We start from the raw sequence: 115,343 nt of genomic DNA, 5'->3' as shown, positions 1-115,343 counted from the left end.
GAAGACGCCGGCCGACTTCGGCGCGATCGCGCTGCGCACGCAACCGGACGGCGCCGCGCTCTACCTGCGCGACGTCGCGCGCATCGAGTTCGGCGGCAACGACTACAACTATCCGTCGTACGTGAACGGCAAGGTCGCCACGGGCATGGGCATCAAGCTCGCGCCGGGCTCGAACGCGGTGGCGACCGAAAAGCGCGTGCGCGCGACGATGGACGCGCTGTCCGCGTATTTCCCGCCGGGCGTGAAATACCAGATCCCGTACGAGACGTCGTCGTTCGTGCGCGTGTCGATGAACAAGGTCGTCACGACGCTGATCGAGGCCGGCGTGCTGGTGTTCCTCGTGATGTTCCTGTTCATGCAGAACCTGCGCGCGACGCTGATTCCCACGCTCGTCGTGCCGGTCGCGCTCGCGGGCACGTTCGGCGTGATGCAGGCGGCCGGCTTCTCGATCAACGTGCTGACGATGTTCGGGATGGTGCTCGCGATCGGCATCCTCGTCGACGATGCGATCGTCGTCGTCGAGAACGTCGAGCGGCTGATGGTCGAGGAGGGGCTCGAGCCCTACGACGCGACCGTCAAGGCGATGAAGCAGATCAGCGGCGCGATCGTCGGCATCACGGTCGTGCTGACGTCGGTGTTCGTGCCGATGGCGTTCTTCGGCGGCGCGGTGGGCAACATCTACCGGCAGTTCGCGCTGGCGCTCGCGGTCTCGATCGGCTTCTCCGCGTTCCTCGCGCTGTCGCTGACGCCCGCGCTGTGCGCGACGCTGCTCAAGCCGGTGTCCGGCGACCATCACGAGAAGCGCGGCTTCTTCGGCTGGTTCAACCGCTTCGTCGCACGTGCGACGCAGCGCTATGCGACGCGCGTCGGCGCGATGCTGCAGAAGCCGCTGCGCTGGCTCGTCGTGTACGGCGCGCTGACCGCGGCGGCCGCGCTGATGCTCACGCAACTGCCGACCGCGTTCCTGCCCGACGAGGACCAGGGCAACTTCATGGTGATGGTGATCCGGCCGCAGGGCACGCCGCTCGCGGAAACGATGCAGAGCGTGCGCGAGGTCGAGTCGTATATCCGCCGCGACGAGCCGGCCGCGTACACGTTCGCGCTTGGCGGCTTCAACCTGTACGGCGAAGGGCCGAACGGCGGGATGATCTTCGTCACGCTGAAGAACTGGAAGGAGCGCAAGGCCGAGCGCGATCACGTGCAGGCGATCGTCGCGCGCATCAACGAGCGCTTCGCGGGCACGGCGAACACCACGGTGTTCGCGATGAACTCGCCGGCGCTGCCCGATCTCGGCTCGACGAGCGGCTTCGACTTCCGGCTGCAGAACCGCAGCGGGCTCGACTATGCGGCGTTCAGCGCCGCGCGCGAGCAGCTGCTCGCGGCGGGCGGCAAGGATCCGGCGCTCACCGACCTGATGTTCGCCGGCACGCAGGACGCGCCGCAGCTGAAGCTCGACATCGATCGCGCGAAGGCGTCGGCGCTCGGCGTGTCGATGGACGAGATCAACACGACGCTCGCGGTGATGTTCGGCTCCGACTATATCGGCGACTTCATGCACGGCACGCAGGTGCGCCGCGTGATCGTGCAGGCCGACGGGCTGCACCGGCTCGATCCGGACGACGTGAAGAAGCTGCGCGTGCGCAACGCGCGCGGCGAGATGGTGCCGCTCGCGGCGTTCGCGACGCTGCACTGGACGCTCGGGCCGCCGCAGCTCACGCGCTACAACGGCTATCCGTCGTTCACGATCAACGGCTCGGCCGCGCCGGGGCACAGCAGCGGCGAGGCGATGGCCGCGCTCGAGCGCCTCGCCGCGAAGCTGCCGGCCGGTATCGGCCACGCGTGGTCGGGGCAGTCGTTCGAGGAGCGGCTGTCGGGCGCGCAGGCGCCGATGCTGTTCGCGCTGTCGGTGCTCGTCGTGTTCCTCGCGCTCGCGGCGCTGTACGAGAGCTGGTCGATCCCGTTCGCGGTGATGCTGGTGGTCCCGCTCGGCGTGATCGGCGCGGTGCTCGGCGTCACGCTGCGCGCGATGCCGAACGACATCTATTTCAAGGTGGGGCTGATCGCGACGATCGGGTTGTCCGCGAAGAACGCGATCCTGATCGTCGAAGTCGCGAAGGATCTGGTCGCGCAGCGCATGTCGCTCGTCGACGCCGCGCTCGAGGCCGCGCGCCTGCGGTTGCGGCCGATCGTGATGACGTCGCTCGCGTTCGGCGTCGGCGTGCTGCCGCTCGCGTTCGCGTCGGGCGCCGCGTCCGGCGCGCAGATGGCGATCGGCACCGGCGTGCTCGGCGGCGTGATCACGGCGACGGTGCTCGCGGTGTTTCTCGTCCCGCTGTTTTTCGTGATCGTTGGCCGCCTGTTCGACGTCGGCCCGCGCCGGCGCGGCGGATCGCAGCCGGCGACGATGGAGGCTTCGCAATGACGTTTCACCTGAAGGCGCGCGCGACGCCGCGGGCTCGGGTCGCGCTGGCCGCTGCACTCGCGTTCGCGCTCGCGGGCTGCTCGCTCGCGCCGCGCTACGAGCGTCCGGCGGCGCCGGTGCCGGCCACCTACACGCCGGTCGACGGCAGCACGGAGCCGGCGTCGGTCGTGGCGCCTGCCGATGCCGCGCGGCTCGACGACTGGCGCGCGTATTTCACCGATCCGGCGCTGCAGGCCTGGATCGACGCGGCGCTCGCGAACAATCGCGACCTGCGGATCGCGGCCGGCCGGCTCGACGAAGCGCGCGCGCTGTACGGCGTGCAACGTGCGGACCTGATGCCGTCGGTCGACGCGAACCTCGGCTACGAACGCACGCGCCAGTACGACCCGGTCGTGCGCGAGAGCGCGGTGAGCGGGCTGTATCGCGCGGGCGTCGGCATCAGCGCGTACGAACTCGACCTGTTCGGCCGCGTGCGCAACCTGTCCGATGCGGCGCTCGCCGAGTATTTCGCGACGGCCGACGCGCAGCGCACGGTGCGCATCGGCGTGATTGCCGAAGTCGCCGCGGCGTACGTTTCCGAACGGTCGTTGCATGAGCAACTGGCGCTGGCGCAGCGCACGCTCGACGCGCGCGGGCGCATCGCCGCACTCACGCAGCGCCGCTACGCGGCCGGCACGAGCGATGCGATCGAGCTGCGCTCGGCCGAGATGCTGGTCGCGTCCGCGCGTGCGTCGCAGGCCGCGCTGCAGCGCGAACACGCGCAGTCGGTACGCGCGCTGCAATTGCTCGCCGGCGATTTCGCGCGCAACGTGCCGGCCGACGGCACCGCGCTCGACACGCTCGCGATCGCGCCGGTGGCGCCCGGCGCGCCGAGCGCGCTGCTCGAACGGCGGCCGGACATCCGGCAGGCCGAAGCGCGGCTCAAGGCCGCGAACGCGCAGATCGGCGCCGCACGCGCGGCGTTCTTCCCGCGCGTCGCGCTGACGACCGACTATGGCTCGGTCAGCGACGCGTTCTCGAGCCTGTTCGCGGGCGGCACGAGCGTGTGGACGTTCGCGCCGCGCATCACGCTGCCGCTTTTCGCGGGCGGCCGCAATCGCGCGAATCTCGACGTCGCGAACGCGCGCAAGCACATCGCGGTCGCCGAATACGAGAAGACCGTGCAGACCGCGTTCCGCGAAGTGGCCGACGCGTTCGCCGCGCGCGACTGGATCGACCGCCAGCTTGCCGCTCAGCAGGACGTTCATGCGGCCGACGGCGCGCGGCTGAAGCTCGCCGAGCGCCGCTATGCGGGCGGCGTCGCGACGTATCTCGAACTGCTCGACGCGCAGCGCAGCACGTACGAGTCGGGGCAGGAGCTGATCCGGCTCAAGGAACTCAGGCTCGCGAATGCGATTGCGCTGTATCGCGCGCTGGGCGGCGGGTGGGCGCCGGCAGCGTCAGCGGAGGCTGCCGCGTGATCCGGTAGCCGTGACGGGCGGCGATGGCGTATCGGCATGTTGCAATGCGCCGCCGCTGCCCGGGGCGGCATTGCGTCTGTCGGGGCACCGGCAGGGATCGACGATGCGCGCATCCGCGCGTCGTCGTCCACGTTTTTCTCCAGGCTGTCGAGCTGAAGGGGCGCCTTCGATTCGACACGCATCCCGGCGCTCGATCGTGCCGGATTTCCTCCTTTTCGATTTCATTCCATCCGCCGAAACGTCGCGTGCGCGTCGTCGCAACGGTGTGTCGAATGCCGTGGCGGCGCGCGGCATTACACGCGGCCTTTAATCCGGGATTGACGATTCGATTAATTCCCGTATTGCGAATAATAGCGGGCGACAAAGTGTCGCGGTAAAACGTTTGTACGGAACGCGCAATCGTTTGCGCAATAAATCCGGGGCGTCATAAATCACGCGTTAATTTCCTCTCAGTTGAAAATAGACGAATGCTTTTGTTGCGGTCGGACAACGATGGCAGGATTGGACAGAATTTTGTCATCTGGTGCCAGTGATACGGCAAAGCCATATCCAGCAAGGAGAAGCGGGGTGGATTCAATCAGGAATTGAAAATTTCTTTAAATATCAGCCGGTTCCGGGAGATAAAAAAGGACTGCGGACGAAAATATCCGGATTGAAAATCAAAAGGAAAGAGTGTGTTTGAAAGTATGTGAAGCGAAGATTGTCATGGACGATTTAACAATGCTTTACAGAATTCTTTCATTCCTATCTCGATAATGCCGCCTCGTGACGGACGGGAGCCAACCACACGCTGCCTTTTGTATCCGCCACGTCGTCCATCTCCTTTGCAATTCTCACGGAAAACGTCATGAAAAAATCCCTCCTGGCCGCTGTCGCACTTGCAGCCCTGTCCACCTCGGCCTTCGCAGCAGGCACCGGCACGATCAACTTCACGGGCGAGATCGTCGCGGGCGCATGCGGCATCGATTCGGGTTCGGTCAACCAGACCGTGAACCTCGGCAAGGTGCCGACCCACACGTTCAAGAAGGCCGGTGACAAGTCCGAGCCGGTCAAGTTCGACATCGTCCTGACCGACTGCGACACCAGCATCTCGAAGAACGCGTTCTTCACGTTCACGGGTACGTCGAACGCGGCCCAGCCGAAGCTGCTCGCCACGATCGGCTCGGCAACCAACGTCGGCATCCGCGTACAGGGCGCAACGGGCGAAGACCTCGACAACGGCGTCGAACAGGCCGCCGCAACGCTGCTGCAAAACGGCAACAACACCGTGCGCTTCGCCGCACGCTACGAAGCGACGGCAGCCGACGTGACGCCGGGTACGGCCGACGGCGTCGCGAACTTCACGGTTCGCTACCAGTAAGCGGCCGTCACGGAGGAGGGGTGCGCGCACCCTTTCTCCTTTCTTTCCTCCTGCCCAGCTTTTCCTCGGACTTCCGGTAGCGCCGCGTGCGAATCAGACATTCCTTCCTTTGCGTCTCCGTGCTGGTGGTCGGCAGCCAGAGCCATGCGACGGAATTCAATTCGTCGTTCCTCGACATCGACGGCTCGAACAACGTCGACCTGTCGCAGTTCTCGCAGGCCGACTTCACGCTGCCGGGCGAATACATGCTCGACGTGCAGGTCAACGACCTGTTCTACGGGCTGCAGGCGATCCAGTTCATCGCGCTCGACGCATCCGGCGCAGGCAAGCCGTGCCTGCCCCCGGAACTCGTCGCGCAGTTCGGGCTGAAGCCGTCGCTCGCGAAGGATCTGCCGCGCTTCCAGGGTGGTCGCTGCGTCGATCTCGGCGCGATCGAGGGTGCAACCGTGCGTTACCTGAAGAGCGACGGTCGCCTCAAGATCACGATTCCGCAGGCCGCGCTCGAATTCACCGATTCGAACTACCTGCCGCCGGCGCGCTGGTCCGACGGGATTCCGGGCGCGATGCTCGACTATCGCGTGATCGCGAACACGAACCGCAACTTCGGTTCGGGCGGCGAGCAGACGAATTCGATCCAGGCCTACGGGACGATCGGCGCGAACTGGGACGCGTGGCGCTTTCGCGGCGACTACCAGGCGCAGTCGAACGCGGGTAGCAGCGCGTACGCGGATCGCACCTTCCGCTTCAGCCGGCTGTACGCATTTCGCGCGCTGCCGTCGATCCAGTCGACGGTGACGTTCGGCGACGACTATCTGACGTCGGACATTTTCGACACGTTCGCGCTGACCGGCGCGTCGATCCGCAGCGACGACCGCATGCTGCCGCCGTCGCTGCGCGGCTATGCGCCGCTGATCTCGGGCGTCGCGCGCACCAACGCGACCGTGACCGTGTCGCAGGCGGGCCGCGTGCTGTACGTGACGCGCGTGTCGCCGGGCGCATTCGCGCTGCAGAACATCAACACGAGCGTGCAGGGCACGCTCGACGTGGCCGTCCAGGAAGAGGACGGCAGCGTGCAGCGCTTCCAGGTGACGACGGCAGCCGTGCCGTTCCTCGCGCGCACGGGGCAGCTGCGCTACAAGGCCGCGATCGGCAAGCCGCGCCTGTTCGGCAGCACGGGCATCACGCCGTTCTTCGGGTTCGGCGAGGCCGCCTACGGCCTGCCGCTCGACTTCACCCTCTACGGCGGCTTCATCGCCGCGTCGGGCTATACGTCGATCGCGCTCGGCGTCGGCCGCGACTTCGGCACGTTCGGGGCGGTGTCGGCCGACGTCACGCATGCGCGCGCGCACCTGTGGTGGAACGGCGCGACGCGCAACGGCAACTCGTACCGCATCAACTATTCGAAGCATTTCGACACGCTCGATGCCGACGTGCGCTTCTTCGGCTATCGCTTTTCGGAACGCGAATACACGAACTTCGCGCAGTTCTCCGGCGACCCGACAGCGTACGGCCTCGCCAACAGCAAGCAGCGCTACTCGGCGACGATGTCGAAGCGCTTCGGCGATACGTCGACCTACTTTTCGTACGACCAGACGACTTACTGGGCGCGGTCGTCCGAGCAGCGCATCGGCCTCACGCTGACGCGCGCGTTCTCGATCGGTGCGCTGCGCAACCTGAACGTCAGCATGTCGGCGTTCCGTACGCAAAGCGCGGGCGCGAGCGGCAACCAGTTCTCGGTGACCGCGACGCTGCCGATCGGCGGCCGTCACACCGTCACGTCGAACCTGACGACGGGCAACGGCAGCACGAGCGTGAACGCTGGCTATATCCATGACGATCCGGACGGCCGCACCTACCAGGTCAACGCGGGCGCGATCGACGGCCGCGCATCGGCGAACGCGAGCTTCCGCCAGCGCACGTCGACGTACCAGCTGACCGCACAGGCGTCGACGGTCGCGAACGCGTATGCGGCCGCGTCGCTCGAGGTCGACGGCTCGCTCGTCGCGACGCAGTACGGGCTGGCCGCGCACGCGAACGGCAACGCCGGCGATACGCGCCTGCTGGTGTCGACCGACGGCGTGCGCGACGTGCCGCTGTCCGGCACGCTCACGCACACCGACTCGCGCGGCTATGCGGTGCTCGACGGGATCTCGCCGTACAACGTGTACGACGCGACCGTCAACGTCGAGAAGCTGCCGCTCGAAGTGCAGGTGTCGAACCCGATCCAGCGCATGGTGCTGACCGACGGCGCGATCGGCTTCGTCAAGTTTTCGGCGGCGCGCGGCAGCAACCTGTACCTGACGCTGACCGACGCTGACGGCAAGCCGCTGCCGTTCGGTGCGTCGGTGCAGGACGCGGCGAACGGCAAGGAGCTCGGCATTGTCGGAGAGGGCGGCGCCGCGTTCCTGACCCAGGTCCAGCCGAAATCCGCGCTCGCGGTGCGCGCGGGCGAACGCACGCTCTGCACGGTGGACGTGCTGCCGAACCAGCTCCAACTCGAAGGCACGCCGATTCCGGTGACGTGCCAGACGCCCGGCGAGTCGCACGCAGCGGCCGGCCGGAACGAACGATGATTTCACGGATCCCGCGATGAACCCTGCTTTCTCCCTTTCCTTCCTGAAACGCGCATCGGGCGTGCTCGCAGCCGCCATGACGCTGCTCGCCGGTGTCGCGCACGCGGCGATCGTGCCGGACCGCACGCGCGTGATCTTCAACGAAGGCGAACAGGCCGCGATCGTCACGATCACGAACAAGAGCACGACGTATCCGTATCTCGTGCAGTCGTGGCTCGAGGACGCGAAGGGCAACAAGATCACGTCGCCGCTGATGGTCGTGCCGCCGCTGCAGCGCATCGAGGCGAACGAGCGCAACGTGCTGCGGATCGCCAAGCTGCCCGGCACCACGCTGCCGACCGATCGCGAATCGGTGTTCTACCTGAACATCCGCGAAGTGCCGCCGAAGTCCGATACGCCGAACACGCTGCAGATCGCGCTGCATACGCAAATGAAACTGTTCTACCGGCCGAAGGCCGTGCAGCCCGCACGCGACGAGGACTGGACGCTGCCGATGACGCTGCGGGTGGACCCGGCCGCGCACAAGCTCGTGTTCGACAACCCGACGCCGTACCACGTGACGGTGGTCGAGGTGACGGCAGGCGCGCAGAAGATGCCGGTGCCGATCGAGCCGGTGATGGTGAGCCCGATGAGCACGGCCGACGTGCCGTTCAAGGCCGCGACGCCGGCGACGCTGTTCGTCACGCATATCGACGATTACGGCGGCCAGGTGGCGGTCGAGTATGCGTGCGACGCGGGTGCGTGCAAGAGCGTGAAGCAATGAGCGGCGCCCGACGCAACGCAATCGCGGCGCGGCTGCCTGCATGGCTCCGGTGGAGCGTGCTCGCGCTGTTCGTCGCGCTGGCACAGCCGGCCTGGGCGCTCAAATGCATCGCGGACAACGGGGGGATGGCGCTGACCGAATCGATCGGCAACGTCGCGTCCTATCCGACCGACGCGCCGGACGGCTACGTGATCTGGGTATCGCCGCCGCGCACGACGACCGGCTATTGCTACAAGGACATCGGCGGGCTGCAGGACTTCCCCGAGCAGATCTACTTCTACGCGAACCCGGAGCGGCAGAACCCGGCCGCGTGGGGGCTCGAAATCGGCATTCGCTTCGAGGGCACCGACTACTACGGGCGCAGCAGCCAGCCGGGCAACGGCATCGGCACGCACCGCTACGTGAAGATCTGCGAGATGACCGACCGGCAGGTCAATGCCGGGATGTGCCCGAAATGGCCCATCAGCATTACGTATCAAGTGGTCGTGCGCAAGAAGGGGACGTGGGTGCGGCCGCCGTCGGACATCTACGCGGTGTTCCAGTTCGACGGCGAGCGCGGGCTGAACAGCAAGGGGAGTTTCCGCTACAAGCTGAGCGGCCTGCAGAACCTGAAGCCGACGCCGTGCATGGTCGACGTGAAGGTCACGCCCGAGCCGGGCATCGTGAAGTTCGGTCAGGTCCAGGCGACGGGTAACGGCTTCTCGCCCGCGGTGCCGCGCAGGCCGTTCAGTCTCGCGCTGACCAAGCAATGCAGCGTGCCGGTGCGTGTGGACGGCTACTTCGAGACCTCGCAGACCGTGCAGAACGGGCTGCTCGTGCCGGACCCGAAGAGCAATTTCGGCATCGGCATCGAGGACCGCAACGGCACGGCGATCCCGTTCAACCAGCAGTTCGTGCTCGCCCAGATGCCGGGCAACGTGAACTACGAGAGCGTGACGCTCGACGCGGTGCTGAAGGCGTTCGGGCCGCCGAAGATCGGTCCGTTCAACGGCACGGCGACAATCCGGTTGTTCATCTACTGACGTCCGCGCGCACTTCATGAAAAAAGCGCCGGCCGGCGCTTTTTTCAAACGCGCTGCGCGAGGCTCAACGCACCCAGCGGCACCCCTTGTGATGGTGATGCTCGACGTGGCACACGCGGTGCGGATGCGCTTCCGCGATGGCCGGCACGAGCACGGCGGCGGCAACGGCGGCCGCGGTCTGGGTTTTCAGCCGCGTCTTCATGTCGACGTCATGTCGTTCGGTATCGGGTCGCGGGAGGGGAAGGCTCTACCACTGCGGCCGCTGGTCATCACGACGATCTTCACGGCGATCGTCGCGACGGTCGTCCCGGCGCGCGTCATCACCACGGGGACGCCGCGCTCCCCAGTCGTGGCGCTCCCGGTAACGATCGCCATGCCAGCCGATCGTTACCTCGGCCGGGCCGGGATACGCGACGCAGCCGGTCAGCATCGCGCTCGACAGCGCGCCGACCATGACGGCGGATAACGCGATGGATTTCATGTCGTTCCCCCTTGGAAACAGCAAGTCGATCGTACGAGCCCCCAAAATTTCACGTGGCAAGAAGTGGCTACGGCAAATGACGGCGGTACGCGTTTCGTCAGGCGGGTGAAAGCTCGTGTCGGCGTCATGCCGGCGCCGTGCGTCGTGCGAATTCGCCGCGCGCCCGACAGGGTGGCGCCCGCCATGGGTCGCGGGCCGTTTCCGGTATCGGGCCACTTCCTTTCGCGCTGAAAGCATTCCGCGCGCCGCGAGTCCATGACCGCCATCGCGTCCGTCAACACGCCGATTCCGTCAATTGATCAGACAAATCCTGACAAACGGAAGGGGTATCCGATAATCGAATTGAGAATGATTTGCGTTTACGTTAAATTGCGCTATCTCAGAATTCGGCGGAGCAGATCGATGGCAATGGCTGAAGTGCTCGAACGACCGGCAGCGGCAACGGCGAACCCGTTCCTCGGCAGTTATCCGGACCTGCCGTCGCGCCCCGCGCCGCGTGCGCGTCGTGCCGCGGAGCAGCGAGCGCAGGGCGCGCTGCTCGACGTGCTGATTTCCCATCGCACGATGCTCGTCAACGTCGCGCGCGGCTTCGTCGGCTGTGCGAGCCGGGCCGAGGACGTCGTGCACGACGTGTTCGTGAAGCTCGTCGAATTCCCGAACCAGGACGACGTGCGCCAGCCGGTCGCGTACGTGACGCGGATGGTGCGCAACGCGTCGATCGACGCGTGCCGCCGGCAAAGCCTCGAGAACGTCTATCACACGGAAGAGGACGACGGCTTCGACGTGCCGTCGCCGGAACCGACGCCCGAGGCCGCGCTGATGACGCGCGACACGCTGCGCCGCGTGTGGGCCGCGCTCGACGACCTGCCGGCGCGCAGCCGCGCGGCGTTCGAGATGGTGCGGCTGCGCGAGGAGACGCTGCAGACCGCGGCGCGCGCGCTGAACGTGTCGCAAACACTCGTGCATTTCATGGTGCGCGACGCGGAGCGGCACTGCGCGGAATGTCTCGACGCATGCCATCGCGGCGTCGCGTGCCCGGTGTTTCTCGGCGGCCGTGCGCGGCGGCGGTAAAAAATCGCGCCGGCCAATCGTCTTCAAGACAGGAGCGGCCGATTCGACGATCCGATCACTTGCCGCTTCGCATCCTTCAACCGTCTCCCGCTTCTTTTTTTCGATCATGACGCAAGCCACGACGCCTTCCGCCGACTCCGACGACCTCGTCTACACGGTCGTCATCAACGACGAAGAACAGTATTCGATCTGGCCGACGTTCCGGCCCGTGCCGGCCGGCTGGCGCGAGATCGGCGTGCGCGGCCCGAAGGCCGATTGCCTCGCGCACATCGAGACCGTCTGGACCGACATGCGCCCCGCGAGCCTGCGCCGCGCGATGGACGGCGAACGCGCGACGCGCGCGTCGTGACCCGCAGCGCCGCGTTTGCGGCGCGCCACCTGAAGAGGACGTTGCATGACCCTGCTTTCGTTGCCGACGCTCGACGACCTGCGTATCGAGCCGGGGCTGCCCACCGTCGTGTCGCCGCGCGGCGCCGACGGCATGTCGATCGACGAGGTCGCGCCGCTCGCGCATGCGATCGCGGCCGACACGCTCGAACGGGCGGGCGGTGTGCTGTTCACGGGCTTTCACGTGCCGTCGATCGATGCGTTCCAGCAGTTCGCGGCGTCGTTCGGCGATCCGCTGATCGGCTATGAATACGCGTCGACGCCGCGCAGCCAGGTCGAGGGCGCCGTCTACACGTCGACCGAATACCCGCCGCACCGCGCGATTCCGCTGCACAACGAGCAGTCGTACACACGCGAGTGGCCGCTGCGGATCTGGTTCCATTGCGCGCTCGCGGCGCCGAAGGGCGGGGCGACGCCGATCGCGGACAGCCGCGCCGTCTATCGCGCGCTCGATCCGGCGCTGGTCGCGCGCTTCGAGCAGCGCGAGCTGCTGTACGTGCGCAATTTCGGCCAGGGGCTCGACCTGCCGTGGCAGCAGTCGTTCGGCACCGACGAGCCGGCCGAGGTCGAGCGGATGTGCGCGGCGCGCGGGATCGAATGCGCATGGCGCACCGACGACGACGGCGAACTGCTGTTGCGTACGCGCGAACGCTGCCAGGCCGTCGCACGCCATCCGCGCACCGGCGACCGCGTGTGGTTCAACCAGGCGAACCTGTTTCACCTGTCCGCGCTCGACGACGACATGCAGGAAGCGCTCGTCGACGCGGTCGGGCTCGAGAACGTGCCGCGCAACGTGTACTACGGCGACGGCGAGCCGCTCGAGGCCGACGCGCTCGCGGAGATCCGCGGCGTGCTCGACCGCCAGCGCATCGTGTTCCCGTGGCGGACGGGTGACGTGCTGATGCTCGACAACATGCTGACCGCGCACGCACGCGACCCGTTCGAGGGGCCGCGCAAGGTGGTCGTCGCGATGGCGCAGAGTTACACGGTCCCGCGCGCGACCGAACGGAGGACCGATGACGCGTAGTACCGCCGCGCTTGCCGCGCGCGGGCTGATGGTGGGTTATCGCGACCATGTCGTGATCGACGGGCTGGACCTGTCGATCGCGGCCGGCCGCGTCACGGCGCTGTGCGGGCCCAACGGCTGCGGCAAGAGCACGCTGCTGCGCACGCTCGCGGGCCTGCAGCCCGCGCGTGCGGGCCAGGTCGACGTGAACGGCAGGCCGCTCGCGTCGTTTCGCCGTCGCGCGCTCGCGCGCGAACTCACGATGCTCGCGCAGTTCAACCAGATTCCGTCGGGACTGACCGTGCGCGAACTCGTCGCGTACGGGCGCTACGCATACGGCGGCTTCCTGCGCGGGCTGTCGCGCGCCGATCATGCGGCGATCGACGAGGCGCTCGACACGAGCGGCCTCGCCGGCGACGCCGAGCGTGACGTCGGCGCACTGTCGGGCGGCGAGCGGCAGCGCGCGTGGATCGCGATGGCGCTCGCGCAGCAGGCGCCGATCGTGCTGCTCGACGAGCCCACGACCTATCTCGACATCCATCACCAGCTCGACATCCTCGACGCGCTGCGCGCGCTGAATCGCGCGCGCGGGCTGACGATCGTGTGGGTGTTGCACGACCTGAACCAGGCGGCTGCGTACAGCGACGACATCGTGCTGATGCGTGCCGGCCGCCTCGTCGCGCAGGGCTCGCCGGACGCGATGCTGGAGCCGGCGCGGCTGCGCGCGGCGTTCGGCGTCGACATGCTGAAGCTCGCGCATCCGCAGACGGGCGCGCCGATGTGCGTGCCGGCCTACGGGCTGCCGGCATCCGGCATGCCGCACGCGTTCGATCGCGCCGTCGACCCCGCCGTTCACCCGGACATCGCCGTATGACGACGTTCGCGATGCGCAAGCGGCTCGCGGCGCGCGGGCAGGGCGCGGCAGCCGGCCGCCGTGCCGGCGCGCTCGCGCTCGGCCTCGTCGCGCTGATCGCCGGGCTGGCGGCGCTGCGCGTCGCACCGGACCTGCGCGTGTGGTGGAACGCCGTGCCGGGCAGCGACGCTGCCGCGCTCGCGGGCGTGTTCCTGTTCGATCTCAACCTGCCGCGCGTCGCGGCCGCGCTCGTCGCGGGTGGCTGCCTCGGCATCGCCGGTGCGCTGTTCCAGGCGCTCACGCGCAACCCGCTCGCGTCGCCCGACCTGCTCGGCGTGACAGGCGGCGCCCAGCTCGGCCTGCTCGCGGCGATGCTGGTGCCGGCGCTCGCCGGTGTCGCGTCGGTGCCGCTGCTGTTCGTCTGCGGGCTGATCGCCGCCGCGTGCGCGATCGTCGCGGCCGGCGGCTGGCGCGCGACGCCGCTGCGGCTCGTGCTCGCGGGCAGCGTCTGCATGCTGCTGTTCGCGGCACTGTCGACACTCGTGCTCGCGTTCTTCGAGCAGAACATCGCGGGCGCCGCGCTGTGGACCAACGGCAGTCTCTACCAGCCGGGCGCGACCGGGCTCGCGCTCGCCGCGCGCTGGCTCGTCCTGCCGCTGCTGGCACTCCCGTTCGTGATCCGGCCGCTGAATCCGCTCGCGCTCGGCGACGAGGCGGCGGCCGCGGCCGGCGTGCGCGTCGACGCGACGCGGCTCGCCGCGACGGTCGTCGCGGTCGCGTTCACGAGCGTGGCCGTCAGCATCGCGGGCCCGCTGTCGTATGTCGGGCTCGTCGCGCCGAACCTGCTGCGCCAGGTGCGCGGCGCACGCGCGGCCCGGCTCGGCGTGCTGGTGCCGCTGTCGGCGCTCGCGGGCGGTGTGCTGGTGCTCGTCACCGACAGCGCGGTGCTCGCGTCGGGCCTCGACGCGACGCTGTCGACCGGCGTCGCGATCGCGCTCGTCGGCACGCCGCTGATGCTCGCGATGATCCGGCGCGGCGCCGCGTGGTCGGGCGTGCTGCACGCGCAAGCCGAACGCGCGACCGGCGGCGGTGCGACGCGCGCGGTCGGCTGGCTCGAGCGGCTCGAGCGGCTCGGCTGGCCGCTGCGCGTCGCGCTGTTCGTCGCGGCCGGTGTGCTCGTCGTGTGCGTCGGCGTGTCGGCCGGCCCGGAATGGCTGTCGCCCGCGCGCTGGTCCGCCGCGCTGTCGGGTCACGATGCCGTCGCGCGCATGCTGATCGACCTGCGCATGCCGCGGCTGCTGTGCGCGCTCCTCGCGGGTGCGCTGCTGGCGGTGAGCGGGGTCGCGATGCAGAGCGTCGTGCGCAATCCGCTCGCCGGCCCCGAAGTGCTCGGCGTCACGCAGGGCGCGGGGCTCGTCACGCTGTTCGCGTTGTCGACGTGGCCGCTGATGGGGCACGTGACGCTCGCGGCGGCCGCCTTGATCGGCGGTGCGCTGTCGCTCGCGATCACGCTCGCGCTGAACCATCGGCATCGCTATGCCCCGCTCGCGGTCGCGCTGACCGGCATCGCGATCGGCGCACTGTGGACCACGCTCGCGCAATGGCTGATCACGCAGCAAAGCGTGCAGCCCGCGCGCTTCGTCGTGTGGCTCGTCGGCGGCACCTACGGCCGCGGCTGGGGCGAGGTGTCGATGTTGCTGCCGTGGTGCGTGCTCGCGGTGCCGGTATTCGCATGGCTCGCGCGGCCGCTCGACATGCTCGCGCTCGGCGACGACCAGGCGGCCGCGCTCGGCCTGCCGGTCGCCGCGCTGCGGCCGCTCGCGCTGACGATCGCGACGCTCGCCGCCTGCGCGGCCGTCGCGGCGGTCGGGCCGGTCGGCTTCATCGGACTGATGGCGCCGCACGTCGCGACCATGCTCGGCGCGCGCCGGCATCGCACGCGGCTGTGGCTCGCGGCCGCATGCGGCGCGCTGATCCTCGGCCTGGCCGATCTGGCCGCCCGCACGGTCGTCGCGCCGCGCGAAGTGCCGGCCGGCGTGCTGACCGCGCTGATCGGCGCACCGTATCTGCTCGGACTGCTGATCCTCGAGGGGCGCCGCGCCCGGCGCGCGGGGCGATGACGCCGGCGCTCGACGGCGCATGCGCCACGCGCTTCTCGACGTTCGCGCCCGAGCCGTTTTTCGTGCATCTCGACGTCGTGTGGCTGGGCATGCCCGACGACACGCACGCGCCGGGCCGGGTCGTCGTGCCGGTCAGCGCGCTGCCCGATCATCGCGCGGCCATGCTCGACGCGATGGTCGCCCACTACGGCGGCGATCCGGCGCAGCATGCGCGCGCGCTGATGTCGCAATGGAGCAAGTACTACTTCGGCCGCGCGGCGCCCGCCAGCGTGGTCGCCGCGCTGACGCTCGGCCGGCCGCTCGACATGGCGCCGGAACGCACCTTCGTCGCACTCGACGACGGGATGCCGGCCGCGCTGTATTTTGCGCCGGACGCGCTCGGCGCACCGTGCGACGCACCCGCGCCGCGCTATGCGGGGCTCGTCGCGCATCTCGGCGCGGTGATCGACCTGCTCGCGGCGATGGGCCGCGTCACGCCACGCGTGCTCTGGAGCAACGCGGGCAACCTGCTCGACTATCTGTTCGATACCTGCCGCTCGCTGCCGTGCGCGGCCGATCCCGTTCGCGATGCGGATTGGCTATTCGGCGCGTCCTGCGTCGATGGCGAACCGAATCCGCTGCGCTTGCCGGTACGCGATGCCGTGCCGCGCTCGCCGCTGTTGCCGACGCCGTTTCGCGCGCGCCGCGTGTGCTGCCTGCGCTATGAAATTCCTGGAGAGACGCAACTGTGTGGAAGCTGCCCCCTGCTATTGACGATGGACGACGCGGCGCTGGCCGAGCAGGACGCGATCCGGTGACGCATGCCGGCCGCCGTCATGTGCTCGGCGCACTGGCCGCGCTCGGCGCCGCGTACTGCGGCGCGCTGGTCGCGCCGGCCGTCGCGCTCGCCGACGACGCGCGCGGCGGGCAGGGCGGCACGGCCGTGCAACCGGGCCGCGCGCTCGCCGGCAATCCCGTCGTATCGCAGGCGAGCACGACGATGCCCGTGCGGCCGCGGCGCGTGGTCGCGCTCGACTTCATGTTCGCGGAAAGCGTGATCGCGCTCGACCTCGTGCCGGTCGGCATGGCCGATACCGCGTTCTACCCGGGCTGGCTCGGCTACGAGAGCGACCGGCTCGCGCACGTGACCGACATCGGCTCGCGGCAGGAGCCGGGGCTCGAGGCGATCGCCGCGGTCAAGCCCGATCTCATCATCGGCGTCGGCTTCCGGCACGCACCGATCTTCGCCGCGCTCGACCGGATCGCGCCGACGATCCTGTTCCAGTTCAGCCCGAACGTGTCGGAAGACGGCGTGCCCGTCACGCAACTCGACTGGATGCGGCAGATCTTCCTGACGATCGGTACCGTAACCGGACGCGAGGCGCGCGCGAAGGCGGTCGACGCGCAACTCGACGCGGGGATCGCGCGCAATGCTTCGCGGCTCAAGGCGGCCGGACGCGCCGGCGAACGCATCGCACTGCTGCAGGATCTCGGGCTGCCCGACCGCTACTGGGCCTATACCGGCAACAGCACGTCGGCGGGCCTCGCGCGCGCGCTCGGGCTCGATCCGTGGCCGAAGAAGCCGACGCGGGAAGGCACGCTTTACGTGACGTCCGCCGATTTGCTGCGGCAACGCGATCTCGCCGTGCTGTTCGTCACCGCGACGGGGATGGACGTGCCGCTGTCGTCGAAACTCGATTCGCCGGTGTGGCGTTTCGTGCCCGCGCTGCGCGAGCACCGGATCGCGCTCATCGAGCGGAACATCTGGGGGTTCGGCGGGCCGATGTCGGCGCTGAAGCTGGCCGACGTGATGACCGATACGATGCTGAAGCTGCCGGCCGTGCGCTGAACGAGCGGATTATCTTCGCGGGCAGGGCAGCGTGGCCGGGAACCGCGTCGTCATCCGCATGCTGCTCGAACGGGCCGCGGCATTCCGGCCGGGGTCATGCATACGCAAGTGCGCCGGACAACATTTCCTTCCGGCGCTTCCAAACCATTTGAACCGAACACCGCCTGCGCGCCGCAATGACTGCGCGCAGGCGGTGTTCACGCGTCCTTACGCGCTCAACGCGTCGACACCGTCCCGTGCGCGTGACCGCGCGGGTGTCGTGTCGCTGACGATCTGCCCGTTGTCGAGCTTCAGCAGGCGATCGGCGAGGTCGAAATAGCGGTCGTCGTGCGTGATCACGATCACGGCCTTGCCGCGCGCGCGCAGCTCGGGCAGCAACTGCTCGTAGAACACCGCCTTGAACGACGGATCCTGGTCGGCCGCCCATTCGTCGAACAGGTAGAACGGCCGGTCCTCCAGGTACGCGACGACGAGCGCGAGCCGCTTGCGCTGCCCGGTCGACAGCGCGCGGTTCGAGAACGCGCCGTCGACGACCTTCACCTTGTGATCGAGCGCGAGCTTCGCGACCAGCGCGTTGGCGCGCGCATCGGCCTGCGCACGCGCCGGATCGTCCGGATCGACGATGCCGAGCAGCGCATCGAACAAGTGAAAGTCGTTGAAGACCGCGCTGAAGCGCTGCCGGTACGCGGCGCGCTCGCGCCAGCCGATCGTGCGGCCGTCGACCTCGATCGCGCCTTCCTCCGGCTCGTAGAGCCCCGTCAGCACCTTCGCGAGCGTCGTCTTGCCGCTGCCGTTGCCGCCGACGATGAACACCAGTTCGCCCGGCTGGATCGTCAGGTTGATCGGCCCGATCCGGAACATCCGTTCGTCGCGCTCGTGGAAATACGCATGCGTGACGCCGCGCAGCGTGACGGCGCCGGCCGGCGGCACGTCGGGCGCGTCGCTGGCCGGCGGCACCGTGCGCAGCGCGCCGAATTCGGCCATCACGCCTTCGATGCGCCCGAGCGACACGCGCGCCGCATTGACGGTCGGCAGGTTGTTCAGGAGTCCGTCGAGCGGCACCAGCATGAACAGGAATACGACGACGTAACCGGCCGCCGTGCTCGCATCGGCATGCACGCCGAGCTGCGGCCAGAATGCGGCCGCGCCGAGGAACACATAGAACAGGAAGATGATCCAGCCGACGCCGACCGCATACGCGCTGAACGCGCGGCGGCGGTGGTCGCGCACCTCGCCGATCGCGGCGCCGAGCTGGCCGTCGACGAACTGGCGTGCGCGCGCGTCGTGCAGCTTCAGCTCCTTCGCGCCGGAGAACAGCGAGCCGAGATAGCCGAACAGGCGGTCCTGCGCCTGGCCGGCCGCTTCGAGCGACGCGATCGCGCGGCGATCGCCGGTGTGATAGCCGAGCGAGCCCAAGACGATCGCGGTGAGCGCGAGCAGGCACACGGGCCACGACAGCCACGCGAGATAGCCGAGGCAGCCGAACACGATCGAGCCGTGCATCACCAGGTTCGGCAGCGCGAAGAACAGCATCGACACGTTGGTCGCGTCGTCGGTCAGCACCGACTGCACGGGCGCCGCGCCGATCCGCTCGATGTCGCGCAGCTCGGCCGCGCCGACGCGCCGCGCGAGATGCACGCGCAGCCGCGCCATCGTGTCCTGCGACAGCCGGGCGAACAGCGTGCCCGACACGATGCGCGTGACGAGCGCGATCACCGCGCACAGCGCGAAGCGCCACGCGAGCGATGCGTCGGCCGCGCCGGGCGTCGCGAGCGCGCGGTTCAGCGTCGCGACGAGCAGCACGCTCGCGACGCCGTTGAGCACGCAGGCGACGAGGGCCAGCGCGAGCGACGCGCGGCTTTCGCGCAGCAACGCGAGGATCAGGCGGGCCGCGGGGCGGCCGGGGGAGGCGTCGAGGGACGGCGGGGAAGAAGGCTCGTGGGCGGCTGTCATCGGCAACGTCGGTAAATGAAGGGCAAGCAAATCATGCGGAAGCGGTGGAACTGACGTGAAAGCAGCGCGCGGGACGGGCCCGGTTGCGGCTTTCCTCCCTGATAGACGAACGGGCCGCGCAAATATTTAGCGCTGCCTGCAAAAAATGCCTCCGTGCGGCCTTTGCACGCAAAACGGTAAAAAATCGGCCGCGCCGTTCGTCACACCAGTGAAGCCGCCCCATGCGGCCCCGAGACTTGGCCCAAGCGGCCGGACCGAAGGACTTCACGCACATGACGAGTTTCCCGACTGCGTTGCATCACCGAATCCGCGAACTGGCGCGCCGTGCGCCCGACGCGCCCGCGCTCGCCGCGCCTTTCCAGAACGACCTGCGCCTGTCGCGCGGCGCGCTCGACGCGCGTGCGTCGCACCTTGCCCGCCAGTTGCGTGCGGCCGGTGTCGGCGCGGAAGTGCGGGTCGGCGTCTGCGTCGAACGCTCGTGCGAGCTGTTCGTCGCGCTGCTCGCCGTGCTGAAGGCGGGCGGCGTATTCGTGCCGCTCGATCCGCGTCATCCGGCTGCGCGCCTCGACTGGATCGTCCGCGATGCGCAATTGCGCCACGGGATCGTCGATGCGGCCGGCCGCGCGGCGCTCGGCGCGCCGTTCGAACACGCGTTCGACGCGACGTCCGCGGATGCCGCCGCCTTCGTCGACGACGCAGACGTGCCGGTGCATCCGCGCTCTGCCGCCTACATGATCTATACGTCGGGCTCGACCGGCACGCCGAAGGCGGTGGTCGTCGAGCACGGGCCGCTCGCCGCGCATTGCGACGCGCTCGCGGCCGCGCTGCCGATCGCGGGCGGCGACCGCCTGCTGCATTTCGCGTCCGTCAATTTCGACGCCGCGCACGAGTGCTGGCTCGCGCCGCTCGCGATCGGTGCAAGCGTGACGATTGCGCCGCCGCAGCCGTTCGCGCCGGACGCCGCCCATGCGCTGATGGTGCGCGAATCGGTCAGCGTCGCCGCGTTCCCGCCGGCCTACCTGCGCGAATTCGCGGCCGTCGCCGCGCGCGACGGCGTGCCGCCGGCCTTGCGCGTGCTCGCGTTCGGCGGTGAAGCGCTGCCGCAACAGGCATTCGAATTCGTGCGCCGCACGTTCCCGTCGATCCGCCTGATCAACGGCTACGGGCCGACCGAGGCCGTGATCTCGCCGATGCTGTGGCCGGTCGAACCGGGCGAAACGCCGCTGCTGGCCGCGGACGATGCGTATGCATCGCTGCCGATCGGTCGCGCGATCGGCCCGCGGGTCGCACGCATCGATAGCGACGAAGCCGGTGAAACAGGTGAATCGGGCGAGGGCGGCGAACTGCTGCTCGGCGGCGTATGTCTCGCGCGCGGCTATCACGACCGCCCGGCGCTGACGGCCGAACGCTTCATCCCCGATGCGGACGGCGAGCCCGGTGCCCGCGTGTACCGCACGGGCGATCTTGCACGCCTGCGCGCCGACGGCGCGTTCGATTACCTCGGCCGCCTCGACGACCAGGTCCAGGTACGCGGCGTGCGTGTGGAGCCCGCGGAAATCGCCGCATGCCTGCGCACGCACCCGGCGGTGGCCGACGCGGCCGTGGTTGCCGAAACCGGCAACGGGCCGACGCGGCTGATCGCGTGCGTCGCGCTGCGCGCGGCCGCCGACGATGCGGCGCTGAAGGCGCACGTGGGCGCGCAGTTGCCCGCCGCGTGGCAGCCGCACCGGTTCGTGCGCTGCGACGCACTGCCGTACACGCTGAACGGCAAGATCGACCGTGCCGCGCTGCGCGAGCGCATCGCCGCCGCGCGCGACACCGAACCACCGGCAGGCGACGCGCCGTGCACGCCGACCGAGCAGCAGATCGCCGGCCTCTGGCAGACGCTGCTCGGCCTCGACACGGCGCCGTCGCGCGACGACCGCTACTTCGCACTGGGCGCCGATTCGCTGGCCGCGATGCAGCTGCAGGCCGCGATCCGCGCCGCATTGCGCGTGAACCTGCGGCTCGACACGCTGTTCGCCGATCCGTCGCTGGCCGATCTCGCCGCGCAGGTCGAGCGCGCGGAACGCGAAACGGGCGAGCCGCTGGCCGCGATTGCCGCCCGCCGTGCACCGGCCGATGCCGCCGCATCGGGTGCCTCGCATGTCGATCGCGCCGCCTCGCTCGCACAGCAACGCTTCTGGGTGCTCGCGCAAACGCGCGACGCCAGCGCCGCCTATCACATCGCCGCGCACTGGACGATCGACGGTGTGCTCGACCGCGCCGCGCTGCAGCGCGCGCTCGATCACGTGATCGGGCGGCACGACGCGTGGCGCACGACGCTCGTCGACAACGACGACGGCATCGTGATGCAGCGCATCCATGCACACTTGCCGGTTGCGATCGCGACGCTCGACTTGCGCGAGCAAGCGCCGGCCGCACGCGACGCGGAAGCCACGCGCATCGCCGAACGCGACGCGGGCGCGCCGTTCGATCTGTCGAACGGGCCGCTGCTGCGCGCGACGCTCGTCGTGCTCGCCGACGCTCGCCACCGGCTGCTGTTGACCGCGCACCACGCGATCACCGACGGCTGGAGCTCGCGCTGCGCATTCGACGAACTGTCGGCCGCGTACCGCGCGTATGCGCAAGGCCGCGAACCGTCGTTGCCGGCACTGCCGATCCAGTACGCCGACTATGCGGACTGGCAGCGCGACATGCTCGCCGGCGGCGAAGGCGAGCGTCAGCTCGACTACTGGCGCGGCGCGTTGCGCGACGTGCCGGGCCCGCTCGCGCTGCCGGTCGACCGCCAGCCGGGCGCGACGCGCACGCTGCAGGGCGCACGCGTGTCGGTCCGCCTGCCCGACGCGGCCGCGGCCGACATACGGCGCCTCGCGCGCGACGCGCAGGCCACGGTCTTCACGGTGCTGCTGGCCGCGCTCGACGCGTGGCTGTCGCGCCTGACCGGCGAGACCGACGTGGTCGTCGCGGTGCCGGTCGCGCATCGCCAGCGCCCGGAAACCCGCGCGCTGCTCGGCCTGTTCCTGAATACGGTCGCGCTGCGCGTGCGCGTGGCGCCGATGCTGCCGTTCCGCGCGCTGGTCGACGCGGCACGCACGGCGGCACTCGACGCGGTCGCGCACCAGGACGTGCCGTTCGAACGCGTCGTCGATGCGGTGAAACCGCCCGTCAGGCGCGGCGACGAATGGCTGCGCGTGAAATTCGCGCAGCAGTTCGATGCGCGGCACGACAGCGTGCTGCCGGACGCGACCGCGGTTGCGACGCCGGGGCCCGATCTCGCCGCGCGCTTCGACTTCGCACTGGATTTCACCGACGACGCGCACGGCATCGAACTGGTCGCCGCCTATGCGACCGACTGCATCGATGCCGACACCGCGCGCGCCTGGCTCGACAGCTATGCGGCGCTCGTCGCGGCGGCCGCACGTGAGCCGCATTGCACGACGGCCGCGCTGCCGTGCGATGCGTCGCCGGCATCGCGCCAGCCGCGCGACGGCCGTGCGTTGAAGATCGAACACGCCGACATCGTCGCCGCATTCGCGCGACAGGCCGCCGCGTATCCGCATCGCGTCGCGCTCGCCGATGCGTCGGCCTCGCTGACGTTCGCCGAACTCGACGACGCGTCGAACCGCATCGCGCACGCGCTGACACTGCGCGGCACGACGGCCGAAGCCCCCGTCATCGTCTGCATCGAGCGTTCGGCCCGCTTCGTCGTCGGTCTGCTCGGCGCGCTGAAGGCCGGCGCGCTGGCCGTGCTGCTCGACCCGGCCCAGCCGGCCGCACGCCTCGCGGCAGCGGCCGCCGATTGCGGCGCACGCTGGGCGCTCGTCGCGCAGGGTCGGGATGGGGCCGCCTGGCCGGCCGGCAACGATGCACGGCCGCTCGACGTCGACACGCTCACGCAGGACGCGACGCTCGCGCATGCAGCCGGCGTACGCGTCGCGCCGCATCCCGGGCAGGGCGCCTATCTGATCTATACGTCGGGTTCGACCGGCACGCCGAAGGGCGTCGTCGTGTCGCACGGCGCACTGGCCGACTACGTGCAGGGGATGCTCGACGAGCTTGCGTTCGCACCGGATGCGTCGTTCGCGATGGTGTCGACCGTCGCCGCCGACCTCGGCCACACGACGCTGTTCGGCGCGCTGTGCGCGGGCCGCACGCTGCACCTGTTGCCGGCCGCGTGCGCGTTCGATCCGGACCTGTTCGCGGACGAGATGCGCCGCCGCGACGTCGGCGTGCTGAAGATCGTGCCGAGCCACCTGCAGGCGCTGCTCGACGCACGCGTGCCGGCCGACGTGCTGCCGCGCCATGCACTCGTGACCGGCGGCGAAACGCTGACGTGGGCGCTCGTCGCGCGCCTGGCCACGCTCGCGCCGGCCTGCCGCGTGATCAACCATTACGGGCCGACCGAAGCGACCGTCGGCGCGATCGCGTGCGACACCGCGTCGATCGCCGCCGATGCGCGCGATCCCGCGAGCGGCGTGCCGCTCGGCGGGCCGCTGCCGAATGCGCGCGCGCTGGTGCTCGACGCGTTCGGCGCGTGCGTGCCGGCCGGTGCAACGGGCGAGCTGTATCTGGGCGGCCCGGGCGTGGCGCGCGGCTACCTGAACCGGCCGGCGCAGACCGCCGAGCGCTTCGTGCCCGATCCGTTCACGCCCGGTGCGCGCCTGTATCGCACCGGGGACCGCGTGCGCCTGCGCGCGGACGGCCGTCTCGCGTTCCTCGGCCGCATCGACGACCAGGTGAAGATTCGCGGCTATCGCGTCGAACCGGGCGAGGTGAGCGCGGCGGTACGCGCGGCCGGCCCGATCGCGCAGGCCGAGACGCTCGCGCTCGAGCACGACGGCCGCCTGCGGCTTGTAACGTTCGTCGTGATGCGCGACGGCGCCGCATTCGACGAGGCGGCCATGCGCGCGGCGCTCGGCGCGACGCTGCCCGACTACATGGTGCCCGCGCAGTTCGTCGCGCTCGCACGCCTGCCGGTAACCGCGAACGGCAAGATCGATCGCGCGACGCTGCGCGAACTGGCCGCCGCGCCGGTGACGGTGGTCGCCGGCGACGCGCCGCAGGGCCCGGTCGAAACGGCGCTCGCCGAGGTCTGGCAAGCGGTGCTGAAGGCGCCGCACGTCGGCCGTGACGACAACTTCTTCGAACTCGGCGGCGATTCGATCCTCGTGCTGCAGGTGATCGCACGCGCCCGCAAGCGCGGCGTGCGCTTCACGCCGAAGCAGCTGTTCGACGGCCCGACGGTCGCCGAACTCGCGCGCATCGCGAAAACCGAGGACGTTGCCGCCGCACCGTCGGCAACGACAGCCGCAAGCCCGGCGCCGGCCCGGTCGGCACCGGCTGCCGCGGCGATCCTGACGCCCGCGCAGCAACGCTTCTTCGCACTCGACGTGCCGCATCCGGGCCACTGGAACCAGTCGGTCGCGTTCGACGTGCGCGGTCCATTCGACGCCGCTGCCTTCGCCCGTGCATTCGAGACGTTGCTGACCCATCACGACGCATTCCGCCAGCGCTTCGCGCGCGGCGCGGACGGCAAGTGGCACGCGAGCGATGCGGCGAAGCCGTACGACGCACTGCCGTTCGTCGAAGTCGCCGCACGCGACGACGCCGACGCATTGGCGCGCTTCGACGCGCTGCAGCGCCGCCTCGATCTCGGCCGCGGGCCGCTCGCCTGCGCATGCGCGGCGCGGCTGCCGGACGGCGCGACGCAGCTGTATCTGGCGATTCACCACGCGATCGTCGACGGCGTGTCGTGGCGCATCCTCCTCGACGACCTGGACGCCGCCTATCGCGCCGCATGCGAGCGCACGCCGGTTCGCCTCACGCAGCCGGGCCTGCGCGCGGATGCGTGGGCCGCACGCCTCGCGCGCGCCGCGACGGAGCCGGCATCGCCGTTCTCCGCTGAAACGGCTTACTGGGCCCGCATGGCACAGGGCGACGATGTCGTGCCCGATCATCCCGACGCACCGGCGACGAACGCCGACGCGGCCGTCGTCGTGCAGACGATCGACGCGGCCCTGACCCGCGCCGCGCTGACCGACGCGCACGCCGCGTATCGCACGCAGACGATCGAACTGCTGGGCGCGGCGCTCGCACGGGCGCTGGCCGGTGCCGACGGCGCCGCGTCGTGCCGCGTCGAACTCGAAGGGCACGGCCGCGAGGCGCTGTTCGACGATGCGGACGCGAGCCGCACGATCGGCTGGCTGACGAGCCACTATCCGGTGACGCTGCCGGTCGAAGCCACGGCACGCGACACGCTGTGCGCGGTCAAGGACACGCTGCGCGCGGTGCCGCACAAGGGGCTCGGCTTCGGCGTGCTCGCGCACTACGGCGATGCGGCAACGCGTGCGGCGCTGGCCGCCGTGCCGCGTCCGCGCGTCACGTTCAACTATCTCGGCCAGTTCGACGCGCCGCGCGACGCGACGCTCGTGCCGCGCTTCGGCGGCACCGGCATCGAGCGCGACCCGCAAGGGCCGCTCGGCAACACGCTCGCGATCCATGCGTACCTGGATACTGACCGCGACGGCGCACGCACGCTGAAGGTTCACTGGGTTTACGGTGCGCCGCAGTTCGAGCGCGCAACGATCGATGCCTTCGCGAATCGCTTTGCAGCCGCGCTGCGCGAGCTCGCCGACGCATGCGCCGCGCGTGTCGCGCATCGCGGCGGCGGGGCGACGCCGGGCGACTTCCCGCTCGCGCAGGCTGCCGGCCTGACACAGGCCGCGATCGAGCGCGCGCCGCTCGACTGGCGCACGATCGACGACGTGTATCCGCTGTCGCCGATGCAGCAGGGGATCCTGTTCCATGCGCTGTTCGCGCCCGGTCATGCCAGCTACGTGAACCAGCTCGTCGCGACCGCGACGGCGCTCGACGCCGACCGGCTCGCGGCCGCGTTCGGTGCATCCGTCGCACGCCACGACATCCTGCGCACCAGCGTGATGCCCGACGAGGCCGCACCGCTGCAATGCGTGCATCGCCACGCGCAGATGCCGGTCGACCAGCTCGACTGGCGCACGCGCGGCGACACGCTGGACACCGATTTCGACGTGTGGCTCGCGGCCGACCGCGCACGCGGCTTCGACTGGCGCGAACCGCCGCTGATGCGACTCACGCTGATCCGCGTCGCGGACGACGCGTGGCGTGTCGTCTGGACACGCCACCACGTGCTGCTCGACGGCTGGAGCACCGCGCGCCTGCTCGCGGACGTGCTGCGCGACTATCGCGATCCCGATGCGGTGTCGCCGTTCGCGAGCCGCCCGGCGCTGCGCTATCGCGACTTCATCGCGTGGCTCGGCACGCGCGACCGCGACGCGGACGAGCGCTTCTGGACCGGGCGGCTCGCGCGCCTCGACGCGCCGACGCTGATCGCCGAGCGCGTGGCCGACCGCGCGGACGCCGAGATGGTCACGTGGCGCGCGACGATCGACGCGGCGGCGATGACGCGTGTCGCGCAAACGGCGCGTGCGCTGAAGCTGACCGTCAATACGCTGGTGCAGGGCGCCTGGGCGCTCGCGCTGCAGCGCATGACGCACCAGCCGGCCGTCGCGTTCGGCGCGACCGTCGCGGGCCGTCCCGATGCGCTCGCGGACGTCGATACGGTGCTCGGTCTCTTCATCAACACGCTGCCGGTGATCACGGCGCCCGCGCCGCAACAACGCGCGGCCGACTGGCTGCAGGCGCTGCAGCGCGAGAACGCGGCAGCCGCCGAGCATGCGCATACGCCGCTCGCCGACATCCAGCGCTGGGCGCGCGGCGCCGGCGGCGCACTGTTCGACACGCTGGTCGTGTTCGAAAACTATCCGGTCGACGATACGGCGCGCGACGCCGATTCGCGCGCGCTCGCGCTGAGCAACGTGCGCAGCATCGAGGCGACCGATTTCGCGCTGACGCTCGTGATCGAGAGCGGCGCCGAGCTGACGATCGACTACGGCTACGACACCGCGCGCGTCGATGCGCACCAGGTCGAAACCTGGCACCGCGCGTTCGCGTGCGCGCTCGATGCGCTCGCCCGCACGCCGGATGCACTGCTCGGCACGCTGTCGATCGCCGATGAAGCGACACGCAACGCACTGGCGCTCGCGCAGGACACCGCGCTTACGTGGCCGGACGCGCAACGGCAGCCGCTGCATCTGCAATTCGCGGCCGCCGCGCAGGCGACGCCCGATGCGATCGCACTCGAGTACGCGGATGCCCAGGGCCACGTGCAACGCGCGACCTATCGCGAACTCGACCGGAACACGACACGCGTCGCCGCCGCATTGCGCCGGCGCGGCGTGCAGCCCGACACGCCGGTCGCGCTGTGCGTCGAGCGCTCGTTCGACATGGTGACGGCGCTCGTCGGCGTGCTGAAGGCCGGCGCCGCGTACCTGCCGGTCGACCCCGACTATCCCGCCGAGCGCATCGCGTACCTGCTGCGCGACGCGCGGCCCGCGGTCGCGATCACGCAAGCGCATCTGCGCGAGCAGGTCGAGGCCGCGCTCGGCGACGACGCGGCGACGCAACTGCTGACGGTAGCCGATCTGCTCGCCGACGAAGCCCACGAAGCGGGCGACGCCGACGCCCCGGTCGACATCGACGCCGCACAGCTCGCGTACCTGATCTACACGTCCGGCTCGACCGGCAAGCCGAAGGGCGCCGGCAACTCGCACGGCGCGCTCGCGAACCGGATCGCATGGATGCAGCACGCCTACCGGCTGACGCGCGACGACGTCGTACTGCACAAGACGCCGTTCGGCTTCGACGTGTCGGTGTGGGAATTCGTGTGGCCGCTCGCGACCGGCGCGAAGCTCGCGATCGCCGCGCCCGGCGACCACCGCGATCCGGCCCGCCTCGCGGCCGCGATCCATGCGCACGGCGTGACGGTGCTGCACTTCGTGCCGTCGATGCTGGCCGCGTTCGCCGCGTATCTCGACGATTTCTCGGCCGCCGCGCAATGCGACAGCGTGCGCCTGATCGTCGCGAGCGGCGAGGCGCTCGCGCCCGAACTCGTCGCGAAGGTCGCACGGCTGTTGCCGAACGCGACGCTCGTGAACCTGTACGGGCCGACGGAGGCCGCGATCGACGTGTCGCACTGGACCTGCGGCCCCGACGACGCGCGCGCCGTCGCCGTGCCGATCGGCCATCCGATCGCGAACCTGCAACTGCACGTGCTCGACGCGGCCTGGCAGCCGGTGCCGGCCGGCGCGACCGGTGAACTGTATCTGGCGGGCGCGGGCCTCGCGCGCGGCTATCTCGGCCGCCCGGGGCTGACCGCCGAGCGTTTCGTCCCCGATCCGTTCGCGCCGGGCGCGCGCATGTATCGCACCGGCGACCTCGCACGGCGTCGCGCCGATGGCGCGCTCGACTACCTCGGCCGCGTCGACACGCAGGTCAAGCTGCGCGGCCAGCGGATCGAACCCGGCGAAATCGAGGCGCTGCTGCGCACCGCGCCGGGCGTGCACGACGCGGTCGTGATCGTGCGCGACGCGCAACTGATCGGCTATGTCGCGCGCGGCGACGCGGGCCCGCTCGACCGTGCGGCCCTGCTGGAATCGCTGCGCGCGCAGTTGCCGGCCTACATGGTGCCGTCGCAGCTGATCGAACTCGACGCGCTGCCGGTCACGCCGAACGGCAAATGCGACCGCCATGCGTTGCCCGCGCCGGTGCGCCAGGCGGCCGTGGCCGTCGAACTCGCGACCGACACGGAGCGCGCGCTCGCGGCGATCTGGCAGCGCGTGCTGCACGTGGACGCGATCGGCCGCGACGACGATTTCTTCCTGCTCGGCGGCCACTCGCTGCTCGCGACGCAGGCCCATGCGCAGGCGAACCTGCACTGGGGCCTCGCGCTGCCGCTGCGCACGCTGTTCGACACCCGCACGCTGGCACGCTGCGCGGACGCGATCGATACGGCCTGCGCGGCCCGCGGCGAGACCGACGCGGCGAGCGCGATCGACGCGCTGCTCGGCGAACTGGAAACCCAATAAGGACGACGGATGACGAAGGTTCAACCCGACTGGCTCGCGCTCGCGACGCGTTTCGCGCAACTGCCCGACGCGCAGCGCGCCGTGTTCATCGACAAGCTCGGCGCGGCCGGCATCGACTTCCGCGTGCTGCCGATCCCGCCGCGCACGCTGCGCAGCGACCGCGTGCCGGCCTCGTTCGCGCAGACGCGGCTGTGGCTGCACGCGCGGCTGATCGACGCGCAGGACGCGTATCACATCACCGAGCGGCTCGCGCTGACGGGCCCGCTCGACACGCATGCGCTGCGGCTCGCATGCGATGCGCTGATCGCGCGCCACGAAGCGCTGCGCACGACCTTCGACGAAGCGGAGGATGGCGTCGCGCAGACGATCCATCCGCCGCTGCGCTGCCCGTGGCGCGAGACCGATCTCGAAGCACTGCCCGCCGCGCAGCGCGTCGCGCGCGCCGAACACGTCGCGACGGCCGACGAAGCCGACGCGTTCGATTTCGGCGCGGCGCCGCTCGTGCGCGCCCACCTGATCCGCTTCGACCCGGCGCATCACTGGCTCGCGCTGACCGTTCACCACATCGTGTCGGACGGCTGGTCGTCGGGCGTGATGCTGGACGAACTCGCGGCGTTCTATCGCGCGTATGCATCGGGCGTGCCGGTGCCGCTCGCGCCGCTGCCGATCCAGTACGCGGACTATGCGCTGTGGCAGCGTCGCTGGCTCGATGCCGGCGAGCGCGATCGCCAACTGGCGTTCTGGCGCGAACGGCTCGATCCGCAGCGCGGCGTGCTGACGCTGCCCGGCGCGGCCGCCCGACCCGCACGCCGCAGCGCGCGCGGCGCACGTCACGTGTTCTCGCTCGACGCACGCACCGGTGCGCAGCTGCGCGCCTTCGCGGCCGCGTCGGGCGCGACGCCGTTCGCGGTGCTGCTCGCGGCGCTCGACGCGCTGCTCGCGCGTGCGACCGGCGATGCGCGAATCTGCGTCGGCGTGCCGGCCGCGAACCGCGAACGCGCGGAAACGGCCGGCCTGATCGGCTTCTTCGTCAACACGCTCGCGATCGACGTCGACGTGCCCGCGCACGGCGATTTCTCGTCGCTGGTCGCGCGCACGCAGCGCGCGCTCGTCGATGCGCAGATGCACCAGGACGTGCCGTTCGAGCAGGTCGTCGACGCGCTCGGCGTGCCGCGCAGCGCGAGCCACCATCCGCTGTTCCAGGTGATGGCCGCGTACGGCGAGCGCCGCGCGCTGCCCGCGCTGGGTTCGGCATCGGCAGCCTTGCTGCCGTCCGGCACGCCGTCCGCGAAATTCGACCTGACGCTTGCCGTCGAGGCGACGCCCGACGGCACCTTCGATGCCGCGTTCATCCATGCGCTCGACCTGTTCGACGGCGACGCGATCGCGCGGCTGGCCGCGCGCTTCGTCACGCTGCTCGGCGATGCGCTCGCGCGCCCCGACATCCCGGTCGGCGATCTCGACTGGCTGCCGGCCGACGAGCTCGCGCAGCTCTTCGCATGGAACGCACCGGCGGGCGCGGCCGAAGCCGAACCGTTCATCCCGGTGCACGCGCGCATCGCCGCGCATGCGCACGCACGGCCCGATGCCCGCGGCGTCGCCGACATCGATCGCGCGCTGACGCGCGGCGAGGTCGATGCGCGCGCGGCACGCATCGCACGCAACCTCGTCGCGGCCGGCGTGCGGCCCGAAATGCGCGTGGGCGTCGCGCTGCAGCGCTCGGTCGACCTGCTGGTCGCGCTGATCGCGGTGCTGAAGTCGGGCGCCGCGTTCGTACCGCTCGATCCGGCTCATCCGCGCGAACGCCTCGCACAGATCGTCGGCGACGCGGGCATCGCGCACGTGCTGACCGACGGCGCGAGCGCCGCGTCGCTGCCCGAACTGCCGGCGCTGCGCGTCTGGCGCGCGGACGCAGTCGACGCGCTCGACGAAGCCGCGGACGTCGCGCTGCCGGACGTGCTGCCCGGCCATGCGGCATACGCGATCTACACGTCGGGCTCGACCGGCAAGCCGAAGGGTGTGATCGTGGATCACGCGGCGTTCGCGCGGCATTGCGTGGCGATCGCGCAGCGCTACGGCGCGGGCGAGCACGACGTGTTCCTGCTGTTCCAGTCGGTCAACTTCGACGGCGCGCACGAAGGCTGGTTCTCGCAATACCTGTCGGGCGCCGCCGTGTCGGTGACGGCCGACGTGCTGTGGCCGCCCGCGCAGACCTGCGCGATGATGGTCCGCGACGGCGTGACGATGACCTACGTGCCGCCCGGCTGCGCCGCGCAGCTCGCCGAATGGGCGCTCGCGCACGGCGCGCCGCCGACGCTGCGCTCGCTGACCGTCGGCGGCGAGGCGACGTCGCGCGAGGCGTTCGCGATGCTGCGCCGCGCGATGCCGAACGTGCGCGTGGTCAACGGCTACGGTCCGACCGAAACCGTAATTACGCCGACGCTGTGGATGTTCCGTCCCGGCGACGAGCTCGCGAAACTGGGTGACGCCGCCTATCTGCCGATCGGCACGCTGGTCGGCGCGCGCACCGCGCACGTGCTCGACGAGCGGCTGCATCCGCTGCCGGTCGGCGTGATCGGCGAACTGTACCTGGGCGGCGAGGGGATCGGCGTCGCGCGCGGCTATCTCGACCGTCCCGCGCTGACGGCCGAGCGCTTCGTGCCCGATCCGTACGGCGCGCCGGGCGCACGCCTGTATCGCACCGGCGACCTCGTGCGGCGTCGCGCGGACGGCGTGTTCGACTTCATCGGCCGCGTCGATCATCAAGTGAAGCTGCGCGGGCTGCGCATCGAGCTCGGCGAGATCGAGGCCCAGCTGGCCGCGCACGATGCGGTGCGCGAAGCGTGCGCGGTCGTGCACGGGCAGGGCGCGCAGGCACAGCTCGTCGCCTACGTCGAACTGACCGCCGATGCGCAGGCCGCCGCGCAACCGGTCGAAGCCGCGACGCTCGACGCGCATCTGCGCCGCACGCTGCCCGACTACATGGTGCCCGCGCAGCTGATCGTGCTCGACGCGCTGCCGCGCAACGCGAACAGCAAGGTCGACCGTGCGCGGCTGCCGGCGCCGGTGCGCGTCGAACGCGCATACCAGGCGCCGCACGACGGCGACGAAACCGCGCTCGCGGCGATCTGGCGCGACGTGCTGAACCTCGAACGCGTCGGCCGCGGCGATCACTTCTTCGAACTCGGCGGTCATTCGCTGGCGGCGGTGCGCGTCGCGACGCGCGTCGCCGAGCGGCTCGGCCGCGACGTCCCGGTGCGCGCGCTGTTCGAAGCGCCGGTGCTCGCGCAATACGCGCGCCAGGTGGCCGACGCGCCGCGCGCCGCGCACGCCGGCGCCGCGGCCCCGGGTGTCGCGGTGGTCAAACCCGATGCGCACGGCGTGTGGCCGCTGTCGCCCGCTCAGCTCGGCCTGTGGTTCCTGTGGCGCGCACAGCCGGACAGCGCCGCATACAACATCCCGGTCGCTTTGCGCGTGCGCGGCCCGCTCGACGTCGCTGCGCTGCGTGCGGCGTTCTCGGCGGCGGCCGCCGCGCACCCGGCGCTGCGCGCACGGCTCGTCGCGCGCGACGGCATGCTGCCGGGGCAGCGGATCGACGCCGCGGCACCCGTCGCGCTGCCGCTCGTCGACCTGTCCGCGCAGCCCGACGCGCTCGCCCGCGCGGTGGCGCTGACCGACGCCGATGCGCTCGCGCCATTCGATCTCGCGGCCGATGCGCCGCTGTGGCGCGCCCGCGTGCTGCGGCTCGGCGCGGACGATCACGTGCTGTCGGTGACGATCCATCACATCGTGTCGGACGGCGAATCGATCGAGCTGTGGCTCGACGCGGTGCGCGCACGCTATGTCGATCAAGTACGCGGCGAAGCCGCATCGGTTGCGACGCCGCCGGAAGGCACGCCGCTCGTGCTGCCCGCGCCGTGCCCCCCGGCCCGCGTCACGTACTGGCGTGACGCGCTGGCCGACCTGCCGTCGCCCGTGCTGCCGCGGCGCGCCGACGCGCCGGCCGTCCCGCAATGGCGGGCGGCGCGCATCGCGTTCGCGTTCGACGCGTCGCTGATCCGTGCCGCGCGCGACGCCGCGTCGGCTGCGCACGCGACGTTGCCGATGCTGTTGCACGCGGCGCTCAACACCGCGCTGTTCCGCGTGACCGGTGCGGCCGACCAGCCGGTCGGCGTGCTGGCATCGACGCGGGAGCTGACGGGCGACGCGGCGCGCGATGCGCTCGGTCTCTTCATCAATTCCGTGGTCGTGCGCACGCGGATCGACGCGGCGGCCCGCCGCACCGACGTGCTCGCCCAGGTGCGCGATACGGCGCTCGCCGCCTATGCGCATGCGGACGTGCCGTTCGCCGACGTCGTCGCGGCGCTGCGCGCGCCGCGTGCCGCGCAGGCCAATCCGCTGTTCCAGGTGATGTTCAACTACCTGCGCCCGACCGGCGCGGCCGAACGCGACTGGGCCGGCCTGACGCTTACCGACTTCGACGACGTGCGTCATCGCGTCGTGTTCACGCTGGAGCTGGACGTCGTCGAGCATCCGGACGGGCGCGTGAGCGCCGCGTTCTCCTATGCGGACGAACTGCTCGACGGCGGTTTCGTCGATGCGCTCGTCGAGCTTTACCACGATGAAGTCGCGCGTTTCGCCGGTGCGCCGGAAGCGGCACTCGGCGTGCCCGATGCGCTGTTCGCCGCGCCGGCGGCGGTCGCGGTCGCACCGGCCGGCCACGCAACCGCTGTCGCGGCGTCATCGCGCGCGCCAAACACGGTTGCCGCGCTCGCCGCGCTGTGGTCGGACACGTTCGCGACGGCCGCGCCCGCGCCCGATGCCGATCTGTTCGAGGCCGGCGCGACGTCGTTCGACGTGGTGCGCTTCGTCGATGCGGCGAGCCGCGCCGGTCACGCGCTGACGGTGGCCGACGTGTTCGCGGCGCCGACGCTCGCGGCGCTCGGCGCGCGTCTCGACGCATCGGCGCACACGCGACTGGAGGTGCGCGATGCTGGCTGAAGTGCGTCCGGACGGATTCACGATGCTCGATACGTACCGCCTCGCGTTCGCGGACGGCCTGTTCGCCGTGCGCGACGGCGCGGAGATCCGCGTCGCGCAGGGCGACGGCATCGGCGCGCAGTTGCTGCGCGCGCAACTCGGCGACGACGGCGGCCTGCGCCTCGTCGCATACAACCATCGCGCGGCGCCGGCCGATCAGCGCCGTGCGTTGCTGGCCGCGCTGGCCGCGGCGTTTTCGGACAGCGCGCGCCACGCGGCGATCCGGCTCGACCCGGCCGCGTGGCCGGCGGTCGCGCTCGATGCGCTGCGCGCGAGCGGCGTGCTCGCCGACGGCGGCCGGTGCATGCGCGAAGGCTGGGCGCAGCAGGCCGATCTGTGGCGCGTCGGCACGCATCTGCCGTGCGCGACGCTGCCGATGCTGACCGACGGCCGGCGTCATCCGCGCCGGCCGCCGGCGCCGCGCGGCGACGTATATGCGCGCGACCTGCCGGCGCTCGGCGTGCGCTTCACGCTGCGCGGCTGGCAGCCGGGCGAGGATGCCGCGCGCCTTGCGCACTGGTTCGACGAGCCGCGCGTGCGCGACGGCTGGCCGGGCACGCAGCCCGGCGCGGACGGCACGGCGCCCGATGCCGATCCGCACGTGAGCCCGCTCGTCGGCTGCTTCGACGGCGAACCGTTCGCGTACGTCGAGGCGTTCTGGCTGAAGGAAGACCCGCTCGCGCCGCACGTCGGCGCGCGCGACTACGACCGCGGGCTGCGGATGCTGGTCGGCGCGTCACGCTGGCGCGGCCCGCATTGCGTCGCGGGCTGGCTGCCGTCCGTCGTGCATTACCTGTTTCTCGACGATCCGCGCACCGAAGCGGTCGGCTGCGCGGTTCCGGCCGGCCGCGCGCGGGTCGTCGATACCCTCGCGCGGCATGGCTTCGCGCGGCAGCGCCGCCTGGCGCTCGCCGACGCGCAGCCGCTGTGGATGCGCGCGCTGCGCGAGACCTTCTTCTCCGGCCGTCACGTCTGACGGGCCGGATTCACTGACAAGGGAACTGAGAGACATGCAGAGAGAAACCGTATTCGACCTGATCGGCGTCGGCTTCGGGCCGTCGAATCTGGCGCTGGCCGTGCGCCTCGCGGAACGTAACGGCGCGCGTCCGTTCGCGCATTGCTTCGTCGAACGCCAGCCGGAATTCGGCTGGCATCGCGGCATGCTGCTCGACGACTGCCGGATGCAGATCTCGTTTCTGAAGGATCTCGTCACGATGCGCGATCCGAAGAGCCGCTACACGTTCATCAACTATCTGTTCGAACGCGGCCGGCTGAACGAATTCGTCAACCTGAAGAACTTCTATCCGACCCGCGTCGAATTCCACGACTACCTGAGCTGGGTCGCCGACGCGTTCGACGAGCACGTCCACTACAGCGAAACCGTCACGGCGATCGAGCCCGTGCGCGGCGACGGCGCGCGCATCGACGCGCTGCGCGTGGTATCGCGCGATGCGGCCGGCCACGAACGCCAGCGCGTGACGCGTGCGCTGTCGGTCGGCGTCGGCGGCACGCCGGCAGTGCCGGACGCGTTCGCCGCGCTCGGCCGCGACCGCGTGATCCATTCGTCATCGTACCTGACCGACATCGATCGGCTGGTCGCGGCGCCGGACGGCGAGCGCCGCCGCGTCGCGGTGATCGGCGCGGGGCAGAGCGCGGCCGAGGTGTTCATCGACCTCGCGCGCCGCTTCCCGCACGTCGACGCGAGCCTCGTGATGCGCGCGGGCGCACTGAAACCGGCCGACGACAGCCCGTTCGTCAACGAGATCTTCAGCCCCGAGTTCACCGACGTCGTCTACGCGCAGCCGCACGACGCGCGACGCGCGCTGCTCGAGCGCTATCGCGACACCAACTATGCGGTGGTCGACCGTCCGTTGATCGAGCAGATCTACGAGATGCTGTACCTGCAGCGCATCGACGGCACGCCGCGCCATGCGCTGCTCGCGAACAGCGCGATCGAGGCCGCGCTGCGCACCGCCGACGGCCGCATCGAGCTGACGCTGCGCGACCGGATGAACGGCGCCACGCGCGTCGAGCGCTTCGACGCGCTCGTGCTCGCGACCGGCTACCGGCGCGACACGCATTCGGCGCTGCTCGAAGGACTCGCGCCGCATCTGGGCGATGCGCTCACGCGCGGCGACGTCGCGCGCGACTACCTGCTCGCGACGCCCGAGCACTTCGCGCCGCGCATCTACCTGCAAGGCTGCTGCGAAGACAGCCACGGCCTGTCCGACACGCTGCTGTCGGTCCTGGCACGCCGCGCGGACGAGATCTGCGCGTCGCTCGAAGAAGGGATCGTGCCCGCCCATGACGATGGCGCGGCCCGGGCACAGCATGAACAACGACATCAAAACGGGGCGAGCGCGGGCCGCATGGCTTTCGCTCTTTGACAAAGGCGCGGTCGGAGACCGCATCAAAAAAGTGGAGCAGAGAAAGATGGAGTGGGCAACAGGCACGCGTGTGCGTGCGATCGCAGCCGCGGCGAGCGTGGCGTTCGGGATGGCGGCAGGGCACGCATTCGCCCAGACGGCGCCGGCCGTGAACGCAGGCGCCGCGGCGTCGGCCAGCAGTGCGCAGAATGGTGCGGCGGCCGGTACGGCGACCAGCGCGCCGAACGGCTCGACGTCTGGCACGCTGCCGGCGATCAACGTCAACGCGGGCTCGGAAGGCGACGGCACGGTCGGGCTCGTCGCGAAGCGCAGCCGGACCGGCACCAAGACCGATACGTCGATCAATGACATCCCGCAGACGGTCAACGTCGTCACCGCGCAGCAGATCGAGATGACCGGCGCGACCGACGTGAACGCGGCACTGCGCTACGTGCCGGGCTTCTCGTCGTACGGTTCGGACAACCGGTCCGACTGGTACGCGGCGCTGCGCGGCTTCACGCCGACCGCGTACGTGAACGGCCTGCAGGTGCCGAACACGCTGAACCTGTCGAGCTGGCGCGTGGATCCGTACATGATCGACAGCATCACCGTGCTGCGCGGGCCGACGTCGGTGCTGTACGGCGCGGGCGACCCGGGCGCGATCATCGACGTGCAGACCAAGACGGCCGACGGCGAGCGCGTGCGCGAAGCCGGCGTGCAGTTCGGCAACTACGCGCGCAAGCAGTTCATGATCGACGTCGGCGACAAGCTCGACGCGGACGGCAAGTATGCGTACCGGTTCGTCGGCGTCGCGCGCGACGGCAACGCGCTGACCGGCCCGAACAACGACCAGCGCGTCGCGCTCGCGCCGTCGTTCCGCTGGCGCCCGGACGCGGATACGTCGCTGACGTTGTCCGCGACCTACCTGCAGGACTGGGGCGACATCTCGTCGAACTTCCTGCCGGCGCAAGGCACGGTGCTGCCGAACCCGAACGGACAGCTCAGCAAGGACGTCTACGGCGGCGACCCGGATTTCAACTACTACCGCAAGAAGCAGTGGTCGCTCGGCTACCAGTTCGAGCGGAACCTGAACGCGATGTGGACGTTCCGGCAGAACGTGCGCTGGATGCACCTGTCGCTCGACAACGGCTCGGTGTTCGGCGCGGGCTTCGCGGACGGCAGCCTGACCGACATCAATCGCTGGGCCGGCGTGTTCCAGACGAACTACAGCCGCTTCGACATCGACAACAACCTGCAGGGCCGCTTCGGCACGGGGCCGCTCGAGCACACGCTGCTGCTCGGCTTCCAGTACAACCGGCAGACCGCGACCGACAGCGAATGGCTGGCCGCCGCGTCGACGCTGAACATCTACAACCCGGTCTACACGCCCGTCACGCTGTCCGTGTTCTCGCCGCCGAACACCACGTACCGCACCAACACGTACACGACGATGAACACGTTCGGGCTGTACGTGCAGGATCAGATCAAGTGGAACCGCTGGACGCTGACGCTCGGCGGCCGCGAGGACTGGGTCAACCAGCGGATGGACGACCGCGAGGGCGGCACGCAGTCGAAGGCCGACGTCACGGCATTCACCGGCCGCGTGGGCCTGACGTACCAGGGCGACTACGGGCTGTCGCCGTACATCAGCTACGCGACGTCGTTCAACCCGCTGATCGGCGTGAACCTGTTCGGCGGCGGCCTGCCGCAGCCGACGCGCGGCAAGCAGATCGAGGCCGGCCTGCGCTGGCAGCCGCCCGGCAAGAACCTGATGCTGAGCGCGGCGATCTACCAGATCAACCAGACCAACGTGCTCACGTCGACGCCGCTTGACCTCGATCCGTCCGGCACGACGTCGGTCCAGACGGGCGAAGTACGCTCGCGCGGGATCGAGCTGAACGCGACCGGCAAGCTGACGCGAAACCTGTCGCTGATCGCGTCCTACGTCTACCAGGACGTGAAGAACGTGAAGGCCAACGACGCATCGCTGAACAACTGGCCGGTCGACATTCCGCGGCCGCGCCAGATGGCGTCGCTGTGGGCCGACTGGACCTGGCACACGGGGCCGCTCACGGGCTTCGGCCTGGGCGGCGGCGTGCGCTACCAGAGCGCGTCGGCCGGTGCGGCCGACAACTCGCTGACGGTCGCGAGCTACACGCTGTTCGACGCGGGCGTGCACTACGACACGCGTAACTGGCGCTTTGCCGTGAACGGGACGAACCTGTTCAACCGCCACTACATCAGCGGTTGCCAGTCGACGAGCGTCTGCATTTTCGGTACCGACCGCACGGTGATCGCCACCGCGAAATACAACTGGTGACGCCGCGCGCCGCGGCGCGCCGGCCGGCCTTCGGGCCGTGCGGGCGTGCCGCGGCGCCGTCGTCCGCTTTTTCCACGACGCCTCCATGCCGAAGAAAAATCTCGTCTACATCCAGTCGCTGCGCAACGGCGCGGCCGATCGCGCCGGCCAGCCGGTCGCTTACCAGGGCGGCACGCGCTACATGAAGGCGCCGCTCGAATTCCTCGTCGAGCGCCTGAACGACTCGCCGCTCGGCGAACGCTATGCGCTCAAGGGCGTGATCGTCGACGACGACGACGGCTCGCCGGCCGACCGCGCGAAGGTTGCCGACTACGGCTTCGCGCGCACGCCGGGCCGCCCGTGGATCCTGCCCGACGGGCTGACCGTGCAGGGCCGGCCGGTCGACGAACTGTTCTGCACGATTGCGTCGACGTACCGCCGGCTGCCGCGCGACGCGCGCGAGCGCGCGACGGGCAAGCAGGCGTTCGAGCGCCGCCTGCTCGAACGCCTGCTCGAACTCGACGCCGACGTGGTCGTGCTCGACGGGCTGCTCGTGATCCTCGACGAGCTCGTGCGCCCCGGCGCGCGCTTTCACCGCCGCATCGCGAACATCCACCCCGGCATCACGGCCGACGATTCGCCGTACCAGCGGCGCGGTGCGTGGGCAACGCTCGACGCGCTGCACGGCGCGCGCGGCGAACGGGTCGACTGGGCGAGCGGCGCGACGTCGCGCGTCGAACCCGTGACGATGACGGGCGCATCGTTCCATTACGTCGACAACGGCATCGATTCCGGCGAGGTGATCCGCGACGTGCTCGACACGCCGATCGCGCCGGACGACACGATTCTCGAACTGCGCTGGAACAACTTCCAGCGCAGCCTGTTTCCGGCGCTCGAGCAGGGGCTGCACATCCTCGCCGACCGCCACGACGCGGGAGCACTGTGATGGAAGACACGCTGACGAAACCGGCCAACGCGACAGACGCGGTCGAAGGCGAGGTGGCCGCGGCGCTCGACGGCGCCGCGCACGGGCAGGAGCCGCCCGCCGTCGAGCGCACGCTCGACACGTGGCGGCCCGACGATCCGCCGGCCGCGCTGCTCGCGGAATTCGTCGCGCTGTTCAATACGGACACGCGGCACGACGCGGCGACGGTATCGGTGCCGCTCGGCGGCGCCGATCCGGCGGCCGTCGCGTCGTACGTCGCCCGCGCGGTGCGCGACGGCGTGATCGACGGCGCGCAAATCACGGGCGACCGGCTGCGCCTGGGCGCGTCGCGCGCGACCTTCTGGCAGAACCCGCGGCCGTGGCTGAAGGCGCCTGCGTCGGGCGGGATGCCGCTGCGCTACACGATCACGAACGGCCACCGGCATCCGGTGCGGCCGCCGTCGCCGGCCGGCGAGATCTATGCGCGCTACATGCCGCAGGTCGGGATGACGTTCAGCCTGCGCACCGTCGACATCGACGCGCATGCGCAGCTGTTCAGCGACTGGATGAACCTCGATCGCGTCGCGCATTTCTGGGATCAGCGCGGCACGCGCGACGAGCACGCCGCGTATCTCGCGGAGCGGCTCGCCGATCCGCACATGCATCCGATGATCGGTTATTTCGACGACACGCCGTTCGGCTATTTCGAGTTCTACTGGGCGAAGGAGGACCGCCTCGCGCCGTTCTACGACGCGCACGACTACGATCGCGGGCTGCACCTGCTGATCGGCGACTCGCGCTTCCAGAGCGCGGGCAAGCTGCATGCGTGGTGGAGCGGGGTGCTGCACTACATGTTCGTCGACGAACCGCGCACGCAGCGGCTCGTCGGCGAGCCGCGCGTCGATCACGTGCGGCATATCGCGTACATGCACCGGCTCGGCTTCTACACGCTGAAGGAGTTCGACTTCCCGCACAAGCGCGCGGCGCTCACCGTGATGGAGCGCGAGACATTCTTCGACACTTTCCGGTTGCCGTGACGGGGTGGGGGCGCGGAACATCGACGTGTCGATCTGAAGGCGTCGACGTTTCGCGCGGCTTGAAGGGGGCGGGCATCGGCCGTTCGGGATATGGCTCGGGCGAGCGGCATGAGGAAGAATGGATCGCTCCCTCATCGCAGACAGGTCGTGACGACATGGCAAGCACACCCGCGACAGCATTGGGCGCGATCCCGATTCCGCGCTCTCCGGCATTGACATATGCCAGCATATGCCTAGAATGGGCGCATCGTACTCCCGTGGAGTGGCTCATGCGCACCGTTTCCATTTTCAAGAACGCCCGTAACCAGGCAATCCGCATCCCGAAGGACATGGAATTCGAGGGGGTGACGGAACTCGAGATCCGCCGCGAGGGCGACACGCTGCTGCTGCGTCCGGTGCGGCCGACGTGGCTTTCGTTGTCGAGCGAACCGCTGGCCGATGCCGACTTCCTCGTCGAGCGCCCGGCTGTCGTCGAATCCGGTCGTTTCGACCTTTCCGGCGCTGATGACGACGCGCCGACGGAGTCGGGCCGGTGACCACGCTCTACATGCTCGATACGAACATCTGCTCGTTCATCATGCGCGAGCGGCCGCCCGTGGTGCTGTCCCGGCTGCAGTCGTGCGTCAATGCGCAGCACCGGATCGTCGTATCGGCGATTACCTATGCCGAAATGCGGTTCGGCGCGGTCGGCAGAAAGGCATCGCCGAAGCATGCGGAACTCGTGACGGCCTTCGTCGCGCGGCTGGACGGCGTGCTGTCGTGGGATACCGCGGCGGTCGATGCAACGGCGGCGATTCGCGTCGACCTTGCCGCACGTGGCACGCCGATCGGCGCGAACGATGCGTCGATCGCCGGTCACGCGATCGCGGCCGGTGCCGTGCTCGTCACGAACAACAGTCGAGAATTCAGCCGCGTCGCGGGGTTGTCGCTCGAGGACTGGGCGGCCTCGGCCTAGCGCTGTGAATGCCCGCTGGCGTTGCTGTCGCGCGGTCGCACGTCATGCGCGAGGAACGGGCGGATCCGCGAGGAAAGTGCCGCGGAACGCGTCGAGATACCGGTCGGCGTCAGCGCTGAATTCACCCGGCAGCAGCGCGAACGCTCGGGCCTGCAGGTCCAGCCCGAGCGTCGCGTAAATCGCTTCGTCGGATAACAGCGCGCGGATCGCATCGTGCGTCTGCGGCGACGCAATCCGCTTCGCATCGCGCGCCAGCAGCGCGGCGGCCGCCAGCGCCGGCTGGAAATCGTGCCGTTCGAGCAGATCGGGCGCCACGTCCCAGATGCGCTCGCGATTGCCCGCGTCGTGAAAATGCGTGAGCAGGAACAGCAGGTCGTACGCGTCGCTGTTCTGGCGCGCCCGCCGGTCCTTCCACGCGAGCAACTTCAACAGCGCAAGCGCCGGCAGGCTTGCGACCGGCACCGCGACGCCGGCGCCGATCGACACGGCGAGCGCCGTATCGACCGCCTCCTGAAAGCCCAGCACGTTCAGCACGACCTCGCCGCCCGGCGGCCACGCGATTTCACCGGGCGGCGCCTCGAGCGGCCCGAACGGCACGAGATCGAGCTCCGTGCGAAAGCCTTGCGTACCGCTGTCGAACAGCAGTTTCTGCCGATGCTTCGGCGCGCGTGCGAATTGCCCGGTCGCGACGAGCGCATCGACGAGCCGTTCGTGAAACGGCCAGCTCACCGCGCACACCGCGACGTCGACGTCCCGCGTCGCCCGCACCGGCCGGATGCCGTGGACATGCCACATCAGGATGTCGCGCGCGGTTGCGCCGGCGACGACGAATGCCGCGTCGAGTTGCGCGCAGGCTGCACGGAGCGCCTGCAGCAGCGCGATCGCTGCCGGCTCGAGCGGCCGGCGCGCGTCGACTTCAAGCGGGCGGGTGGGTGAGGTATCGGTCATGGATGTGTTCGGCGGCGGCCAGATTGCGGCTGTCCCCGGACGAGACCAGATCCGCGTAGATCAGCAGCGGCGGTACGAGCGGCACGTCTGGCTCCTGCCGGTCGAGCGCCGGCGACGGCGGCCAGAATGCTTCGAGCAACTCGACGTCGCCGCGCTCGTCCGGGCGCAGGCGCGCCTGGAGCAGCAGGCGGTTCGACACGGCGCCGTGCGTATAGACGGTGATCGCGGCCGGCTTCAGGTCGTGCGTCAGCAGGTCGGCCGCGGGCTCGCCACCAAGCCGCGCGTCGAATGCCGCGAAATCGAAGCCGCGCCACCAGTCGGGCGCGAGTGCGGCAAACCGCCGGCTCGGCAGCTTCGCGCGCAGGCGGCTCGGGTACAGCGCGACCCATTCCTGCACGACGCGCGGCCAGTCGGGAAACACGCGCTCGCCGTTGCGCCGCTGCGCGACGAGGCCGCGTGCGATCAGGTCGTCCATCGCGAGATTGACCGTGCCGAGCGCGACACCCGACGCGGCGGCGATCGCCCGGAGCGGTTGCGCGACGAGGCCCGGCTGCGTCGCGAGCGCGAACATCACGGCGAGCCCCTTGGGCGTCGTCGCGCGCGATGCCTGCCGGCGCGGCGTGCGCGGCGGTTTCGGCCGGCCGGAGATCATCACGGTCGCCTCCAGCTGGATCAGGCACGCGTTGCCGGCGGTATCGAGGTACGGGATCTCGTGCTCGATCAGGCGGGCGGCCAGTTCGGCCGAAAAATACGGCGCGACCAGCATCAGCGGCCGCTCGCCGGGCATCGAGGTGGCGCGGTGGCGGCGTAACACGGCGAGCGCGCCCTGCAGCGATTCGATGCCGATGCTCACCACCACCGGCATCTCGACGGTCTGCCCGGCGATGCCGAAGCGGATCATTGCGTCGGCATGCGCGTGGTAGGCGGCCGGCACGCGCACGGGCCGTGCGTTGAAGCGCCCCGTCGCGCGTTCGAACGCGGTGCAGGCTTCGTCGAGCACGTGTTGTTCCGATATCGGCAGGGTGGCGTTCTCGGGCATCAGGGCAGATCACTTGTTTACTTTTCCATCAGCGTACACAAAAAATGTACAACCGTCAAAAAATGAACAAACGCACTCAACCCGTTGATGTGATGGAATTATTCCTGGATGACGAATGGCAATCAACCGTCGCTCCCACCGGAAAAATCGAGACCGAACACGCAGTGTCGCGCGTCCCGATCGTGCGCGGCAGTCGCCCGGACGGCCGGTTTCCGCCCGCCGTGCGATTCGTCGCGTGCCACGCTGATCGCCCGGCAACTCCAGGTTGTCGCCGCGACGACTTTCTGTCTGTCCGGTTGCCGCTCAACCGACTATCCTTGCCTGCACATTTCCCACGGAACCCAGGAGACGACACCGTGACGCACAGCGTGATCCCCGCAGGCCTCGCCGACGAAATGATCGAGATCCGGCACCGCATCCATGCCCACCCCGAACTGGGCTTCGAGGAATTCGCGACGAGCGACCTCGTTGCCGAGCAGTTGCAGGGATGGGGCTACACGGTGCATCGCGGGCTCGGCGGCACGGGCGTGGTCGCGCAGTTGAAGGTCGGCAACGGCACGCAGCGCCTCGGCCTGCGTGCCGACATGGACGCGCTGCCGATCCACGAGTCGACCGGCCTGCCGTACCAGAGCACGATCCCCGGCAAGATGCACGCGTGCGGCCACGACGGCCACACGGCGATGCTGCTCGCGGCCGCGAAGCACCTGGCGCGCGAGCGCCGCTTCTCCGGCACGCTGAACCTGATTTTCCAGCCAGCCGAGGAAGGGCTCGGCGGCGCGAAGAAAATGCTCGACGACGGGCTGTTCGAGCAGTTCCCGTGCGACGCGATCTTCGCGATGCACAACATGCCGGGCTTCCCGACGGGCAAGTTCGGCTTCCTGCCGGGGCCGTTCATGGCATCGTCGGATACCGTGATCGTCGACGTGCAGGGGCGCGGCGGCCACGGCGCGGTGCCGCACAAGGCGATCGACCCGGTCGTCGTGTGCGCGCAGATCGTCATCGCACTGCAGACGATCGTGTCGCGCAACGTGTCGCCGCTCGACATGGCGATCGTCACGGTCGGCGCGATCCACGCGGGCGAGGCGCCGAACGTGATTCCCGACCGCGCGCAGATGCGCCTGTCCGTGCGCGCGCTGAAGCCCGAGGTGCGCGACCTGCTCGAGACGCGCATCAAGGAAGTCGTTCATGCGCAGGCGGCCGTGTTCGGCGCGACCGCGACGATCGACTACCAGCGCCGCTACCCGGTGCTCGTCAACGACGCCGAGATGACCGCGTTCGCACGCGGCGTCGCGCGCGAGTGGGTCGGCGACGCGAACCTGATCGACGGGATGGTGCCGCTTACCGGCAGCGAGGATTTCGCGTTCCTGCTCGAGAAGCGGCCGGGCTGCTACCTGATCATCGGCAACGGCGACGGGGAGGGCGGCTGCATGGTGCACAACCCCGGTTACGACTTCAACGACGCGGCACTGCCGACCGGCGCGTCGTACTGGGTCAAGCTGGCGGAAACGTTCCTGGTGTGACGGTTGCGGCCCGCGCGCGGCGCCCGCATCGCCCATCGGCCCATCGGCCCATCGGCATCCCGGCGGGATGGATTTGACGGTCCTTGACATGGCGCCGCCAGGACGCGTGCTACGCTCCAGTTCGCGTCGGAGCAGTCGTCGGCACGAGCGGACGGCCCGCACGGCGCGATCCGCTCCGGCCGCCGGCAGCAACGCGCATTCGGCCGCGCGGCTCGCCGAACGAACGGCGTTTTCCGGCCTGCACGGCCGGGCACGCGTCGCTCGACCGCTCACACCCGGGCCCGCACTGCGTCGTTTGGCCCTACGCGCCGGCCCCGCTCAATCGATACCGCCCCCACGACATGCGAAAACCTCTCCTCATCGCGCTGACGGCCTGCGCGTTCGGCTTCCTCCTGACCGGATGCGACGATCAGAAGGTGGCTGACGCGGTCAACGCGATCAAGCCCGATCCGATGGCGTTCGGCAATCTCCAGCCGGGCGTCTCGACGACCGAGGACGTGCTGCGCCAGGCGGGCAAGCCCGAGATGGTCAGGCAGAACGAAGACGGCTCGCAGCGGTACGAGTATCCGCGCGGCCCGTTCGGGACGAGCACGTACATGCTCGACTTCGGGCCGGACGGCAGGCTCATGTCGATCACGCAGGCGCTGAGTGCGGAAAACATCGCGAAGGTCGTGCCGGGGATGACGAAGGACGACGTGCGGCAACTGCTCGGCAAGCCGACGTCGGTCTCGCAATACGCGTTGAGCCACGAAGAAGTCTGGAGCTGGCACTGGGCCGAAGGCGGCGTATCGGGCGACGCGATGTTCAATGCGCATTTTTCGCCGGACGGGACCGTGATCCGGACCTCCAGATCGGAAGCGCCCGGACGGGAGAAGCCGTGACGGCGGGCTTGCCCCGCCGCGTCACTCGGTCGCCGCGCGTCACCACGCCGCGCCGCTGAACAGCGCCGCCGCCGCCGGCGGATTCGACGGCCAGTACATGTGCATGTAGGTCGCGACGATCGTCCCGTCGCGATAGACAGCTTCGCCGTCGCCCGCTTTGACTCCCGCTTCGCCGCCCGGGCGCGCGGCGTTCGCGACCGGCGCCAGCGGCGTATCGAGCCGCGAATAATGGAACGTATGGCCGCGCATCGGCCCGGTGCGCGTATCCAGCTGCTGCATCCCGAGCGCGGCGAACCGGCGCTGCATCGTCGCATGGCCCGGCAGCAGCCCGAGCATCGGCGTCGCCGCGCCATCCACGTCGGTCAGCGATTCGCACAGATACACCATCCCTCCGCACTCCGCGACGATCGGCCGGCCGGCCGCCGCGTGCGCGCGAATCGTCCGCGCGGTCACGGCATTCGCCGCGAGCGTCGCCGCATGCAGCTCCGGATAGCCGCCCGGCAGGAACAGCGCATCGCAAGCGTCGGGCACGGGTTGGTCGGCAAGCGGCGAAAAGAACCGCAGCTGCGCGCCAAGCGCATCGAGCAGCGCGAGATTGGCCGGATAGATGAACGAGAACGCCGCATCGCGCGCGATCGCGATCCGCTTGCCGGCGAGTGCGCGCGGCAGCGGGGCGCCGACGTCCGGTTCGGCGAACGCAACGGCCGGCGGCAATTCGGCGAGCGCCGTCTGCGCGAGCACGTCGGCCGCACGCTCGAGCCGCGCATCGAGATCGTCGATGTCGGCCGGCTGGTGCAGGCCGAGATGGCGTTCCGGCAGCGCGATGCCCGCATCGGCCGGCACGTGCCCGAGCCAGCGCAAGTCGTCCGGCAGCGCCTGCCGCAGCAGCGCCGCGTGTCGCGGCGACCCGACGCGGTTCGCCAGCACGCCGTGAAACGGCACCTCGGGCCGGAACCGCGCGAGCCCGAACGCGATCGCCGCGAACGTCTGCGCCATCGCCTTCGCGGAAATCACCGCGACGACCGGCACGCCGAACGCGGCCGCGAGATCGGCGCTGCTCGGCGTGCCGTCGAACAACCCCATCACGCCTTCGATCAGGATCAGGTCAGCATCGCGCGCCGCATCGGCGAGCAGTGCGCGGCAACCGGCTTCCCCGACCATCCCGAGGTCGAGCGCATGCACGGGCGCGCCGCTCGCGCGTTCGAGCAGCATCGGATCGAGAAAATCCGGCCCGGTCTTGAACACGCGCACGCGCCGGCCGAGCCGCCGGTGCAGCCGCGCGAGGCCGGCCGTCACCGACGTCTTGCCCTGGCCGGACGCGGGCGCGCTGACGAACAGCGCGGGGCAGGCCGGCATCGGTCAGAACTCCACGCCGCGCTGCGCCTTCACGCCTTGCTCCTTGTACGGATGCTTGACGAGCCGCATTTCGGTGACGAGGTCGGCCGCATCGATCAGCGCATCGGGCGCATGCCGCCCGGTGACGACGACGTGCACCGATTCCGGGCGCGCGACGAGCGTCGCGAGCACTTCGTCGAGCGGCAGGTATTCGTACTTCAGCACGGTGTTCAGCTCGTCGAGGATCACCATCCGGTACTCGCCGCTTTCGATCATCCGGCGCGCCTCGTCCCAGCCCTTGCGCGCGGTCGCGATGTCGGCGTCGCGGTTCTGCGTGTTCCACGTATAGCCGTCGCCCATCGTCACGAAGTCGCATTCGGCGACCGCGCCGAGGAAGTCGCGCTCGGACGTATGCAGCGCGCCCTTGATGAACTGCACGACGCCGAGCCGCATGCCATGGCCGAGCACGCGCACGGCCATGCCGAACGCGGCCGTGCTCTTGCCTTTGCCGTTGCCGGTGTTGACGATCAGCAGGCCCTTTTCCTGGGTGGCGGCAGCCTGCTTCTTTTCATGGCCGGCGCGGCGGCGTTCGGTCATCCGCTGATGGGATTCGGCATCGGTCTTCATCGGGAATCGTCCTGTCGAAAGCGAAACAAAGGGTTCAGAGCGGGCCGGCGAGCGCGACCGTCACGCCGTCCCGGATGGATTTGGGGCCGAGCAGCCGGCCATGCGGCGCCGCCAGTCGCGCGCACGGTTCGGCCACGCCCGCGACGCCGAAACGCGCGAGCGCGGCAGCCGACGGGGCGCTCAATGCCGGTTCGGCGCACTGCGCGAGCCGCGCCGCGTCGAACGCGACGAGCGGCCAGCCGCGGCGTGCGCACAGCGTGCGCAGCGAACGGGCACGCGCCTTGTCGGCGAGCGTCGCGACGACGGCCGGCTCGGCGTCCGGGTAGTGCGCCAGCGCCGCGCGGATCGCGGCATCGAGTTGCGCGGCCGTCACGCCCGCGCGGAACCCGACGCCGAGCGCGACGCGCATCATGCGCGGCCGCCGAGCGCGGCGCGCATCGCCGGATCGTCGGCGAGCGCCGCGACGCGGCCGATCACGACGATCGCGGGCGAACCGATACCGGTCGCGCCCACGCGTTCGACGACGGTGTCGAGCGTCGCGAGCACGTGCCGCTGCCCGTCGCGCGTCGCGTTCTCGATCGCCGCGCACGGCATGTCGCCGGGCACGCCGCCGTCGCGCAGCGCGGCCACGATCGCGTCGAGCCGGCGTATGCCCATGTAGATCACGACCGTCATCCGGGTCGCGGCCAGCGCGCGCCAGTCGGGTTCGTCGGCGCCCGCGCCGTGGCCCGTGACGAAGATCACGCCCTGCGCGTCGCCGCGATGCGTGACCGGAATGCCGAGCGCGGCCGGGGCTGCGATACCGGCCGTGATGCCGTTCACGACCTCGACCGGGAAACCGGCCGCGCCGAGCGCGAGCAGCTCCTCGCCGCCGCGGCCGAACACGAACGGATCGCCGCCCTTGAGCCGTGCGACGCTGCGGCCCGCGCGCAGGTGCGCGAGCATCGCGGCGACGATGGTTTCCTGCGGCGTCGACGCATGGCCGCCGCGCTTGCCGACGTGCTCGATGCGCGCGTCGGCGCGCGCATGGCGCAATACGTCGGGGTTCACGAGATCGTCGACGAGCAGCACGTCGGCCGCGGCGATCGCGCGCACGGCCTTCAGCGTCAGCAGATCGGCGTCGCCGGGGCCGGCGCCGACGAGCCAGGCGCGGCTCATCGGACGCGGCACGGCGCACACCGTGTCGTAGCAGTGGGAAGGGGCAAGCGAGCGGCACATCGACGGCCGGCGGACAGGCAAGGCATGACGGATCGGGCGAAGCCCGCGCGAGCGCGGGCGGAAAGCGCACCCCATCCGTCCCCCGCGGATCGGGCGTTCGGCGAGCAGCGGGCTCGCCCCTTGCGTCGGCCGGTATCCGGGCTGGCCGCTTGCCAGGCCGCAGCCTTCCCGCCCGCTGAAGGGCAGTGGCATCGCGGGCGGCCTGGGCGCGTGCGGGGGAACCGCGGCGCGCGGGCGGCGTACCGTTGCGGGGACAGCACAGGCCGGGCGGACTTCCGCCTCCTGTTTCCCGTTTAACTGCGTGCGCGGAATGCGCATGCGAGCACCGAACGCGGCGCATACGATAGCACAGCGGTCGGCCCGCGCGAACCCGCCGTGCGGGCGCCGCAGGCGCCCCCGGCGCGGTGCCCCGGCCGGGCCGAACGCACCGCGCCGGCCCGTTCCGCCTTGACGCTCCCCGCACCGCCGCCTACACTCGCACGCGTTTTGGTGCTCGCGCGCGCTCCTCCGGCGCGCGCAGTTAAACGGGAAACAGGGAGCCTGCCTGCGCCGCAGTCGAGCCAACCTGTGCTGCCCCCGCAACGGTAAGCGAACGCGTCGCGCCCAGCGCGATGCAGCGCCGCTTCGCCGCATGCCTGCCGCATGCGGACGACCGCCACTGGATGCCGTGCATCCGGGAAGGCGAAGCGGCGTGTTCGTCAGCCCGGATACCGGCCGAAACGTTGGGGTTCAGCGCCGCGGGGAGGCGGCGCATCGTCCACGGCCGCAGTTCGCCGGACGCCCGAGCGTTGCCCGCTTCCTCCGCCGATCCGTCAGCCGCTGCGCGCGCGGGCCGGGGGCGAAGCACGGCCAGCGCCGCGCGCCGGGCCGACGACGGCCGTGTTGGCATTCACCATGTCGACCGTTCGCAAGGGAGCATCATGCTCGGCTCGTTCTTCCGCCTGTTCAACGACAGCCCGTCCGGGCTGCGCGGCAAAATCGTCGCGATCTATTCATTGCTCGCCGCCTTCAACGTCGGCGCGTGGATCTGGGCCTTCGTCGCGTTCCGCGACCAGCCCGTGCTGCTGGGTACCGCGCTGCTCGCCTACGTGTTCGGGCTGCGCCACGCGGTCGACGCCGACCATATCGCCGCGATCGACAACGTCACGCGCAAGCTGATGCAGGAGGGCCGCAGCCCGCTCGGCGCGGGCCTGTTCTTCTCGCTCGGCCATTCGACGGTGGTGATCGTGATGTCCGTGGCGGTCGCGCTGACCGCGGCATCGCTCGCGCGCTTCGAGAGCATGAAGACCTGGGGCGGCGTGATCAGCACGAGCGTGTCCGCGTTCTTCCTGCTGGTGCTCGCGGCCGCGAACCTGCTGATCCTGATCTCCGTCTACCGGACCTTTCGCGCAGCCCGCCGCGGCGAGCCGATCGTCGACGCCGACCTCGACATGCTGATGAACCAGCGCGGCGTGCTGGCCCGCCTGTTCCGGCCTTTGTTCCGCCTCGTGTCGCGCAGCTGGCACCTGTATCCGGTCGGCTTCCTGTTCGGCTTCGGCTTCGATACCGCGACCGAAATCGCGCTGTTCGGCATTTCGGCCACGCAGGTGCAGGGCGGCCTGTCGTTCTGGTCGGTGATGGTGCTGCCGGTGCTGTTCACCGCCGGCATGACGCTCGTCGACACGACCGACGGCATCCTGATGATGGGCGCGTACCGCTGGGCGTACGTGCGGCCGATCCGCAAGATCTACTACAACATGACGATCACGTTCGTGTCGGTGCTGGTTGCCGCGCTGATCGGCGGCATCGAGGTGCTCGCGCTGCTCGCGGATAAACTCTCGCTGCACGGCCCGGTGTGGAATTTCTCGACGATGGTCGCATCGCATTTCGGGATGCTCGGCTACGTCGTGATCGGCCTGTTCCTCGCGTGCTGGATCGTGTCGGCCGCGATCTACCGCATCAAACGCTACGACGAGATCGACGTGACGCTCTCGGCTTGACTCCCTTTTCGACACAGGACCCACCATGACCCTACGCAAGCTTCCCGTCACGATCGTCACGGGCTTTCTCGGCAGCGGCAAGACCACGCTGATGCGTCACATCCTGCAGCACGCCGGAGGCCGCCGCATCGCGGTGATCGTCAACGAATTCGGCGAGCTCGGCATCGACGGCGAAATCCTCAAGGGCTGCGGCATCGGCTGCGAGGATGCAGAGGGCGCCGAGGGCGCGCAGGGCGAAGCGTCGGGCCAGCTGTACGAACTCGCGAACGGCTGCCTGTGCTGCACCGTGCAGGAGGAGTTCTATCCGGTGATGGAAGCGCTCGTCGAGCGCCGCGCCGACATCGATCACGTGCTGATCGAGACGTCGGGCCTCGCGCTGCCGAAGCCGCTCGTGCAGGCCTTCAACTGGCCGACGATCCGCAACAGCTTCACGGTCGACGCGGTCGTGACCGTCGTCGACGGGCCGGCCGCCGCGAGCGGCCAGTTCGCCGAGAACCCGCAGGCCGTCGACGCGCAGCGCCGCGCCGATCCGAACCTCGACCACGAGTCGCCGCTGCACGAACTGTTCGCCGACCAGCTGTCGTCCGCCGATCTCGTGATCGTGAACAAGGCCGACCTCGTCGCCGACGCGCAGTTCGCCGACGTCGAAGCCGCGATCCGCGAGGAAATCCCGCCGCAGGTGAAGATCGTGCGCGCGACGCGCGGCGAGCTCGACCTCGCGATGCTGCTCGGCCTCGCATCGGCATCGGAGGAAACGATCCACCTGCGGCACGACCATCACGGCTCGGCCGACGACGGCGATCACGACCACCATCACGACGATTTCGATTCGGTGGTGGTGTCGGGCGACGCGGGCTCGCGCGAGGCGACGATCGCGGCGCTGCAGCGCGTGGTCGAGACGCACACGATCTACCGCGCGAAAGGCTTCGCGGCGCTGCCCGATGCGCCGATGCGGCTCGTGATCCAGGGTGTCGGCCGCCGCTTCGACAGCTATTTCGATCGTCGCTGGCAGGACGGCGAAACGCGTGCGAGCCGCTTCGTGCTGATCGGCGAGGAGCTCGACGCGGCCGCGCTGCAGCGCGCGTTCGACGCCGCGTGCGCGGCCGAGCCGCAACAGGCGTAACGCACGATGCATCTGCTGCGCACCACGCCGGGCGGGTTCGTCGACGATACCCAGGGCGTCATCCGGATCGACCAGCAGCCGGCCGACATCGTGATCCTGAGCTCGGCCGACACGACGCTGTCGCTGCTCGCCAGCGTCGTGCCGAAGCTGCCGGCCGGCTTTCCGAGCGTGCGGCTCGCGAACGTCACGTTCCTGCGACAGCCGGCGTCGGTCGATTTCTATGTCGACGACGTGCTGCGTCACGCGAAGACGGTCGTGATCGATCATCTCGGCGGCGAGGCGTACTGGCCGTACGGGATCGAACAGGCCGTGTCGCTCGCGTCGAAGCGCGGGCAACGGCTCGCGATGTTCTCGGGCGACCTGCAGGAAGACCCGAACCTCGTCGCGAAGAGCACGGTCGTGCCCGACCTGTGCCGGCTGTGGTGGCGCTACCTGCGCGAAGGCGGGATGCACAACGCCGAAGCGTTGCTGCGCAGCATCGCGTTCCATACGCTCGGTGTCGGCGACGAACCCGAGCTGCCGCGCCCGCTGCCGGCCGCCGCGCTGTATCACCCGGCGCGCGACCCGGCGAGCGTCGACGACTGGCGCGCGCGCTGGACGCCCGGCGCGCCGGTCGTCGCGATCCTGTTCTATCGTGCGCACTGGCAGGCCGCGAACACCGCCGTGTTCGACGCGCTGGCCGATGCGCTCGTGCGCGAAGGGCTCAACCCGCTGCCGATCGCGGTCACGTCGCTGAAGGATGCGGTGAGCCGCGAGGTCATCACGCAGCTGTGCGACACGCACGGCGTCGCGCTCGTGCTGAACACCACGGCCTTCGCGGCCGGCGCGATCGACAGCCCCGAGCCCGACGTGCTCGCCGGCGACGCACCGGTGCTGCAGGTGATCCTGTCCGGCGGCAACCGCGACGCGTGGGTGGCCGACAACCAGGGGCTGCACGCGCGCGACATCGCGATGCACATCGCATTGCCCGAAGTCGACGGGCGCATCGTCACGCGCGCGGTGAGCTTCAAGGGGCTGGCGTATCGTTGTCCGCACACCGAAGTCGACGTGGTGCGCTATCAGCCGGACGCCGAACGGATCGCGTTCGTCGCGGCGCTCGCGCGCGGCTGGTGCCGGCTGCGCACGCTCGACCCTGCCGACAAGCGCATCGCGCTGATCCTCGCGAACTATCCGCAAAGCGAAGGGCGGATCGGCAACGGCGTCGGGCTCGATACGCCGGCGTCCGCACTGCGCGTGCTCGCGGCGCTGCGCGATGCGGGCTATGCCGTGGCCGAGCTGCCGGCCGACGGCGACGCGCTGATCGCGCGGCTCACCGAAGGCGTGACCAACGATCCGGCCGTGCGCGCATTGCGCCCCGCGTTCCAGAGCTTCGCGCTGGCCGATTACGTCGCGCATTTCGCGCGGCTGCCGGCCGCCGTGCGCGACGCGCTGAACGCACGCTGGGGCCCGCCCGACGCGGACCCGACAGTGCGGCAGGGGCGCTTCACGATCGCCGGCTGGCGCGCGGGCAACGTGTTCGTCGGCATCCAGCCGTCGCGTTCGCGCGGCGAGAACGACTATGCGAGCTACCACGATGCGGACCTCGTGCCGCCGCACGCGTACCTCGCGTTCTATTTCTGGCTGCGCGATGCGTTCGGCATCGACGCGGTCATCCACCTCGGCAAGCACGGCAACCTCGAATGGCTGCCGGGCAAGAGCGTCGCGCTGTCCGACGCGTGCTGGCCCGACCTGACGCTCGGGCCGCTGCCGCACCTGTATCCGTTCATCGTCAACGATCCGGGCGAGGGTAGCCAGGCGAAGCGCCGCGCGCAGGCGGTGATCGTCGATCACCTGATGCCGCCGCTCACGCGCGCGGAAAACTACGGCCCGCTGCAGGATCTCGAACGGCAGGTCGACGAATATTACGAAGCGTTGATGGTCGATGCGCGGCGCGCGAAGCTGCTGCGCAAGACGATCCTCGCGACGATCGCCGAACACCATCTGCACGACGAACTGAGCGTGTCGCCGCCGCGCGATGCAGGCGCCGAAGATGCGCTGCTCACGCGCGTCGACGCGTGGCTGTGCGAATTGAAGGAAGCGCAGATTCGCGACGGACTGCACGTGTTCGGCGCATCGCCGGCCGATCGTCAGCGGCGCGACACGCTGCTCGCGCTCGCGCGTTTTCCGGTCGGCGACGGCAAGGGCGAACGCGCGGGGCTGATCGGCGCGCTCGCGCGCGATCTCGCGCTCGGCGACGATTTCGATCCGCTCGCGGCCGACTGGGCCGCGCCGTGGGCAGGCCCGCGGCCGGCCGTGCTGGAAGCGCTCGACGCGTCGCCGTGGCGCCATGCGGGCGACACGCGCGAGCGGCTCGAACGGCTCGCGCAGCAGTGGCTCGACGGCTTGTGTACGACCGACAGGTCCGGCACGTCCGGCATCGACACGACGCCGCCCGGCGACTGGCCGCACACGCTCGCGGTCATCGAACGCGCGCGTTCGACACTGCTGCCCGCACTCGACGCGTGCGGCGGCGAGGAAATGCGCCAATTGTTGCGCGGGCTCGACGGCCGCTTCGTACCGCCGGGGCCGAGCGGCTCGCCGTCGCGCGGCCGGCCCGACGTGCTGCCGACGGGCCGCAACTTCTATTCGGTCGATACGCGCGCGGTGCCGACGCAGGCCGCGTGGTCGCTCGGGCTGAAATCCGCGCAGCAGCTGATCGAACGCCATCTGCAGGATCACGGCGACTATCCGCGCGCGATCGGGCTGTCGGTCTGGGGGACGGCCACGATGCGCACCGGCGGCGACGATATCGCGCAGGCATTCGCGCTCATCGGCGTGCGGCCGAAATGGGCGCACGGCAGCCATCGCGTGACCGACTTCGAGATCCTGCCGATCGAGATCTTCGACCGGCCGCGCATCGACGTGACGCTGCGCGTGTCGGGGTTCTTCCGCGACGCGTTCCCGAACCTGATGCACCTGTTCGACGCGGCCGTGCAGGCCGTGGCCGCGCTCGACGAGCCCGAGGCCCTGAACCCGATCCGCGCGCGCATCGAACGCGAACGCGCGACATGGATCGCGCAGGGCGTGGCGCCGGACGAAGCGCGGCGCCGTGCCGGCTGGCGCGTGTTCGGCGCGCGGCCGGGCAGCTACGGCGCGGGCCTGCAGGACCTGATCGACCAGCGCCGCTGGCAGACCGACGCCGATCTCGCCGATGCGTACCGCCAGTGGGGCGGCCACGCGTACGCGCAGAACAGCGCGGGCGACGCCGCGCCCGACGTGTTCGGCGAGCGGCTCGCGACGATCGACGTCGTCGTGCAGAACCAGGACAGCCGCGAGCACGACCTCCTCGATTCGAACGACTACTACCAGTTCCAGGGCGGGATGACGGCGGCCGTGCGGCACCTGTCCGGGCAACAGCCGAGCATCTACCACGGCGACCATGCGAACCCGGCCGCGCCGAAGATGCGCACGCTGCGCGAGGAAATCGCGCGCGTGATCCGCTCGCGCGTCGTCAATCCGAAATGGCTCGACGGCGTGAAGCGCCACGGTTACAAGGGCGCGGCCGAAATGGCCGCGACCGTCGACTACCTGTACGGCTATGACGCGACCGCGCGCGTGCTGTCGGACCACCAGTACGCGCTCGTCGCCGACGCGTACCTGTTCGACGACGCCACGCGCGCGTTCCTCGAACGCCACAACCCGAAGGCGCTGCACGGCATCTGCGAACGCTTCGTCGAAGCGATGCAGCGCGGGCTGTGGCAGCAGCCGGGCGACTATCGCGAGCGGATCGAAGCGGTCTGGCTCGACAGCGAACAACTTCAGGAAGGGGGGCGGCGATGACCGATCCGACGACGCATCGCGCGCGCGCGGTGTTCCCGTTCGCGGCGCTGGTCGCGCAGCAACCGCTGCAGCAGGCGCTGCTGCTCGCGGCGATCGACCCGTCGCTCGGCGGCGTGCTCGTCAGCGGGCCGCGCGGCACCGCGAAGTCGACCGCCGCGCGCGCGCTCGCCGAACTGCTGCCTGAAGGGGCATTCGTCACGCTGCCGCTGTCGGCGAGCGACGAGCAGGTCACGGGCACGCTCGATCTCGCGCATGCGCTCGCCGAAAACGGCGTGCGCTTCCGGCCGGGCCTGCTCGCGCGCGCGCATCGCGGCGTGCTGTACGTCGACGAGGTGAACCTGCTCGCCGACGGGCTCGTCGATACGCTGCTCGACGTCGCCGCGAGCGGCGTGAACGTGGTCGAACGCGATGGCGTGTCGCACGCGCACGACGCGCGCTTCGTGCTGGTCGGCACGATGAATCCCGAGGAAGGCGAACTGCGCCCGCAACTGCTCGACCGTTTCGGGCTGATGGTCGAGCTCGAGAACTGCTTCGACGCCGCGCAGCGCGAGCAGATCGTGAAGGCGCGCCTCGCGTTCGATCTCGATCCGGACGCGTTCCGCGCACGTCATGCGGCCGCGCAGCACGCGCTCGGCGACCGGATTCACGCGGCGCGGGCACGGCTGTCGACGCTGGATTTCGACGATGCGGTTCACGCACGCGTCAGCGCGCTGTGCATCGACGCGGCCGTCGACGGCCTGCGCGCCGACCTCGTGATGCTGCGCGCCGCGCGCGCGCTCGCGGCGCTGGAACAGGCCGACGCGGTGACGGTGTCGCACGTCGAACGCGTGGCCGACGCGGTGCTGCGGCATCGGCGTCAGGCGGCAACGCCGCCGTCGTCGGGCGCGACGCAGTCGAATGGAGAGGGCGGCGACCGCGACGGCCGTTCGCCTCCGGACACGCGCCGGCAGCCCGACGATCGACCGGGCGCGGCACGAAACGATGCGACGGCATCGCAAGGCGACTGGGGCTACCTGCCGCCCGAGCCGACCGGACTGCGCGACGTGAAAAGCGTGGTGCCGCTACCGCTAAAAAAACGCTGAGCCATCGAGCCGACGCCGCCGCGAACGCCGTTCGCGGTCCTCGATGGCAGCCAGGCGCTGCCGCGCGCGTGCCGGGTACGGTACGTGCCGGCACGGCCGTTGCGTGGCCGGCGACGCTCGCCGCGAAGCGCGGCGGCCCCCTGCATGCCGACCACCTGCGTTTTCACAAACAGGCCGGCACACCGCGCGCACTCCATTGCTTCGTGCTCGACTGTTCGGCGTCGATGCTGTCGCACGAACGGCTCGCGCGCGCGAAAGGGTTGATCGTCGCGTACTTCGACCAGGCCGCGCGCGACCGCGTGGAAACCGCGCTGATCTGCTTCGGCGGCAACGGTGCCGCGCGGCGCTTCGGCCCGGCCGTGCCGCGCTGGTGGAATGCGCGCTGGCTCGAACCAGTGGACGGCGGCGGCGGCACGCCGCTCGCGGACGGCATCGCGGCCGCCGCGCACCTGCTCGCGCGCGATGCACGGCGTGCGCCGGACAAGCAGCGCTGGCTGTGGGTGCTGTCCGACGGGCGCACGCGCGAAACGCCGCCGAAACCGCCGGCCGCCGATCACGTCGTGTTCGTCGACTTCGACGACGCAGCCGTGCGGATCGGGCAGGGCCGGCGGCTCGCCGATGCGTGGGACGCGCAATGGACGACGGCAGCGTCACTGTGCCCCGGGCCGGCCGGCTGACCGGAGGCCCGGCCGCGCGGGCGATCGCCGGCGCTGCGCTATGATCGCCGTTTCTCCTCACCGGAATGCCTGCCATGCAAGTACTCGTCGATGCCGACGCGTGTCCCGCCGTCATCAAGGACATGCTGTTTCGCGCCGCGCGTCGGGCCGAGATCTGCGTGACGCTGGTCGCGAACCAGTTCCTGCGCACGCCGCCGTCGCCGTTCATCAAGGCGCTGCAGGTGCCGGCCGGCTTCGACGTGGCCGATGCGCGGATCGTCGAGCTCGTGGAAGCCGGCGATCTCGTGATCACGGCCGACATCCCGCTGGCCGCCGCCGTCCTCGACAAGGGCGCGCATGCGCTCGACCCGCGCGGCAACTGGTTCAGCCGCGAGAACATCGAGGAACGCCTGTCGACGCGCGCGATGATGGATCAGCTGCGCAGCGCGGGCATCGATACGGGCGGGCCGCCCCCGTTCAGCGCACGCGACGGCAAGGCGTTCGCGTCGCAGCTCGACCGCTTCCTGGCACGCCACGGCAAGCCCTGACGCACGGGCGTCGGTCGCGTGATACGTCGCCGGGTTCGCGTCGAATCGTCGGCTACGGCAGAATGGAGATTCCGCCCCGAATTGTCATCGTGGCACGAACGACCCATCGGAGGGCATGGATGTCACCGACTCAACTTCTCGTTCCGACCTTGACCCAGATGCTGCGCGCGCAATCCGCGTGGCTCGACAAGGCCGCGGCGCACCGGCAGGCCGAGGGCGGCGCGCCCGACGCGGTGCTGACGCTGAAGCTCGCGCCCGACATGTATCCGCTCGCCGCGCAGGTGCGGTTTTCGTGCTTCCAGGCCATGGAACCCGTCTACCGGCTGCGCGGCGAACCGCTGCCGGACGCGTTGCTGGCGTTGCGGGAAGCCGGCTGGCATGCCGATGCGCAGCCCGGCACGCTGAGCGACGCGCAGGGCATCCTCGCCGGCACGATCGCGTTCCTCGGCGAACTCGCGCCCGACGCACTCGACGGCGGCGCCGCGCTGCCGGTCGCCCTCGAGCTGCCGAACGGTATCGCGTTCGACATGACGGGCGAGCAGTACGTGCGCGACTGGGCGCTGCCGCAGTTCTACTTCCACGCGATCGCCGCATACGCGATCCTGCGCCATCACGGCGTCGAGCTCGGCAAGGCCGACTACGTGTCGCACATGCTGGCCTACGTGCGGCCCGGCACGATTCCGCAGGGTTGAGCGGATGCGCCAACGATCCGGCCGCGGCGCACCGGCGTGACGCGGGCCCTGTTCATCTGCAGCCGCAACCGGCTGCGCAGCCCGACGGCCGAGGCGGTGTTTGCCGCATGGCCGGGCGTCGAGACCGACTCCGCGGGCCTCGCGCCCGACGCGGACACGCGTTTATCCGCGGCACAGCTCGAATGGGCCGAGATCGTGTTCGTGATGGAACGCGCGCACAAGGCGAAGCTGGGCGCCCGGTTCGGCGCCCAGTTGAAGCACAAGAAGGTCGTCTGTCTCGACATTCCCGACCGCTACGCGTACATGCAGCCCGAACTGGTCGCGCTGCTCGAGCGCAAGGCCGGGCCGTTGCTGCGCGCGTGAGCGGCGCGGGCCGGTTCAGCGCGAGCGAAGCGGCCCGTCCGCGAGCGCGGACAAGCGGTCGAGGTGCAGCAGTTCGATGATCTTGCGGGTCGGCACGCTGGCGCGCAGCGTCTCGAGCCGTTCGACGTCGAACCACTTGCAGCGCGCGATCTCGTTGCTCGCGCGCGGGGTCAGGTGTTTCGGCACGTCGGCCACGAACACGTGATGGAGCTTCGTGAGGCCGCCGAACTGCACCGCATAGTCGAGCGCGAGCCCCTCCAGCCGCGTTTCCTCCGCCAGCTCCCGCTGCGCGGCCTCCAGCGGCGTCTCGCCGCGCCGGATCGTGCCGCCCGGCAGCGACCAGCGCGCAGCGGTACGGGCGACCAGCAGCACGCTGCTGCGCTGGCGGCACACGATCGTGGCGCGCTCCTTGATGCTGGCGACGGTATCCGGCCCGGTATTCATGTTCGGCAAAACAGGTGCTGAATCGTGGAGGGAAATGCACGTCGACCGGTGTTGCCGGCCTGTCGCCCGATCGTCGGGCGCGACGGCATGCAAGCCGCCGCGCCGATCATACCGGGCGTTCGTGACAGTTCCGTGCGTTGCCGCGCACGCGCCTCGCATCACGCGTGCGTGTCGATCCCCGTGCGCGCCGGCTTCCCGGAAGGCCCGTGGCGCCGTTTGTGGACGGCACGCCGATGGTGATGCGGCGGCGTCACATGCGGGCGCGCGGGCGCGGGCCGTGCCGCCGGCGCGGCGGCCCGCGCCTGTGATTGTCCCTCGCCAAAATGGAAGGTCTGGGTTTGCGCGCGGGCGATGCCCAGCGTCGACGCGAGCACGATGGCCGCGAACAGCATGCGTTTCATGAAAAGTCCGCCTTTCTTCAGATGAGCACCGTCCGCCAGCTTAGCGAACCGCGGCCCGGCACGGCAACCGGCCGGCGTTCGGTGTCGTCCCCACTTGCGGGCGGCCGCGTTCTCGGCGCGTCCGCCGGGGCATCTCCGGCTTGACAATAAAATTCCCGGGTGTGAATATAAATTCACACACAAGAATTATTCTTCGAGTCCGGGAAACCGTGCCGCGCCTGTCGGCCCGGCGGAACCGGCGGTCCGATCAACCGGAAGCAGGAGCGAGACGCATGGCGGAACTGGAGCAGCAGGGCGCGTTGGCGGGGTTGCGCATCATCGATCTGTCGCGGGTGCTGGGCGGCCCGTACGCGACGCAGATCCTCGCCGACCACGGCGCGGAGGTGATCAAGGTCGAACCGCCGTCGGGCGACGAGACGCGCACCTGGGGGCCGCCGTTCGACGGCGACACCGCGTCGTATTTCCTCGGCGTGAACCGCAACAAGCTCGGCATCGCGCTCGACCTGACGAAGCCGGAGGATCGCGAGCGGCTGCTCGGGCTGCTCGAGCATGCCGACGCGCTGGTCGAGAACTTCAAGATCGGCACGATGGAGCGCTGGGGGCTCGGCTTCGACGTGCTGCACGCGCGGTTCCCGCGCCTCGTCCACTGCCGCGTGTCGGGCTTCGGCGCGGACGGCCCGCTCGGCGGCCTGCCCGGCTACGACGCCGCCGTGCAGGCGCTGGCCGGGCTGATGAGCGTGAACGGCGAGGCGGGCGGCGCGCCGCTGCGCGTCGGCGTGCCGATCGTCGATCTCGTCACCGGGCTGAACGCGGCGCTCGGCGTGCTGATGGCGCTGCGCGAACGCGATGCGAGCGGGCGCGGCCAGTTCGTCGAATCGACGCTGTTCGACTGCGCGCTGTCGATCCTGCATCCGCATACGCCGAATTTCTTCCATGCGGGGAAGGCGCCGGTGCGCACCGGCAATGCGCATCCGAACATCACGCCGTACGACAGCTTCCCGACCGCGAGCGTCGACATCTTTCTCGCGGTCGGCAACAACGGGCAGTTCGCCGCGCTGTGCGACGTGCTCGGCACGCGCGACTGGCCCGACGATCCGCGCTTCGCCGACAACCGCGCGCGCAGCGCGAACCGCGCAGCATTGCGTGCGCTGCTCGAAACGGCGCTGGCCGCACACGACGGCGCGGCGCTCGCCGAGCAGCTGATGCGCCGCGGCGTGCCGTGCGCGCCCGTGCTCGGGCTCGACGCGGCGCTCGACCATCCGCATGTCGCGCATCGGCGGATGAAGGTCGAACTGGGCCGGCATCGCGGCATCGCGTCGCCGATCAAGCTCGGCCGCACGCCGGCCACGTACCGGCGGCCGCCGCCGGCGCTGAACGAACACGCGGCGCAGGTGTTTGCCGACGCCGAACGCGACGGCAACGACAACGGCACACGCCGGAACTGACACGCATGGCGGCCGGCGGCCGCGCGATGGCGTCCGGCGCCGCCGCACGACCGCGCGCCGCTTCGGACATCACGCCGCGCCGCACCCGACGCGCGCCGGCGCACGAGGAGACACAACATGCTCGCATGGATCGGCGCGATCGCGATCGTCGCGCTGTTCGGCCTGATCATCACGAAGCGGCTGTCGCCGCTCGTCGCGCTGATCGTCGTGCCGGTGGCCGCGTCGCTCGCGGCCGGCTTCGGACTCTCGACCGGCAAGTTCATCGTGCACGGCGTGCAGAACATCGGCCCGATCGCCGGGATGTTCGTTTTTGCGATTCTATTTTTCGGTATCCTCACTGATGCGGGGATGCTCGACCCGATCATCGCGGGCGTGCTGCGCGTGATCGGCTGCCACCCGCCGCGCATCGTGATGGGCTCGGCGCTGCTCGCGCTGCTGATCCACCTGGACGGCTCGGGCGCCGTCACGTTTCTCGTCACGCTGCCCGCGATGATGCCGCTCTACACGCGGCTCGGCATGGACCGGCGGATCCTCGCGTGCGTCGCGTCGACGGCGGCCGGCGTCAACTTCCTGCCGTGGGTCGGGCCGATGCTGCGCGCATCGGCGGCGTTGCACATTCCCGGCTCGGCGATCTTCATGCCGATGATCCCGGTGCAGATCGTCGGGCTCGTGTTCGTGTTCGGCACCGCCTACCTGCTCGGCGTGCGCGAGGCGAAGCGGCTCGGGCTCGATCGCGCCGGCGCGGCGTCCCTCGCGATCGCACCGCGCGAGCTGACCGACGCCGAACGCGCGCTGCGCCGGCCCGGACGCTTCCGGATCAACCTCGCGCTGACGCTCGTCGTGCTCGGCACGCTGGTGTCGGGCATCGTCGACCCGATGGTGATGTTCATGCTCGGCACGGTTGCCGCGCTCGTCATCAACTATCCGGACGTGCAGGCGCAGCGCGAGCGGATCGATGCCCATGCGAAGGCCGCGCTGATGATGGCGAGCGTGCTGCTCGCAGCCGGCGCGTTCACCGGGATCATGTCCGGCACCGGGATGCTGAAGGCGATGGCCGACGTCGTCGTCGCGCATGTGCCGGTCGAGCATGCACGCCACATGCCGTTCGTGCTCGGCCTGCTGTCGATGCCGCTCAGCCTGCTGTTCGATCCCGACTCGTTCTACTTCGGCGTGCTGCCGGTGCTCGCGGAGAGCGCGAAGCTGCTCGGCGTGCCGCCGATCCAGATGGCGCAGGCCGCGCTGCTCGGCCAGATGACGACCGGTTTTCCGGTCAGCCCGCTCACGCCCGCGACGTTCCTGATCGTTGGCCTGACCGGCGTCGAGCTGGCCGAGCACCAGAAATTCACGATTCCGTTCCTGTTCGCCGCCACCGTGCTGATGGTCTTCGCCGCGGTCGTGGCGGGCGTGTTTCCGTTGTGAGCGTCCGCGTACCCGTCGCGCCGCGCCCGCCGGTCTCCACTGCGGAGGCCCCAAGGCCCGGCGTGGTCTCGAGAGCGGCGCGGCCGTTCACGTTTTCCTGGAGAGCAATCCATGCAGTTCGACCTGACCGACGACCAGCGCGCGATCGAAAGCGCGATCGAGAAAATCTGCGAACGCTTCGGCGACGACTACTGGCTCGAACGCGATCGCGCGGGCGGGTTTCCGTCCGACTTTCACGCGGCGCTCGCCGAGGCCGGCTGGCTCGGCATCGCGATGGACCCGGCCCACGGCGGCGCCGGGCTCGGGATGACCGAGGCCGCGCTGATGATGCGCACGATCAGCGCGTCGGGCGCCGGCCTGTCGGGCGCCTCGGCCGTCCACATGAACATCTTCGGGCTGAACCCGGTGCAGGTGTTCGGCAACGACGCGCAGAAGGCGCGCTTCCTGCCGCCGCTGATCGCCGGGCGCGACAAGGCCTGCTTCGCGGTGACCGAGCCCGACGCCGGCCTCGACACGACGCACCTGAGCACGCAGGCGCGCCGCGACGGCGACCACTACGTGCTGAGCGGCCGCAAGATCTGGATCTCGACCGCGCAGGTCGCGAACAAGATGCTGATCATCGCGCGCACGACGCCGCTCGACCAGGTCGCGAAGCCGACCGACGGGCTGAGCCTGTTCTACACCGACCTCGACCGTTCGCGCGTCGAGGTGCGCGAGATCGAGAAAATGGGCCGCAAGGCCGTCGATTCGAACATGCTGTTCATCGACAACCTGCGCGTGCCGCGCGACGACCTGATCGGCAACGAGGGCGACGGCTTCCGCTACCTGCTGCACGGGCTGAACCCCGAGCGGATCCTGATCGCCGCCGAGGCGATCGGCCTCGGGCAGGCCGCGCTGCGGCGCGCGACGCAGTATGCGTGCGAGCGCGTCGTGTTCGGCCGGCCGATCGGGCAGAACCAGTCGATCCAGCATCCGCTCGCGCAGGCGTGGATGCAGCTCGAGGCCGCGTGGCTGATGGTGATGAAGGCCGCGACGCGCTACGACGCGGGGCAGTCGTGCGGGGCGGAGGCGAACGCCGCGAAGTACCTCGGCGCGGAAGCCGCGTTCCAGGCGTGCCAGACGGCGATCGCGACGCACGGCGGGATGGGCTATGCGAAGGAATACCATGTCGAGCGCTACCTGCGCGAGTGTATGATTCCGAGGCTCGCGCCCGTGAGTCCGCAACTGATCCTGTGCTACATCGCGGAGAAGGTGCTCGGGCTGCCGAAGTCGTACTGACGCGCGGCGGCTCGCCCGGCGCGCGGTTTCCCGTTCCGAATCAAGCGCTCGTCATGGACGTCAAACTCGTTGCCCGCACGCTCGACCTGTTCGAGCTGTTCGCCGCCGAACGGCGGCCGCTGCCGCTCACCGAACTCGCGCGCCTGCTCAACGTGCCGGCGTCGAGCTGCCTGGCGATGGCGCGCACGCTCGTGAGCCGCGGCTATCTGTACGAGGTGCGCAAGCGCGGCGGCTACTACCCGACGCGGCGCCTGCAGACGATCGCCGCCGCGATCGACGCGACCGATCCCGTCGTCGACATCGTGCATCCGCATCTCGTCGCGCTGCGCGACGCGAGCCGCGAGACGGCCGTGCTCGGCAAGATCCAGGGCGCGTCGGTCACGTACCTCGACGTCGTCGAGTCCGAGCAGGCGATCCGCTATACGCGCCAGCCGGGCGAGTTGCGCCCGCTGCATGCGAACTCGATCGGCAAGGCGATCTTCGCGGAACTCGCGAGCGATGCACAGCAGGCGCTCGGCGCGCAGCTGTCGTTCGAACGCTTCACCGATGCGACGGTGGCCGACCTGCCGGCGCTCGTCGTACAAACCGCGCGGTTTCGCGAGCTCGGCTGGGCCGAGAACTTCGGCGAGAGCGCGCCCGAGCTGTCGGCGATCGCGGTCGCGCTGACGCTCGACGGCGACTGGTACGGGCTGTCCGTCGTCGGGCCGACCGAGCGGATCCGCCAGTATCGCGATACGCATGCGGCGCTGCTGGTCGATGCGAAGGCACGGCTGCTGGCCGAGCAGGGGCGCGGGTAGCACGGGCCGCGAAGCAGGGTGTGGCGCCTGCTTCGGCGGCCGTTCGCCGCGATGGCGGACGGCATCCGGGAACGGCCGTGGCGCGTCACGCGCCAATGCGTCGCGATGTCACGACTTCATCGTGCGTGACGCCCGCACCCCACTTGCCGTCGAACTTCTTGAAGGTCGATGCGAACACGTACGCACCATTGTTCGGGCACGGCTGGTCGTGGCCGACCGACCAGTCGCCGAAGAAGCCGTAGCCATCGTTGGCCGCCGCCATTCAGCACGCTCCGCGCATTCCCGAGCGTGAAGGTTTCGCCCGGCACGTCGTTCATCCCGATCATCGGCGTCACACCCACCATCTGCTACGGTTGCGCACCGGTCTTCGGCCGGCCCGCCGACTCGAACGCCGCGTCGAGTTGCGAGTAGCGCGCCTGCGCGGCGCTGATCGCGGCCGCGCCCATGTCGAAGCCCATCGTCATCAAGTGCATCGCGTCGAGCGCAACAATCACGAAACCCGAAAAATCACAAAAAAATGATGACAATCCGAAGTGATGCGTATACATTACATTATTATTACGCAATGCTAATAATTATATAAATAATCCCCATATTTATTTACAAAACAAAGCACCTAAACCACGCATTGTTTTTATTTGATACGGGGAACAAAATGGCAAGAAATAGAAATTCCTTGCTCGAAATTAATCGCATACCCAATGGAGGGGTTGCGAGGAAGCGGCGCAAGTTTTTGGGTATATCGATTGCTGCTCCCACAACCATGATGCTGAGTCCGCTGCGAAGTTGGGCCCAGGGCCATGGCCCCGCTGATGACATGATGCCTCCAATCAATGTAACAGCGCCCCATGACTACAGTCTTCCAGTGGCAACACCGAATGGCCCCGCCGGCGGTTACGCTTGGGCGCCGGGCATGGAGAATATTCGCGGTGGAATTTGGCAAATCGGGCAGTTCAGGCTGGTAAACGGAAAGAAGATTTTTGAAGCCGCTGCCGCAAAAGATCCACTTGAAGTGTTGCGTCAATTTGCATATGGCATTGAATTGGCAGGCAATCGAGTAGTTCGAGCTCAAATTGCGACCTATGGGCTTTTTACGCAATGGTTGGCCAACAATGGCTGGCAGAGCATTGCCGGAGCCAGCCAGTATGAACTCTCCAATACGCAAATGGCGGGGTTGACGACGGCATTTGGCCTTTTTAGCAACTACTATTTCAGTCACCTTCCTTCGCCGCCGATCTCGGATTTCAAGTTTTACGCAACGCCATTCTTCCCGTTAGCGGCATACGATTACTGGATTCGAGGAGATGGAAGCCCGAGGACTGTTGATTTGAAGTCCCTCCATCTCAAAATTGGAGCCGCCGAAATCGGACCGATTCGAAGCATCATCGTGAACGACGGAATGGGGCCCGGAACATACCCAATCGATGCCGTATTCAGCACAAATCTTCTTAGCGATCACGAATACATAGTCGGGTCGGCGTTAGGACGAGTCAGCGGGCATGTTACGGGGCAGTTAACATTGGACGCCACCGGAAATTTCGCTTTTAACGGGGAATATACGCTAAACCCGGATAAATTCGATTTCGACGCATCGAATTCCCGGCCAGCGGTTCAGGAGGCGCTCACCACACTGGTTCGGGTAATTGGCTCATTTGCCGGCCATCACGATTACATGATTTACTTCACAGGTTCCCAGCCATTGAATATTCAAGGCACCAGGGCCAGCATCAGAGCAACGAACCCTGAGGGCGGCGCAGTGCACATTCCTTCTATAGGGCATGGGCGCGAAAGGCCGGCAATCAATTTATTTTGACACCCCGTATTTTTCGATGAGATAAAATTACGCTCGGATTTTCTATCATTGATGGAGGCGTGATGCCGGCAGCATATTTCTCCAGGCTCTTTAAATTCACACTCGCGGCTTTTTTTGCGATTGCCCTTCTGGCTGCGTTGCTGATAGGCGTTACGGCGTATATTCGGGATGATGGAGGCGATGCGGCCTGCCCGAATCTCTCCACATCCCAGTTGAGAGATTATTTTGGCAAGTACACCCAACATAACAATTTTGCGAATGTAACGTTTGACGAAACCGCAGAGTATTTGACGGATCTTCAGCAATGGAAGATTCCTTACCGCGTCGACAATCACCGCTATGTAGCAAAAATGACGTGCAAAGGCTTTGTGGTTGACAATGTAGGTCCTTTTGATTGATCGCCCCTGGAAAATCCATGAATTGACGAGCTTGCGGATATTGAATCACCTGTTCAATTTCATGGCATCCATGCACCATCGAAGCGCGGACGAGCGACGAGCGGCAGACGTCGACTGACAGAGATTCTTGCGCCCAAGCCACTGTCACCGAACCACTCCACCGCCCCGGCAGCGGATCTCGACTGTCGCTCCGTCCGCATTGCCCTTCAGCGATACCAGCGCGGCGTATACACCCACTCACGCCCGTCGCCGATCGCGAAACGCCGCGTCGTCGACGACCCGACGATCACCATCGTGCGCATGTCCACCTGATCGCTGCGCAGTGCGCCGAGCGTCGTCGTCACGAGCGTCGCGCCGGGTCGGCCGATATCGCGGCCGAGCACGACGACCGTGTCGGCCGCGCGGTGCGCGCGCACGGCATCGAGCGCACGATCGAGCTGCCACGGCCGCGCCCGCGAGATCGGGTTGTAGAACGCCATCACCAGATCGGCTTGCGCCGCGTGCCGCAGGCGTGTCTCGATCACGTCCCACGGCTTCAGGTTGTCCGACAGCGAGATCGCGCAGAAATCGTGGCCAAGCGGCGCGCCGGCCTGCGCGGCGGTCGCGAGCGATGCCGATACGCCGGGTTCGATGCGCAGCTCGACCGCGGCCCACCGCGGATCGCGCGCTTCGTCGAGCGCTTCGAGCACGGCCGCGGCCATCGCGAACACGCCCGGGTCGCCCGACGACACGACCGCGACGCGCCGGCCCTGGGCCGCCAGTTCGAACGCATGGCGCGCGCGCTGCATTTCCTCGCGATTGTCGGTGCCGTGTATGCGCTGATCCGCGCGGAACGGGCCGGCCATCGTCACGTAGGTCGTATAGCCGAGGATGTCGGTGGCTTCCGCGAGCGCGCCGCGCGCGGCGGGCGTGAGCCACGCGGCATCGCCCGGGCCGAGGCCGAGCACCGTCAGGCGGCCGCGCGCACGGCCGAGCGCGGCGGGATCGACGGGTTGCGCCGCGACCGCGCACGCGAGGCCGTCGGACGTTGCGCGCAGCGTATGCGCCACACGCAACGTGCTGCCGAGCAGGGCGGCGGCATCGGCGTTACCCGCTGCTTCGCGTTCCCCTTCGCCTTCGACATCACCTTCGACATCGGCGAAGCGCAGCGGCACGCCCAGCGTCCGTGCGGCCGCTTCAACCCGCGCATCGCCGAGCAACGTCGCCGGTGCGACGAGCGCGGCAAGCGCCAGCCGCGCGAGACCGTGCGTATCGAGCAGCGCGTCGATGCGCTCGGCGAGCGACGGCGACGCGTCGGCCGGCACGCCGCGCGCGTCGATGCCGACCACCACGCTGCGCGGATGGATCACGAGTTCGTCGCGCGCGCCGCGCCACGCATCGGGCGTCACGCGAATCGCATGCGCGGCCGCGTCGTCACGCGGCAGCGCGACGTCGTCGAGCCACGGCGCCGCGCCGTCGACGCGTGTGGCCGCGCCCGCGAGCAGGTCGGACACGAAGCGCTTGCCTTGCTGGAGATCGGCGAGCGCATAGCCGTCGGGCGGATTGAGCACGCACGCGCCGAAGCGCAACTCGCCGCTGGTGGTGATCGCCGGCGCGACGCCGAGGCATGCGGCGATTTCGCGCGCGATCACGTTGACGCCCGTCAGCCCGCCGAGCAGCGGCACGACGGCCGAGCCGTCTTCCGCGACCGCGAGCACGGGCGGCTCGACACCCTTGTCGGCCAGCGCCGGCGCGACGCAACGGATCACGATGCCGGCCGCGCACAGCGCGACGATCGGCAAGCCGCACGCGTAGAGCTCGCGCAGGTGCGCGCCGAGCTCGTCGAAGGGCACGTCGGCGTCGACGCGCGACGCGAGCCCGTGCACGACGGCCCCCGGATAACGCGCCTGGATGCGCCGCGCGGTATCGAGCGCGCCCGCGCCGAGAATCACGATCGCGGGCGGAGTCGTCATCCTTGCCATTTTTCCCCCGGGACGACGAGCAGCGAGAAATACGGCGACGCCATCGGATCGACTTCGTCGAGCGGCACGATGCGCTGGGCCGCCATCGTCGCACGCTCGACGTACAGCGCGCGCTTCGCGAGCCCCAGTTCGTCGAGCACGCGCCGCACCTTGTCGAAGTTGCGGCCGAGCTTCATCACGACGGCCGCGTCGGCCTGCGCGAGCCGCACGCGCAATTCGTCCTCCGGCAGCACGCCGGACAGCACCGACAGGCTCTGGTTGCGATAGACGAGCGGCTGGCCGAGCACGGCCGTGCCGCCGAGCATCGCGCACACACCCGGAATCACTTCGGTGTCGTAGCGCGCCGCGAGGCGATCGTGCAGGTACATGTACGACCCGTAGAAGAACGGGTCGCCTTCGCAGATCACCGCGACGTCGCGCCCGGCGTCGAGATGCAACGCGACGATCTCGGCGGCCGTGTCGTAGAAATCGGCGATCACCGTCTCGTAGCAAAGCGGCGGCGCCAGCGCCTCGGTCGTCACCGGGTAGACGAGCGGCAGTTGCGTCTGCGCGTCGAGCAGGTGCGCCTCGACGATTCCGTACGCATTGCCTTTCTTGCCCTTCGCGACGAAATACGCGACCACCGGCGCGGCCTGCAGCACGCGCAGCGCCTTGATCGTCATCAGTTCAGGATCGCCGGGGCCGACGCCGACCCCGAACAGGCGTCCGCGCGGGGCCGTCATTCGGCCTCCGTCGCGAGCGCGTTGACCGCGGCAGCCGCCATCGCGCTGCCGCCGCGCCGGCCGAGCAGCGCGATGTACGGCACGCCGCGGCTGTCGGCGTCGAGCGCCGCCTTCGATTCGGCCGCGCCGATGAAGCCGACCGGAAAGCCGAGGATCAGCGCGGGGCGCGGCGCACCGGCGTCGATCATGTCGAGCAGGTGGAACAGCGCGGTCGGCGCATTGCCGATCACGACGACGCTGCCGGCGAGGTGCGGGCGCCACAGTTCGAGCGCGGCGGCCGAGCGCGTGTTGCCGAGATGCCGCGCAAGGTCGGGCACTTCCGGTTCGCCGAGCGTGCAGATCACGCGATTGCCGGCCGGCAGCCGCGCGCGCGTGATGCCTTCGGCAACCATCTTCGCGTCGCACAGGATCGGCGCGCCGGCCGCGAGCGCCGTACGGCCTGCCGTGCCGGCGCCGGCCGAGAAGCGCAGGTCGTAGGCGACATCGACCATCCCGCACGCGTGGATCACGCGCACCGCGAGCTTCTCGAGATCGGGCGGAACCTGCGACAGGTCGGCCTCGGCGCGGATCGTCGCGAACGACTGGCGGTAGATTTCCTGCCCGTCGCGAATGTAGTCAAGCATCGGTGGTGTCCTGGCTGTGCCGCGCGTCCGTCAGTCGGGCCGCGGCCTGGTCAATCGTCAGATGGCGCGCGAGCGGGGCACCGAGGCCCGCGGCGGCGTCGCGCCGGTAAAGGTCGTAGCGTGCGGGCGCGACCGCGACGAGCGTGTGCGTCGCGGTGTGCGGCAACGCACAGTGGCGCTCGCAGCCGGTCAGGTGCACGTCGACCGGATGGCCGACGCGCGCGGCCAGCACGAGCGCATCGTGTTTCGTATCGGCGCGCGACTTCGCGCAGCCCGCGCTGCCGGTGCAGGCGACCAGCGCGGCCAGCGGGTCGGATCTCGTGCACACGAGACCGAACGACGCGAGCGCGTCGAGCACGGCCGGCGCACGTTCGTGCCGCACGCCGTGCACGAATACGCCTTGCCACGGGGTCATCGACAGCGTGCCGTCGCCATCGGCCTCGGCGAGTGCCGCGAGCCGTTCCAGTCGTGTCGCGTCGAGCCGGCCGAGCACGAATTGCGCGCCGACGCTGCAGCGATCCGCATCGCGCGACGGCCGTGCACCGAAACGCAGCGCGGCATCCGCAGGCGAGCGCCGCCAGCCGGCCAGTGCCGGGTCGGCGCCGAGCGGGAAGGATAGGTATTGCCGCGCGCGCTCGTGCAACGCGTGTGCGCCGCAGGTCGCGAGCAACGCACGCATCCGCGTGACGTCGGTCGGCGCGAGATCGAGGAACGCGAGCAGCAGCGCGCGGACGAGCGCGACGGCCTGGTCCGGCGCCACGTCGAACGAAGCGGGCGGATCGCCGGGCGCGACCGGCGGACAGCCGGCCAGGCCCGCGGCGATGCGGATCGCACCGTCGCCGCGACGCCACGCGGCGAGCCAGATGTCGTGCGGATGATCGAGCGCGGCCACCGATTCGCCGCCGTCGAGCTGGATCGAGAATTTCGGCGACACCTCGCCGCGGCGCGGCTCGTGCGTCAGCATGTCGAGCAGGGGAAGCGCGAGTGCGCGGCTGTCGAGCAGCGCGTCGGGATCCCGCCCCGCGAGCGGGCTGAGCATCAGGTTGCGGACGTCGTCGCTCGCGGCGAGCGCGGCCCGGTCGGCGGCGGCATCGCCGGCACACGCGCGCGGGCCCAGGCCCGCGTCGAGCAATGCGTTGGCCAGCGTGTCGGCCATGCCGTCGCGGATGCCGCGCAGCTGGAGATTCGCGCGATTGGTCGCGTCGATCGCGCCGGAGCCGCAGGCGCTAGCGGCGGCGGCAATCGCGCGGGCCTGCCGCGCGTCGAGCCGGCCGCCCGGCAGCTTGATCCGGCACAGCCCGCCGTCGGCTGCCGCGACGACGCGCACGAGCCCCGGGCAAGCCGAAGGGCGCACGACGGGCGAGGCAGGATTCGAATCGGGGGCGGATCTCAACGGGATACCGGGACAGTGTCGCGCCGCGGCCAACGCATCGGTACACCCCGCCCGACGCCGACTGGCACGCACGCACTTTCAGGCCGGCAGGTCTCCTGGCTGACAGGTCGGCGCCGGCTCCCGGCCTTCCCGGTGAAACCAGTGGCATGAGGGGGAGAACGGCTCGCTGTCTACAGTTGCGGGGGCAGCCACAGCGGCGCGATGCGCGCCCTGTGTTCCCTCTTCGGCCCCGAAGGGCACCGGCGAACGAACGGCCGTAGGATACCCGATTTCACCGCCGCTTTTCACCGCTGCTTCGCGACCGCCGGGCGGGCGCCGTGGCCGAAGCGAAACGCGGCCCGGCGGCGGCGGCCCCGCAGATGAAACGCACGGTGGAACACGGTACCATGCCGACTTTCGCAATGCGGACGGCCGCACCGGCGCCTTCACGGCCGCCGTGCGGCGACTCGATGGAATCGGACGATGGGGAAGGGTGCATGACGGCGTGGCTGACGGTAGTGGGCATCGGCGACGACGGCTACGCGGGGCTCGGGCGCGGCGCGCGGCGCGCGCTGCTCGAGGCGACGCGGGTCGTCGGCGCGAAGCGGCACCTCGACATGCTGCCCGCGCGGCTGCCGGCCGAACGCGCGGCATGGCCGTCGCCGTTCGACCTGTCGGGCCTGCTCGCGCAGCGCGGTACGCCCGTCTGCGTGCTGGCGAGCGGCGACCCGATGCTGTTCGGCGTCGGCGCGACGCTCGCACGCGAACTGTCCCCCGACGAATGGCGCGTGCTGCCCGCACCGTCGTCGCTGTCGCTGGCGGCCGCGCGGCTCGGCTGGGCGTTGCAGGACGTCGGCGCGGTGTCGCTCGTCGGCCGGCCGCTCGCGACGCTCGCGCGCCACCTGCTGCCGGGCCGGCGCCTGTTCGTGCTGAGCGCCGACGGCCGCACGCCGGCCACGGTCGCCGCCGAACTCGCCGCGCGCGGCTTCGGCCCGACGCGCATCAGCGTGTTCGAACATCTCGGCGGCCCGCTCGAGCGGCGCATCGACGGCCTCGCGCAAGACTGGCACATCGACGAAACCGCCGCGCTCAATCTCGTCGCGCTCGACTGCCAGGCCGGCCCCGATGCGCCGCGCCGCGCACTCACGCCCGGCCTGCCCGACGACGCGTACCGCCACGACGGCCAGCTCACCAAGCGCGACATGCGCGCGTTGACGCTCGGGCGCCTCGCGCCCGCACCCGGCGAACTGCTGTGGGACGTCGGCGCGGGCAGCGGCTCGATCGGCATCGAGTGGATGCGTGCGCATCCGTCGTGCCAGGCGATCGCGATCGAGTCGCATGCGGAGCGGCAGCGCTTCATCGAGCACAACCGCGACGCGCTCGGCGTGCCGGGCCTGCAACTCGTCGCGGGGCGCGCGCCCGACGCGCTCGCGGGGCTCGCCGCGCCCGACGCGATCTTCATCGGCGGCGGCGCGACCGCGCCCGGCGTGCTCGATGCGTGCTGGACGGCGCTGAAGCCCGGCGGCCGGCTCGTCGCGAACGCGGTCACGCTGCAGGGCGAGCTGGCGCTCGCCGCGTGGCGCGACGCGCACGGCGGCACGCTCACGCGCGTATCGCTCGCCCACGCCGAGCCGCTCGGCCGCTTCGACGCGTGGCGGCAGCCGTTGCCCGTCACGCTGTACGACGTGCGCAAACCCGATTCCGCGGCAACGGACCTCACGGACCCCGCGTGATGCGCGACGAGACCCCCGAACAACCGGCACCGCTGCGGTTCGGCTATACGACCGGCAGTTGCGCGACCGCGACGTCGCTCGCCGCCGCGCGCCTGCTGCTCGCGGGCCACGCGGACGATGCGGTCGAGATCGTGTTGCCGAAGGGGCAGCGCGTGATGATGCGGCTCGCGTTCTGCCGGACCACGGCCGACGGCGCCGAGGCCGCCACCATCAAGGATGCCGGCGACGATCCGGACGTCACGCACGGCGCGCTGATCTTCGCGCGCGTCGCGCTGTCGGCCGCGCCCGGCGTACGGTTTCATGCGGGGCCGGGGGTCGGCACCGTCACGCGCGCGGGACTCACGCTGGCGGTCGGCGAACCGGCGATCAATCCGGTGCCGCGCCAGATGATGACCACGCACCTCGACGCGCTCGCGGCCGAATCCGGCTACACGGGCGGCTTCGACGTGACGATCGGCGTCGAGGGCGGCGAGGCGCTCGCGCTGAAGACGATGAACCCGCGTCTGGGCATCGTCGGCGGATTGTCGATCCTCGGCACGACCGGCATCGTGCGGCCGTTCTCGTGCTCCGCGTACATCGCGTCGATCCACCAGGGCATCGACGTCGCACGCGCGAACGGCGTCGCGCACATCGCCGCGTGCACCGGCAACGCGAGCGAGGATGCGATGCGCGCGCACTACGGCCTGCCCGACATGGCGCTGGTCGAAATGGGCGATTTCGCCGGCGCGGTGCTGAAGCACCTGCGCCGCGCGCCGGTCGCGCGCCTGTCGATGTGCGGCGGCTTCGGCAAGCTCAGCAAGCTCGCGGCCGGCCATCTCGACCTGCACAGCCGCCATTCGAGCATCGACCTGCCGCTGCTCGCGCAGTGGGCGGCCGAGGCGGGCGCGAACGACGCGCTGCAGGCCGCGATGCGCGCGGCGAACACCAGCCAGGAAGCGCTGAAGCTCGCGCATGCCGCAGGCGTGCCGCTCGGCGACATCGTCTGCGCGCATGCGCTGCGGGTCGCGCGCGACATCGTGCCGGCGTCGGTCGCCGTCGAGATGTTCGCGATCGACCGGCAGGGCCGCTTCGTCGGGCGCGCACGATGAGCGCGCGCATCCTGCTGCTCGGCGGCACCGGCGACGCGCTGAAGATCGCACGCGCGCTCGGTCCGCACCACGTCTATAGCCTCGCGGGTCTCGGCAAGGTGCCCGACGACCTGCGCTGCGACGTGCGCGTCGGCGGCTTCGGCGGGGCGCCCGGGCTCGCCGCGTATCTGCGCGGCGCCGGCATCGGCCTCGTGATCGACGCGACGCATCCGTATGCCGCGCAAATCAGCGCGAACGCGGCGGCCGCCGCGCGCGACGCGGGCGTGCCGCTGTGGGCGCTGCGCCGCGCGCCGTGGACCCCCGGCCCCGGTGACGACTGGCGACTGGTCGACGACTGGGCCGGCATCGCGGCCGCGCTCGCGCCGTTCCGGCGGCCGCTGTTCACGCTCGGCCGCGAACCGCTCGCGCATCTCGACGAGATCCCGCCGCACCAGTTCTGGCTGGTGCGCTGCCTCGATGCGCATCCCGGCAACGCGCGCGCGCAGATCGTCGCCGCGCGCGGTCCGTTCACGCTCGAGAATGAACGCGCGCTGTTCGCGCTCGCGGGCATCGACGTCGTCGTCAGCAAGAACAGCGGCGGCGCCGCGACCGAAGCCAAGCTCGACGTCGCGCGCGAACGCAGGCTGCCGGTCGTGATGCTGAGCCGGCCGCCGCTGCCCGCCGCCGATCGGACGTTCGACTCGGCCGCCGCGCTGCTCGATGCGCTCGACCCGGCCGCGCGCGCGTGATGCCGCGCGACCGGCTGCCCCATGAATTGACGGAGATTTTTCGATGACGGTGTATTTCATCGGCGCGGGCCCCGGCGACCCGGAGCTCATCACGGTAAAGGGCCAGCGCCTGGTGCGCACGTGCCCGGTGATCCTGTACGCAGGGTCGCTCGTGCCGCCGGCGGTGCTCGACGGCCATCGCGCGGAGCAGGTCGTCAATACGGCCGAGCTCGACCTCGACGCGATCGTCGCGCTGCTGTCGGACGCGCATGCAAAAGGGCAGGACGTCGCGCGCGTGCATTCGGGCGATCCGTCGCTGTACGGCGCGATCGGCGAACAGATCCGCCGGCTGAAAGCGCTCGGGATTCCGTATGAAATCGTGCCGGGCGTGACGGCCACGGCCGCGTGCGCGGCGACGCTCGGCGTCGAGCTGACGCTGCCCGGTGTCGCGCAGACGGTGATCCTCACGCGCTTCGCGGGCAAGACGACGATGCCGGAAGGCGAAGCGCTCGGCGCGCTCGCCGCGCATCGCGCGACGCTCGCGATCCATCTCGGCGTGCGGCATCTCGCGCGCATCGTCGACGAAGTGCTGCCGCATTACGGGCCCGAGTGCCCGGTCGCGGTGATCTACCGTGCGAGCTGGCCCGACGAGGAACGCGTGACCGGCACGCTGGCCGACATCGTCGGCAAGGTGCAGGGCACGCGGATCGAACGCACCGCGCTGATTCTGATCGGACGCGTGCTCGATGCGGAAGGGTTCGCGGATTCGACGCTGTACGCGAGCGCCGGCTGATCACGCCCGCGCGACATGCCGCGCGAACCGCGGCGCAAAACCGGCCGCCAGCGCGAACAGCACGACGCACAGGCACGCCATCGCGACCCACGCGGGCGACAGATCCGCGAGATGCTGACGCACGACACCCGCCGCGAACGGAAACAGCCCCGCGATCAGATAGCCGACGCCCTGCACGAACCCCGTCAGCGATGCCGCATCGGCCGGCGTCGCCGCATGATCGACCGTGACGATCAGCGACAGCGGAAACAGCGCGCCGATCCCCGCCCCGAGCAGCAGCGCGGCCGGTAGCGCAAGCGCTTCGGGCGCAGCCAGCATCACCAGCAATCCGACCAACAGCGACGCGATCGCCGCGTGCAGCGCGGGCCGGCGATCGGGCACGCGGTCGATCGTCGCCGAGATCGCCAGCCCCGCGACGACTTCCGCGAGCGTCACGCCGCCGAGCAGGCTGCCGGCCGCGGTCGGCGACCAGCCGAGCCGCATGTAGTACGGCGGCAGCCACGCCAGCACGAGCGTGTAGGCGCCCGTCGCGATCCCGAAGAACACCGCGAGCCGCCACGCGCGCGGCGAGCGCGACGGCCGGGCGGGCGACACCGATGCCGACATCGACCCGGACGCCGGCGCGTCGCCGCCACGGCTGGTCAGCGGCCATGCAAGCACCGCGACCGCCGCCGGCAGCGCCCAGCCCGCGAGCGCGGCCAGCCAGCCCCAGCGGGCCGCGGCGAACGGCGCGACGACGCTCGCGAGCACCGCTCCGCCCATGATCGACGTCGAATAGACGCCCATCGCGCCGCCGATCCGCGTCGCGAAATGCGCCTTCACGAATCCTGGCAACAACGCCTGCACCATCGCGATCCCGATGCCCGCGCAGCATGCGCTTGCCAGCAGCAGCCACGCGTGCTGCGCGCCGAGGCGCGACACGGAGGCGAGCCCGATCAACGCGACGCCGAGCCACACGCCGCCCGCCATGCCCGTCACGCGCTGCAGCCGCCGCGCGCTCAGCGCGCCCAGGCCCATCAGCAGGATCGGGATCGTGGTCAACAGGCTCGCCGCGCCGTCGCCGATGCCGGTCGCGCGCTGGATCATGTCGAGCAGCGGACCGATCGCGGCCAGCGCAGGCCGCAGGTTCAGTCCGACCAGCACGATGGCGGCCAGCCGCCAGCCGGGGGAAGTGAAGCGATTCATGGGATGGCCCTCGATATCGATGCACGGCCACTCCGTCAGGGGAGCCGTGCGTTTTCATGTAAAGTATCTCGACATCAAGATAAATGCTGATTTATCTCGATGTCAAGATAACTGGTGAGCCGAGGAGGGTTAATGGATCGAGCCGCGCATGCGCTCGCGCAATGGCGCGTCGAGCGTCCGGATCTGGACGCGTCGTCGATGCTGGTGATGGGACGGCTGCAGGAGGCCGCGCTCGTGATCGCGCGCGACGGTCTCAATCCGCTGTTCGCGCGCTACGGGATGCAGCCAGGCGAATTCGACGTGCTGGCGACGCTGCGGCGCAGCGGCGCGCCGTTCGCGCTGACGCCGACCGCGCTGTACGACGCGTTGATGATGTCTTCCGGCGGGATGACCGCACGCATCGACCGGCTGCAGAAGGCCGGCTGGGTCGAGCGCCGGCCGAACCCGGCCGACGGCCGCGGCACGCTCGTCGCGCTGACCGACGCCGGCCGCGCGTTGATCGACGATGCAGTGGTCGCGCACGTCGACAATCAGCGCGCGATGCTGGCGGCGCTGTCGGACGCGGAGCAGGCGCAGCTTTCAGCGTTGCTGGAGAAGCTGCTGTCGGGATTGGGAGAAGGGGCGTCGGCGCCGGCCGAAAAATAGCGCCGCCGAATCGTCACGCCGGTCACACCGAACGCAACGAACACAACGAACACAACCAGCGGGAAACGGAAACACCGGAAGGAAGCGGGAAAACCGCCCGCCGCGCGATGCGGCGGGCCGGACAGACAGCGGGCCGCACCCGGTGCGCCCGCTGTGCGGATCAGCCGCGGGCCGGGATGTTGAGCCCGCGCGCGACGGCCGGACGCGCGACGAACGCGTCGAGCGCCCGCGCGACGTGGCGGAACTCGTTGAAGCCGACGAGATCGCCCGCTTCGTAGAACCCGACCAGGTTGCGCACCCACGGGAAGATCGCGATGTCGGCGATCGTGTAGGCGTCGCCCATCACCCACTTGCGGTTCGCGAGATGCGCGTCGAGCACGCCGAGCAGGCGCTTCGATTCGGCGACGTAGCGGTCGCGCGGACGCTTGTCCTCGTAGTCGCGGCCGGCGAACTTGTGGAAGAAGCCGACCTGGCCGAACATCGGGCCGATGCCGCCCATCTGGAACATCACCCACTGGATCGCTTCGTAGCGGCCCGCCAGATCCTTCGGGATCAGCTGGCCCGTCTTGTCGGCGAGATAAATCAGGATCGCGCCGGATTCGAACAGCGGCAGCGGCCGGCCGTCGGGGCCGTTCGGATCGATGATCGCCGGGATCTTGTTGTTCGGGTTCAGCGACAGGAATTCGGTCGACAGCTGGTCGTTCGTGTCGAAGCGCACGAGGTGCGGCTCGTACGGCAGGCCGGTTTCCTCGAGCATGATCGACACCTTGACGCCGTTCGGCGTCGGCAGCGAGTACAGCTGGAGACGGTCGGGATGCTGGGCCGGCCATTTTTTCGAGATCGGGAAGGCGGACAGATCGGGCATGGAGGTTCGCTCGTCAACGTGGAGGATCCGCGCCCCGCCAGCCGGCCGCGCATCGCCGACCGCCCCTGACACGGCGGCAGGGACTCGACGAACGCATCGACAGGCGGGCGGGGCGCGCCGAAGTCGCCCACTGTAGCCGATCCCCGCGATCGCTGCAGGCGGCGGCCGCGCCCGAGCGCCGCCGCGCGCGCATCGCGCCTCGCTTCGCTTCGTCGTCAGAAGTTGTGCCGCAGCCCGAGCATCGCGGCGGTCGTGCCGACCCCGGGCGCAACCGGCTGCCCGTACACGAGCATCTGGTTCATCGTGCCGCGGTTGTTCACGTGGCCGACCTGCGCATAGACCATCGTCCGCTTCGACAGGCTGTAGTCGGCCGTGAGCACGACGGCCGTCGACCGGTTCTCGGAGCGGTTGCGGTCCTTCAGGTAGTACACGGCGGAAGCGACCTGCAGCGCCGGCGTGAAGCGATAGCCGACACCTGCCGACAGCATGTCGAGGTTCACCTTGTCCGCATGCGACGGATTCCTGCCGTTGCCGTACGACGCCGACACCGAGAAATCGCGGATCGTGTATTTCGCGCCGACATAGACGAAGCGGTTGTTGTCGACCCCGGTCGGCGCGACGCCCGGCGCCGGATTCGTGTCGTGACCGTTGTAGTAGACGGCCGACGCATTGAGACCATGATTCGCATACTTGAGCACGACCGATTCGCGCGTGCCGCCCTGGAACTGTCCTGCCACGCCACCGGGCGCGTATTCGAGCGCGATCGACGCGCCCGCGAACGTCGGCGACTGATAGACCAGCGCATTGCTGTCGTACAGCGCGCCGATCGCGCCGTTGGTGCTCGTCCCCGGCCAGCCGGCCGCGGTGTTCAGGCCGAGCCACGCGGTCAGCACGCTGCCGAAGAACTGCGCGTTGCGCACGTCGGTGTCGGCCATCGCGTAGATCATCGGCACGATCTGGCGGCCGGCCGTGAAGGTGCCGAACGGTCCCGACACCCCGAGCGACGCAATCTGGTTGAAGATCGCGACGGCGCCCGGCGTGTCGCTCAGCTGCATCCTGCCGGTGCCGCTGTCGAACGAGCCCTGCAGCTTGAAGTTGACCTTGTAGCCGCCGCCGATGTCCTCGCTGCCCTTGATGCCCCAGAAGCTCGAATAGATGCCGCCGTCCTTCATCCGGAACACCTTGCCGGTGTTCGGCGCGTTCGGGCCGAACGACGCGGCCGACGTGCTCTGGTACAGCAGGCCCGTGTCGACCACGCCGTACAGCGTGACGGAGGATTGCGCGTGCGCGAGCGCCGAGCAGCCGGCAAGCGCCGCGAGCGCGGCCAGTTTCGTCTTCATCGAAGTCTCCAGGATCGTCGTGGACCGCACGGGATCGAGCCCGTGCGGGTAAAGCAGGTAAAGCGTGGAAGCAGCGAGGCAGGCGGGAAGGCGCGGGATGCGACACCGGTGCGAGCCGTGCGGAAAGACTACGCAACGGCGCGCGGCCGCTCCCCCCCATGCGCGGGGGGCAGGGTTGCGGAGAATCGAAGGGGGGCCGCCGTCAACGGACGGGCAAGGCCGGTACGGACGTGTGCAGCCCGGCGCAGGCGACGGTCAAGGCGCGCTTTCGAGCAGCCCGAGCACCAGCGCGCGGCGCACCGCGTGCTTGCGCGAGCTGGCGTCGAGCTTGCCGAACAGGTTCTTCAGGTGCCACTTCACGGTTTCCTCGCCGACGGCGAGCGCCACCGCGATCTCCTTGTTCGACAGGTTGCGCGCGAGCAGCTCGAGGATCGCGCGCTCCTTGGGCGTCAGCACGACGCTCGGCACCGCGCGCGGGCTGGCCGTGCTGCGCGGCGCGGGCGGCACGATGCGCGGCTGCGGCTGCGCGGGCCGGGCGGGACCGTCGCCCGCGGCCGCCTCGTCGCCGGCGCGGCGCGCCCAGTCGGCGACGGCCGGATGCGCGTCGGCGAGCGTGCGCGTGAGGCCGAACATGTCCGCGAGGTTCATCGCCTCGTCGAGCAGCGCGCGGCCGCCGTGCCCCGACTGTTCGAGCGCGAACGCGCTGAGCGCCATGATCTCGATGCGCGCGCCCCCCATGCTCATCTCGCGGGCCAGCACGGCCGCCTCGTCGAGCGCCGCGCGCGCATCGTCCCAGCGGCGCGCGGCAAGCGCGGCGCCCGCGTGCGCCGTCGCCTGCAGCAGCACGACGGGGCGCCGCCACAGCGGCCCGTGCGACGGAAATTCCGCCGCGGCGATCGCATCGATCCGCTCGACCAGCGCATGGCAGGTCGCCTCGCGATAGCGCGCCGCGTGAATGCGCACCTGCTCGGCGAGACTCGCGACCGAGAGGCGCGGCAGCCGGCGCGCGACGCCCATCGCGTCGAGCGCTTCGAGCAGGTCGATCGCGCGATGCTCGACGCCGCGCAGCAGCGCGATGCGCGCGGCCGTCCGGTAGCCGAGCAGCACGGTGTCGGGCGTGCCCGCGTGCTCGAGCACGTCGAGCCGGTTCGCGAGCAGCGCGGCGGCCTGGTCGACGCGGTCGGCCTCGTAGGCGATCGCCGCGCACATCGCCGCGAGCATGCAGGTCAGCGGATGGCGGCGCCCGAGATCGGCTTCCGCACGCGCGAGCGCCGGCGACAACGCATCGTCCGCGAGCCGGATCTGGCCTTCGCACAGGTAGCTCAGGCCGGTGATCAGTTCGCCCCAGCGCGCGACGTAGCCGAACCCGGCGGCCGTCTCGCCGCGCGGCGCGGCCTGCTGGAAGCGGCGCGCCTGCGCCGGCTCGCCGACGATGATCGCGCGTGCCGACAGGCGGTTTGCATGCATCTGCGCGAGCCACGTCGCCGCGGGCGGCGTGAAGTCGGCCCACGGTTCGAACAGCTCGACGAAACGGTCGATTTCGTCCGCGTAGTAGGCCGCCGCACTGAGGATCAGCGCGCATTCGTAGCGCATCGCGGCCGGCGTGCCGGAATCGGCCAGGATGCCGGCGATCTGGCGCTGTGCCTCGACATGGCGCTCGCCGAGCGCCAGCGCCCAGGCGACCGCGATCCGCAGCGTCGGACGCTTGTCGAGTTCCGCATCGGGCAGCAGCGCGAGCCAGTCGAGCACGTCGTTGATGCGGCCCTGCTTGATCGCATCCTCGAGGCAGCGCTGCGCGAGCGTGTATGCCGTCTCGAACTGGCCGGCCGCATACGCGTGGCGCGCGGCTTCCTCCGTCATCCCGTGTGCAGCGAGCCATGCGGCCGCGCGGGCATGCAGCGCGCTGCGGTCTGCATCCGGGCCCGCCGCCAGGCGGTCGCGCAACGTATCGCGCACGAGCGGATGCAGCCGGCACCAGTCGGAATCGTCGGACGCGATGAACAGCGGCGTGTCGCGCGCGAGCCGTGCGAGCCGGTCGGGCGCATCCGCGTCGTCGAGCAGCGCCGCGCACAGCGACGGATGCAGGCGATCGGCGACGCTCGTGCGTGTCAGGAACGCGGTGTCGTCGGCCGACAGGTTCGCGAGCAGCAGCTCGACGAGCCGGTCGCGGGTGCCGTCCATGCGCGCGGCGAGCGCGTCGACGGCCTGGCGCGGATCGGCCGAGCGCGCCATCGCGGCCATCGCGAGCTGCAGCCCGAGCGGCCAGCCGTCGACGCGCTCGAACAGCCGCGCGCACGCGTCGGCGTCGACCCGCTGCGCGAAGCGCGCGCCGACCAGCGCGATCGTCTCGTCGAGCGTGAAGCGCAGCCAGTCGGGGCCCGCGAGCGTGCATTGCCCGCCGGCGAGCAGGTCGCCGGCCGCGTGATCGAGCCCGCGGCGGGCGGCGACGACCACCCGCAGGTTCTGCGGCGCGTTGTGCAGCACGTAGGTCAGCGCGTCGAGGCCGGCGGCAGGCAGCCGCTCCGCGTCGTCGACGATCAACAGCGCGTCGATCGACAGTTGCGCGACTTCGGCCAGCCACGCGGTCAGCCCCTCCAGCGCGCGCGCCGCGCCGTCCGGAATCAGGCGCCCGAAGCCGGGCCGCGCGCAACCGGTGCGCACCGCCTGCACGAGCCCCTGCAGCAGGCGCGGCGCGTCGTCGCGCTCGTCGGCGGACAACCACACGACCGCGCGGCCGAGCGCGAGGGATTCGCGGCGCCATTGCGCGAGCAGCGAGGTCTTGCCGTAGCCGGCCGGCGCCTGCACGAGCGTCACGGGCCGGGCGTCGAACGCCGGCGCGGCGAGGCTCAGCCGCGCACGCGCGAGCAACTGCGCCGGCACGCGCGGCGCGGTCGTCTTCAGCACGAGTTCGGTGGGGGGCGCGTCGGCGCGATCGGGTGGGTGGGCCATCGGGGCAGTTGTCGGAATCCGGCGCTGCCGTGCGGGCCAGCGTCCGGGGTGGGCGTGGGGGGAAGGATCGGCCGAACCGCGTTCGCGCGTCAATCCCCCCCGCGACGAGTGGGGCCGCACCGCCACCCGGCCGATAGCATGGGTTCCGATGCATGACGAACGCAACCGACGAACGCAACGAGGAGAGGGCCATGAACATCGTATCGACCGGCACGCGACGCAGCGCGCCGAGCGCCGGATAAGCGGAGCGGCACGATGTATCGCCATCTGCTCGTGACGGTCGACGGCGCGCCCGGCGGCATCGACGCGATCGGCCATGCGCTCGAACTGGCGCGTGCGGTCGGCGCGCGGGTCACGTTCGTGCTGTCCGGCACCGCGCCGGACTCGCCGGGCTCCGACTCGCGTTTATCCGGAGCGCGGATGCCGGAACACGGTGCGAAAGTGGAAGCCGCCGCGCGGGCGCAGGGCCTGTCCCATGCGATCGCGGGGGCCGGCCACCCGGGGGCCGGCGACACGCCCCCCGCCGCGCTCGCCCGCGAGCTCGGCTGCGACCTGATCGGCGTCGCGGCGCTGCCGCACGATGCCGATGCGGCCGCAGCCGCGCAACGGCGGGTGCTGCTCGCGACGAGCGGCGTGCCGGTGCTCGTGTGCCCGGCGCGGCATGCGCCGGCCGAGGCGCGCGTGATGGCCCGCTGTCTCGCCGCGCATCGCGTGCTCGGCGCGCGGCTGCGAGCGTTGATGATGGCGAGCGAAGGCCCGGACGCGGCAAGACGGCCGACCGCCGGCGCGGACCGCACGCTGGCGGTGCTGGCATCGCTCGCGGCGCTGCAGGACGCGCGTTTCGGCACGTCCGCCGAAGCACGCCTGTTCGCCGCATTGCGGATGCGGGCGGAGAGCACCGCGGCCGAGCTCGACGAGCTCGACCGCCAGCGGCACCGCGACGCGCACGCGCTCGACGCGCTGGCGCGGCTCGCCGCCGGCGGGTTGCCGTCGGCCGCGTTCGATGCCGCGCTCGCCGTCTATGCGCGCGGCGCGTTCGAGCAGATGGGGCGCATGGAAGGCGTGATTTTCCCGGCCGCGCGGCGCTACCTGGGCGACGCCGACTGGACCGAACTGGACACGGCCACGGCGAGCGGCGCAACCGCGACGATGCCGGGCGCGGACGAACCCGACGATGCGTGACGCGCATCCGTCTGAAACCCTACGGAGAACAAGATGGCACATGCAGTGCGATTCCACGAAACCGGCGGCCCCGACGTGCTGCGCTGGGAAGCGGTCGAAGTCGGCGACCCGGGTGCCGGGCAGGTCCGCCTGCGGCACGAGGCCGTCGGCCTGAACTTCGCCGACACGTATTTCCGCAGCGGCCTGTATCCGGTGCCGCTGCCGGCCGGTATCGGCGTCGAGGCCGCCGGCGTGGTCGAGGCCGTCGGCCCCGGCGTGACGAACGTCGCGGTCGGCGATCGCGTGACCTACACCGGCTTCCTGAACACGCTCGGCGCGTACAGCACCGAACGGCTGATTCCGGCCGCGCCGCTCGTGAAACTGCCGGCCGGCATCGCATGCGAAACGGCCGCGGCGATGACGATGCGCGGGCTGACGTCGGCGTACCTGTTGCGCCGCATCCATGCGTTCGCACCGGGCGACACGATCCTGCTGCATGCGGCCGCGGGCGGCGTCGGGCTGATCGTGTCGCAATGGGCGAAGCTGCTCGGGCTCACGGTGATCGGCACCGTGTCGAGCGAACACAAGGCCGCGATCGCCCGCGCGCACGGCTGCGACCATACGATCGACTACAGCCGCGAGGACGTCGCGAAGCGCGTGCGCGAACTGACGGACGGCGCCGGCGTCGACGTCGTGTTCGACAGCGTCGGCAAGGACACCTTCGAGGGCTCGCTCGATTCGCTGAAGCGGCGCGGGCTGATGGTCTGCGTCGGCACCGCGTCGGGCCCGATCCCGCCGTTCGACCCGCAGCGCCTCGCGATGAAGGGCTCGCTGTACCTGACGCGCCCGGCGCTGGCCGACTACATCGCCGATCCGGCCGAGAAGAACGACCTGGCCGGCGAGCTGTTCGCGCACGTCGCGGCCGGCCGCATCCGGATCGGGATCAACCAGCGTTATGCGCTGCAGGACGCGGCGCAGGCGCACCGCGATCTTGAATCGCGCATGACGACCGGCTCGTCGGTATTCATCGTCTGAGGAGACGCGCATGCGAGTCGAACCCCTGACCTGTGCGATCGGCGCGGAGCTGCTGGACGTGAGCCTCGCCGACGCCGTGCATGACGACGGCCTGTTCGCCGAGATCCGCACGCAGTTGCTGCGCCATCGCGTGCTGTTCCTGCGCGACCAGGACATCACGCGTGCCGAGCATGTCGCGTTCGCGCGCCGCTTCGGCGAGCTCGAGGATCATCCGGTCGCCGGCAGCGATCCCGAGCACCCGGGGCTCGTGCGGATCTACAAGTCGCCCGACCAGCCGAACGACCGCTACGAGAATGCGTGGCACAGCGATGCGAGCTGGCGCGTGGCGCCGCCGTTCGGCTGCGTGCTGCGCTGCATCGAGGGTCCGCCGGTTGGCGGCGACACGATGTGGGCGAACATGGTGCTCGCGTACGAGCACCTGCCGGAACACGTCAAACAGCAGATCGAAGACTTGCGCGCGCGTCACAGCATCGAGGCGAGCTTCGGCGCGGCGATGCCGGTCGACCGGCGCCTCGCGCTGAAGGCGCAGTACCCGGACGCCGAGCATCCGGTCGTGCGCACCCATCCCGAAACGGGCGAGAAGGTGCTGTACGTGAACGCGTTCACGACGCACTTCACGAATTTCCATACGCCCGGGCGGGTGCGCGTCGGGCAGGACGCGAACCCCGGCGCCGGCCAGTTGCTGCACTACCTGATCAGCCAGGCCCATATCCCCGAATACCAGGTGCGCTGGCGCTGGAAGAAGAACAGCGTCGCGATCTGGGACAACCGCAGCACCCAGCATTACGCGGTGATGGACTACCCGCCGTGCGTGCGCAGGATGGAGCGCGCGGGCATCGTCGGCGACGTGCCGTTCTGATCTGAACGCACCCGCACCGTAACCGGTTTCCAACCCCATGCAACACGCCGGGCCCGCCGCCCGGCGCGACGGGATGCGCACGCCCGTACACCCCGAACACAACGATTCCATCTGGAGGACGACATGCAATTTCTCGACGATTCGCTGCACCCGGAACACCAGGACAAGGTAGTCATCACGGTCGCGCCGTACGGCCCCGAGTGGATGCCCGCCGATTTTCCGGAAGACATTCCGGTGACGATGGACGAGCACGTGCAGAAGGCCGTCGACTGCTACAACGCGGGCGCGACGGTGCTGCACCTGCACGTGCGCGAGCTCGACGGCAAGGGCAGCAAGCGGCTGTCGAAATTCAACGAGCTGCTCGGCCGGCTGCGCGAGGCGGTGCCCGACATGATCCTGCAGGTCGGCGGCTCGATCTCGTTCGCGCCGGAAGGCGACGGCGCGGAGGCGAAATGGCTGTCCGACGACACGCGCCACATGCTCGCCGAGCTGACGCCGAAGCCCGACCAGGTGACGGTCGCGATCAACACCGTGCAGATGAACATCACCGAGCTGATGAACCGCAAGGACATCGCCGGCACGTCGCTGAACGAGGCCGCGCTGTGGGACGCGTACCGCGAGATGACCGTGCCGGCCGGCCCCGGCTGGGTCGACGAGCACCTGCGCCGGCTGCAGGCGGCCGGCATCCAGCCGCATTTCCAGCTCACCGGCATGCACGCGCTCGAGACGCTCGAGCGGATCATCCGCCGCGGCGTCTATCGCGGCCCGCTGAACGTCACGTGGGTCGGCATCGGCGGCGGCTTCGACGGCCCGAATCCGTACAACTTCATGGAATTCGTGCGGCGCTGCCCCGACGGCGCGTGCATCACGCTCGAATCGCTGATGAAGAACGTGCTGCCGATCAACACGGTCGCGATGGCGCTGGGCCTGCATCCGCGCTGCGGGATCGAGGACACGATCATCGACCAGAAGGGCAACCGGATGACGTCGGTGCAGCAGGTCGAGCAGTGCGTGCGGATCGCGCGCGAACTCGGCCGCGACATCGCGACCGGCAAGGAGGCGAAGGCGATCTACCGGATCGGCGTGCAGTACGACGGCGTCGACGAGACGCTCGCGCAGCTCGGGATGGCGCCGAACCGCCGGCCGGGCCAGCCGAACGTGCCGCTGCGCGCGGCCTGACGCACCGCGCAACCGGGCGGCCCGCGAGCGCCGCCCGCCGATCGATGTGGCGCGGCACCCACCCTCGCGCGTGCGCGAGGCAAGCTCCGACGAACGGAGCGGGGCCGCGCAAGCCGCGCCGGCGCGTTGCCGCACCGGTGCCGGAGGAGACACGCATGCTGATTCATCACGTCGAGCCGTCGCTGCAGGACGTGGCGGCCACCAGTCGGCGCGCGCCGGCCTATGCCTGGCTCGTGTTCGGGCTGACCGTCGGCCTGCTGCTGTCGGACTACATGTCGCGGCAGGTGCTCAATGCCGTGTTTCCGCTCCTCAAGCACGCGTGGGGGCTGTCGGACACGCAGCTCGGTTCGCTGAGCGGCGTCGTCGCGCTGCTGGTCGGGCTGCTGACGTTTCCGCTGTCGGTGCTCGCCGACCGCTTCGGCCGCGTGCGCAGCATCGTGCTGATGGCCGCGCTGTGGAGCGTCGCGACGCTCGGCTGCGCGGTGTCGACCAATTACACCGAAATGCTCGTGGCGCGCGGCCTCGTCGGGCTCGGCGAAGCCGCGTACGGCAGCGTCGGCGTCGCGCTGATCCTCAGCATCTTTCCGGCGCGCCTGCGTGCGACGCTGACCGGCGCGTTCATGGCCGGCGGCGCGTTCGGCTCCGTGTTCGGGATGGCGCTCGGCGGCCTCGTCGGCGCGCATCTCGGCTGGCGCTGGTCGTTCGGCGTGATGGCCGCGCTCGGCATCGTGCTGCTCGTCGCGTACCGCGGCGTGGTCACCGAACGGCGGCTCGAGGCATGTCGCGTCGAACCGTGCCGGCGCCATGCCGAAACGCCGCGCGACCTGCGCGGCAGCGCTCGCGCGCTGATGTCGGGGCTGTTCGCGTCGCGTTCGGTGATCTGCGCGTATGTCGGCAGCGGGCTGCACCTGTTCGTGCCCGGCGCGCTGTTCGCGTGGCTGCCGAGCTACCTGAACCGCTATTACGCGATGGCACCCGATCGCGCCGCCGTGCTCGCGGCCGGCTTCGTGCTGCTGTCGGGCGTCGGCATGGTCGGCTGCGGGATCGTCACCGACCGCGTCGGGCGCGCCGACGGCTCGCGCAAATGGCTGACCGCGATCGCGTATTGCCTGCTGACGGGCGTGTGCCTCGCGGTCGCGTTCCGGCTGCCGCCCGGGCCGCTGCAACTCGCGCTGATCTGCGCGGGCATGCTGGTCGGCGCGGGCGCGTCCGGCGCATCGGGCGCGATGGTCGCGAACCTGACGCCGGCCGCGATCCACGCGTCGGCGTTCGCGACGCTCACGCTCGCCAACAACCTGCTCGGCATGGCGCCGGGCCCGCTGCTGACGGGGTGGGTCGCCGATCGCGCCGGCCTCGTCGGCGCACTGCAATGGATTCCCGTCGTGCCGCTCGCGGCCGCCGTGCTGTTCGCGATCGGACGCGCGAGCTACGCGGCCGATCTCGCGCGCGTCGAACGCGAACGGCGCGCGTCATCCCTTTCCTGAACCGAACCCTCCCGGAGGCTGCATGACCCTGGCGACCCCGCCCACCATCCTGATCGTGCCCGGCTTGCGCGACCACGTCGAAGACCACTGGCAGACGCATCTCGAACGACGCCTGCCGAACGCGCGTTCCGTCGCGCCGCTCGAAGCCGACAAGCTGAGCCGCGCCGCGCGCGTCGCGGCGCTCGATGCGGCACTGGCCGCGATCGACGGCCCCGTGATTCTCGTCGCGCACAGCGCGGGCGTGATGATCGCCGTGCATTGGGCGCTGCGCGCCTCGCGTGCCATCGAAGGCGCGCTGCTCGCCGCGCCGGCCGATCTCGATACGCCGATGCCCGCAGGCTATCCGGCACCCGATGCGCTCGACGCGCACGGCTGGACGCCGGTGCCGACCCGGCCGCTGCCGTTTCCGAGCATCGTGGCCGCGAGCCGCAACGATCCGCTCGCGCGCTTCGAACGCACGCAGGCGCTGGCGGCGGGGTGGGGCAGCCGGCTCGTCGATCTCGGCGAAGTCGGACACCTGAACCCGGCATCCGGGTTCGGCGAGTGGAGTGACGCGGAGCGGCTGATCGACGAGGTAGCAGCGCTTGGTAGAAGCCGTTACAGCTTGACGGGCTGACATCACCCACATCGTTCGGGCGCTTCGGCGCCTCTTCGGGTGCTATGATTGCCGGCAACGCAGCCGCTTGGTTCGAGCGCAGGCAAGTGGCTGATTACTCGCGCTTTTAGGATGGAAAGCTGTCATGGCCCCCAAAAGAAAGACGCTGTACGGGGTTGAACTGAAACCCCGCACGATCATCCGGCCCTCGGCGGAGGTCAAGGCTTCAACGGAAACCGAGAAAGGCGACGTGCTTCGCGCCGCCCGAAAAGTCATTTCCGAACATAGAGACGTGCTGATCGCGTTGAAGGATCGTTGATTTGCTGGACCTTGATTACGTCATCACGATTCATGACGAGATCATCCGGGACCTTGGCGGCCTGAGCGGATTTGCTCATGCTGGCCGGGGCGGTGTCGAGGCCGCCCTGCATCGGGTCGACAATCATGCCCATTACGCGGGCCTCGACGACGTGTTCGGTATCGCCGCGACCTAAGCGGTCGCCATCGCGCGCGGGCACGTCTTCAACGATGCCAACAAACGCACCGGCCTCACCTGTGCATTGACGTATATGGAACGGCAAGGGATCACGATTCCTCGCCGCGCCGATCTCGAAGATCTTATGGTCGATGTGGCGGACGGCAGCGTAAGCAGCGAGGAACTGGCCGAGTATTTCAGTGCAGTCTGGGAACTGTCCCTGTCCCGCTGACTACGTCGCGTCAATCCGTCCGCTTTTCAGCCGCCCTTGATCACTCGACGGGGCGCATTGACTCGATTGCCATCCTGGCGTCCGGTCGCGGTGACGTATCGTTTGGCCATGCGTCGCCAAACCCGCTTCAATCTGCCTCTCGTTGACATACGACGTCCTAACACACGTCGTTTGTTTCATTTCGATGATCCGGGAAACCCACTCGATCGAACGGGGCGAATTGTTTCCGGAAGGTTTTTGTTAGGGAAATTCCCGCCCCGCGCCGGTCGGTTTTTTGTTGACCGACATCGTATAACGCCGTCATGATTTCCCGAAAGAAAGGTCCCATCCACCGACCGAAGCGAGGAGACATGAACACCACCACGATCGCGCGCCGTGTCCGCCGGATCGCCCTGGCGCTGGGCCTGACGCTGCCGGCCGCGGCCGCCGTCGCGGCGCCCGTGTCGCTGAATGTCGTCGACGTCGCGGGCAACCTGCAGCTCACGCAGAAGGCCATCGAGGCGTTCAGGGAGAAGAACCCGAATCTCGTCGCGAACGTCACGTTCACGAACGCGCCCGCGCCGCAGCTGCCGGGCAAGATCAAGGCGATGCAGGCGGCGGGGCGCACCGACATCGACCTCGTGCTGACCGGCACCGACGCGCTGGCCGCCGGCATCGAGCAGAATCTGTGGCTGAAGCTGCTGCCCGACAACGCGGGCGCATTCCCCGGCGTGCTCGACCGGTACGCGCCCGGCCCGCGCAAGATGCAGGATCTCGCCCAGGGCTTCGGCCTCGAGGTGACCTACATGCCGGCCGGCCCGCTGCTCGAATACAACCCGGCCAAGGTCGGCGACCCGCCGAAGACGCCCGAACAGCTGCTCGCGTGGTGCAAGGCGCATCCGAACAAGCTGATCTACGCGCGCCCGGCGAACTCGGGCCCCGGCCGGACCTTCCTGATGGGGCTGCCGTACGTGCTGGGCGACAAGAACCCGCAGGATCCGATCAACGGCTGGGACAAGACCTGGGCGTTCCTGAAGCAGCTCAACGACTGCGTGCCGTACTACCCGGGCGGCACGTCGGCCGTGATGAAGGAGCTCGGCGAAGGCACGCGCGACATGACCGTGACCGTCACCGGCTGGGACCTCAACCCGCGCGCGCTCGGCATCGTGCCGGCCGACTTCCGGATCCAGGCGTTCGACAACATGACGTGGGTCAACGATGCGCACTACCTGGTGATTCCGAAGGGCGTGTCGAAGGACAAGCTCGACGTGCTGTTCAAGCTGATGACCTTCCTGCTCGAACCGGCGCAGCAGGCGATGACCTACGACGACGGCTACTTCTATCCGGGCCCGGCGGTGAAGGGCGTGACGCTCGAGATGGCGCCCGCGCACAGCCAGGAAGTGATCCGGAAATTCGGCCGCCCCGAATACGCGAAGCTGCTCGCGGACCGTCCGCACGTGCAGCCGCTCAACGCGCAGGCGATGGTCGCCGCGTTCCAGAAGTGGGACCGCGAGATCGGGTCGCAGAAGTCGAAATGACGGATGAACCCGCGGGCGCCGCGGCGCCCGCGCCGACGGAGTGCGCGTGATGAAGCACAGTTTCGAACGGTTGCGGCTCGACGGCGTGTGCCGCAGCTTCACCAATGCGGAGGGCGCGCAGGTCGCCGCGCTGGACGGGCTCGATCTCGACATCAGGCGCGGCGAGTTCATCGCGTTGCTCGGCCCGTCGGGCTGCGGCAAGTCGACCGCGCTGAACTGCATCGCCGGGCTGCAGCCGCTCACGAGCGGCGGCATCTGGCTCGACGACACGCGCATCGACGTGCTGCCGCCCGAGCGCCGCGGTTTCGGCATGGTGTTCCAGAACTACGCGCTGTTTCCGCACATGACGGTGCTCGAGAACGTCGGCTTCGGGCTGAAGATGCGCGGCGTGCCGAAGCAGGAAACGCGGCGGCGCGCGCAGCAGGCGCTCGAGCTCGTGCAGCTCGTCGGCCATGAGGGCAAGCTGCCCGGGCAGCTGTCGGGCGGGCAGCAGCAACGCGTCGCGATCGCGCGCGCGATCGTCATCGAGCCGCCGCTGGTGCTGATGGACGAGCCGCTGTCGAACCTCGACACGAAGCTGCGCATCGAGATGCGCGCCGAGATCCGCCGCATCCACACGCAGCTCGAACGCGCGACGATCTACGTAACGCACGACCAGGACGAGGCGCTGTCGATGGCCGACCGGATCGTCGTGATGAAGGAGGGTGTCGTGCAGCAGGTCGCGTCGCCGAAGGACGTGTACACGCGCCCGCACAACCTGCACGTCGCGCGCTTCATGGGCTATCGCAACGTGTTGCCGTTCACGCTCGAAGGAATGGCCGGCGACTACGTGAACGTCGCCGCCGCCGGCGTGCGCGTCACCGGCGTGCCGATGGCTGGCTTCGACGGCAAGGACGTCGTGGTCGCGCTGCGCCCCGACGACATCGAACGCGCGGAAGCAGGCGCCGACAACGCATTCGACGCGACCGTCGAAACGGTCGAGTACGGCGGCCGCGACTCGCTCATCCGCGCGATCGCGCCGTTCGGCCCGATCTGGGCGCGGGTCGCCGGCGAATTCGCGGAGGGCGAACGGCTGCGGCTGCGCGTGAGCCCGGCGCGCACGCTCGTCTATGCGGGAGACGCGCAATGAACGGCCGCCGCGCCGCGTGCGCGGCAGCGCGCCCCCGGGAGGCTGCATGAGCGCGCTCGCGACCGGCGGCGCGCCGCGCGACGCGAAGGCGTGGCTCGTCACGCCGGCGCTCGCGTTCATCGTCGCGCTGTTCATCTATCCGTTCGCGTACGGCCTCGTGCTGTCGTTCCAGCCGATGAACGGCAGCGGCGCGCTCGCGAACTACATGCAGTTCTTCACCGACACCGCGATGTGGCCGACCGTGCTCGTCACGCTGAAGCTCGCGGTGCCGGCGACGCTGATCAACGTCGGCGTCTCGGTGCCCGTCGCGTTCGCGCTGCGCCGCAACTCGCCGTACCAGAAGTTCGTCACGACGCTGCTCGTGATTCCCGTCACGCTCGGCACCGTGCTCGTCGCCGACGGGATGCTCACGTACTTCGGCCCGAACGGCTGGTTCCCGCAGGCGCTGCAGGGGCTGCACCTGTACACGGACGAAGTGCGCCTCACGCACAACTACTGGGGCGTGCTGCTGTCGCTGATCGTGTCGGGCTTTCCGTTCGCGTTCCTGCTGATGCTGTCGTACATCAGCGGCATCGACCCGACGCTCGCGCGCGCCGCGGCCACGCTCGGCGCGAACCCGTGGCAGCAGTTCCGGCAGATCTACCTGCCGCTGCTCGTGCCGGGGCTCACGATGGCCGCGTGCCTGTCGTTCGTGCAGGCGTTCTCGGTGTTCCCGTCGGCCGTGCTGCTCGGCGCGCCGGCCGGGCCGACGCGCGTGATCTCGATCGCGGCCGCCGAAGCCGCGTTCGAGAGCTACGACTATTCGCTCGCGTCGGCGATCGCGATCGTGATGGGCTTCGTGCAGCTGCTGGTGGTCGCGTCGATGCTCGGCGCGCGCCGCTTCTTCTATACCGGTCCGGTCACGGGAGGCAAGGGCTGATGGCGACCGACAATCATGCCGCGCCGGCGTGGCCGCCGAAGCACAGCCCGCCCGGCGCGCAGCCCGTCAACGCGATGAAGCCGCGCAAGCTGCGCGGCAGTCTCGCCGGCCGTGCGTGGAAGGCGCTCGTGTGGGGGCTGATGGCGTTCTTCCTGCTGAACGTGATGCTGCTGATCGCGACCGTCGCGGTGAACTCGGTCGCGACGCGCTGGTTCGGCACGCCGCTGCCGCAGGGCTTCACGTTGCACTGGTATGCGAAGGCGTGGGAAGACTTCCAGCTCGCGAGCGTGCTGTGGGTGACGGTCGAAGTGGTCGGCGCGGTCGTGCTGCTGTCGGTCGCGCTCGGCGTGCCGGCCGCCTATGCGCTCGCGCGCGTGCAGTTCCGCGGCAAGCGCTTCGCGCTGCTGGTGTTCCTGCTGCCGCTGATGGTGCCGCCCGTCACGTACGGGATCCCGATGGCGACCGTGATGTACAAGGTCGGGCTCGCGGGCACGCTGCCGGGCGTGATCCTCGCGAACCTCGTGCCGGCGCTGCCGTTCGTGATCCTCGTGATGACGCCGTTCATCGAGCAGATCGATCCGAACCTCGAAGCCGCCGCGCGCATCTTCGGCGCGAACACGTGGCGTTATTTCCGCTACGTGCTGCTGCCGCTGCTGGTGCCCGGCATGCTCGCGGCAGGGCTGCTCGTGCTGGTGCGCACCATCGGGATGTTCGAGCTGACCTTCTTCACCGCGGGCCCGAGCACGCAGACGCTCGTCGTCGCGCTGTATTACGCGGTGTTCTCGACCGGCGTGCGCGCACCGCAGTCGATCGACGCGATGGCGATGATCTACATGGCCATCACGCTCGTGTGGGTCGTGATCGCGCTGCAGTTCGTGAGCCCGACGCAGCTGGTCAGCCGGGTGAAGCAGGAGCGGCAGTAGGCAGTCACGACATGACACGCCAGCGGCGGAGCGGGGCGCGGGGCCGTCGTGCGGGCGCGTCGGCTTGTCCGCCCGGATCCGTGCAATTGGTTACAAATGGATACCGCGAACGGCGTGCGGACGTTGCAGACTACGCAGCGTACCGGCTCGGCGACCGTTTCACGGCCTCGCCGCATGACGCCGACGTTCACCCGATCCACGGAGTTCCATGAAGCTTCAAACGCTGCTGACGCTCGGCGCTGCCGCCACGCTGCTTGCCGCCTGCAACCTGCTCCACGACGGTCCCGGATCGAGCGACGTCGACGCCGCGGTGCGCCGCGCGCTCGAAGCGGAAAACCACGGCGGCCTGAACGCGCTGTTCGGCCAGCCGCTGCCCGTGTCGGCCGACGTGATTTCCGCGAAACCCGACGGCGACTGCAAGAAGGCCGGCGAACGGACCTACACGTGCGACGTCGTGGTCACGTGGCGCAACAGCGACTACGCGCCGTCGCGCGCGAACCTGACTTTCGTGCAGGCCGCCGACGGTTCGTGGCAGACCTCGGGCGTCGACGCCGCCATCGCGACCGGCGCCGCCAAGTCGCTGATCGACAGGATCGGCAAGGCATGGCCCGGCAATGCGGCCAGCGGCGCGTCGGCGCCGCAGTGACGCGCAGGCGGCGGCCTTCGTCGCGCTGTCTTCCGGGTACGGTCCCGGCGATCGGGACCGTACCGTTCCTTCATGCCGATGCAGGCAACCCGGCGACCCGCCGGCGCTGACGTCGATGACGGCCACGGCCCGCGCGGGTTGCGCGCCGGTCAGCGCCCGCGACCGGCCGTACGCGACACCGGAGCGGTCAGCGCCGGGCGCCCCGACGCGCTCGACGCGCCGGCATCCGCACCGATCCCCGACGATTGTTCGATCCGCGCCTCGGCGGCGCGGATGTCGTCCGGATACTGGCTTTTCAGCGGCTTGTAGCCGGCCTGTTCGAGCTGGCGCAACTGGGCGACGACTTCCGCGCGCGTGACGGGGCCGCTGGCCGACTGCGCGAACGACACGGCGGGCGCCGCGACCGCGGCGGCGAGGACGAGCAACGAAAGGGCGGTTTTCATATTCAGGATCTCCGAAAGAAGCAGGGCATCCGGCACGGCACACGTGTCGCGACCGGTGCCCCATCTTGTTCGACCGGCGCTTAAGCGCGGATTAACGGGGAAAAAGGGCGCATACGCGGCCCCGTATCGGTCGAAGCCATCCTCGGTATCCGGGCCGACATATAGGGAAAACCCTTAATCCGAGCTATAATCACGGGCAAGAAGAAAGGTCGAACCATGCCCGAACGTTTCCAATCCCTTGAAAAATTTGTGTTTTCCCTGGTCGTGATGTCCGCGGTCTTCTGCTCCGCCTTCCTCGCGTACGAGCGTCACCCCGAGATCAAGATCGCGCTGCACGAAGGCGAAGCGCTGATGCGCGAAAGCGCCAAGTATTCGGTCATCTGCTCGCCGTCCAAGGTCGATCCTTGCGTCGAGATGTCCGCTTACTAAGCCTCGCCTCACGCTGACGCATTCCTGCTGATTCCTACCGATCCCTGCTGATTCCCGCCGACGCGCGGCCGATGGCCGGCACGCGCCGGCGGCGCGCATCGCGCACCCGCGCACACCGGTTCCGGTCGCGCATCGCCTGAACACCGCCTTCCCCGTTTCCCCCGATCCCGCTGCGGCTTGCCGTCCGCAACGCGTCGTCGCGTTTTCACGCCCCGCGGGCCGGTGCATCGCTGCCGACGCCGGGCGCCGCACACCGGCCGCCGTTCGCCTTCGCTTCGTCCACGCTCAACCCGCCGTCACGACATGCCGCGGTTCGCCGCCGACGAACGCGGCGACGTTGTCGACCAGCTGGTCGGCCAGCGCCTGCATCGCCTCGTCGCTCGCCCACGCGACATGCGGCGTCAGGATGAACGCCGGATGCGACAGGATCGCGTGGAACGGATGCGCGGCCGGCAGCGGCTCCTGCGTGACCACGTCGAAGCCCGCACCCGAAATCTGCCCCGACCGCAGCGCGTCGACCAGCGCGCTTTCCTCCACGAGCCCGCCGCGCGCGGTGTTGATCAGCAGCGGGCGGCGCGCCATCCGCGCGAACGCGGCCGCGTCGATCAGGTTCCGGGTCGCCGGCGTCAGCGGGCAGTGCAGCGTGATCACGTCGCTGTCGCGCAGCAGTGTGTCGAGCGGCACATGGTCGCCTCCCGGTGCAGCGCCGTGCGCGGCGAACCGCACGCGCATGTCGAGCGCGCGGGCAATGCCGGCCACCGCACGGCCGAGCACACCGTCGCCGACGATCCCGAGCGTCGCGCCGGCCAGGTCGCGGATCGGATGATCGAAGAAACAGAACTGTCCGCTGTCGAGCCAGCGTCCCGCACGCACCGCGTCGCGATACGCGACGAGGCTGCGCCGCAGCGCAAAGATCAGTGCGAAGGTGTGCTCGGGCACCGTGCGCGCCGCATACCCGCGAATGTTGCTGACGACGATGCCGCGCGTGGCGCACGCCTCGAGATCGACGATGTTGGTGCCCGTCGCGGCGATCGCGATCATTTTCAGGTGTGGCGCACGGTCGAGCGCCGCCGCGTCGAGCCGGACCTTGTTGGTCACGACGATGTCCGCGTCGCCGATACGCGCGGCCACGTCGTGCGCGGCCGTCCGTTCGAAGGTCCGGAGGGCGTGCGAAAACGGGAACGGCTTCAGCACGGTCTGCGGCGACAGCGTCGCACGGTCGAGGAACACGATCTGCGCGGGAGAGGAGCTGGAAAACATGGCGGGTCTCGCTGACGGGCGCCCGGCGGGCGCATAACGACGACGATTCTGCCAACGGCGCGCGGTTACGGGCTTGCGCATTGCGCGAGCGCGCTTTCCCGCGCGGAAAGGGCCGCGCCATCTCGCCTGCGTGCCGGCGCGACGCTCACCCCGATCGCCGCCATGCGTGCCTTTCCGTTCGGGAAAGGCGGGTTGAGCATCGATCGATTTTCGCCGGGTGCGAACGCCGTCATGATCGCCGTCATCGACAACACGATTTTCAGGAGACAGTCATGACGCGACCCCTGGACGGTATCCGCGTGCTGGAACTCGGCCAACTGATCGCCGGGCCGTTCGCGGGCCGGATGCTCGCCGAATTCGGCGCGGACGTGATCAAGGTCGAGCCGCCCGGCGTCGGCGACCCGCTGCGCAAATGGCGGCTGCTGCACGACGGCACGTCGGTCTGGTGGGCCGCACAGTCGCGCAACAAGAGCTCGCTTGCGCTCGACCTGCGCACGCCCGAAGGGCAGGACGTCGTGCGCCGCCTCGTCGCCGAGACCGACGTGCTGATCGAAAACTTCCGGCCCGGCACGCTCGAAGGCTGGGGGCTCGGCTGGGACACGCTGTCCGCGATCAACCCCGGGCTCGTGATGCTGCGCGTGTCGGGCTTCGGCCAGACCGGCCCGTATCGCGACCGGCCCGGCTTCGGCGTGATCGCCGAGGCGATGGGCGGCCTGCGCCACCTGACCGGCGAACCCGGCCGCACGCCGGTGCGCGTCGGCGTGTCGCTGGGCGATTCGCTGTCGGCGCTGCACGGCGTGATCGGCATCCTGCTCGCGCTGCGTCATCGCGAGCAGCAGGGCGGCACGGGGCAGGTCGTCGACGTCGCGCTGTACGAATCCGTGTTCAACATGATGGAAAGCCTGCTGCCCGAATACTCGGCGTTCGGCGCCGTGCGCGAGGCGGCCGGCAGCAGCCTGCCCGGCATCGCGCCGACCAACGCGTACCGCTGCCGCGACGGCAAGTACGCGCTGATCGCCGGCAACGGCGACAGCATCTTCCGGCGCCTGATGGAACTGATCGGGCGCCCCGATCTCGGCAACGATCCCGCGCTCGCGCACAACGACGGGCGCGTCGCGCAGGTCGCGCGCATCGACGCGGCGATCGGCGAATGGAGCGCGCGGCACGATCGCGACGACGTGCTCGCCGCGCTGAACGACGCGCGCATCCCGTCCGGGCGCATCTACGACGTCGCGGACATCGCGGCCGATCCGCATTACCGCGCGCGCGACATGATCGTCGACGCCGCGCTGCCGGACGGCACGCCCGTGCTCGTGCCGGGCATCGTGCCGAAACTCGGCGCGACGCCGGGACGCGTCGCGCGTCCCGCACCCGCGCTCGGCGCCGATACCGACGCGGTACTCGAATCGATCGGCATCGATGCCGCGACGCGCGACGACTGGCGCACGCGCGGCGTGATCTGAACCGGCCACCGGAACGACGACATGAGCAAGCATCCCCAACGACTCCACATCCACGAAGTCGCGACGCGCGACGGTTTCCAGAATGAAGCGGCGTTCGTCGACACCGACGACAAGATCGCGCTCGTCGACGCGTTGAGCGCGTGCGGCTACGCGAAGATCGAGGTCACGTCGTTCACGTCGCCGAAGGCGATTCCCGCGCTGCGCGACGCGGAGGCCGTGATGCACGGCATCGTGCGCGCACCGGGCGTCGTCTATACGGTGCTCGTGCCGAACCTGCGCGGCGCGGAACGCGCGCTGTCGTGCGGCGTCGACGAGGTGAACCTCGTGATGTCGATGAGCGAGAGCCACAACCGCACGAACCTGCGGATGACCCGCGAGCAGTCGTTCGCGCAGCTGCGCGACGTGATCGACGCGGTGCGCGGCACGGGCGTCGCGATCAACGTGTCGCTGTCGACCGCGCTGGGCTGCCCGATGGAAGGCGACGTGCGCGCGGAAACCGTGCTCGCGTGGATGCAGCGCTTCGCGGATCTCGGCGTGCACGGCTTCACGCTGTGCGACACGACCGGCATGGCGTATCCGTCACAGGTGCGCGACCTGGCCGAACGTGCGCGCGAACGCTTCGCCGCGCTGCAGCTCACGCTGCACTTTCACAACACGCGCGGGATGGCGCTCGCGAACACGCTCGCCGCGCTCGACGCCGGCATCGACCGCTTCGACGCGTCGCTCGGCGGGCTGGGCGGCTGTCCGTACGCGCCGGGCGCGACCGGCAACGCGTGCACCGAGGAGCTCGTGCACATGCTCGCGCTCGACGGCTACGATACGGGCATCGACCTCGCGGCCGTGCTCGCCGCGGCCGCCCGGCTGCCCGCACTGATCGGGCATGACGTGCCGAGCCAGATCCTGAAGGCCGGGCGCCGCTCGGACCTTCACCCGGCGCCGCGCGCCGAAGCCGGCGACATGCCGGCGCAGCGGGCTTTCTCGTGAACAGGAGCGAATCACATGGCGCTGATTGACCACCTCGACCACCTCGTGCTGACCTGCGTCGACCCGGAGCGGACGAAGCACTTCTATACGGAAGTGCTGCAGATGCAACTCGAAACCTTCGGCGCGGGCCGACTCGCGTTCCGCTTCGGCAACCAGAAGATCAACCTGCACGTGCGCGGCGCGGAGTTCGAGCCGAAGGCGCACGTGCCGGTGCCCGGCGCGCTCGACCTGTGCTTCATCGCATCGGTGCCGCTCGACGACGTGATCGCGCATCTGCGCCGTGTCGAATGGCCGATCGTCGAAGGGCCGGTCGAGCGCACCGGGGCGACGCGGAAGATCCGGTCGGTGTACGTGCGCGACCCGGACCTGAACCTGATCGAGATCTCCGAGTTGATCTGAGCGGCTTCCGGTTGCCGCGAGCGGCGGGCGCCGTGCCGCTTCATCGCGCCGGTCCGCCCGTTCGCGCATGCGCCGGCACGATGCGCCCGCCGCGCGACAGTCCTCCGCCGAAAGCGGACAGGCGCATGCCGTGCCCGCCGATTCCGGATAGCCGGCCCGGGTTGCGCTGCCGATAATGGCGCAACGGCGCCGGCCCGTCCGGCGCCTTCGCAGCGGGCACCGCGAACGTCCCGCGCATCCGCAATCCGACCCAGGTGCTTCCCGAATGACGATCCTCTATCGCGGCATGGACCGCGCGGCGCTCGACGCCGCCTACCTGAACACGAAAGCCATTCCCGATTTCCCGGCCGTGCTCGCATCCTGCCAGGCACGCAGCGCGGCGCTTTACGACGCGACGCAAGGGCCGCGCGATCTGCGTTACGGCGCGGGTTCCGCGCAGCGCTTCGACTGGCTGCGGTGCGGCCGGCCCGACGCGCCGCTGTTCGTGTTCATTCACGGCGGCTACTGGCAGCACTGCGCGAAGGAGGATTTCGCGTACGCGGCCGCCGGGCCGCTCGCGCGCGGCTTCGACGTGGTGCTCGCCGAATACACGCTCGCACCGGCTGCATCGATGACCGACATCGTCGGCGAGATCGGCGCGTTGCTCGACCATCTCGCGGCCGATCCCGATGGGATCGGCACCGCTGGCCGACCGATCCATCTGAGCGGTCACTCGGCCGGCGGCCACCTGACGGCCGTGCATCGCGCGCATCCGGCGGTCGTGTCGGCGCTCGCGATCAGCCCGCTCGTCGATCTCGAACCGATCTCGCTGTGCGTGCTCGACGACAAGCTGAAACTCAGCGCGCGGGAAATCGCCGCCTACAGCCCGCTGCATCATGTCGGGCGCGGCGCACCGACCGTCGTCGCGGTCGGCGCGGCCGAGCTGCCCGAACTCGTGCGCCACGCGCACGAATACGCGGACGCCTGCGAAGCGGCCGGCGAGCGGATCGCGCGCGCCTGGCTGCCCGGCATGCGGCACTTCACGGTGCGCGACGATCTCGCGACACCCGACAGCACGATGCTCGCCGCATTGCAGGCGATCGCGCCGCGCTGACCGCGCCGTTTTGCGCCGTTTTGCGCCGTTTTGCGCCGTTTTGCGCCGTTTTGCGTCGGTTTGCGTCGGTTTGCGTCGGTTTGCGTCGTCTTGCGCGATTTCGCGCCGCGCGCGGCCGGGCGTATGATCGGCATCAGGCCGGTGCGGCGCCGTTCGCGCGCGCCGCACGGCTTTCCCCAGGACCCTCATCATGGTGAACCCGCTTCATTTCGATCTGCAGTCGCTGCGCGTATTCGCGCTCGTCGCCGAGCACGGCAGCCTGACCAAGGCGGCCGAACACGGCCAGCTCACGTTGTCCGCGGTCAGCAAGCGAATCGCGGAACTCGAAAGCGTGACCGGCAGCGCGCTGTTCGTCCGGCATGCGCGCGGCGTCGAGCTGACGCCCGCGGGCCGCGCGCTGCTCGACCACGCGGCGAAGGTGATCGAGCAGGTCAACCGGATGGCGCACGAGATGAGCGACTACGTCGCCGGCGTGCGCGGCCACATTCACGTGTGGACCAACACGTCGGCCATCGTCCAGTTCCTGCCGGCCGATCTCGCCGCGTTCCTCACCGACAACCCGGGCATCAAGGTCAGTCTCGAGGAGCGGCTGAGCCACGAGATCGTCGACGCGCTCGCGTCCGGCAAGGCCGATCTCGGCGTGTTCGCGGACAACGTGCCGGCGCCCGGCATCGAACGCCGCCTGTACCGGCGCGACGAGCTCGTGCTGCTCGTGCCGCGCGGCCATCGCTTCGCCGCGCATGACAGCATCCGCTTCGCGGATACGCTCGAGGAAGACTACGTCGGCCTGAGCGACGGCAGTTCGCTGCTCGCGCGGATGACCGACGCCGCGTTCGCGGCCGAGCGCTCGCTGAAGCTGCGCATCCAGGTATCGAATTTCGACGGCGTGAGCCGGATGATCGAGGCCGGGCTCGGGATCGGCGTGCTGCCGCGCGATGCGGTGACCGGCGAGCGCGCCGCGCGGCTCGGGGTCGTGAAGCTCGACGACGCGTGGGCGACGCGCACGCTGTGGGTCGGCGTGAAGGCCGGCACCGTGCTGACCACCGACATCGCCAGGCTGTTCGATTTCATGTCGGCACGCTGAACACACCGGGCGCGATGCACGGAGCACGCGTCTGCACGCCCCGTGCCCGAGCGCCGCGTCATACCGGGTTGATGTCGTCCTGGCTGCGCCGCGTGGTCAGCGGCCCGAGCACGCGCAGCGTGACGGCGACGATGCCGAGCGCGACCGAGATCACGCCGAACATCGCACCCGCACCGTGTTCGGCCAGCACCGGCAGCAACACGAACGGCAGCGCGCCGCTGACGATGCGCGACAGTGCGTACGTGCTGCCGATCGCGGTCGAGCGCACGCGTGCCGGGAAGATCTCCGCCTGGTATACGTGATACGCGTTGCTGAACACGTTCGACGCGCAGGTCGTCAGGAAACCGAAGCAGACGATCAGCAGCGTGTTGCCCGAATACGCGAAGCACAGCCCGAACGCGGCGATCGACAGGATCGACACGATCACGAGCGTGCGGCGCTCGATCCAGTTCAACAGCGGAATCGACAGCAACGAGCCGATCGGATAACCGATGAACGACAGCGCGATGAACAGCGTGCTGTCCGTCACGTCGAACCCGCGGCTCTTGACGACGGTGCCCGCGAGCGTGCCGAAGCCGTAATAGCCGAAACCCTGGAACAGGTGGAACACCGCGAGCATCAGGTAGCGCGCGCCGTAAGGCCGGCGACGCAGCAGCGCGAAGCGCTCGCCGAGGCTCAGCGGCCGCTGCGGTTCGGCCGATGCCGCGAACTGCTCGGGCACGCGCACGCCCGCGCTGTCCGCGAAGCGCTTCGCCGCGGCATGCGCATCCGCGGTGCGGCCCTGCGCGAGCAGCCAGCGCGGGCTTTCCGGCAGCCGGTGCCGGACCAGCAGCACGTACACGGCGCCGAGGCTGCCGATCGCGAGGATGATGCGCCAGCCGGCCACGCCCGCGACATGCAGCGGATTCAGCCATAGCGCGAGGAAGCCGACCAGCGGCACCGCGACGTACGAAGTCGTATAGGCCCACGCGGCGAGCCGTCCGCGCTTTTCTTTCGGCAGGATTTCCGACAGGAAGCTGTCGGCCACCGGGTAGATCGCGCCGACGCCGATGCCCGTCAGGAACCGGCATGCGACCAGCATGTCGGCATTCACCGAGAACGCGCCGATCAGCGAAAACGCGCTGTACCAGACGAGCGTCATCAGGAACGCCTTGCGCCGGCCGATGCGGTCGGCGAGGCTGCCGAGACACATCGCGCCGACGAACATCCCGATGAATGCCGACGCCAGCAGCAGCTTGAAATCGGCGCTTTGCCGGCTCAGCCCGTATTCGTTCTGCAGCGCGGAGCCGATCGTGCTGACGAGGAAGATCTCGTACATGTCGAAGAACAGCCCGATGCCGATCACCCAGACGACGAACCGGTGCAGCGCACCGACCGGCAGGTCGTCCATGAATTCGCCGAGCGTGATGCCGCGGGCGGGCAGGGCCGTCGCATCGGCGCCGGTTCGGGCCGCGGGCGGTACGGCGGACGCGGGGCCGCCCGCGGTGCCGCCAAGGTCGAGGGAATGGCTGGTCATCGTGTCTCCTGATTATCGATTTGCCGTGGCGCGACGCCCGGCCGTTCGCGGCCGGCCGGGCGGGCACGGTTGCGCGACACGACCCACGTGCCCGCCAGGCCCGCGAAAGGCCGGATGCGCGGGTGGCGCCGATCGTCCGAAACATGGTGGGCGAATTTGCGCGACGCGATAATTGCGGATGCTTCAAGCCTCCTTTCCTGCGCAGAAAGGCTGGGAAACGCCCGTGGGACGGGCGTCGGATGTGAGGCGGGCTGCGGCGGCAAAGGTCAGGGCAGGGAAAACCATGTGCCGCGTTGCGCGTATTCGGCAATCGTTCATGCCGTACCGTGCGGTTCGATATCCGCAGGGGCTGGCCGGCGCCGCACGACCGAGCGGTGGCCGCTGGCTCTTGCATTCGTCAGCGTTTATCGGTCGGTGACGCACGGGATGCGTGTCGCTGGCGCTCATGCGTTCATTCGCTCATTGCGACGCGCACGGATCGGAACGTCCGGTCGTCGCCGTCGCCGTGGCACCTGCAGCGACATCGGTGTCGGTCCGGACGTCGGCCCGTTCATGCCGCACCGTATCCGACGCAACCGCCTGCAGCTTCACCGCCATGTCCGGCGTGATGCCGAGCTCCGCGGCCGCTTGCTCCCGCGGACCCAAGGTGCGCACGTCGATGCCGGCAATCTGCTGGAACAGCACGAGCGCGCTCAGGTACGCGCCCGGCACGCCCGGATGCAGATAGTCGGGCCGCGAGATTGGCGGGTCGTTCTGCGCGCGCATGCCGTACCACAGCAGCGGCGCGCCGGACGGCGCATACGGATCGGGATCGGCGACGCCGGTCGCCCATGCGCGCTGCCATGCGCGGCCGACCGGCGCGACGGCAACGATCGACGGATCGGTCCGGCGTGCATGCTCGAATGCATCGCGATACGCGGCGACAAGATCGGCGAGACGATCGAGGTAGCGCGCGCGGAAACCGTCGCTGCCCGGCTCGCCGGCGAGGGCTTTCGCGCGATCGGCGCTCGGCCAGGTCTCATACAGATAGATGCGCGCTTGCGGCGCCACCGCGCGAATGCCGCGCGCGAGCTTCGCGACGCTCGCGCAGAAGCCGCGCGGATCGCTCGCGCGGCTGTGCGTGAACGCGAACGGCAGCGGCTTTGCGCTCAGTTCCTGCAGCACGACCGCATCCCATGTTGGCCGGTCGATCACGTCCGATGCAACGCGGTCGTGTTTTGCGAGACTCGTCGCCGACATCGCCTCCAGATGGACGTCATAGTCGAGCCCGGCTTCGACGGCAAAATGCGCGAAGATGCCCGGAATCCCGCCCCACGGGCCCGGCTCGCGTTCCGCGCGGGCGCCGGTCTGCCCGACGTTTTCGTCGACGACCTGCGCGGTGCCGTCGGTCGCCGGGCCGCCGGCACGCATCGCGCCGTACGAACGCACGGGGGTGTAACGGCCGTGCGTGAGGCTGTCGCCGACGAACAGGATGCGTTGCGGCGTGCGCGTTGCCGGTACGGGCGACCCGCCCGGCAAGTCCGTGGCAGCCGTGGCCCCGGCAGCCGCAGCCGGTCCGACAACCAGCAATGCCGCGACGCACGTCAGCGCGCAACGCGTGATGAGGCAGCAGAACGAGGGCATGGCGGGCATTTCGGTCATCGCGGGGTTCCGGAAGGACGCGTGGCCGCAGTATTTCACGAAGCGGTTCGACGGGACATATCCCGTTCGGCGGACTTGGATGCGGTTTCCCGGTCCGCTATCCTGAGCGCTGAGCTTTTGAACCGCCGGCCCGCCGGCCCCTACGTGCCACCCGCCGCACGCTTCCCGTTTGCGTTCACGCCGCCCACAGGAGACGCACGACATGATTCCCTCGACCGACAACCGGACGCTGTTGCGCACGCTCGGCATCCGCACCCCGATCATCCAGGCGCCGATGGCCGGCGTCAGCACGCCCGCGCTGGCGGCTGCCGTATCGAACGCGGGCGGGCTCGGCTCGCTCGGCGTCGGCGCGACGAACGCCGACGGCGCGCGCAAGATGATCCGCGACACGCGCGCGCTCACCGACAAGCCGTTCAACATCAACCTGTTCTGCCATCAGCCGGCCCGCGCCGACGCAGCCGTCGAGCGCGCGTGGCTCGACTGGCTCGCGCCGGCCTTCCGCGAACAGGGCGCGACGGCGCCGGCGTCGCTGTCCGAGATCTACACGAGCTTCGTCGAGGACGATGCGATGCTCGCGATGCTGGTCGAAGAAAAACCGGCGGTCGTGAGCTTTCATTTCGGGTTGCCGTCCGATGAGGCCATCGCCGTGCTGAAGCGCGCGGGCATCACGCTGTTCGCGTCCGCGACGCATCCCGACGAAGCCCGGCAGATCGCCGCGGCCGGCATCGATGCGATCGTCGCGCAGGGCATCGAGGCCGGCGGACACCGTGGCGTATTCGACTCGACGGTTCACGACGATCGGCTCGGCACGTTCGCGCTGACGCGCCTGATCGTGCGCGACTGCGCGCTGCCGGTGATCGCCGCCGGCGGCATCATGGACGGCGACGGCATCGCCGCCGCGCTCGCGCTCGGCGCGCAGGCCGCGCAGCTCGGCACGGCCTTCGTCGCGTGCCCGGAGACGTCGATCGACGACGGCTATCGCCGCGCGATCCTCGGCGACGCGGCGCGCCGCACGACCTTCACGGCTGCAATTTCCGGCCGGATCGCGCGCGGCATCGCGAACCGGCTGACCGCGCTCGGCGACGACCCGCACGCGCCGGCCACGCCGGCCTATCCGATCGCATATGACGCCGGCAAGGCGCTGCATGCGGCAGCGAAGGCGAAAGGCGAGTTCGGCTACGGCGCGCAGTGGGCCGGGCAGGCGGCGCCGCTCGTCCGGTCGCTGCCGGCGGCCGAGCTGTTCGCGACGCTCGAGCGCGAGACGCGGACGGCCATTGCACGGTTGCAGCACGCGCTGGACTGATTCACCGGCCACGCGCCGCGCCGCGACGCGCATCGCCGGCCACAAAATTTCAATGTTCCGTATCCGCGCGCGGCGCGGATACATTGCGATACAACGCGTCGGCCCACGCCCGCTATAAAGCTGACATGACCGCTTGAGGAGCACGACATGTCTGCTACATGGTTCAACGGATCCTGCCATTGCGGCGCCGTGAAATTCGAAGTCCGGACCGCGCTTGCGCCGGCGGTTCGCTGCAACTGCAGCCTTTGCCGCCGTCGCGGCGCGCTGATGAGCCCGATGTTCGCCGTGGCCGACCTGAAGATCGTCGAAGGCGAGGGCGCACTGACGACCTACCGATTCAACACGCGCACGGCCCGCCATTATTTCTGCAGCCGGTGCGGCGTCTATCCGTTCCATCAGACGCGCAAGGATCCCGCGTGCTGGCGCGTCAATCTCGGCTGCCTCGAAGGCGTCGATCCGTATGCGCTCGATGCCGCGGTCGCCGACGGGGCAAGCCTTTCCGTCGTGGAGGACGCATGAAGCGCTGGCTGATGATCCTGCTGTTCGCCGCGGGCGGCCTCGCGACCGAAATCACGCATCCGGTACAGTGTTCGCTGCTGTCGATCAGCCGGCAGCGAACCGGCGATCGGCGCGGTCGAAACGACGGCGGGCGAGACTGAGCGCGCGCCGGCGCCGGGGGTATCGCATCCTGTTGATCGGAAACGATAATCATGCTTCCGATAAGATCGCACGCGATATATAATGCGTTCATCTGCGACACGCACCCGTGTCGATGGAGGACGCTCATGAAACCGACCGACGCACCATCGCCCGCCACGCCGAAACTGTCCGAGTTCCTGTGTTTTGCGATCTACTCGACGAACCTCGCATTCGGCAAGGCCTACAAGCCGATCCTCGAAGAACTCGGCCTCACTTACACGCAATACATCACGATCATTGCGCTGTGGGAGGAGGGCAACCAGACGGTCGGGCAACTCGGCGAAAAGCTGTTCCTCGAATCGAACACGCTGACGCCGATCCTGAAGAAGCTCGAGGCGATGGGCTATCTGGAGCGGCACCGCGATCCGTCGGACGAGCGCCAGGTGCTCGTGAGCCTGACGAAAAGCGGCCGCCGTGTGCGCGAGAAGGGGCTCGACATGGACCTCGTCGAAGCCACCGGGTTGAAACCCGACGAATTCGCGAAGATGCAGAAGGCGATCGTCACGCTGCGCGGCAACCTGATCGATTCGATCGACGAATAGACGAATAAGCGTCGGCTCGCTGTCGAGCCGGCGACGCGATTGCGGCCGGCTCCCTCCGCCATTTCCAGCCACTTTCATCCATTTCCGGCCGTCAGGACCGATGCGCCGCCGCGGCCGATCCCTTACTGCTGGCCCGTCCCGGTCTCCTCGCGCCCGAGCACCAGCAAATGCATGTCGCGACGCATCACGAAGCCGAGTGCCCGATAGCGCTCGATCGCGACGTGATTCGACGTGAGCACGTGCAGGAACGGCGTTTCCGCGCGTGCGCGGATGGTCGCAATCAATGACAGGATCAGTCCGGCCGCGAGGCCCTGGCCCCGAAACGCGGGATCCACGCACACGGCGCTGATCTCCGCATGGCCGCCGGCTCTCAATCGCTGACCGGCCATCGCCACGAGCCGGCCCTGCCTGCGTACACCGAGATAGCCGCCGAATTCGATCGTGCGCGGGCCGAACGGGCCCGGTTCCGTCGCCGAGATCAGTTCAAGCATCTCCGGCACATCGGCTTCGGTCAGCCCGACATGCTCGAAAGGATGCGCGCCGTCGAGCGTTCCTTGCCAGATCATCTGATGCAGCATCGCACGCCAGACCACGGAAAAACCGGCCGGCGTCGCGATCTCGTCCGGCGTGACCAGTGCCGCCGGTCCGTGCGCGTCGATCAGTGCGCGCAACGCGTCGAACGCAGCCGGGCTGCGGTCGGCCATGCCGGCAAACGGCGCGATCGCGGGAGGAAACCGGCGTGCAAGCGCGTCGCCGAGTGCAAAACGATGCTGCTCGCCCGCGAGCGCATGCCATACGGCGTTGTCGAGCGGATGCGATCCGCCTGCTGCCTGCCCGGTCGTTGCTTCCCGCATCGCCTGCTCCTTGATTGAAGGCCGTCCGTCGCACAGCATAGACGCGATCGCCCGCGCAGGTTGCAGACGAACAAAAGCGCATACGATTAAATCGCATGCGCTTTATTTGACGGGCGGTGTCGCCGATTTCGCTGGCGACGCTCAATGCCCGAAATAGATCGAGCGCTCGGCCGTGCGAATGGCGCTGTGAATCACGCTGCGACTGCCGGTCTGCGTCGCGCCGTCGGCGTTGCTGCCATAACCGGCTGCCCGGGTGTCGGCCGCCGTCGCGTCGCTGTCGCGAACCCGCTTCAGCGCCGCCTGCAGGTTGTCCGGATAGTTCGGATCGTTCGGGCGATTCGGCAGAAAGCCGGCCTGCTGGAGCGCGGCCAGCTCCGCCCGCACTTGCGCACGCGTCACAGTGCTGTCGGTCGCGAAGGCCGGTGCGGCAACGGAAGCCGACACGGCGACGAGCAAGGCTGCAATCAGTTGGGTCTTCATCATTTACCTCGATGGAAAAGGGTGTATTCAGGGTTGCGTGCGCACGCCGGCAGGCGGCGCCGATCGCGGTTTCGTTCAATGGCCGAAGTAGATCGAGCGCTCGGCGATACGTGTGGCGGGACGGCTGCCCGACTGCGTGACGGCTGCGGCGTCGCTGCCATAAGCGGACGTCGCCGTATCGGCCGCGACGGTGTCGTTCACGTGGATCCGCGTCAGCGCTGCCTGCAGGTCGTCCGGATAGTGCGGATCGTTCGCGCGGCCCGGCACGTAGCCGGCTTGCTGCAGCTGAACGAGTTCGGCCTGCACTTGTGCACGCGTCACGACGGCTTCATTGGCAAAGGCCGGCGCGGCAACGGCAGCGGACACGGCGACGAGCAGGGCAGCGATCAGTTGGGTTTTCATCATTGACCTCGACAGGAAAAGGGCAGGACATTCGGGTGGGCAGCACGTGGCCGCCCGGTGCAAAGTTCAGGCGATGCGGATCTCGACGTCGATGTTGCCGCGCGTCGCCTTCGAATACGGGCAGGTCTGATGCGCGGTGTCGACGATCTGCTGCACGACCTCGTGATCGAGACCCGGTACGCTCACGTTCAGGCGGGCCTGCAGGAAGTACGCGTTGCCGCCCATGCCCAGGTCCACTTCGGCGTCGACCGCGAGATCGGCCGGCAGCGTGACCTTCGCCGCACGTGCCGCGAGCTGCATCGCGCCGATGAAGCAGGCCGACCAGCCGGCCGCGAACAATTGTTCCGGGTTGGTGCCGGTGCCGGCGCTGCCCGGCGACGACAGCTGGATGTCGAGGCGGCCGTCGGAACTGCGGGCAGCGCCGTCGCGGCCGCCGGAAGTCGTGTGCGTCTTGCCCGTGTACAGCACTTTTTCGATCTTGCTCATCGTTCACTCCGTCAGTTTGGAAGGTTTTCCTCAGATGCGATTCGATCGCATGCGATGCAGTTTCGTCGAGACGCCCCCACCAGTCAAGCGGATTCGATTAAATCGGATGCGATATTTTGTATTGCAATGTATCTGGATCGTGTACAGCCTCGCGAGGCAAGGTTCTCCGACGATCCATCCCTTATATTCAAAAGATGTTGCGGGCGGAAAATCTCGCGACGGGCAGGGCGGACGCCCGTCGGAATGGCCGTCGTCCCGGCGGCGACAACCCGGTTACGCCGGACGCATTTCGGCGATCACGACCAGGATCACGGCCGCGTCGGCCGGCAACTGGCGCTGGGAGAATGCCGAGCGTGCGTGTCCTGCCTTGTCGCCGAGCACGGCGGCGAAGAGGTCGGAGGCACCGTCGATCACAGCCGGTTGACCGTAGAAGCCGTCGGTCGACGCGACGTGACCCTCGACCCGCACGATGTGATGCAGGCGGTCGAACCCGCCCAGGTGCTTTCTGATCTGCGCGAGCACGTTCAGCGCCGCGAGCTGCGCCGCGTGCCTTCCGTCATCGACGCTCAGGTGTTCGCCGACGCGCCCCGTATAGGCCACCTTGCCGTCGACGAGCGGCAGTTGTCCGGAAACGAACAACAGGTTGCCGGCTTCGCTGACGGCCGTGTAGCTGCCGAGCGGTTGCGGCGGTTCGGGTAGCGTGAAGCCGAGCTCGGCCAGCTTCTGTTCGATCGTCATGGCATTCTCCTGCAGGGATGATTGTCGGGTCGGCCGCAGCGTGGAAGCGTCGCGCGCCGGGGTCTCTGTCGGTCACTCTAGTGACGCGGCCGGGGCCGGTAAATATCGTTCGCGCAATTGATTCGACACACGATGTAACGAATCGCGCGCGGCATGAAACGGCGCGAACGCGTGCCGGCACCGCCGCCCGGTGCCGCCCGGTGACGCCTGTCGCGCGCGTCGCTCCGCTGGTTTCCCGCCCCGGATTCATGCACACTCGTTGCTTCGACGTCCCGCGACGAAAACACCGGTCGCCGGCGGACCGGAAGCACGAAGTCGCGTCGCAGGCGCTCGCCGGGCTCACCGTCTTGCGACCGAGCCGCGCACCGGCCACGGCAGGAACCCCCATGCAAAGAAAATTCGACGACCTGCTGCTCGGCAGCATCGAGCTGTTCTGCCTGGCAGCCGAACTCGGCAGCTTCACGCTCGCCGCGACGGCTGCGAGCGTCACGCCGGCCGCGGTCAGCCGGTCGGTCGCGCGGCTCGAGGAGCGTCTCGGCGTACGCCTGTTCGTACGGACGACGCGGCAGATCCGCCTGACCGATTCCGGGCGGCGCTATTTCGAGCAATGCCGCGATGCGTTGTCGCAGCTCGTCGATGCGGAGCGCGAAGCGACGGGCCAGCAGGCAACGCCGGCCGGCGTGCTGCGCATCAGCATGCCGACGCCGTACGGACACTATCGCGTGCTCCCACTACTGCCCGCGTTCCGCGCGCGATACCCGGACGTGCGCGTCGAAACGCATCTGAGCAACCGCAACATCGATTTCGCCGAGGAGGGCTTCGACCTTGCGATCCGCGGCCGCGAGCCGGCGGATTCGAGCCTGGTCGCGCGCAAGCTGGAGGACGCGGAACTCGTCGTCGTCGCGACACCCGGCTACCTGAAGCGCGCCGGCGTGCCGGGCGCCATCGACGATCTGCACGCGCACGAATGCATCCAGTTCGAGCTCCCGAGCAGCGGCCGGCCGATTCCGTGGTCGTTCAACGACGGTGCTGCGGAAATCGACGTCGCGACGACCGGCGGCTACGGCACCTCGGGCGACGTCCTCGCCGGCGTCACGCTGGCACGCAGCGGCGCGGGCCTGTTCCAGACTTATCGCTTCATCGTCGAACGGGATCTGCGGGAGGGCACGCTCACGGAGGTGTTGTCCGCCCAGGGCGGGCGGTCGCGGCCGTTCATGCTGCTGTATCCGCATGCGCGCTATCTGTCGTCGCGCGTGCGCGTCTTCGTCGACTTTCTCGTCGAACATCTGGAACAGGCGCCCGGCAAGCGGGCGCGCTAACCGCGTCCCGCCATGCCGGCAACGGCGCGAGGCGCGAACGGCTCGGCGGCGCCGCTACCGGGCCGCCACGCGCCATCCGCGCCGCTGCAGCCTCACATCTTCACCGCTCAGTGCCCGGCGCTCTGGCCGCCATCCACGTGCAGGATCTCGCCGGTGACGAACGGCGCCGAATCGAGATACAGGATCGCACCGACGATGTCGCTCATCTCGCCCATCCGGCCGACCGGATGCAGCGATGCGAGCGTCGCGTGCGTGTCGGGTGCATGCATCGGCGACTTGATGATGCCGGGGGACACGGCGTTCACGCGAATGCCGGCCTTCGCGTACTCGATCGCGAGCGACTTCGTCGCCGCATTGAGTCCGCCTTTCGTCAGCGATGCGAGCACCGACGGCACGTTGCTGTTCGCGTGGTCGACGAGGCTCGTCGTGATGCTGACCACGTGTCCGCCGCCGTGCCGCTGCATCGCCGCGATCGCGCGCTGCGTAACGTGGAAGAAGCCGTCCAGGTTCACGCGGGTGATGGCCGCATAGTCGTCCGCGGTGTATTGCGTGAACGGCTTCGCGATGAAAACGCCGGCGTTGTTGACCAGCGTGTCGACCCGGCCGAAGCGCTCGATTGCCGTGTCGACCACGCGCCGCGCGACGGCCGGGTCGCCGATGTCGCCCGCGACGGTGACGCGATCGGGATCGTCCGACGGCCCGATCGAACGGGACGTCGCGACCACCCGATGGCCCTGGGTGCGGAATGCGCTGACCGTCTCGGCGCCGATGCCTTGCGATGCGCCGGTGACGATGATGACTTTGGATGTGCTCATGATATGCCTCGACAGGTGATTGGTTTTCGGCTTCAGCGCCGACCGGATCGATCAATCCGATGGACCGGACTCTAGGCGCGTCGGGCCGGAGTTCGAACACCCACCGTGGACCAACAGTCTTGCGTCGCGGGAACAAATGCGGGGAAGAGCGCGGACGGCCGCAGCGGCGAGCGGTGCGGCGGGGGTGAATCGACGCAGCCACCAACGAGCCGGCATTTGCGGACGATCCCGTGCGTCGAATCGTCATGAATTCCGGGGTTTGCGCGGTGAAGTTCTGCGAATGCTGCGCGCCGGTTTGCTCGAACGCATCTGGCACTTTGGTTTTCTATCGAAAGTATCTGGATAACTTTTCTTATCACAATAGTCTTATTTTTAATTCAAACTACCGGATCCGAAAACGCGCGTGACCGAACCGTCATACGCGTCGCCGGACAGCGCCCAAAGCGGATCAGGGCAGGGCATGCCGCCGCACGCGCCTGCTCGGTGCGCTATCCGGCACTCCGAACACGGCCAAAACTGGCACAATCCTGCCCATATCCGTAGATGCAGCCCGATATCGCCCGGCGGCGGACGACTCCGATCCGCTCATACCGGACGCTCGCTTCGGCCGGTGCAGCATCTGCACACGCGCAGGAGCGCGCGAGCGCCGGCACGGCGACTGCACGGGTGCGCCGCCGAACGGCCGGCGCGGGATGCGAATCTCGCGGCATGCCTGGTGCTGCGTGGCGAGATGAACGTTAGCGGGCGGGGCGGCTCGATACATCCGGTTTCGGGCTGCCAAGGCGACGCTCCGCACCTGACGGCGCATATTCGCGCCGCATGCATCGCACCGTGAAGCAGGCCGCAATCAAACCACTTTCCATGCACGCGTTGAACACACTGCACGAACAGGTCGAAAAATTCAGGGAATGGGCGGCGCTATACCCGGCCCGCCAGCGAAGCGCCGAATGGGAGTGCGAGTACGGCCATTGGGAGGCGCTGTGGGACGCGTCGCTTGCCGTCGTCGACTCGCTTGCGCCGGACGCCTGGACCGCAACCGCGTGCGCCGATCTGCTTTACGCAATTGCACGCGACCACGCACTGGAACACATTTCGAACATGCTCTGGACGCAACCGGACGCATTGCTGGCGCTCGCGCGCGCCTCGATCGATGCGTCGGAGCCGGACGCGAGATGGCAGATGGCCGCGCGACTCGGCGGGCTGGGCTCGCATGCTGCGGAGGCCGAAGCGCTGCTGTTGCGCCTGGTGGACGACGAAGACGAATATGTGCGCCGGCGCGCGTTGCTTGCGCTGGGCGCTCTGAAGTCCGTTCATGCGGAAGCGCTCGCGGAACGCGCATGGCACACCGGCCACGAATATCAGCGGATTGCCGCGTTGTGGGTGCTCAAGGGCATCAAATCCGGCAAGCTGGCGCAGTACGTGAAGCTGGCCGAGGAAGACGGTCGGGAATACGTCGTCCGAAACGCGCGGGACGTGATGAATGCGGGTTGAACGCCGCCGCATTGTGGGCAGCCGGCGATCAACCTACAGGCCAAAACACGACAT

Annotated in this window: 99 protein-coding genes, 1 pseudogene and 3 riboswitches (1 of these 103 running past the window's edge); of the genes and pseudogenes, 69 read left to right on the top strand and 31 right to left on the bottom strand. The window is 69.7% G+C overall.

What is annotated here, in order from left to right:
- From U5771_RS10540 to U5771_RS10515, 6 genes are all read left to right on the top strand, one after another.
- Nucleotides 1-2,422: the 3' portion of a multidrug efflux RND transporter permease subunit gene (locus tag U5771_RS10540; RefSeq protein WP_322023904.1), read on the top strand. The gene continues 716 nt to the left of window position 1, outside the view; 2,422 of the gene's 3,138 nt are visible here — the last part of the coding sequence; its start codon lies off the left edge, out of view; its stop codon occupies nt 2,420-2,422.
- Nucleotides 2,419-3,882, top strand: a complete 1,464-nt coding sequence (locus U5771_RS10535; protein ID WP_322023903.1) for an efflux transporter outer membrane subunit — start codon at nt 2,419-2,421, stop codon at nt 3,880-3,882. Before U5771_RS10540 ends, U5771_RS10535 begins: the two co-directional genes overlap by 4 nt.
- An 847-nt stretch (nt 3,883-4,729) precedes the next feature.
- Complete coding sequence (locus U5771_RS10530; RefSeq protein WP_044843588.1) at nt 4,730-5,242, top strand: fimbrial protein; 513 nt, start codon at nt 4,730-4,732, stop codon at nt 5,240-5,242.
- A gap of 119 nt (nt 5,243-5,361) precedes the next feature.
- Nucleotides 5,362-7,815: a fimbria/pilus outer membrane usher protein gene (locus U5771_RS10525; RefSeq protein ID WP_322023972.1), complete on the top strand. Its 2,454-nt coding sequence runs from the start codon at nt 5,362-5,364 to the stop codon at nt 7,813-7,815.
- A 16-nt stretch (nt 7,816-7,831) separates the two neighbouring features.
- Entirely contained in the window at nt 7,832-8,578 is a 747-nt protein-coding gene (locus tag U5771_RS10520; protein ID WP_415859398.1) for a molecular chaperone, read from the top strand.
- A complete protein-coding gene (locus U5771_RS10515; RefSeq protein WP_322023902.1) occupies nt 8,575-9,600 on the top strand; it encodes a fimbrial protein in 1,026 nt (341 codons plus the stop codon). Before U5771_RS10520 ends, U5771_RS10515 begins: the two co-directional genes overlap by 4 nt.
- Before the next feature lie 64 nt (nt 9,601-9,664).
- On the opposite strand, the gene U5771_RS10510 is transcribed toward U5771_RS10515, so the two are convergent.
- Nucleotides 9,665-9,802 (bottom strand): HHHH-motif protein, encoded by a 138-nt coding sequence (locus U5771_RS10510; RefSeq protein WP_322023901.1) that lies wholly within the window; start codon nt 9,800-9,802, stop codon nt 9,665-9,667.
- Nucleotides 9,803-9,847: 45 nt separating this feature from the next.
- Entirely contained in the window at nt 9,848-10,081 is a 234-nt protein-coding gene (locus U5771_RS10505) for a hypothetical protein (protein ID WP_322023900.1), read from the bottom strand.
- Between the two features lie 402 nt (nt 10,082-10,483).
- Between U5771_RS10505 and U5771_RS10500 the strand changes: the two genes are divergently transcribed.
- The 7 genes from U5771_RS10500 (at nt 10,484) to U5771_RS10470 (ending at nt 17,346) form a co-directional block, all read left to right on the top strand.
- Nucleotides 10,484-11,152 carry an RNA polymerase factor sigma-70 gene (locus U5771_RS10500; RefSeq protein ID WP_322023899.1) on the top strand — a complete coding sequence of 223 codons (669 nt, stop codon included), beginning with the start codon at nt 10,484-10,486 and terminating at the stop codon, nt 11,150-11,152.
- Between the two features lie 106 nt (nt 11,153-11,258).
- On the top strand, nt 11,259-11,501 hold the full coding sequence (locus U5771_RS10495) for an MbtH family protein (RefSeq protein WP_322023898.1): 243 nt from the start codon (nt 11,259-11,261) through the stop codon (nt 11,499-11,501).
- Between the two features lie 45 nt (nt 11,502-11,546).
- Entirely contained in the window at nt 11,547-12,566 is a 1,020-nt protein-coding gene (locus tag U5771_RS10490) for a TauD/TfdA family dioxygenase (RefSeq protein WP_322023897.1), read from the top strand.
- Nucleotides 12,556-13,419: an ABC transporter ATP-binding protein gene (locus U5771_RS10485; protein WP_322023896.1), complete on the top strand. Its 864-nt coding sequence runs from the start codon at nt 12,556-12,558 to the stop codon at nt 13,417-13,419. The genes U5771_RS10490 and U5771_RS10485 overlap by 11 nt, the downstream gene beginning before the upstream one ends.
- Entirely contained in the window at nt 13,416-15,518 is a 2,103-nt protein-coding gene (gene fhuB, locus U5771_RS10480; protein ID WP_322023895.1) for a Fe(3+)-hydroxamate ABC transporter permease FhuB, read from the top strand. Before U5771_RS10485 ends, fhuB begins: the two co-directional genes overlap by 4 nt.
- Nucleotides 15,515-16,315: a siderophore-iron reductase FhuF gene (gene fhuF, locus U5771_RS10475; protein WP_322023894.1), complete on the top strand. Its 801-nt coding sequence runs from the start codon at nt 15,515-15,517 to the stop codon at nt 16,313-16,315. Before fhuB ends, fhuF begins: the two co-directional genes overlap by 4 nt.
- Nucleotides 16,312-17,346 carry an iron-siderophore ABC transporter substrate-binding protein gene (locus tag U5771_RS10470; RefSeq protein WP_322023893.1) on the top strand — a complete coding sequence of 345 codons (1,035 nt, stop codon included), beginning with the start codon at nt 16,312-16,314 and terminating at the stop codon, nt 17,344-17,346. The genes fhuF and U5771_RS10470 overlap by 4 nt, the downstream gene beginning before the upstream one ends.
- Nucleotides 17,347-17,553: 207 nt before the next feature.
- Here U5771_RS10470 and U5771_RS10465 read toward each other — a convergent pair whose 3' ends face one another.
- Nucleotides 17,554-19,299, bottom strand: coding sequence for a cyclic peptide export ABC transporter (locus U5771_RS10465; protein WP_322023892.1), 1,746 nt, complete (start codon nt 19,297-19,299; stop codon nt 17,554-17,556).
- Nucleotides 19,300-19,571: 272 nt separating this feature from the next.
- On the opposite strand from U5771_RS10465, the gene U5771_RS10460 reads away from it, so the two are divergent.
- The 9 genes from U5771_RS10460 to U5771_RS10420 all read left to right on the top strand — a co-directional run bounded on the left by U5771_RS10460 (nt 19,572) and on the right by U5771_RS10420 (nt 41,886).
- Nucleotides 19,572-29,264, top strand: coding sequence for a non-ribosomal peptide synthetase (locus tag U5771_RS10460; protein WP_322023891.1), 9,693 nt, complete (start codon nt 19,572-19,574; stop codon nt 29,262-29,264).
- Nucleotides 29,265-29,273: 9 nt separating this feature from the next.
- The gene (locus tag U5771_RS10455) at nt 29,274-34,265 is read left to right on the top strand and encodes a non-ribosomal peptide synthetase (protein WP_322023890.1); all 4,992 of its coding nucleotides are present in this window, start codon (nt 29,274-29,276) and stop codon (nt 34,263-34,265) included.
- A complete protein-coding gene (locus U5771_RS10450; RefSeq protein WP_322023889.1) occupies nt 34,255-35,280 on the top strand; it encodes a GNAT family N-acetyltransferase in 1,026 nt (341 codons plus the stop codon). The genes U5771_RS10455 and U5771_RS10450 overlap by 11 nt, the downstream gene beginning before the upstream one ends.
- Nucleotides 35,281-35,314: 34 nt before the next feature.
- Nucleotides 35,315-36,691, top strand: a complete 1,377-nt coding sequence (locus U5771_RS10445) for a lysine N(6)-hydroxylase/L-ornithine N(5)-oxygenase family protein (protein ID WP_322023888.1) — start codon at nt 35,315-35,317, stop codon at nt 36,689-36,691.
- A 46-nt stretch (nt 36,692-36,737) separates the two neighbouring features.
- Complete coding sequence (locus tag U5771_RS10440; RefSeq protein ID WP_322023887.1) at nt 36,738-38,990, top strand: TonB-dependent siderophore receptor; 2,253 nt, start codon at nt 36,738-36,740, stop codon at nt 38,988-38,990.
- An 85-nt stretch (nt 38,991-39,075) separates the two neighbouring features.
- Nucleotides 39,076-39,915, top strand: coding sequence for a formyltransferase family protein (locus U5771_RS10435; RefSeq protein ID WP_322023886.1), 840 nt, complete (start codon nt 39,076-39,078; stop codon nt 39,913-39,915).
- Nucleotides 39,915-40,931, top strand: a complete 1,017-nt coding sequence (locus tag U5771_RS10430; RefSeq protein ID WP_322023885.1) for a GNAT family N-acetyltransferase — start codon at nt 39,915-39,917, stop codon at nt 40,929-40,931. The genes U5771_RS10435 and U5771_RS10430 overlap by 1 nt, the downstream gene beginning before the upstream one ends.
- Before the next feature lie 269 nt (nt 40,932-41,200).
- Entirely contained in the window at nt 41,201-41,467 is a 267-nt protein-coding gene (gene vapB, locus U5771_RS10425) for a type II toxin-antitoxin system VapB family antitoxin (RefSeq protein ID WP_322023884.1), read from the top strand.
- The gene (locus tag U5771_RS10420) at nt 41,464-41,886 is read left to right on the top strand and encodes a PIN domain-containing protein (protein WP_322023883.1); all 423 of its coding nucleotides are present in this window, start codon (nt 41,464-41,466) and stop codon (nt 41,884-41,886) included. Before vapB ends, U5771_RS10420 begins: the two co-directional genes overlap by 4 nt.
- A gap of 42 nt (nt 41,887-41,928) precedes the next feature.
- Here U5771_RS10420 and U5771_RS10415 read toward each other — a convergent pair whose 3' ends face one another.
- Together U5771_RS10415 and U5771_RS10410 are read right to left on the bottom strand one after the other, a co-directional pair.
- Nucleotides 41,929-42,834 (bottom strand): nucleotidyl transferase AbiEii/AbiGii toxin family protein, encoded by a 906-nt coding sequence (locus U5771_RS10415; RefSeq protein WP_322023882.1) that lies wholly within the window; start codon nt 42,832-42,834, stop codon nt 41,929-41,931.
- Complete coding sequence (locus U5771_RS10410) at nt 42,803-43,873, bottom strand: type IV toxin-antitoxin system AbiEi family antitoxin (protein ID WP_322023881.1); 1,071 nt, start codon at nt 43,871-43,873, stop codon at nt 42,803-42,805. Before U5771_RS10410 ends, U5771_RS10415 begins: the two co-directional genes overlap by 32 nt.
- Before the next feature lie 356 nt (nt 43,874-44,229).
- Between U5771_RS10410 and U5771_RS10405 the strand changes: the two genes are divergently transcribed.
- Nucleotides 44,230-45,393, top strand: a complete 1,164-nt coding sequence (locus tag U5771_RS10405; RefSeq protein WP_322023880.1) for a M20 aminoacylase family protein — start codon at nt 44,230-44,232, stop codon at nt 45,391-45,393.
- Nucleotides 45,394-45,734: 341 nt separating this feature from the next.
- The gene (bamE, locus tag U5771_RS10400; RefSeq protein WP_322023879.1) at nt 45,735-46,274 is read left to right on the top strand and encodes an outer membrane protein assembly factor BamE domain-containing protein; all 540 of its coding nucleotides are present in this window, start codon (nt 45,735-45,737) and stop codon (nt 46,272-46,274) included.
- A gap of 39 nt (nt 46,275-46,313) precedes the next feature.
- On the opposite strand, the gene U5771_RS10395 is transcribed toward bamE, so the two are convergent.
- The 4 genes from U5771_RS10395 to cobA are packed head-to-tail and all read right to left on the bottom strand — an operon-like array spanning nt 46,314 to nt 49,394.
- On the bottom strand, nt 46,314-47,630 hold the full coding sequence (locus tag U5771_RS10395; protein WP_322023878.1) for a cobyrinate a,c-diamide synthase: 1,317 nt from the start codon (nt 47,628-47,630) through the stop codon (nt 46,314-46,316).
- 3 nt (nt 47,631-47,633) lie between these two features.
- Nucleotides 47,634-48,236, bottom strand: coding sequence for a cob(I)yrinic acid a,c-diamide adenosyltransferase (cobO, locus tag U5771_RS10390; protein ID WP_322023877.1), 603 nt, complete (start codon nt 48,234-48,236; stop codon nt 47,634-47,636).
- A 34-nt stretch (nt 48,237-48,270) separates the two neighbouring features.
- Nucleotides 48,271-48,648, bottom strand: coding sequence for a cobalamin biosynthesis protein (locus U5771_RS10385; protein ID WP_322023876.1), 378 nt, complete (start codon nt 48,646-48,648; stop codon nt 48,271-48,273).
- Entirely contained in the window at nt 48,645-49,394 is a 750-nt protein-coding gene (gene cobA / locus U5771_RS10380) for a uroporphyrinogen-III C-methyltransferase (protein WP_322023875.1), read from the bottom strand. Before cobA ends, U5771_RS10385 begins: the two co-directional genes overlap by 4 nt.
- A gap of 169 nt (nt 49,395-49,563) precedes the next feature.
- A riboswitch (cobalamin riboswitch) is annotated at nt 49,564-49,799 on the bottom strand.
- A gap of 125 nt (nt 49,800-49,924) precedes the next feature.
- Nucleotides 49,925-50,188, top strand: a riboswitch (cobalamin riboswitch).
- A gap of 186 nt (nt 50,189-50,374) precedes the next feature.
- Between cobA and U5771_RS10375 the strand changes: the two genes are divergently transcribed.
- From U5771_RS10375 to U5771_RS10340, 8 genes are all read left to right on the top strand, one after another.
- A complete protein-coding gene (locus tag U5771_RS10375) occupies nt 50,375-51,433 on the top strand; it encodes a HoxN/HupN/NixA family nickel/cobalt transporter (protein ID WP_322023874.1) in 1,059 nt (352 codons plus the stop codon).
- A gap of 25 nt (nt 51,434-51,458) precedes the next feature.
- Nucleotides 51,459-52,556, top strand: a complete 1,098-nt coding sequence (gene cobW / locus U5771_RS10370; protein WP_322023873.1) for a cobalamin biosynthesis protein CobW — start codon at nt 51,459-51,461, stop codon at nt 52,554-52,556.
- Between the two features lie 6 nt (nt 52,557-52,562).
- The gene (cobN, locus tag U5771_RS10365; RefSeq protein ID WP_322023872.1) at nt 52,563-56,375 is read left to right on the top strand and encodes a cobaltochelatase subunit CobN; all 3,813 of its coding nucleotides are present in this window, start codon (nt 52,563-52,565) and stop codon (nt 56,373-56,375) included.
- Entirely contained in the window at nt 56,372-57,457 is a 1,086-nt protein-coding gene (locus tag U5771_RS10360) for an ATP-binding protein (protein WP_322023871.1), read from the top strand. The genes cobN and U5771_RS10360 overlap by 4 nt, the downstream gene beginning before the upstream one ends.
- Nucleotides 57,458-57,525: 68 nt before the next feature.
- A complete protein-coding gene (locus U5771_RS10355; protein ID WP_322023870.1) occupies nt 57,526-58,134 on the top strand; it encodes a vWA domain-containing protein in 609 nt (202 codons plus the stop codon).
- A gap of 74 nt (nt 58,135-58,208) precedes the next feature.
- A complete protein-coding gene (locus U5771_RS10350) occupies nt 58,209-58,661 on the top strand; it encodes a YaiI/YqxD family protein (RefSeq protein WP_322023869.1) in 453 nt (150 codons plus the stop codon).
- A gap of 119 nt (nt 58,662-58,780) precedes the next feature.
- A complete protein-coding gene (locus tag U5771_RS10345) occupies nt 58,781-59,353 on the top strand; it encodes a DUF1993 domain-containing protein (RefSeq protein ID WP_322023868.1) in 573 nt (190 codons plus the stop codon).
- A gap of 36 nt (nt 59,354-59,389) precedes the next feature.
- A complete protein-coding gene (locus U5771_RS10340; RefSeq protein ID WP_322023867.1) occupies nt 59,390-59,716 on the top strand; it encodes a low molecular weight protein tyrosine phosphatase family protein in 327 nt (108 codons plus the stop codon).
- A gap of 15 nt (nt 59,717-59,731) precedes the next feature.
- Here the strand turns inward: U5771_RS10340 and U5771_RS10335 are convergent, their stop codons facing one another.
- Together U5771_RS10335 and U5771_RS10330 are read right to left on the bottom strand one after the other, a co-directional pair.
- The gene (locus tag U5771_RS10335; protein ID WP_322023866.1) at nt 59,732-60,160 is read right to left on the bottom strand and encodes an NUDIX hydrolase; all 429 of its coding nucleotides are present in this window, start codon (nt 60,158-60,160) and stop codon (nt 59,732-59,734) included.
- A gap of 158 nt (nt 60,161-60,318) precedes the next feature.
- Nucleotides 60,319-60,561 carry a hypothetical protein gene (locus U5771_RS10330; RefSeq protein WP_322023865.1) on the bottom strand — a complete coding sequence of 81 codons (243 nt, stop codon included), beginning with the start codon at nt 60,559-60,561 and terminating at the stop codon, nt 60,319-60,321.
- 272 nt (nt 60,562-60,833) lie between these two features.
- Here U5771_RS10330 and U5771_RS10325 point away from each other — a divergent pair, with 272 nt between their 5' ends.
- The 4 genes from U5771_RS10325 to U5771_RS10310 all read left to right on the top strand — a co-directional run bounded on the left by U5771_RS10325 (nt 60,834) and on the right by U5771_RS10310 (nt 65,500).
- On the top strand, nt 60,834-62,006 hold the full coding sequence (locus U5771_RS10325) for a CoA transferase (protein WP_322023864.1): 1,173 nt from the start codon (nt 60,834-60,836) through the stop codon (nt 62,004-62,006).
- 117 nt (nt 62,007-62,123) lie between these two features.
- Nucleotides 62,124-63,425, top strand: a complete 1,302-nt coding sequence (locus tag U5771_RS10320; RefSeq protein WP_322023863.1) for a citrate:proton symporter — start codon at nt 62,124-62,126, stop codon at nt 63,423-63,425.
- Between the two features lie 111 nt (nt 63,426-63,536).
- Nucleotides 63,537-64,703, top strand: a complete 1,167-nt coding sequence (locus U5771_RS10315) for an acyl-CoA dehydrogenase family protein (protein WP_322023862.1) — start codon at nt 63,537-63,539, stop codon at nt 64,701-64,703.
- A 53-nt stretch (nt 64,704-64,756) separates the two neighbouring features.
- Nucleotides 64,757-65,500 carry an IclR family transcriptional regulator gene (locus U5771_RS10310; protein ID WP_322023861.1) on the top strand — a complete coding sequence of 248 codons (744 nt, stop codon included), beginning with the start codon at nt 64,757-64,759 and terminating at the stop codon, nt 65,498-65,500.
- 118 nt (nt 65,501-65,618) lie between these two features.
- Here the strand turns inward: U5771_RS10310 and U5771_RS10305 are convergent.
- Nucleotides 65,619-65,988, bottom strand: a pseudogene (locus U5771_RS10305) (chitinase); the annotation flags it as partial.
- Nucleotides 65,989-66,155: 167 nt separating this feature from the next.
- Here U5771_RS10305 and U5771_RS10300 point away from each other — a divergent pair.
- Nucleotides 66,156-67,313 carry a lipid II-degrading bacteriocin gene (locus U5771_RS10300; RefSeq protein ID WP_322023860.1) on the top strand — a complete coding sequence of 386 codons (1,158 nt, stop codon included), beginning with the start codon at nt 66,156-66,158 and terminating at the stop codon, nt 67,311-67,313.
- 62 nt (nt 67,314-67,375) lie between these two features.
- Entirely contained in the window at nt 67,376-67,711 is a 336-nt protein-coding gene (locus U5771_RS10295) for a hypothetical protein (RefSeq protein ID WP_322023859.1), read from the top strand.
- A 206-nt stretch (nt 67,712-67,917) separates the two neighbouring features.
- On the opposite strand, the gene cobJ is transcribed toward U5771_RS10295, so the two are convergent.
- From cobJ to cobG, 4 genes are read right to left on the bottom strand one after another with little or no spacing between them, the layout of a single operon-like run.
- The gene (gene cobJ / locus U5771_RS10290) at nt 67,918-69,663 is read right to left on the bottom strand and encodes a precorrin-3B C(17)-methyltransferase (RefSeq protein WP_322023858.1); all 1,746 of its coding nucleotides are present in this window, start codon (nt 69,661-69,663) and stop codon (nt 67,918-67,920) included.
- Nucleotides 69,660-70,394 (bottom strand): precorrin-2 C(20)-methyltransferase, encoded by a 735-nt coding sequence (locus U5771_RS10285; protein ID WP_322023857.1) that lies wholly within the window; start codon nt 70,392-70,394, stop codon nt 69,660-69,662. Before U5771_RS10285 ends, cobJ begins: the two co-directional genes overlap by 4 nt.
- Nucleotides 70,391-71,017: a precorrin-8X methylmutase gene (locus U5771_RS10280; protein WP_322023856.1), complete on the bottom strand. Its 627-nt coding sequence runs from the start codon at nt 71,015-71,017 to the stop codon at nt 70,391-70,393. Before U5771_RS10280 ends, U5771_RS10285 begins: the two co-directional genes overlap by 4 nt.
- Nucleotides 71,010-72,371 (bottom strand): precorrin-3B synthase, encoded by a 1,362-nt coding sequence (gene cobG / locus U5771_RS10275; RefSeq protein WP_322023855.1) that lies wholly within the window; start codon nt 72,369-72,371, stop codon nt 71,010-71,012. Before cobG ends, U5771_RS10280 begins: the two co-directional genes overlap by 8 nt.
- Nucleotides 72,372-72,477: 106 nt before the next feature.
- Nucleotides 72,478-72,669, bottom strand: a riboswitch (cobalamin riboswitch).
- Nucleotides 72,670-72,886: 217 nt separating this feature from the next.
- Between cobG and cbiE the strand changes: the two genes are divergently transcribed.
- The 4 genes from cbiE to cobM are packed head-to-tail and all read left to right on the top strand — an operon-like array spanning nt 72,887 to nt 76,710.
- A complete protein-coding gene (gene cbiE / locus U5771_RS10270) occupies nt 72,887-74,122 on the top strand; it encodes a precorrin-6y C5,15-methyltransferase (decarboxylating) subunit CbiE (protein ID WP_322023854.1) in 1,236 nt (411 codons plus the stop codon).
- The gene (locus U5771_RS10265; protein ID WP_322023853.1) at nt 74,122-75,210 is read left to right on the top strand and encodes a cobalt-precorrin-5B (C(1))-methyltransferase; all 1,089 of its coding nucleotides are present in this window, start codon (nt 74,122-74,124) and stop codon (nt 75,208-75,210) included. Before cbiE ends, U5771_RS10265 begins: the two co-directional genes overlap by 1 nt.
- Nucleotides 75,207-75,938 (top strand): cobalt-precorrin-6A reductase, encoded by a 732-nt coding sequence (locus U5771_RS10260; protein WP_322023852.1) that lies wholly within the window; start codon nt 75,207-75,209, stop codon nt 75,936-75,938. Before U5771_RS10265 ends, U5771_RS10260 begins: the two co-directional genes overlap by 4 nt.
- Before the next feature lie 43 nt (nt 75,939-75,981).
- Nucleotides 75,982-76,710, top strand: a complete 729-nt coding sequence (cobM, locus tag U5771_RS10255; RefSeq protein WP_322023851.1) for a precorrin-4 C(11)-methyltransferase — start codon at nt 75,982-75,984, stop codon at nt 76,708-76,710.
- Here the strand turns inward: cobM and U5771_RS10250 are convergent, their stop codons facing one another.
- The gene (locus tag U5771_RS10250) at nt 76,711-77,895 is read right to left on the bottom strand and encodes an MFS transporter (RefSeq protein ID WP_322023850.1); all 1,185 of its coding nucleotides are present in this window, start codon (nt 77,893-77,895) and stop codon (nt 76,711-76,713) included. It lies immediately after the preceding gene.
- 132 nt (nt 77,896-78,027) lie between these two features.
- Between U5771_RS10250 and U5771_RS10245 the strand changes: the two genes are divergently transcribed.
- A complete protein-coding gene (locus tag U5771_RS10245) occupies nt 78,028-78,540 on the top strand; it encodes a MarR family transcriptional regulator (protein ID WP_322023849.1) in 513 nt (170 codons plus the stop codon).
- Nucleotides 78,541-78,700: 160 nt separating this feature from the next.
- On the opposite strand, the gene U5771_RS10240 is transcribed toward U5771_RS10245, so the two are convergent.
- The 3 genes from U5771_RS10240 to U5771_RS10230 form a co-directional block, all read right to left on the bottom strand.
- A complete protein-coding gene (locus U5771_RS10240) occupies nt 78,701-79,405 on the bottom strand; it encodes a glutathione S-transferase N-terminal domain-containing protein (RefSeq protein WP_322023848.1) in 705 nt (234 codons plus the stop codon).
- Between the two features lie 215 nt (nt 79,406-79,620).
- Nucleotides 79,621-80,745: a porin gene (locus U5771_RS10235; protein WP_322023847.1), complete on the bottom strand. Its 1,125-nt coding sequence runs from the start codon at nt 80,743-80,745 to the stop codon at nt 79,621-79,623.
- 255 nt (nt 80,746-81,000) lie between these two features.
- Nucleotides 81,001-83,694 carry a LuxR C-terminal-related transcriptional regulator gene (locus tag U5771_RS10230; RefSeq protein ID WP_322023846.1) on the bottom strand — a complete coding sequence of 898 codons (2,694 nt, stop codon included), beginning with the start codon at nt 83,692-83,694 and terminating at the stop codon, nt 81,001-81,003.
- 255 nt (nt 83,695-83,949) lie between these two features.
- On the opposite strand from U5771_RS10230, the gene U5771_RS10225 reads away from it, so the two are divergent.
- From U5771_RS10225 to U5771_RS10160, 14 genes are all read left to right on the top strand, one after another.
- The gene (locus U5771_RS10225; protein WP_322023845.1) at nt 83,950-84,876 is read left to right on the top strand and encodes a universal stress protein; all 927 of its coding nucleotides are present in this window, start codon (nt 83,950-83,952) and stop codon (nt 84,874-84,876) included.
- A gap of 33 nt (nt 84,877-84,909) precedes the next feature.
- Complete coding sequence (locus U5771_RS10220; protein ID WP_322023844.1) at nt 84,910-85,890, top strand: quinone oxidoreductase; 981 nt, start codon at nt 84,910-84,912, stop codon at nt 85,888-85,890.
- Nucleotides 85,891-85,900: 10 nt separating this feature from the next.
- Complete coding sequence (locus tag U5771_RS10215) at nt 85,901-86,749, top strand: TauD/TfdA dioxygenase family protein (RefSeq protein ID WP_322023843.1); 849 nt, start codon at nt 85,901-85,903, stop codon at nt 86,747-86,749.
- 123 nt (nt 86,750-86,872) lie between these two features.
- The gene (locus tag U5771_RS10210; RefSeq protein ID WP_322023842.1) at nt 86,873-87,928 is read left to right on the top strand and encodes a 3-keto-5-aminohexanoate cleavage protein; all 1,056 of its coding nucleotides are present in this window, start codon (nt 86,873-86,875) and stop codon (nt 87,926-87,928) included.
- A 155-nt stretch (nt 87,929-88,083) separates the two neighbouring features.
- On the top strand, nt 88,084-89,412 hold the full coding sequence (locus tag U5771_RS10205) for an MFS transporter (RefSeq protein WP_322023841.1): 1,329 nt from the start codon (nt 88,084-88,086) through the stop codon (nt 89,410-89,412).
- Between the two features lie 22 nt (nt 89,413-89,434).
- Nucleotides 89,435-90,028 (top strand): RBBP9/YdeN family alpha/beta hydrolase, encoded by a 594-nt coding sequence (locus U5771_RS10200; RefSeq protein ID WP_322023840.1) that lies wholly within the window; start codon nt 89,435-89,437, stop codon nt 90,026-90,028.
- Nucleotides 90,029-90,152: 124 nt separating this feature from the next.
- Nucleotides 90,153-90,326: a hypothetical protein gene (locus U5771_RS10195; protein ID WP_322023839.1), complete on the top strand. Its 174-nt coding sequence runs from the start codon at nt 90,153-90,155 to the stop codon at nt 90,324-90,326.
- A gap of 1 nt (nt 90,327) precedes the next feature.
- Nucleotides 90,328-90,501 carry a hypothetical protein gene (locus U5771_RS10190; protein WP_322023838.1) on the top strand — a complete coding sequence of 58 codons (174 nt, stop codon included), beginning with the start codon at nt 90,328-90,330 and terminating at the stop codon, nt 90,499-90,501.
- Nucleotides 90,502-90,510: 9 nt separating this feature from the next.
- Nucleotides 90,511-90,714 carry a type II toxin-antitoxin system death-on-curing family toxin gene (locus tag U5771_RS10185; RefSeq protein WP_322023970.1) on the top strand — a complete coding sequence of 68 codons (204 nt, stop codon included), beginning with the start codon at nt 90,511-90,513 and terminating at the stop codon, nt 90,712-90,714.
- Between the two features lie 350 nt (nt 90,715-91,064).
- Nucleotides 91,065-92,231, top strand: a complete 1,167-nt coding sequence (locus tag U5771_RS10180) for an ABC transporter substrate-binding protein (RefSeq protein ID WP_322023837.1) — start codon at nt 91,065-91,067, stop codon at nt 92,229-92,231.
- A gap of 49 nt (nt 92,232-92,280) precedes the next feature.
- Nucleotides 92,281-93,360 carry an ABC transporter ATP-binding protein gene (locus tag U5771_RS10175; protein WP_322023836.1) on the top strand — a complete coding sequence of 360 codons (1,080 nt, stop codon included), beginning with the start codon at nt 92,281-92,283 and terminating at the stop codon, nt 93,358-93,360.
- Between the two features lie 46 nt (nt 93,361-93,406).
- A complete protein-coding gene (locus U5771_RS10170; RefSeq protein ID WP_322023835.1) occupies nt 93,407-94,279 on the top strand; it encodes a sugar ABC transporter permease in 873 nt (290 codons plus the stop codon).
- Nucleotides 94,279-95,202, top strand: coding sequence for an ABC transporter permease (locus U5771_RS10165; RefSeq protein WP_124521752.1), 924 nt, complete (start codon nt 94,279-94,281; stop codon nt 95,200-95,202). Before U5771_RS10170 ends, U5771_RS10165 begins: the two co-directional genes overlap by 1 nt.
- Before the next feature lie 208 nt (nt 95,203-95,410).
- Nucleotides 95,411-95,848 carry a hypothetical protein gene (locus tag U5771_RS10160; protein WP_322023834.1) on the top strand — a complete coding sequence of 146 codons (438 nt, stop codon included), beginning with the start codon at nt 95,411-95,413 and terminating at the stop codon, nt 95,846-95,848.
- A 149-nt stretch (nt 95,849-95,997) separates the two neighbouring features.
- Here the strand turns inward: U5771_RS10160 and U5771_RS10155 are convergent, their stop codons facing one another.
- The gene (locus U5771_RS10155) at nt 95,998-96,291 is read right to left on the bottom strand and encodes a DUF4148 domain-containing protein (RefSeq protein WP_322023833.1); all 294 of its coding nucleotides are present in this window, start codon (nt 96,289-96,291) and stop codon (nt 95,998-96,000) included.
- A 216-nt stretch (nt 96,292-96,507) separates the two neighbouring features.
- Between U5771_RS10155 and U5771_RS10150 the strand changes: the two genes are divergently transcribed.
- Nucleotides 96,508-96,720 carry a hypothetical protein gene (locus U5771_RS10150; RefSeq protein WP_059467484.1) on the top strand — a complete coding sequence of 71 codons (213 nt, stop codon included), beginning with the start codon at nt 96,508-96,510 and terminating at the stop codon, nt 96,718-96,720.
- A 285-nt stretch (nt 96,721-97,005) separates the two neighbouring features.
- Here U5771_RS10150 and U5771_RS10145 read toward each other — a convergent pair whose 3' ends face one another.
- Nucleotides 97,006-97,980 carry a D-2-hydroxyacid dehydrogenase gene (locus tag U5771_RS10145; protein ID WP_322023832.1) on the bottom strand — a complete coding sequence of 325 codons (975 nt, stop codon included), beginning with the start codon at nt 97,978-97,980 and terminating at the stop codon, nt 97,006-97,008.
- A 65-nt stretch (nt 97,981-98,045) separates the two neighbouring features.
- Nucleotides 98,046-98,225, bottom strand: coding sequence for a hypothetical protein (locus U5771_RS10140; protein WP_322023831.1), 180 nt, complete (start codon nt 98,223-98,225; stop codon nt 98,046-98,048).
- A gap of 27 nt (nt 98,226-98,252) precedes the next feature.
- On the opposite strand from U5771_RS10140, the gene U5771_RS10135 reads away from it, so the two are divergent.
- The 5 genes from U5771_RS10135 (at nt 98,253) to U5771_RS10115 (ending at nt 103,003) form a co-directional block, all read left to right on the top strand.
- Complete coding sequence (locus tag U5771_RS10135; RefSeq protein WP_322023830.1) at nt 98,253-99,443, top strand: CoA transferase; 1,191 nt, start codon at nt 98,253-98,255, stop codon at nt 99,441-99,443.
- A 21-nt stretch (nt 99,444-99,464) separates the two neighbouring features.
- Nucleotides 99,465-100,427, top strand: a complete 963-nt coding sequence (locus U5771_RS10130) for a hydroxymethylglutaryl-CoA lyase (RefSeq protein WP_322023829.1) — start codon at nt 99,465-99,467, stop codon at nt 100,425-100,427.
- A 15-nt stretch (nt 100,428-100,442) separates the two neighbouring features.
- Nucleotides 100,443-100,826, top strand: coding sequence for a VOC family protein (locus U5771_RS10125; protein ID WP_138847695.1), 384 nt, complete (start codon nt 100,443-100,445; stop codon nt 100,824-100,826).
- A 265-nt stretch (nt 100,827-101,091) separates the two neighbouring features.
- On the top strand, nt 101,092-101,919 hold the full coding sequence (locus U5771_RS10120) for an alpha/beta hydrolase (RefSeq protein ID WP_322023828.1): 828 nt from the start codon (nt 101,092-101,094) through the stop codon (nt 101,917-101,919).
- Between the two features lie 190 nt (nt 101,920-102,109).
- Nucleotides 102,110-103,003, top strand: coding sequence for a LysR family transcriptional regulator (locus U5771_RS10115; RefSeq protein ID WP_322023827.1), 894 nt, complete (start codon nt 102,110-102,112; stop codon nt 103,001-103,003).
- Between the two features lie 58 nt (nt 103,004-103,061).
- On the opposite strand, the gene U5771_RS10110 is transcribed toward U5771_RS10115, so the two are convergent.
- A complete protein-coding gene (locus U5771_RS10110) occupies nt 103,062-104,519 on the bottom strand; it encodes an MFS transporter (protein WP_322023826.1) in 1,458 nt (485 codons plus the stop codon).
- Nucleotides 104,520-104,978: 459 nt separating this feature from the next.
- Complete coding sequence (locus U5771_RS10105) at nt 104,979-106,160, bottom strand: hypothetical protein (protein ID WP_322023825.1); 1,182 nt, start codon at nt 106,158-106,160, stop codon at nt 104,979-104,981.
- Between the two features lie 202 nt (nt 106,161-106,362).
- Between U5771_RS10105 and U5771_RS10100 the strand changes: the two genes are divergently transcribed.
- The 4 genes from U5771_RS10100 (at nt 106,363) to U5771_RS10085 (ending at nt 108,704) form a co-directional block, all read left to right on the top strand.
- A complete protein-coding gene (locus U5771_RS10100) occupies nt 106,363-107,463 on the top strand; it encodes a nitronate monooxygenase (protein ID WP_322023824.1) in 1,101 nt (366 codons plus the stop codon).
- A 147-nt stretch (nt 107,464-107,610) separates the two neighbouring features.
- Entirely contained in the window at nt 107,611-107,982 is a 372-nt protein-coding gene (locus U5771_RS10095; protein WP_322023823.1) for a GFA family protein, read from the top strand.
- A complete protein-coding gene (locus tag U5771_RS10090; RefSeq protein WP_322023822.1) occupies nt 107,979-108,122 on the top strand; it encodes a hypothetical protein in 144 nt (47 codons plus the stop codon). The genes U5771_RS10095 and U5771_RS10090 overlap by 4 nt, the downstream gene beginning before the upstream one ends.
- 126 nt (nt 108,123-108,248) lie before the next feature.
- A complete protein-coding gene (locus U5771_RS10085) occupies nt 108,249-108,704 on the top strand; it encodes a MarR family winged helix-turn-helix transcriptional regulator (RefSeq protein WP_012363924.1) in 456 nt (151 codons plus the stop codon).
- Between the two features lie 122 nt (nt 108,705-108,826).
- Here U5771_RS10085 and U5771_RS10080 read toward each other — a convergent pair whose 3' ends face one another.
- The 5 genes from U5771_RS10080 to U5771_RS10060 form a co-directional block, all read right to left on the bottom strand.
- Nucleotides 108,827-109,558 (bottom strand): GNAT family N-acetyltransferase, encoded by a 732-nt coding sequence (locus U5771_RS10080; protein WP_322023821.1) that lies wholly within the window; start codon nt 109,556-109,558, stop codon nt 108,827-108,829.
- Nucleotides 109,559-109,699: 141 nt separating this feature from the next.
- On the bottom strand, nt 109,700-110,041 hold the full coding sequence (locus U5771_RS10075; RefSeq protein ID WP_322023820.1) for a DUF4148 domain-containing protein: 342 nt from the start codon (nt 110,039-110,041) through the stop codon (nt 109,700-109,702).
- 72 nt (nt 110,042-110,113) lie between these two features.
- Complete coding sequence (locus tag U5771_RS10070) at nt 110,114-110,440, bottom strand: DUF4148 domain-containing protein (RefSeq protein WP_322023819.1); 327 nt, start codon at nt 110,438-110,440, stop codon at nt 110,114-110,116.
- A 66-nt stretch (nt 110,441-110,506) separates the two neighbouring features.
- Nucleotides 110,507-110,926 (bottom strand): organic hydroperoxide resistance protein, encoded by a 420-nt coding sequence (locus U5771_RS10065; protein ID WP_322023818.1) that lies wholly within the window; start codon nt 110,924-110,926, stop codon nt 110,507-110,509.
- 273 nt (nt 110,927-111,199) lie between these two features.
- Nucleotides 111,200-111,664 (bottom strand): RidA family protein, encoded by a 465-nt coding sequence (locus U5771_RS10060; protein WP_322023817.1) that lies wholly within the window; start codon nt 111,662-111,664, stop codon nt 111,200-111,202.
- Nucleotides 111,665-112,050: 386 nt separating this feature from the next.
- Here U5771_RS10060 and U5771_RS10055 point away from each other — a divergent pair, with 386 nt between their 5' ends.
- The gene (locus U5771_RS10055; protein ID WP_322023816.1) at nt 112,051-112,983 is read left to right on the top strand and encodes a LysR family transcriptional regulator; all 933 of its coding nucleotides are present in this window, start codon (nt 112,051-112,053) and stop codon (nt 112,981-112,983) included.
- A gap of 107 nt (nt 112,984-113,090) precedes the next feature.
- Here the strand turns inward: U5771_RS10055 and U5771_RS10050 are convergent, their stop codons facing one another.
- The gene (locus U5771_RS10050; RefSeq protein WP_322023815.1) at nt 113,091-113,798 is read right to left on the bottom strand and encodes an SDR family NAD(P)-dependent oxidoreductase; all 708 of its coding nucleotides are present in this window, start codon (nt 113,796-113,798) and stop codon (nt 113,091-113,093) included.
- 819 nt (nt 113,799-114,617) lie between these two features.
- Between U5771_RS10050 and U5771_RS10045 the strand changes: the two genes are divergently transcribed.
- The gene (locus U5771_RS10045) at nt 114,618-115,289 is read left to right on the top strand and encodes a HEAT repeat domain-containing protein (RefSeq protein ID WP_322023814.1); all 672 of its coding nucleotides are present in this window, start codon (nt 114,618-114,620) and stop codon (nt 115,287-115,289) included.
- Nucleotides 115,290-115,343 lie beyond the last annotated feature (54 nt).

Origin of the sequence: Burkholderia sp. BCC1977 (assembly GCF_905339595.1) — a bacterium.
Lineage (GTDB): Bacteria > Pseudomonadota > Gammaproteobacteria > Burkholderiales > Burkholderiaceae > Burkholderia.
This window is presented reverse-complemented; position numbering and strand designations above follow the sequence as displayed.

Bases quoted from the DNA above. Each gene is read 5' to 3' on its own strand.
- fhuF (WP_322023894.1), top strand. From the start codon at position 15,515: ATGACGCCGGCGCTCGACGGCGCATGCGCCACGCGCTTCTCGACGTTC.
- U5771_RS10280 (WP_322023856.1), bottom strand. From the start codon at position 71,017: ATGCTTGACTACATTCGCGACGGGCAGGAAATCTACCGCCAGTCGTTC.
- U5771_RS10510 (WP_322023901.1), bottom strand. From the start codon at position 9,802: ATGAAGACGCGGCTGAAAACCCAGACCGCGGCCGCCGTTGCCGCCGCC.
- U5771_RS10050 (WP_322023815.1), bottom strand. From the start codon at position 113,798: ATGAGCACATCCAAAGTCATCATCGTCACCGGCGCATCGCAAGGCATC.
- cobJ (WP_322023858.1), bottom strand. From the start codon at position 69,663: ATGACGACTCCGCCCGCGATCGTGATTCTCGGCGCGGGCGCGCTCGAT.
- U5771_RS10180 (WP_322023837.1), top strand. From the start codon at position 91,065: ATGAACACCACCACGATCGCGCGCCGTGTCCGCCGGATCGCCCTGGCG.
- U5771_RS10130 (WP_322023829.1), top strand. From the start codon at position 99,465: ATGAGCAAGCATCCCCAACGACTCCACATCCACGAAGTCGCGACGCGC.
- U5771_RS10230 (WP_322023846.1), bottom strand. From the start codon at position 83,694: ATGGCCCACCCACCCGATCGCGCCGACGCGCCCCCCACCGAACTCGTG.
- U5771_RS10535 (WP_322023903.1), top strand. From the start codon at position 2,419: ATGACGTTTCACCTGAAGGCGCGCGCGACGCCGCGGGCTCGGGTCGCG.
- U5771_RS10175 (WP_322023836.1), top strand. From the start codon at position 92,281: ATGAAGCACAGTTTCGAACGGTTGCGGCTCGACGGCGTGTGCCGCAGC.
- U5771_RS10395 (WP_322023878.1), bottom strand. From the start codon at position 47,630: ATGCCGGCCTGCCCCGCGCTGTTCGTCAGCGCGCCCGCGTCCGGCCAG.
- U5771_RS10220 (WP_322023844.1), top strand. From the start codon at position 84,910: ATGGCACATGCAGTGCGATTCCACGAAACCGGCGGCCCCGACGTGCTG.
- U5771_RS10310 (WP_322023861.1), top strand. From the start codon at position 64,757: ATGGACGTCAAACTCGTTGCCCGCACGCTCGACCTGTTCGAGCTGTTC.
- U5771_RS10105 (WP_322023825.1), bottom strand. From the start codon at position 106,160: ATGACCGAAATGCCCGCCATGCCCTCGTTCTGCTGCCTCATCACGCGT.
- vapB (WP_322023884.1), top strand. From the start codon at position 41,201: ATGCGCACCGTTTCCATTTTCAAGAACGCCCGTAACCAGGCAATCCGC.
- U5771_RS10455 (WP_322023890.1), top strand. From the start codon at position 29,274: ATGACGAAGGTTCAACCCGACTGGCTCGCGCTCGCGACGCGTTTCGCG.
- U5771_RS10440 (WP_322023887.1), top strand. From the start codon at position 36,738: ATGGAGTGGGCAACAGGCACGCGTGTGCGTGCGATCGCAGCCGCGGCG.
- U5771_RS10345 (WP_322023868.1), top strand. From the start codon at position 58,781: ATGTCACCGACTCAACTTCTCGTTCCGACCTTGACCCAGATGCTGCGC.
- U5771_RS10070 (WP_322023819.1), bottom strand. From the start codon at position 110,440: ATGAAAACCCAACTGATCGCTGCCCTGCTCGTCGCCGTGTCCGCTGCC.
- U5771_RS10045 (WP_322023814.1), top strand. From the start codon at position 114,618: ATGCATCGCACCGTGAAGCAGGCCGCAATCAAACCACTTTCCATGCAC.
- U5771_RS10325 (WP_322023864.1), top strand. From the start codon at position 60,834: ATGGCGGAACTGGAGCAGCAGGGCGCGTTGGCGGGGTTGCGCATCATC.
- U5771_RS10100 (WP_322023824.1), top strand. From the start codon at position 106,363: ATGATTCCCTCGACCGACAACCGGACGCTGTTGCGCACGCTCGGCATC.
- U5771_RS10265 (WP_322023853.1), top strand. From the start codon at position 74,122: ATGCGCGACGAGACCCCCGAACAACCGGCACCGCTGCGGTTCGGCTAT.
- U5771_RS10300 (WP_322023860.1), top strand. From the start codon at position 66,156: ATGGCAAGAAATAGAAATTCCTTGCTCGAAATTAATCGCATACCCAAT.
- U5771_RS10125 (WP_138847695.1), top strand. From the start codon at position 100,443: ATGGCGCTGATTGACCACCTCGACCACCTCGTGCTGACCTGCGTCGAC.
- U5771_RS10225 (WP_322023845.1), top strand. From the start codon at position 83,950: ATGTATCGCCATCTGCTCGTGACGGTCGACGGCGCGCCCGGCGGCATC.
- U5771_RS10435 (WP_322023886.1), top strand. From the start codon at position 39,076: ATGCCGAAGAAAAATCTCGTCTACATCCAGTCGCTGCGCAACGGCGCG.
- U5771_RS10135 (WP_322023830.1), top strand. From the start codon at position 98,253: ATGACGCGACCCCTGGACGGTATCCGCGTGCTGGAACTCGGCCAACTG.
- U5771_RS10090 (WP_322023822.1), top strand. From the start codon at position 107,979: ATGAAGCGCTGGCTGATGATCCTGCTGTTCGCCGCGGGCGGCCTCGCG.
- U5771_RS10065 (WP_322023818.1), bottom strand. From the start codon at position 110,926: ATGAGCAAGATCGAAAAAGTGCTGTACACGGGCAAGACGCACACGACT.
- U5771_RS10200 (WP_322023840.1), top strand. From the start codon at position 89,435: ATGACCCTGGCGACCCCGCCCACCATCCTGATCGTGCCCGGCTTGCGC.
- U5771_RS10495 (WP_322023898.1), top strand. From the start codon at position 11,259: ATGACGCAAGCCACGACGCCTTCCGCCGACTCCGACGACCTCGTCTAC.
- U5771_RS10445 (WP_322023888.1), top strand. From the start codon at position 35,315: ATGCAGAGAGAAACCGTATTCGACCTGATCGGCGTCGGCTTCGGGCCG.
- U5771_RS10060 (WP_322023817.1), bottom strand. From the start codon at position 111,664: ATGACGATCGAACAGAAGCTGGCCGAGCTCGGCTTCACGCTACCCGAA.
- U5771_RS10110 (WP_322023826.1), bottom strand. From the start codon at position 104,519: ATGACCAGCCATTCCCTCGACCTTGGCGGCACCGCGGGCGGCCCCGCG.
- U5771_RS10360 (WP_322023871.1), top strand. From the start codon at position 56,372: ATGACCGATCCGACGACGCATCGCGCGCGCGCGGTGTTCCCGTTCGCG.
- U5771_RS10505 (WP_322023900.1), bottom strand. From the start codon at position 10,081: ATGAAATCCATCGCGTTATCCGCCGTCATGGTCGGCGCGCTGTCGAGC.
- U5771_RS10415 (WP_322023882.1), bottom strand. From the start codon at position 42,834: ATGACCGATACCTCACCCACCCGCCCGCTTGAAGTCGACGCGCGCCGG.
- U5771_RS10530 (WP_044843588.1), top strand. From the start codon at position 4,730: ATGAAAAAATCCCTCCTGGCCGCTGTCGCACTTGCAGCCCTGTCCACC.
- U5771_RS10485 (WP_322023896.1), top strand. From the start codon at position 12,556: ATGACGCGTAGTACCGCCGCGCTTGCCGCGCGCGGGCTGATGGTGGGT.
- U5771_RS10170 (WP_322023835.1), top strand. From the start codon at position 93,407: ATGAGCGCGCTCGCGACCGGCGGCGCGCCGCGCGACGCGAAGGCGTGG.
- U5771_RS10155 (WP_322023833.1), bottom strand. From the start codon at position 96,291: ATGAAAACCGCCCTTTCGTTGCTCGTCCTCGCCGCCGCGGTCGCGGCG.
- U5771_RS10295 (WP_322023859.1), top strand. From the start codon at position 67,376: ATGCCGGCAGCATATTTCTCCAGGCTCTTTAAATTCACACTCGCGGCT.
- U5771_RS10085 (WP_012363924.1), top strand. From the start codon at position 108,249: ATGAAACCGACCGACGCACCATCGCCCGCCACGCCGAAACTGTCCGAG.
- bamE (WP_322023879.1), top strand. From the start codon at position 45,735: ATGCGAAAACCTCTCCTCATCGCGCTGACGGCCTGCGCGTTCGGCTTC.
- U5771_RS10240 (WP_322023848.1), bottom strand. From the start codon at position 79,405: ATGCCCGATCTGTCCGCCTTCCCGATCTCGAAAAAATGGCCGGCCCAG.
- U5771_RS10315 (WP_322023862.1), top strand. From the start codon at position 63,537: ATGCAGTTCGACCTGACCGACGACCAGCGCGCGATCGAAAGCGCGATC.
- U5771_RS10375 (WP_322023874.1), top strand. From the start codon at position 50,375: ATGCTCGGCTCGTTCTTCCGCCTGTTCAACGACAGCCCGTCCGGGCTG.
- U5771_RS10465 (WP_322023892.1), bottom strand. From the start codon at position 19,299: ATGACAGCCGCCCACGAGCCTTCTTCCCCGCCGTCCCTCGACGCCTCC.
- U5771_RS10140 (WP_322023831.1), bottom strand. From the start codon at position 98,225: ATGACGGCGATCATGACGGCGTTCGCACCCGGCGAAAATCGATCGATG.
- U5771_RS10330 (WP_322023865.1), bottom strand. From the start codon at position 60,561: ATGAAACGCATGCTGTTCGCGGCCATCGTGCTCGCGTCGACGCTGGGC.
- U5771_RS10285 (WP_322023857.1), bottom strand. From the start codon at position 70,394: ATGACGGCCCCGCGCGGACGCCTGTTCGGGGTCGGCGTCGGCCCCGGC.
- U5771_RS10260 (WP_322023852.1), top strand. From the start codon at position 75,207: ATGAGCGCGCGCATCCTGCTGCTCGGCGGCACCGGCGACGCGCTGAAG.
- U5771_RS10055 (WP_322023816.1), top strand. From the start codon at position 112,051: ATGCAAAGAAAATTCGACGACCTGCTGCTCGGCAGCATCGAGCTGTTC.
- U5771_RS10320 (WP_322023863.1), top strand. From the start codon at position 62,124: ATGCTCGCATGGATCGGCGCGATCGCGATCGTCGCGCTGTTCGGCCTG.
- cbiE (WP_322023854.1), top strand. From the start codon at position 72,887: ATGACGGCGTGGCTGACGGTAGTGGGCATCGGCGACGACGGCTACGCG.
- U5771_RS10460 (WP_322023891.1), top strand. From the start codon at position 19,572: ATGACGAGTTTCCCGACTGCGTTGCATCACCGAATCCGCGAACTGGCG.
- U5771_RS10335 (WP_322023866.1), bottom strand. From the start codon at position 60,160: ATGAATACCGGGCCGGATACCGTCGCCAGCATCAAGGAGCGCGCCACG.
- U5771_RS10385 (WP_322023876.1), bottom strand. From the start codon at position 48,648: ATGATGCGCGTCGCGCTCGGCGTCGGGTTCCGCGCGGGCGTGACGGCC.
- U5771_RS10165 (WP_124521752.1), top strand. From the start codon at position 94,279: ATGGCGACCGACAATCATGCCGCGCCGGCGTGGCCGCCGAAGCACAGC.
- U5771_RS10080 (WP_322023821.1), bottom strand. From the start codon at position 109,558: ATGCGGGAAGCAACGACCGGGCAGGCAGCAGGCGGATCGCATCCGCTC.
- U5771_RS10500 (WP_322023899.1), top strand. From the start codon at position 10,484: ATGGCAATGGCTGAAGTGCTCGAACGACCGGCAGCGGCAACGGCGAAC.
- U5771_RS10350 (WP_322023869.1), top strand. From the start codon at position 58,209: ATGCAAGTACTCGTCGATGCCGACGCGTGTCCCGCCGTCATCAAGGAC.
- cobO (WP_322023877.1), bottom strand. From the start codon at position 48,236: ATGAAGACCGATGCCGAATCCCATCAGCGGATGACCGAACGCCGCCGC.
- U5771_RS10145 (WP_322023832.1), bottom strand. From the start codon at position 97,980: ATGTTTTCCAGCTCCTCTCCCGCGCAGATCGTGTTCCTCGACCGTGCG.
- cobN (WP_322023872.1), top strand. From the start codon at position 52,563: ATGCATCTGCTGCGCACCACGCCGGGCGGGTTCGTCGACGATACCCAG.
- U5771_RS10410 (WP_322023881.1), bottom strand. From the start codon at position 43,873: ATGCCCGAGAACGCCACCCTGCCGATATCGGAACAACACGTGCTCGAC.
- U5771_RS10115 (WP_322023827.1), top strand. From the start codon at position 102,110: ATGGTGAACCCGCTTCATTTCGATCTGCAGTCGCTGCGCGTATTCGCG.
- U5771_RS10515 (WP_322023902.1), top strand. From the start codon at position 8,575: ATGAGCGGCGCCCGACGCAACGCAATCGCGGCGCGGCTGCCTGCATGG.
- U5771_RS10450 (WP_322023889.1), top strand. From the start codon at position 34,255: ATGCTGGCTGAAGTGCGTCCGGACGGATTCACGATGCTCGATACGTAC.
- U5771_RS10195 (WP_322023839.1), top strand. From the start codon at position 90,153: ATGGCCCCCAAAAGAAAGACGCTGTACGGGGTTGAACTGAAACCCCGC.
- U5771_RS10095 (WP_322023823.1), top strand. From the start codon at position 107,611: ATGTCTGCTACATGGTTCAACGGATCCTGCCATTGCGGCGCCGTGAAA.
- U5771_RS10250 (WP_322023850.1), bottom strand. From the start codon at position 77,895: ATGAATCGCTTCACTTCCCCCGGCTGGCGGCTGGCCGCCATCGTGCTG.
- U5771_RS10205 (WP_322023841.1), top strand. From the start codon at position 88,084: ATGCTGATTCATCACGTCGAGCCGTCGCTGCAGGACGTGGCGGCCACC.
- U5771_RS10215 (WP_322023843.1), top strand. From the start codon at position 85,901: ATGCGAGTCGAACCCCTGACCTGTGCGATCGGCGCGGAGCTGCTGGAC.
- U5771_RS10245 (WP_322023849.1), top strand. From the start codon at position 78,028: ATGGATCGAGCCGCGCATGCGCTCGCGCAATGGCGCGTCGAGCGTCCG.
- U5771_RS10160 (WP_322023834.1), top strand. From the start codon at position 95,411: ATGAAGCTTCAAACGCTGCTGACGCTCGGCGCTGCCGCCACGCTGCTT.
- U5771_RS10210 (WP_322023842.1), top strand. From the start codon at position 86,873: ATGCAATTTCTCGACGATTCGCTGCACCCGGAACACCAGGACAAGGTA.
- U5771_RS10075 (WP_322023820.1), bottom strand. From the start codon at position 110,041: ATGATGAAGACCCAACTGATTGCAGCCTTGCTCGTCGCCGTGTCGGCT.
- cobA (WP_322023875.1), bottom strand. From the start codon at position 49,394: ATGAGCCGCGCCTGGCTCGTCGGCGCCGGCCCCGGCGACGCCGATCTG.
- cobW (WP_322023873.1), top strand. From the start codon at position 51,459: ATGACCCTACGCAAGCTTCCCGTCACGATCGTCACGGGCTTTCTCGGC.
- U5771_RS10430 (WP_322023885.1), top strand. From the start codon at position 39,915: ATGGAAGACACGCTGACGAAACCGGCCAACGCGACAGACGCGGTCGAA.
- fhuB (WP_322023895.1), top strand. From the start codon at position 13,416: ATGACGACGTTCGCGATGCGCAAGCGGCTCGCGGCGCGCGGGCAGGGC.
- U5771_RS10520 (WP_415859398.1), top strand. From the start codon at position 7,832: ATGAACCCTGCTTTCTCCCTTTCCTTCCTGAAACGCGCATCGGGCGTG.
- U5771_RS10235 (WP_322023847.1), bottom strand. From the start codon at position 80,745: ATGAAGACGAAACTGGCCGCGCTCGCGGCGCTTGCCGGCTGCTCGGCG.
- U5771_RS10490 (WP_322023897.1), top strand. From the start codon at position 11,547: ATGACCCTGCTTTCGTTGCCGACGCTCGACGACCTGCGTATCGAGCCG.
- U5771_RS10120 (WP_322023828.1), top strand. From the start codon at position 101,092: ATGACGATCCTCTATCGCGGCATGGACCGCGCGGCGCTCGACGCCGCC.
- cobM (WP_322023851.1), top strand. From the start codon at position 75,982: ATGACGGTGTATTTCATCGGCGCGGGCCCCGGCGACCCGGAGCTCATC.
- U5771_RS10150 (WP_059467484.1), top strand. From the start codon at position 96,508: ATGCCCGAACGTTTCCAATCCCTTGAAAAATTTGTGTTTTCCCTGGTC.